Source organism: Flavobacterium sp. 22659, assembly GCF_052044235.1.
GTDB lineage: Bacteria > Bacteroidota > Bacteroidia > Flavobacteriales > Flavobacteriaceae > Flavobacterium > Flavobacterium johnsoniae.
In genome coordinates this window covers 115,344-199,778 of record NZ_JBQEMU010000007.1, presented here as the reverse complement: position 1 = coordinate 199,778, position 84,435 = coordinate 115,344, and the positions used below count along the sequence as shown (strand labels likewise).

The 84,435-nt window shown below is 33.6% G+C and carries 81 protein-coding genes, 2 tRNA genes and 1 riboswitch (1 of these 84 cut by a window edge); of the genes, 39 read left to right on the top strand and 44 right to left on the bottom strand.

Going from position 1 to position 84,435, the window contains the following annotated elements:
• The 12 genes from ACTJIW_RS10015 to ACTJIW_RS09960 form a co-directional block, all read right to left on the bottom strand.
• Positions 1-2,833: HYR domain-containing protein (locus ACTJIW_RS10015; RefSeq protein WP_440718451.1), on the bottom strand; the 2,833-nt coding region annotated here is incomplete at its 3' end.
• Positions 2,834-3,363: 530 nt separating this feature from the next.
• The gene (gene queG, locus ACTJIW_RS10010; RefSeq protein WP_012023720.1) at positions 3,364-4,290 is read right to left on the bottom strand and encodes a tRNA epoxyqueuosine(34) reductase QueG; all 927 of its coding nucleotides are present in this window, start codon (positions 4,288-4,290) and stop codon (positions 3,364-3,366) included.
• A complete protein-coding gene (locus ACTJIW_RS10005; RefSeq protein WP_440714496.1) occupies positions 4,287-5,633 on the bottom strand; it encodes a cytochrome P450 in 1,347 nt (448 codons plus the stop codon). The genes queG and ACTJIW_RS10005 overlap by 4 nt, the downstream gene beginning before the upstream one ends.
• Before the next feature lie 6 nt (positions 5,634-5,639).
• Entirely contained in the window at positions 5,640-6,662 is a 1,023-nt protein-coding gene (gene ruvB / locus ACTJIW_RS10000) for a Holliday junction branch migration DNA helicase RuvB (RefSeq protein ID WP_012023718.1), read from the bottom strand.
• 105 nt (positions 6,663-6,767) lie between these two features.
• Positions 6,768-8,570: a cytochrome c oxidase subunit I gene (locus ACTJIW_RS09995; RefSeq protein WP_121362328.1), complete on the bottom strand. Its 1,803-nt coding sequence runs from the start codon at positions 8,568-8,570 to the stop codon at positions 6,768-6,770.
• 30 nt (positions 8,571-8,600) lie between these two features.
• Complete coding sequence (locus ACTJIW_RS09990; protein ID WP_012023716.1) at positions 8,601-9,791, bottom strand: cytochrome c oxidase subunit II; 1,191 nt, start codon at positions 9,789-9,791, stop codon at positions 8,601-8,603.
• Between the two features lie 19 nt (positions 9,792-9,810).
• On the bottom strand, positions 9,811-11,205 hold the full coding sequence (locus ACTJIW_RS09985) for a quinol:cytochrome C oxidoreductase (RefSeq protein WP_440714497.1): 1,395 nt from the start codon (positions 11,203-11,205) through the stop codon (positions 9,811-9,813).
• Positions 11,206-11,232: 27 nt separating this feature from the next.
• A complete protein-coding gene (locus ACTJIW_RS09980) occupies positions 11,233-11,778 on the bottom strand; it encodes a c-type cytochrome (protein WP_012023714.1) in 546 nt (181 codons plus the stop codon).
• A gap of 8 nt (positions 11,779-11,786) precedes the next feature.
• Positions 11,787-12,311 (bottom strand): DUF3341 domain-containing protein, encoded by a 525-nt coding sequence (locus ACTJIW_RS09975; protein ID WP_073407899.1) that lies wholly within the window; start codon positions 12,309-12,311, stop codon positions 11,787-11,789.
• The gene (gene nrfD, locus ACTJIW_RS09970) at positions 12,304-13,704 is read right to left on the bottom strand and encodes an NrfD/PsrC family molybdoenzyme membrane anchor subunit (protein WP_012023712.1); all 1,401 of its coding nucleotides are present in this window, start codon (positions 13,702-13,704) and stop codon (positions 12,304-12,306) included. The genes ACTJIW_RS09975 and nrfD overlap by 8 nt, the downstream gene beginning before the upstream one ends.
• A gap of 34 nt (positions 13,705-13,738) precedes the next feature.
• A complete protein-coding gene (locus tag ACTJIW_RS09965) occupies positions 13,739-16,798 on the bottom strand; it encodes a TAT-variant-translocated molybdopterin oxidoreductase (RefSeq protein WP_440714498.1) in 3,060 nt (1,019 codons plus the stop codon).
• 32 nt (positions 16,799-16,830) lie between these two features.
• Positions 16,831-18,165 (bottom strand): cytochrome c3 family protein, encoded by a 1,335-nt coding sequence (locus ACTJIW_RS09960; RefSeq protein ID WP_440714499.1) that lies wholly within the window; start codon positions 18,163-18,165, stop codon positions 16,831-16,833.
• Between the two features lie 219 nt (positions 18,166-18,384).
• On the opposite strand from ACTJIW_RS09960, the gene ACTJIW_RS09955 reads away from it, so the two are divergent.
• Positions 18,385-18,774 carry an SPOR domain-containing protein gene (locus tag ACTJIW_RS09955; RefSeq protein ID WP_012023709.1) on the top strand — a complete coding sequence of 130 codons (390 nt, stop codon included), beginning with the start codon at positions 18,385-18,387 and terminating at the stop codon, positions 18,772-18,774.
• 85 nt (positions 18,775-18,859) lie between these two features.
• Here the strand turns inward: ACTJIW_RS09955 and ACTJIW_RS09950 are convergent, their stop codons facing one another.
• The 5 genes from ACTJIW_RS09950 to rimP all read right to left on the bottom strand — a co-directional run bounded on the left by ACTJIW_RS09950 (position 18,860) and on the right by rimP (position 25,078).
• Complete coding sequence (locus tag ACTJIW_RS09950; protein WP_440714500.1) at positions 18,860-19,372, bottom strand: DUF4920 domain-containing protein; 513 nt, start codon at positions 19,370-19,372, stop codon at positions 18,860-18,862.
• A 55-nt stretch (positions 19,373-19,427) separates the two neighbouring features.
• Positions 19,428-20,189: an acid phosphatase gene (locus tag ACTJIW_RS09945; RefSeq protein WP_440714501.1), complete on the bottom strand. Its 762-nt coding sequence runs from the start codon at positions 20,187-20,189 to the stop codon at positions 19,428-19,430.
• 228 nt (positions 20,190-20,417) lie between these two features.
• Positions 20,418-23,288, bottom strand: a complete 2,871-nt coding sequence (gene infB, locus ACTJIW_RS09940) for a translation initiation factor IF-2 (RefSeq protein WP_012023706.1) — start codon at positions 23,286-23,288, stop codon at positions 20,418-20,420.
• 58 nt (positions 23,289-23,346) lie between these two features.
• Positions 23,347-24,600: a transcription termination factor NusA gene (gene nusA / locus ACTJIW_RS09935; RefSeq protein ID WP_012023705.1), complete on the bottom strand. Its 1,254-nt coding sequence runs from the start codon at positions 24,598-24,600 to the stop codon at positions 23,347-23,349.
• Positions 24,601-24,613: 13 nt separating this feature from the next.
• Positions 24,614-25,078 carry a ribosome assembly cofactor RimP gene (gene rimP / locus ACTJIW_RS09930; protein ID WP_044047587.1) on the bottom strand — a complete coding sequence of 155 codons (465 nt, stop codon included), beginning with the start codon at positions 25,076-25,078 and terminating at the stop codon, positions 24,614-24,616.
• Positions 25,079-25,251: 173 nt separating this feature from the next.
• Here rimP and ACTJIW_RS09925 point away from each other — a divergent pair, with 173 nt between their 5' ends.
• On the top strand, positions 25,252-26,076 hold the full coding sequence (locus ACTJIW_RS09925) for a universal stress protein (RefSeq protein ID WP_440714502.1): 825 nt from the start codon (positions 25,252-25,254) through the stop codon (positions 26,074-26,076).
• Positions 26,077-26,172: 96 nt separating this feature from the next.
• Here the strand turns inward: ACTJIW_RS09925 and ACTJIW_RS09920 are convergent, their stop codons facing one another.
• The 3 genes from ACTJIW_RS09920 to ACTJIW_RS09910 form a co-directional block, all read right to left on the bottom strand.
• Positions 26,173-26,355 carry a hypothetical protein gene (locus tag ACTJIW_RS09920; RefSeq protein WP_044047585.1) on the bottom strand — a complete coding sequence of 61 codons (183 nt, stop codon included), beginning with the start codon at positions 26,353-26,355 and terminating at the stop codon, positions 26,173-26,175.
• 375 nt (positions 26,356-26,730) lie between these two features.
• A tRNA-Gln gene (locus tag ACTJIW_RS09915) sits at positions 26,731-26,801 on the bottom strand.
• A gap of 109 nt (positions 26,802-26,910) precedes the next feature.
• Positions 26,911-26,981 (bottom strand) — tRNA-Gln (locus ACTJIW_RS09910).
• A 245-nt stretch (positions 26,982-27,226) separates the two neighbouring features.
• Here ACTJIW_RS09910 and ACTJIW_RS09905 point away from each other — a divergent pair.
• Positions 27,227-30,508 carry a glycosyltransferase family 117 protein gene (locus ACTJIW_RS09905; protein ID WP_440714503.1) on the top strand — a complete coding sequence of 1,094 codons (3,282 nt, stop codon included), beginning with the start codon at positions 27,227-27,229 and terminating at the stop codon, positions 30,506-30,508.
• 91 nt (positions 30,509-30,599) lie between these two features.
• A complete protein-coding gene (locus ACTJIW_RS09900; RefSeq protein WP_012023701.1) occupies positions 30,600-31,238 on the top strand; it encodes a polysaccharide deacetylase family protein in 639 nt (212 codons plus the stop codon).
• A gap of 21 nt (positions 31,239-31,259) precedes the next feature.
• Here ACTJIW_RS09900 and ACTJIW_RS09895 read toward each other — a convergent pair whose 3' ends face one another.
• From ACTJIW_RS09895 to ACTJIW_RS09865, 7 genes are all read right to left on the bottom strand, one after another.
• Positions 31,260-31,562, bottom strand: a complete 303-nt coding sequence (locus tag ACTJIW_RS09895; RefSeq protein WP_012023700.1) for a thioredoxin family protein — start codon at positions 31,560-31,562, stop codon at positions 31,260-31,262.
• Between the two features lie 71 nt (positions 31,563-31,633).
• On the bottom strand, positions 31,634-32,869 hold the full coding sequence (locus tag ACTJIW_RS09890) for a metallophosphoesterase (RefSeq protein ID WP_012023699.1): 1,236 nt from the start codon (positions 32,867-32,869) through the stop codon (positions 31,634-31,636).
• Positions 32,870-33,026: 157 nt separating this feature from the next.
• A complete protein-coding gene (locus ACTJIW_RS09885) occupies positions 33,027-33,209 on the bottom strand; it encodes a hypothetical protein (RefSeq protein WP_012023698.1) in 183 nt (60 codons plus the stop codon).
• 103 nt (positions 33,210-33,312) lie between these two features.
• Positions 33,313-34,650 (bottom strand): sensor histidine kinase, encoded by a 1,338-nt coding sequence (locus ACTJIW_RS09880; protein ID WP_440714504.1) that lies wholly within the window; start codon positions 34,648-34,650, stop codon positions 33,313-33,315.
• 10 nt (positions 34,651-34,660) lie between these two features.
• The gene (locus tag ACTJIW_RS09875; protein WP_121362340.1) at positions 34,661-35,335 is read right to left on the bottom strand and encodes a response regulator transcription factor; all 675 of its coding nucleotides are present in this window, start codon (positions 35,333-35,335) and stop codon (positions 34,661-34,663) included.
• A gap of 187 nt (positions 35,336-35,522) precedes the next feature.
• Entirely contained in the window at positions 35,523-35,705 is a 183-nt protein-coding gene (locus ACTJIW_RS09870) for a hypothetical protein (protein WP_149205537.1), read from the bottom strand.
• A gap of 52 nt (positions 35,706-35,757) precedes the next feature.
• Complete coding sequence (locus ACTJIW_RS09865) at positions 35,758-35,955, bottom strand: hypothetical protein (protein WP_440714505.1); 198 nt, start codon at positions 35,953-35,955, stop codon at positions 35,758-35,760.
• Positions 35,956-36,210: 255 nt separating this feature from the next.
• Here ACTJIW_RS09865 and polA point away from each other — a divergent pair, with 255 nt between their 5' ends.
• Both polA and ACTJIW_RS09855 read left to right on the top strand, forming a co-directional pair.
• A complete protein-coding gene (polA, locus tag ACTJIW_RS09860; protein WP_440714506.1) occupies positions 36,211-39,060 on the top strand; it encodes a DNA polymerase I in 2,850 nt (949 codons plus the stop codon).
• A 154-nt stretch (positions 39,061-39,214) separates the two neighbouring features.
• Positions 39,215-40,330 (top strand): hypothetical protein, encoded by a 1,116-nt coding sequence (locus ACTJIW_RS09855; RefSeq protein WP_440714507.1) that lies wholly within the window; start codon positions 39,215-39,217, stop codon positions 40,328-40,330.
• A gap of 42 nt (positions 40,331-40,372) precedes the next feature.
• On the opposite strand, the gene ACTJIW_RS09850 is transcribed toward ACTJIW_RS09855, so the two are convergent.
• Positions 40,373-41,398 carry a LacI family DNA-binding transcriptional regulator gene (locus ACTJIW_RS09850; protein WP_073407919.1) on the bottom strand — a complete coding sequence of 342 codons (1,026 nt, stop codon included), beginning with the start codon at positions 41,396-41,398 and terminating at the stop codon, positions 40,373-40,375.
• A gap of 197 nt (positions 41,399-41,595) precedes the next feature.
• On the opposite strand from ACTJIW_RS09850, the gene ACTJIW_RS09845 reads away from it, so the two are divergent.
• From ACTJIW_RS09845 to tsf, 6 genes are all read left to right on the top strand, one after another.
• Complete coding sequence (locus ACTJIW_RS09845; protein ID WP_012023690.1) at positions 41,596-42,342, top strand: ferritin-like domain-containing protein; 747 nt, start codon at positions 41,596-41,598, stop codon at positions 42,340-42,342.
• A gap of 24 nt (positions 42,343-42,366) precedes the next feature.
• A complete protein-coding gene (locus tag ACTJIW_RS09840; protein WP_012023689.1) occupies positions 42,367-43,179 on the top strand; it encodes a ferritin-like domain-containing protein in 813 nt (270 codons plus the stop codon).
• A gap of 195 nt (positions 43,180-43,374) precedes the next feature.
• The gene (rplM, locus tag ACTJIW_RS09835) at positions 43,375-43,830 is read left to right on the top strand and encodes a 50S ribosomal protein L13 (RefSeq protein WP_012023688.1); all 456 of its coding nucleotides are present in this window, start codon (positions 43,375-43,377) and stop codon (positions 43,828-43,830) included.
• Positions 43,830-44,216, top strand: coding sequence for a 30S ribosomal protein S9 (gene rpsI, locus ACTJIW_RS09830; RefSeq protein WP_012023687.1), 387 nt, complete (start codon positions 43,830-43,832; stop codon positions 44,214-44,216). Before rplM ends, rpsI begins: the two co-directional genes overlap by 1 nt.
• Positions 44,217-44,444: 228 nt before the next feature.
• A complete protein-coding gene (rpsB, locus tag ACTJIW_RS09825) occupies positions 44,445-45,209 on the top strand; it encodes a 30S ribosomal protein S2 (RefSeq protein ID WP_012023686.1) in 765 nt (254 codons plus the stop codon).
• Positions 45,210-45,349: 140 nt separating this feature from the next.
• Positions 45,350-46,312 carry a translation elongation factor Ts gene (gene tsf, locus ACTJIW_RS09820; RefSeq protein WP_012023685.1) on the top strand — a complete coding sequence of 321 codons (963 nt, stop codon included), beginning with the start codon at positions 45,350-45,352 and terminating at the stop codon, positions 46,310-46,312.
• 60 nt (positions 46,313-46,372) lie between these two features.
• On the opposite strand, the gene ACTJIW_RS09815 is transcribed toward tsf, so the two are convergent.
• Positions 46,373-48,436, bottom strand: a complete 2,064-nt coding sequence (locus ACTJIW_RS09815) for a M3 family metallopeptidase (protein WP_440714508.1) — start codon at positions 48,434-48,436, stop codon at positions 46,373-46,375.
• Positions 48,437-48,593: 157 nt separating this feature from the next.
• On the opposite strand from ACTJIW_RS09815, the gene ACTJIW_RS09810 reads away from it, so the two are divergent.
• The 11 genes from ACTJIW_RS09810 to ACTJIW_RS09760 all read left to right on the top strand — a co-directional run bounded on the left by ACTJIW_RS09810 (position 48,594) and on the right by ACTJIW_RS09760 (position 57,757).
• Positions 48,594-49,253: a queuosine precursor transporter gene (locus ACTJIW_RS09810; protein ID WP_012023683.1), complete on the top strand. Its 660-nt coding sequence runs from the start codon at positions 48,594-48,596 to the stop codon at positions 49,251-49,253.
• Positions 49,254-49,440: 187 nt separating this feature from the next.
• Positions 49,441-49,881 (top strand): lipocalin family protein, encoded by a 441-nt coding sequence (locus ACTJIW_RS09805; protein ID WP_073407923.1) that lies wholly within the window; start codon positions 49,441-49,443, stop codon positions 49,879-49,881.
• A gap of 72 nt (positions 49,882-49,953) precedes the next feature.
• Entirely contained in the window at positions 49,954-50,514 is a 561-nt protein-coding gene (locus ACTJIW_RS09800) for a DNA-3-methyladenine glycosylase I (RefSeq protein ID WP_073407924.1), read from the top strand.
• Positions 50,515-50,634: 120 nt separating this feature from the next.
• A riboswitch (TPP riboswitch) is annotated at positions 50,635-50,731 on the top strand.
• Between the two features lie 67 nt (positions 50,732-50,798).
• A complete protein-coding gene (gene thiS / locus ACTJIW_RS09795; RefSeq protein WP_012023680.1) occupies positions 50,799-51,005 on the top strand; it encodes a sulfur carrier protein ThiS in 207 nt (68 codons plus the stop codon).
• 105 nt (positions 51,006-51,110) lie between these two features.
• On the top strand, positions 51,111-52,934 hold the full coding sequence (thiC, locus tag ACTJIW_RS09790; RefSeq protein WP_440714509.1) for a phosphomethylpyrimidine synthase ThiC: 1,824 nt from the start codon (positions 51,111-51,113) through the stop codon (positions 52,932-52,934).
• A gap of 86 nt (positions 52,935-53,020) precedes the next feature.
• Positions 53,021-53,632: a thiamine phosphate synthase gene (locus ACTJIW_RS09785; protein WP_440714510.1), complete on the top strand. Its 612-nt coding sequence runs from the start codon at positions 53,021-53,023 to the stop codon at positions 53,630-53,632.
• Positions 53,590-54,345 (top strand): hydroxymethylpyrimidine/phosphomethylpyrimidine kinase, encoded by a 756-nt coding sequence (locus ACTJIW_RS09780; RefSeq protein WP_440714511.1) that lies wholly within the window; start codon positions 53,590-53,592, stop codon positions 54,343-54,345. The genes ACTJIW_RS09785 and ACTJIW_RS09780 overlap by 43 nt, the downstream gene beginning before the upstream one ends.
• Positions 54,335-54,973 (top strand): thiamine phosphate synthase, encoded by a 639-nt coding sequence (locus ACTJIW_RS09775; RefSeq protein WP_012023676.1) that lies wholly within the window; start codon positions 54,335-54,337, stop codon positions 54,971-54,973. Before ACTJIW_RS09780 ends, ACTJIW_RS09775 begins: the two co-directional genes overlap by 11 nt.
• Positions 54,954-55,730 (top strand): thiazole synthase, encoded by a 777-nt coding sequence (locus ACTJIW_RS09770; protein WP_012023675.1) that lies wholly within the window; start codon positions 54,954-54,956, stop codon positions 55,728-55,730. Before ACTJIW_RS09775 ends, ACTJIW_RS09770 begins: the two co-directional genes overlap by 20 nt.
• 98 nt (positions 55,731-55,828) lie before the next feature.
• A complete protein-coding gene (thiH, locus tag ACTJIW_RS09765; RefSeq protein ID WP_440714512.1) occupies positions 55,829-56,965 on the top strand; it encodes a 2-iminoacetate synthase ThiH in 1,137 nt (378 codons plus the stop codon).
• 81 nt (positions 56,966-57,046) lie between these two features.
• On the top strand, positions 57,047-57,757 hold the full coding sequence (locus ACTJIW_RS09760; protein ID WP_440714513.1) for a HesA/MoeB/ThiF family protein: 711 nt from the start codon (positions 57,047-57,049) through the stop codon (positions 57,755-57,757).
• Here ACTJIW_RS09760 and ACTJIW_RS09755 read toward each other — a convergent pair.
• The 4 genes from ACTJIW_RS09755 to ACTJIW_RS09740 form a co-directional block, all read right to left on the bottom strand.
• The gene (locus ACTJIW_RS09755) at positions 57,754-58,548 is read right to left on the bottom strand and encodes an MOSC domain-containing protein (protein WP_440714514.1); all 795 of its coding nucleotides are present in this window, start codon (positions 58,546-58,548) and stop codon (positions 57,754-57,756) included. The two genes, ACTJIW_RS09760 and ACTJIW_RS09755, sit on opposite strands and share 4 nt — an antisense overlap.
• 2 nt (positions 58,549-58,550) lie before the next feature.
• Complete coding sequence (gene aat, locus ACTJIW_RS09750; protein ID WP_012023671.1) at positions 58,551-59,189, bottom strand: leucyl/phenylalanyl-tRNA--protein transferase; 639 nt, start codon at positions 59,187-59,189, stop codon at positions 58,551-58,553.
• A 136-nt stretch (positions 59,190-59,325) separates the two neighbouring features.
• Positions 59,326-59,697, bottom strand: a complete 372-nt coding sequence (locus ACTJIW_RS09745) for a DUF3127 domain-containing protein (protein WP_012023670.1) — start codon at positions 59,695-59,697, stop codon at positions 59,326-59,328.
• Positions 59,698-59,728: 31 nt separating this feature from the next.
• Entirely contained in the window at positions 59,729-60,604 is an 876-nt protein-coding gene (locus tag ACTJIW_RS09740; protein ID WP_073407936.1) for a flavin reductase family protein, read from the bottom strand.
• A gap of 159 nt (positions 60,605-60,763) precedes the next feature.
• Between ACTJIW_RS09740 and ACTJIW_RS09735 the strand changes: the two genes are divergently transcribed.
• The gene (locus ACTJIW_RS09735; RefSeq protein WP_440714515.1) at positions 60,764-61,918 is read left to right on the top strand and encodes a sensor histidine kinase; all 1,155 of its coding nucleotides are present in this window, start codon (positions 60,764-60,766) and stop codon (positions 61,916-61,918) included.
• A gap of 64 nt (positions 61,919-61,982) precedes the next feature.
• Here ACTJIW_RS09735 and ACTJIW_RS09730 read toward each other — a convergent pair whose 3' ends face one another.
• Both ACTJIW_RS09730 and greA read right to left on the bottom strand, forming a co-directional pair.
• Positions 61,983-62,372, bottom strand: a complete 390-nt coding sequence (locus ACTJIW_RS09730) for an HIT family protein (protein WP_433815155.1) — start codon at positions 62,370-62,372, stop codon at positions 61,983-61,985.
• 67 nt (positions 62,373-62,439) lie between these two features.
• Entirely contained in the window at positions 62,440-62,916 is a 477-nt protein-coding gene (greA, locus tag ACTJIW_RS09725) for a transcription elongation factor GreA (RefSeq protein ID WP_012023666.1), read from the bottom strand.
• 155 nt (positions 62,917-63,071) lie between these two features.
• On the opposite strand from greA, the gene ACTJIW_RS09720 reads away from it, so the two are divergent.
• Positions 63,072-63,485 (top strand): Rieske (2Fe-2S) protein, encoded by a 414-nt coding sequence (locus ACTJIW_RS09720; protein ID WP_012023665.1) that lies wholly within the window; start codon positions 63,072-63,074, stop codon positions 63,483-63,485.
• Positions 63,486-63,530: 45 nt separating this feature from the next.
• Here the strand turns inward: ACTJIW_RS09720 and ACTJIW_RS09715 are convergent, their stop codons facing one another.
• From ACTJIW_RS09715 to ACTJIW_RS09695, 5 genes are all read right to left on the bottom strand, one after another.
• Positions 63,531-65,681 (bottom strand): TonB-dependent receptor, encoded by a 2,151-nt coding sequence (locus ACTJIW_RS09715; RefSeq protein ID WP_440714516.1) that lies wholly within the window; start codon positions 65,679-65,681, stop codon positions 63,531-63,533.
• A 267-nt stretch (positions 65,682-65,948) separates the two neighbouring features.
• Positions 65,949-66,350, bottom strand: a complete 402-nt coding sequence (arfB, locus tag ACTJIW_RS09710; protein WP_440714517.1) for an alternative ribosome rescue aminoacyl-tRNA hydrolase ArfB — start codon at positions 66,348-66,350, stop codon at positions 65,949-65,951.
• Positions 66,350-68,464, bottom strand: a complete 2,115-nt coding sequence (locus tag ACTJIW_RS09705; RefSeq protein ID WP_440714518.1) for a DUF4301 family protein — start codon at positions 68,462-68,464, stop codon at positions 66,350-66,352. Before ACTJIW_RS09705 ends, arfB begins: the two co-directional genes overlap by 1 nt.
• Complete coding sequence (pnuC, locus tag ACTJIW_RS09700; RefSeq protein ID WP_121362374.1) at positions 68,425-69,048, bottom strand: nicotinamide riboside transporter PnuC; 624 nt, start codon at positions 69,046-69,048, stop codon at positions 68,425-68,427. Before pnuC ends, ACTJIW_RS09705 begins: the two co-directional genes overlap by 40 nt.
• Before the next feature lie 24 nt (positions 69,049-69,072).
• Positions 69,073-69,804, bottom strand: a complete 732-nt coding sequence (locus ACTJIW_RS09695; protein ID WP_440714519.1) for a geranylgeranylglyceryl/heptaprenylglyceryl phosphate synthase — start codon at positions 69,802-69,804, stop codon at positions 69,073-69,075.
• 94 nt (positions 69,805-69,898) lie between these two features.
• Here ACTJIW_RS09695 and ACTJIW_RS09690 point away from each other — a divergent pair, with 94 nt between their 5' ends.
• The 3 genes from ACTJIW_RS09690 to ACTJIW_RS09680 all read left to right on the top strand — a co-directional run bounded on the left by ACTJIW_RS09690 (position 69,899) and on the right by ACTJIW_RS09680 (position 71,259).
• On the top strand, positions 69,899-70,495 hold the full coding sequence (locus tag ACTJIW_RS09690; protein ID WP_440714520.1) for a Crp/Fnr family transcriptional regulator: 597 nt from the start codon (positions 69,899-69,901) through the stop codon (positions 70,493-70,495).
• Between the two features lie 81 nt (positions 70,496-70,576).
• Positions 70,577-70,864, top strand: a complete 288-nt coding sequence (locus tag ACTJIW_RS09685) for a hypothetical protein (RefSeq protein WP_044047580.1) — start codon at positions 70,577-70,579, stop codon at positions 70,862-70,864.
• Entirely contained in the window at positions 70,861-71,259 is a 399-nt protein-coding gene (locus tag ACTJIW_RS09680) for a group III truncated hemoglobin (RefSeq protein ID WP_012023657.1), read from the top strand. The genes ACTJIW_RS09685 and ACTJIW_RS09680 overlap by 4 nt, the downstream gene beginning before the upstream one ends.
• Positions 71,260-71,281: 22 nt before the next feature.
• Here the strand turns inward: ACTJIW_RS09680 and ACTJIW_RS09675 are convergent, their stop codons facing one another.
• Positions 71,282-71,932, bottom strand: coding sequence for a 4'-phosphopantetheinyl transferase family protein (locus ACTJIW_RS09675; protein ID WP_440714521.1), 651 nt, complete (start codon positions 71,930-71,932; stop codon positions 71,282-71,284).
• Positions 71,933-72,236: 304 nt separating this feature from the next.
• Here ACTJIW_RS09675 and ahcY point away from each other — a divergent pair, with 304 nt between their 5' ends.
• From ahcY to ACTJIW_RS09630, 9 genes are all read left to right on the top strand, one after another.
• Positions 72,237-73,553, top strand: a complete 1,317-nt coding sequence (gene ahcY / locus ACTJIW_RS09670) for an adenosylhomocysteinase (protein ID WP_012023655.1) — start codon at positions 72,237-72,239, stop codon at positions 73,551-73,553.
• A 190-nt stretch (positions 73,554-73,743) separates the two neighbouring features.
• Positions 73,744-74,028 (top strand): hypothetical protein, encoded by a 285-nt coding sequence (locus ACTJIW_RS09665; RefSeq protein ID WP_012023654.1) that lies wholly within the window; start codon positions 73,744-73,746, stop codon positions 74,026-74,028.
• An 8-nt stretch (positions 74,029-74,036) separates the two neighbouring features.
• Positions 74,037-75,116, top strand: a complete 1,080-nt coding sequence (locus tag ACTJIW_RS09660) for a WG repeat-containing protein (RefSeq protein ID WP_440714522.1) — start codon at positions 74,037-74,039, stop codon at positions 75,114-75,116.
• A 7-nt stretch (positions 75,117-75,123) separates the two neighbouring features.
• Entirely contained in the window at positions 75,124-75,849 is a 726-nt protein-coding gene (locus ACTJIW_RS09655) for a hypothetical protein (protein WP_121362384.1), read from the top strand.
• Positions 75,850-75,875: 26 nt separating this feature from the next.
• Entirely contained in the window at positions 75,876-76,208 is a 333-nt protein-coding gene (locus tag ACTJIW_RS09650) for a DMT family transporter (RefSeq protein ID WP_012023652.1), read from the top strand.
• Positions 76,209-76,329: 121 nt separating this feature from the next.
• A complete protein-coding gene (locus ACTJIW_RS09645; protein ID WP_121362386.1) occupies positions 76,330-77,178 on the top strand; it encodes a methylated-DNA--[protein]-cysteine S-methyltransferase in 849 nt (282 codons plus the stop codon).
• Between the two features lie 155 nt (positions 77,179-77,333).
• Positions 77,334-78,047 carry a 2OG-Fe(II) oxygenase gene (locus ACTJIW_RS09640; protein ID WP_440714523.1) on the top strand — a complete coding sequence of 238 codons (714 nt, stop codon included), beginning with the start codon at positions 77,334-77,336 and terminating at the stop codon, positions 78,045-78,047.
• Between the two features lie 85 nt (positions 78,048-78,132).
• Positions 78,133-78,378, top strand: coding sequence for an Ada metal-binding domain-containing protein (locus tag ACTJIW_RS09635; protein ID WP_440714524.1), 246 nt, complete (start codon positions 78,133-78,135; stop codon positions 78,376-78,378).
• Complete coding sequence (locus ACTJIW_RS09630) at positions 78,365-78,973, top strand: alpha-ketoglutarate-dependent dioxygenase AlkB family protein (RefSeq protein ID WP_440714525.1); 609 nt, start codon at positions 78,365-78,367, stop codon at positions 78,971-78,973. Before ACTJIW_RS09635 ends, ACTJIW_RS09630 begins: the two co-directional genes overlap by 14 nt.
• A 5-nt stretch (positions 78,974-78,978) precedes the next feature.
• On the opposite strand, the gene ACTJIW_RS09625 is transcribed toward ACTJIW_RS09630, so the two are convergent.
• Together ACTJIW_RS09625 and ACTJIW_RS09620 are read right to left on the bottom strand one after the other, a co-directional pair.
• Positions 78,979-79,299 carry an MmcQ/YjbR family DNA-binding protein gene (locus ACTJIW_RS09625; protein ID WP_440714526.1) on the bottom strand — a complete coding sequence of 107 codons (321 nt, stop codon included), beginning with the start codon at positions 79,297-79,299 and terminating at the stop codon, positions 78,979-78,981.
• A 31-nt stretch (positions 79,300-79,330) separates the two neighbouring features.
• Positions 79,331-80,086, bottom strand: a complete 756-nt coding sequence (locus ACTJIW_RS09620) for an NUDIX hydrolase (protein ID WP_012023646.1) — start codon at positions 80,084-80,086, stop codon at positions 79,331-79,333.
• Positions 80,087-80,388: 302 nt separating this feature from the next.
• On the opposite strand from ACTJIW_RS09620, the gene ACTJIW_RS09615 reads away from it, so the two are divergent.
• A complete protein-coding gene (locus ACTJIW_RS09615) occupies positions 80,389-80,643 on the top strand; it encodes a hypothetical protein (protein ID WP_073407951.1) in 255 nt (84 codons plus the stop codon).
• 164 nt (positions 80,644-80,807) lie between these two features.
• Positions 80,808-82,829 carry a hypothetical protein gene (locus ACTJIW_RS09610; RefSeq protein ID WP_433815121.1) on the top strand — a complete coding sequence of 674 codons (2,022 nt, stop codon included), beginning with the start codon at positions 80,808-80,810 and terminating at the stop codon, positions 82,827-82,829.
• A 46-nt stretch (positions 82,830-82,875) separates the two neighbouring features.
• Here ACTJIW_RS09610 and ACTJIW_RS09605 read toward each other — a convergent pair whose 3' ends face one another.
• Positions 82,876-84,435: the 3' portion of a glycoside hydrolase family 3 N-terminal domain-containing protein gene (locus ACTJIW_RS09605; protein WP_440714527.1), read on the bottom strand. 672 nt of this gene lie beyond the right edge of the window; the window shows 1,560 of its 2,232 coding nt (coding positions 673-2,232); the start codon falls outside the window, past its right edge; it ends in the stop codon at positions 82,876-82,878.

The following is an 84,435-nucleotide window of genomic DNA, read 5'->3' as shown; positions in this document are numbered from 1 at the left end:
TCCAAGTCACAGTAGTATTTCCTAATGGGAAACTTGACGGTGCATTATTTGTTACTGTTACTGCTCCGCTGCAATTATCTGATGTTGTAGGTGTGCCTAAATTAACGCCAGTTGCTACACATGAATTGGCATTAGCAGAAACTACCACATTTGATGGGCAGGTAATTGTTGGCTTTTGAGTATCATTTACTGTTACAGTCTGTGTGCAGGTTTGTGTATTTCCTGCTGCATCCGTTGCTGTCCAGGTTACTGTTGTATTTCCTAATGGGAAACTTGACGGCGCGTTATTCGTTACGGTTACTGTGCCGCTGCAATTATCTGATGTTGTTGGCGTGCCTAAAGAAACTCCTGTTGCTACGCAAGAGTTTGCATTAGCAGAAACCACAACTGCTGATGGGCAGGTAATTGTTGGTTTTTGAGTGTCTTTAATAATTACTTTTTGAGTCGCAGTTTCTACGTTTCCGTTACCATCATTAAAACTCCAATTAATTGTATAAGTACCTTGAACTGAATAAGTCAAAGGATCGGTCGTTGTTCCGGTTACTGTTCCTTTACAATTATCTGTTGTTATAGGTGCGGTTGCAGTTGCTGAACATTGCCCTGTAATGTCTGCCAAAACAGGTTTTGCTGGTTTCTCTGTATCACTAACTTTTACTGTAGAAGCAGCAGAAGTTGCTTCACATCCAGTTGAAGAATTTGTAACTTTAACTTTATAATCTCCATCAGAATTTACAACTAACGAAGATGATGTTTGACCAGAAATTACAACATTGTTTTTATACCAAACATACGTTGGCGATGCTGCATTAGTTACTGCATTTAAAGTAGTCGTTAAACATGCCGTTAGTGCTCCTGTTATCGAAGCTGTTGGTAACGCATTTGGTGTAGTTGAAACACTGGCGCTGTTATTAGCCGTATTACTATCTACTGTTGATGCCGGCAATGCTGCTGTGTTATTGTAAACACCAGAAGCATTAACTTTTGCCGTAATTTTTAATGTTTCAGTTACTCCACCATTTACATCTCCTATACTCCAAACACCAGTTGAGGCATTATAATTTCCTATTGTTTGTGTAGAGCTGACAAATGTATAACCTGTAGGAAGTAAATCGTTTATCGAAACTCCTGTTGCGTTGTTAACGCCTAAATTGCTCAATTTTACTGTAAATTCAACATTTGAACCTACGCATGGAGTTGCGTTGTCTACAGTTTTTGTAACGCCTAAATCAGTACATAAAGTAACTGAAACAGGTTTTGATTGTGTCTGAGCTCCACAAGTTAAAGTTGAAGCAACTGAATAGGCTCCCGTTTTTGTAGCTGTATAAGTCTCTGAGTTTGCCCCTGATATAGCAACACCGTTTAAATACCATTGATAAGGAGCAAATCCTGTTGGTGTTTTTAATGTAGCTGTATTATTAGTACATCCTCCGCCTGATATATAAGTAAAGGTTGGATCTTCTGGCTGGACAGCAAAATTTGAGAAAAATCCCGCCATAGAGAAACCTCCATCCTGCTGTACAATTGAAACCGTTAATTTAGCATTACTTTCAATAGAAAGAAAATCTGGACTCCCAATTTGTTGACTATTGAAGTTTATTAAATACCAGCCTGTATTCCCTATCTGATAACGAGCTCCAACACCAGATATATTGGCAATATTATTCCCATTCACAGTTACAACTTCTGTCCCGCTTCTTAAAAGAATATATCCAAAATAATCTAATGTTCCCGTACCATAATTTCTAAATTTTGCGGTCTCTATGAAATTAGATCCACCGCATTCTGATACCGGCGCAATTGTGGAAATATCAACCTCGCATTTTTGTGCTGTTCCAGAATATACGGCAACTCTTTTATCTGCTTTAATATGAGAAGCTGTAAAACTAACATCTTTAACACCATTTATAAAAGTATAAAAATTTCCAGCTTGTGCTAAAGTTACAGTAACCGGTGATCCTACTAATGCTCCTGTAGTCGAATAGCTTTCTATGGTTACTTTTGTGTCGTCTTTTGTAGCCACAACAGTAGTCTGCTCTGCTGTATTATTTCCTGTTCCTCTTTCAAGAAAATATTCTGTCCCTAAAACTGCTTCAGGGGGAATTTGATTGTACGCCCCGTCTCCACATCCGCCTGGAGTATCAATTGCTGCCGAGGTATTCATAACTACAGGGTTTGAAGATTCTACGAGTGTTCCAATAGGTGCTGTAAACAAATAGCTTTGTCCTGCATTTAGAGTTGTTGTAACGACACTATTTATTTTTATTGAAGTCCCGTTATTAATAGCCATAACGCTGTATATTGGGCGTTGATCACCATAATTATTAAAATTACCAAGTGATCCATCTCTATAATATCCAACTCTAAATCTAATCCCTATTCCAGCATCTCCAAAACTTGTTAATGCAGCATTTCCTTTAATATCTTTATCACTGCCATCTGCTCCTAACGCATCAGAAGCAATATTTCTTAAATTTATTGATATAGGTTTATCTCCTTTAACAATTAAACCAGCAGCATTTAAAACGGTATTCAGTGTAAATGCAGGTGCGTCTTTTGGGAGACCTGCAAATCTATAAACAGCAGGAGTACCTTTTACCGCTGTAAGATTAGTGACTAAAGTCCCATCACTTTTTGATACAGTAATTTTTACAGTAGTTGTAGAGTTAGTTGCAATAACAATTTCATTCGCTTTACTAAAATACTGCCAAGGAGCAGGTGCAATATAGTGCGTAGTATAAAACTGCGCAGAAGCACTGGTGCTGATTAAAAGAAAGAATAAAATAGTACAATTTGATTTAAAAAACTTAAACCAATTAAAAGTAGAGTTACGCATAGACAGACTCGGTATTAATTTGAGTAATAGAAATTATTGTTGAAATCCCAGAATGGGCTTTCAAGTTATAAACGAGATACGAAAAAAATAAAGGGATAGATTTTAGATTATTGAAAATAAGCTTTTCAAAATCAAAAAAATAGTTATGCAGCGTTTTGACCATAATGTTCTCGGTTCAAGACACAAATGTCTCTCGGTTAAATTAGTAGTTTTGGAGCGGCGAAAATATATAAACACCTCAATACTAGCTACATTAGTCGACAAACTACTCGGAAAAACGTTGAAATACACTTTTAGTAAACTTAAATTAACTTTAACAAGTCAATAAACATGATAATTTAACAATGAAACAACAGAAATTTCTTAATTTTTTAAAGAAAAGTCAATTTATTAAGATTTAGAGGGAGAAAAAACTAAATTATCTTACATTTTATACTCATCAAAAAAAGAGATAAAAACAAATCAAACAACTGAAAATCAATAATATAAAAACACAAAATTGTAAGAAACAAATTTGATTTTAATTTAGATTATTCTAAAAATTTAATGTTTCTTTTGAGCCCGTCAAATTTGGTTCTTTTGATAGGAGAATTTTTAAAAACTACCCGAAAAGTTTCCTCGGTAATTTCTGTCCAGTCTTTTTTTGAGAAAGACAGCAGATCCGGATTTGGGTTAAAAAGTGGTTCTGAATGAGGTTTAGAAAATCGATTCCAAGGGCAGACATCCTGACAAGTATCACAACCAAACATCCACTCATCAAATTTTCCTTTCATATCATTCGGAAGATTTTCCTTAAGTTCTATTGTATAATAAGAAATACATTTACTGCCGTCTACAATATACGGAGCAAGGATTGCTTGTGTAGGACAAGCGTCTATACATGCAGTGCAGGAACCGCAATGATCTGTTACAGCATGATCATATTCTAAATCTAAATCCAGGATAAGTTCTGCTATAAAGTAAAAAGAACCTACCCTTTGGGTTATTAGGTTACTGTTTTTTCCAATCCAGCCTAAACCGCTTTTGGCAGCCCATGCTTTATCTAAAACTGGTGCAGAGTCGACAAAGGCACGACCGGATACATCACCAATATTTTCTTGTATCGAATGCAAAAATTCTTTTAATTTTTCTTTGATAACAAAATGATAATCCTGACCATAGGCATATTTCGATATTTTGAAACTTTCTTCATTTTGAGATTCAGATGGAAAATAATTCAGCAAAAGTGAAACTACACTTTTAGCATCATCTACTAATAAAGTCGGGTCTAAACGTTTATCAAAATGATTTTCCATATAAGCCATTTGACCATTATGGTTATTGTTTAACCATTTTTCAAGCCGTGGTGCTTCTTGTTCCAGAAAACCTGCTTTAGAAATTCCGCAAGAAATAAAACCCAATCTTTTGGCTTCTTCTTTTATAAATTTTGAATATGTCTCTTTTGAATTAATACTCATCTTTTAAAAAATGAAACTTCTACATTAACAGGTTTTAGAGTAATCAGCGGATTAAATTGAATTACATCATTATTAGATTTAATGATATATTTTTTTACAACTTGTGCTATAGTCAAGCACATTTCATAAATGGCAAATCCAGTGCCAATACACATTCTTGGACCAGCACCAAATGGATAAAAATATTGCATCGACTCCTTTTTTCGATCTCCAAGAAATCGTTCCGGAATAAATTCATCCGGATTCTTCCAATACTTAGGATTTCGATGCAGTTCGTAAAAAGAAACTCCTATTAGGGTATTCTTCTTTATATTAAAATGAGCAAGAGAATCATCTTCAAGATTTTGTCTGTCAGTAATCCATGCTGGCGGATACAAACGCATAGATTCGTTCAAAACAGCATTTGTATAGGTCATTTTTTGAAGCTGCTCGATAACATTATCCGTTTGAGATTCAATTTCGATTATTTCTTCAAAAATCTTTTGCTGAACTTCAGGATTTCTACCCAAAAGATGAAGTGTAAAAGTCAAAGCATTAGCAGTTGTTTCATGCCCTGCAATAAACAAAACTTTAATTTCGTCAATCAATTGTTCAACTGACATGCTTTCTCCAGTATCTTCATATCGGGTCTCCAAAAGCATGTTCAATAAATCATTTATTTCTTCTCCCGATGCTTTTCTTTCTTCTATGATTTCCTGAATAATATGATTGTTTTCTTCGGCTAACTTGAGATGTTTCTTAACCTGACCACTCAATGAAAACCACCATGCTTTATGTGGAAGTCTAATTTCTTTAATTAAGAAATTTTGAACTTCTTCTATAATAAACTTAATACGTTGAAATTTATTCTCAGCAGTCGAAAGCTGAAATAAAGATTTTGCTACGACATTAAATGCCAGGTTACTCATTACGGGAAAGAGGTCTATTGGCTTTTCTTCAATTAAATTCTCTAATTCTAAAACAATAACGGCATTCATATTATCAACCAGCTGATTCATTTTTTGTTTATGAAATGCCGGCTGAATCAAACGTCTTTGTTTTAGCCAAAAATCACCATCGCTCGTTAAAAGCCCTTTACCTAAATACTTGGAAAGATATACGGATTGAAATTTAGATTTATGGTAATTTTTTTGATTCTTAACTAAGATATACTGTGCAATTTCATTATCTCTCGACAAGATTATATATTTTGAAAGACCAATTCTAATAGAAAAAGAATCTCCCAATTTATCAAAATATTTTTTATGAAAAGGAATCGGATTTCTGCGAACACCTTCAGCATCTCTGAAAAATCTTAGTATAGATAATTTTTCAGGATAAGTATATTTTTGTTTTTCAGACATAAAAATTTAAAATAAACCTCCTTGTATATTTGTGTTTATCTTTCCTAAATGTTTATATGCTTTCTCGGTAACTTCACGCCCGCGGGGTGTACGCATAATAAATCCTTCCTGAATCAAGAAAGGTTCATAAACTTCTTCAATAGTTTCACTGCTTTCAGAAACTGCTGTCGCCAAGGTAGAAAGACCAACTGGCCCGCCTTTAAACTTATTAATAATGGTCAATAATATCTTATTATCCATTTCATCAAGTCCATGAGCATCAACATTCAATGCCTTCAATGCATATTTAGAAATCTCTAGATCAATCGTACCGTTGCCTTTTATTTGAGCAAAATCTCTAACTCTTCGCAACAATGCATTTGCGATACGAGGAGTTCCTCTGCTTCGGCCAGCAATTTCAATTGCAGCTTCAAGATCAATTGGCATTTTTAATATTCCAGCACTTCTTTCTACAATTGTGGTTAAAAGTTCGGTAGAATAATATTGTAAACGTGATGAAATTCCAAAACGAGCCCGCATTGGAGCTGTTAATAATCCGGAACGAGTTGTCGCTCCTATTAATGTAAATGGATTTAAATTGATTTGAACGGTTCTGGCATTTGGACCAGATTCAATCATAATATCAATTTTAAAATCTTCCATTGCTGAGTATAAGTATTCTTCAACAATTGGACTCAAACGATGAATTTCATCTATAAATAAAACATCTCTTTCATCTAGATTGGTTAACAATCCGGCTAAATCTCCAGGTTTATCTAAAACAGGTCCAGAAGTAATTTTGATTCCAACCTCCAGCTCATTTGCCAAAATATTTGCCAAAGTCGTTTTCCCAAGTCCGGGAGGTCCATGAAACAAAGCATGATCAAGTGCCTCTCCACGTTGGTTAGCAGCGGCAACAAAGACTTTTAAATTTTCCAAAACCTGATCTTGTCCGGCAAAATCGTCAAATGACAGCGGACGTAATCTTTTTTCAAGATCTAATTCTTCTGAGTTATATCCTTTAGTTGTAGGATCTAGATTTTCATTCATCCTGCAAAGATATAGAAACTAATTAGTTTGTAAAACAGTAAGCTTAAGGTTTAAACCTTAACCAAACAAAAAAAGGCTGTCATTTCTGACAGCCTTTGATATATTTTAGTGGTGTAAAACTTCTTCACCTTCTTTCATTGGTACATTTTGAGGAACAAAATCTACATCATGATTTGGGTTACTGTAGTCATACGGCCAACGGTATACGTGAGGAATTTCTCCCGGCCAGTTTCCGTGGATATGTTCAACTGGAGTAGTCCACTCTAAAGTTGTAGATTTCCATGGGTTTTGAACAGCTTTTTTACCGTAGAAAATACTGCTAAAGAAGTTGTATAAGAATACTAACTGGAATGCACCTCCTACAAGAGCAAATGTTGTAATTAAAACATTCACATTTTGTAAATCATCAAATAATGGGAAGTTAGTATTTGTATAGTAACGTCTTGGTAAACCAGCTAATCCGATAAAGTGCATTGGGAAGAAAACTCCATAAGCACAAACTGCTGTAATCCAGAAGTGAATATAACCTAAATTTTTGTTTAACATTCTTCCGTACATTTTAGGGAACCAGTGGTAAATACCAGCAAACATTCCGTAAAGTGCAGAGATACCCATTACTAAGTGAAAGTGAGCAATTACAAAGTAAGTATCGTGAACGTTAATATCTAAAGTACTATCTCCTAAAATGATTCCTGTTAAACCTCCAGTGATGAAAGTAGAAACCATTCCAATAGAGAATAACATTGCAGGATTGAATTGTAAGTTACCTTTCCATAAAGTTGTAATCCAGTTGAACGCTTTTACAGCAGATGGAATTGCAATCAATAAAGTTGTGAAAGTAAATACAGATCCTAAGAAAGGATTCATACCAGAAATAAACATGTGGTGACCCCATACAATAGTTGATAAGAATGCAATTGCAAGAACTGACATAATCATCGCTCTATATCCGAAGATTGGTTTACGAGAGTTCGTAGCCATAATTTCAGAAACAAGTCCCATTGCTGGTAAGATTACGATGTAAACCTCAGGGTGACCTAAGAACCAGAATAAGTGTTCGAACAATACTGGAGAACCTCCTTGGTAGTGTAAAACCTCTCCAGCAATATAGATATCTGATAAGAAGAATGAAGTACCAAAACTTCTGTCAAAAATCAATAATAAAGCTGCAGATAATAATACTGGGAATGAAATAACACCAATAATAGCTGTTACAAAAAATGTCCAGATTGTAAGAGGAAGTCTAGTCATAGACATTCCTTTTGTTCTTAAGTTAATAACAGTTACAATGTAGTTTAATGATCCCATTAAAGAAGATGCAATAAATATAGCCATTGAAACTAACCATAAAGTCATACCTGTTCCAGAACCTGGAATTGCTTGCGGTAATGCACTCAATGGAGGATAAATTGTCCAACCTGCAGAAGCTGGTCCAGCTTCAACAAATAAAGAACTTAACATTACTACAGCAGATAAGAAAAACAACCAGTATGAAATCATGTTCATAAATCCAGAAGCCATATCTCGCGCTCCAATTTGAAGTGGAATAAGTAAGTTACTAAAAGTTCCACTTAAACCTGCCGTCAGTACAAAGAATACCATGATGGTACCATGAATTGTAACTAAAGCAAGATAAATATCATTAGCCATTACACCATCAGGTGCAAATTTATCTCCTAATAAAACATTGAATATTTTAAAAGACTCTTCTGGCCACGCTAATTGCATTCTGAAAAGCAAGGACATTGCAATCCCAATTACTCCCATAACAATACCCGTAATTAAGTATTGTTTAGCAATCATTTTGTGATCAATACTAAAAATATATTTAGTAATGAACGTGTCTTTATGATGATGTTCGTGCTCGTGATCGTGTCCGTGATCGTGACCGTGCGCTTCTGCTGACATATATGTGTACTTTAAATTTTCTTAATAATATTATTTCATCGCAACTTTAGCTACAGCTGCTTTAACAGTATCAACTACCGCTTTTACGGTATCTTTTACTTTTGCAGTAGTATCTGTAGTTGGAGCAGCTCCTTCAGCTGGTTTTTCAGCAGCTTTTGCTGCTTTAATATCTTGAGCTAAAGTAGTTTTTTCACTTAACCATTTTTTATAATCTTCAGGAGTATCAACCACAACTTTCATTTGCATGTTATAGTGTGAAGCTCCACAGATTTTATTACATAATAATAAATAGTCAAATGTATAAGGATCTAAAGCTGTACCGCCTTTTGCAACTAACTCAGCACTTTTTTCAGCTCTAAGTTTATTAATATTCGCAACTTTCTCAACCATAAATGGAAGCTCTCTGTATTCAGCAGTAGTATAAGTTGGAACGAAAGCAAATTCTGTAACCATTCCAGGAACACAGTTCATCTGCGCTCTAAAGTGAGGCATATAAGCTGAGTGTAAAACGTCTTGAGAACGCATTTTGAAGTGTACTTTTTTACCTTTAGGGATATGCAGCTCAGAAACTACAATATCATCCTGAGAGTTAGGATCTGACATATCAACTCCTAATGTATTGATTCCTTCAATTAAACGTACGTTAGCTTTTCCTAAAACATTATCTTGTCCAGCATATCTAGCTGTCCATTTAAATTGCTGAGCGTATAATTCAATTTCAATTACATCTTCGTCTTTATCAACAAACATAATGTTATTCCAAGCATATAATCCGTAAAGAATTAAACAAGCTAAAACAACAGATGGAATGATACTCCAGATTGCTTCTAATTTGTTACTATCAGCAAAGAATAATGCTTTTTTATCTTTATTTCCTTTGTATTTAAAAGAAAACCAGTATAATAAACCTTGAGTAATAACTTGAACTGTAAAGATCAAAACCCAAGTAATATTCATTAAACTATCTACTAAACCACCATGCTCTGAAGCAGGAGTATGAAGCGCCAAATTACCCCATTTTAGTAAACCATAAATAGTAAATATATAAATGAATGCTAAAAAGCCAAACAAAATATATCCCTGAATGTTATTGTCATTATCTGATGCAACTTGAGAATCGTCCGAAGAAGATCCTACTTGAGTAAGATCAAATATCTTGGTCAATTGCCATAGTGCAACTGCTAATAAAACTAAAACTATAATTACCAACAAACTTGTCATCTGTTTACTTCTTTAAATATTAATAATGAAAATGTTTACTTTCTTCGATGAAAGGATTTCTTTTTGCAAGCAAAGGAGATTTAGTTAATGCAGTAAATACAACAAATATAAATAAACCTAAGAAGAAAAGAATAGATGCAATTTCAGGAACTCCAATAAACCATTTGTCTCCAACTGTACCAGGCATAATCATATTAAAGAAATCAACATAGTGACCTAATAAGATTACAATACCTGCCATAACTACAACCCAGTTAAGACGTTTGAAGTCTGTATTAATTAATATCAATAATGGGAAAACAAAGTTCATAACAACCGCACCAAAGAAAGGAAGGTTATATAATTGAATTCTTGTTACGAAATAAGTTACCTCTTCTGGAATATTAGCATACCAGATCAACATGAACTGAGAGAACCATAAATAAGTCCAGAAAACACTAATACCAAACATGAATTTAGCCAAATCGTGAATATGACTAGTATTTACATATTCTAAATATCCTTTAGATTTTAAGTAAATTGTAATTAAAGCAATAGAAGTAATACCACTTACAAAGAAAGAAGCAAATACATACCATGCAAACAAAGTACTGAACCAGTGTGGATCAAATGACATAATCCAATCCCAAGCCATAATAGACTCAGATACGATAAAGAAAACTAAGAATCCCGCAGAAATTTTGAAATTCTTTTTGTAGTAAAGATCATCATTTGCCTCATCTTGAGCTAAACAGTTTTTTCTAGAAAAATGACGGTAGATATTCCATCCTAACAAAAAGATAAAAGCTCTTACAATCCAGAAAGGGAAATTTAAATATCCTGATTTACCAGCAATGATAGCATCATAATTTGGAGTTTTAGGATCAGTTACTCCTTCACCTAACCAAACAAATATATGATTAAAATGTAATCCGCATAAAACTAAAATTATGAAGAAAATGATAGAACCAGCTGGTAAGTAAGCTGTTATACCCTGCATAACTCTAAATAAAACTGGAGACCAACCTGCCTGAGCAACTTGTTGAATAGCATAAAATGCTAAAACCCCCATAGAAAGCAGTAAAAAGAAAATACAAGCTACATATAATGCAGACCAAGGTTTGTTTTGCAATTGGTGCAATACATGGTTTAAGTGTTCAGTGTGCTCATCAGCTGCACCAACTTTTGCATGTTCTCCTCCTTTGTGTTCTTCGTGTGAAGCTTCAGCAGCCTCATGATGTCCTGCCTCTTTATGTGAAGCCTCTGCAGACTCCCCATGTGCAGTACCGTGAGCTCCGTGAGCATCTGCTGCTAGTATTTTTTCAACTTCTTGAATATCTTTAGGTGCACTTAAAAAACCATACCCAATTCCTAATAGTCCTAGAACCATTAAGATGATAGAAAAAGTTTTTAATTTACTTGAAAATGTATACATATCTATTACGATCAGTTTGTTCAACAATTATAATTGGCTTTTTAGTTTCAGAACATAGTCAGCAACTAACCAACGTTCGTGAGCACTTAATTGATTTGCATGTGAACCCATTGCATTTAAACCATAAGTCTCAACATGAAAGATACTACCTTCAGTGATTTCTCTGTCTTTATAGCTAGGTACTCCAAGAAATTTTTCTCTTTCAACCAATTTACCTTTACCGTTACCAGCAGCTCCATGGCAGCTAATACAGTAAATTTCGAAAAGTTCTTTCCCTTTTCCAGAATTTTTCTCTTCTTCTGTCAAAGGTGATTTTAAATTAGCTTTTGCTAATTCATAACCAGCTGTAGAATTTTCATATTCATAAGGTTCAAAACCTCTATTGATAGTTCCTTCAACAGGAAGCTGTCCTTCTTTTCCTCCTTTAAATATTTTTGCTTCTGTATATGGCTCGTAAGCAACAGACTCATACATATTTGGGAAATACTGATAGTTTGGCGCCGAATTATTGTGGCAAGATGAAACTAAAATAGTTATACCAACTAAAAGTGTTATTTTATATATCCTTTTCATAGCTACAATTAATTCTTTTCAATTACTTTAACTTCAACAGCTCCAGTGCCTTCGAAAAAAGAAACAAGTTCTGCTTCGTTATCGTTTACAGCAACTTCCATTAAGAAGTGGTCATCTGTTGTTCTTACATCAGGATTCTCAGCTTGTTTAAATGGCCATAATCTACTTCTCATGTAAAAAGTGATTACCATTAAGTGGGCTGCAAAGAACACCGTCATCTCAAACATAATTGGCACAAAAGAAGGCATATTCTGGATGAAACTAAAACTTGGTTTACCTCCAATATCCTGCGGCCAATCGTGAATCATGATATAACTCATCATTGTTGTTGCAACAGAAATACCAACACATCCGTATAAAAAAGCACATATTGCTAATCTTGTTGGTGCTAGTCCCATAGCTTTATCCAATCCGTGAACTGGGAATGGAGTAAAAACCTCTTCAATATGATGATGAGCAGCTCTAGTTTTCTTTACTGCATTCATCAAAACGTCATCGTCATTATAAATGGCGTATATAACTTTATTACTCATGATGTGAATCTTTATTTGCTCTTTCTCTAATGTAATTATCTCCTGTTCCTTTCAAAATTGTTTTTACCTCTGCCTGAGCGATTACAGGGAATGTTCTAGAGTATAATAAAAACAATACAAAGAAGAAACCAATTGTTCCAATGAAAATTCCAATATCAACAAATGTTGGTGAGAACATTGTCCAAGAAGATGGAAGGTAATCTCTATGTAAAGAAGTAACAATAATTACGAATCTTTCAAACCACATACCGATGTTTACTACAATCGAAATGATGAATGAGAACATGATACTTGTTCTTAATTTTTTGAACCACATGAACTGAGGAGAGAACACGTTACATGTCATCATTGACCAATATGCCCACCAGTAAGGTCCAGTAGCTCTGTTTAAGAATGCATATTGTTCATATTCTACCCCTGAATACCAAGCTACGAATAACTCTGTAATATAAGCAACACCTACGATAGAACCAGTAATCATGATAATGATGTTCATTAACTCGATATGCTGTAATGTGATGTATGCTTCAAGGTTAGAAACTTTTCTCATAACGATCAACAATGTATTTACCATCGCAAATCCTGAGAAAACCGCTCCAGCAACGAAGTATGGAGGGAAAATTGTTGTATGCCATCCAGGAATTACAGAAGTAGCAAAGTCCATAGATACAATTGTGTGTACAGAAAGTACAAGAGGTGTGGCTAAACCAGCTAATACCAAAGATACTTCTTCGAAACGCTGCCAATCTTTAGCTCTACCGCTCCATCCAAAACTTAGGATAGAATAAACTCTTTTGTTAAATGGAGTAATAGCTCTATCACGAAGCATAGCGAAATCAGGCAATAAACCAGTCCACCAGAATACTAATGATACTGAAAGATAAGTTGAAATCGCGAATACGTCCCAAAGCAATGGTGAGTTAAAGTTTACCCATAAAGATCCAAATTGATTTGGAATAGGTAAAACCCAGTATGCTAACCATGGACGCCCCATGTGAATGATTGGAAATAAACCTGCCTGAACTACCGAGAAAATGGTCATAGCTTCCGCAGAACGGTTAATAGCCATTCTCCAACGCTGACGGAAAAGTAAAAGTACTGCAGAAATCAAAGTTCCAGCGTGACCAATACCAACCCACCAAACGAAGTTAGTAATATCCCAAGCCCAACCAACTGTTTTGTTTAATCCCCATGTTCCGATACCGGTAGATACGGTGTAAATTATACAACCTAACCCCCAAAGGAAGGCTACTAATGCGATTGTAAATACAATCCACCATTGTTTATTTGCAGGTCCTTCAACAGGCGCTGCCACATCTACAGTTACATCGTGATATGATTTATCACCTATAACTAAAGGTTTTCTAATGGGTGCTTCGTAATGAGACGACATAATCCTTTATATTGTTTCTTAATTAATAATTTTACTAAGTGTTTCTAACTTTTACATGATAGAAAACATTTGGTTTTGTACCAACATGCTCTAATAAATGATACATTCTTTCGCTTTCTGCTAATTTTGCAACTTCGCTTTCTTTATCATTTACATCTCCGAATACCATAGCACCAGAAGAACAAGCTGCAGAACAAGCACAAGCATTGTTGAACTCATCTTTACCTACAACTCTTCCTTGACGTTTAGCTTCAAGGATAACTGCTTGAGTACTTTGGATACAGAAAGAACATTTTTCCATAACTCCACGAGAACGAACGTTTACGTCTGGGTTTAACACCATACGACCTAAATCGTCATTCATATGATAATCGAATTCACTGTTTTTGTTGTACAAGAACCAGTTGAAACGACGAACTTTATAAGGACAGTTGTTCGCACAGTAACGAGTACCAACACATCTGTTATATGCCATGTGATTCTGACCTTGACGACCGTGAGAAGTTGCCGCAACTGGACAAACAGTTTCACATGGTGCGTGGTTACAGTGTTGACACATTACCGGCTGGAATGCTACTTGTGGATTATCTCCAGGTTTTTCCATTTCATTAAATGTAGATAATGAACTAGATAAACCAGCAATTCCTTCTTTTCTTTCGTTATCACCTTCAAAAGTGCTTTCAGAAGAATAGTATCTGTCGATACGTAACCAGTGCATATCACGGCTTCTTCTAACTTCTGCTTTACCTACAACTGGAACGTTGTTTTCAGCGTGACAAGCGATAACGCAGGCTCCACATCCAGTACAAGCATTTAAGTCGATTGATAAGTTAAAGTGATGTCCAGTAGTACGATCAAATGATTCCCATAAATCTACAGTAGTAGCTTCTACTTCCTGATGATCTAAAGATACCATTGGCTGTTCGTTCCAATGTTTTGCATCTTGAGTATTGAAGATTTCTAAAGTAGTTTCTTTAATAATATCTCCTCTACCCATTAAAGTTTTCTGTCCTTGAACACAAGCAAACTCATGTTCTCCATTTGCCTTAGCAAGTGTAATAGACTGAACACTATTGAAATTTTTATATAAAGCGTAAGCATTAATACCTACTTGCATTTCTTCTTTTAAAGCCGCTTTACGACCGTATCCAACAGCTAAACCAACTGTACCAACAGCTTGCCCCGGCTGAACAATAACTGGCACATTTTCTAGTTTGTTTCCATCAGCAGTTGTAATAGTAGCATAACTACCATTTAAACCTCCGTTAGCAACGATTTCATTTGATAAATTGAATTTATTCGCATCAGCATTTGAAACTGTAACATAGTTATCCCAAGAAACTCTTGTAATTGGATCTGGGAACTCTTGCAACCAAGGATTGTTTGCATGCTGACCATCTCCCATACCAGTTTTAGTATATAATACTAATTCAAGTTCTCCAGAAGATTTTGCTTTAGAAAGTAAACTTGCAGCTCCGGCGAAATCATAAGAACCACCAGCTAAAGCAGCAGAACCAACTACAAAAACTCCATCATGTAAAACTTTATTCCAAGAAGAACCAGCAATGATTGCTCCAGAATTAGCTTTTAAATAATCATAGAAGTTTCCTGGTGTACCGTTTAATGATAATAAAACATCTTGAAATTGTTTTGTATCAAAGATCGGACGAATCGTAGGCTGAGTTAAGCTATAAGTACCTTTTGTAATCTCTACATCTCCCCAAGACTCTAAATAATGAGGCGCTGCAGCAGCGATTGTAGATATAGCAGCTGTTTCATCTTCTTTTAAAGAGAATGCAACAGATGTTTTAACTTTTTTCAATCCAGATACAAATGAAGCAGAATCTGCTAAAGTGTAAACAGGATTAACTCCGCTCATAATTAAAGTGTGAACACTTCCAGCATTCATATCTTTTATTAATTGAGCTACAACAGCATTAGAACCTTTTCTAATTTGTCTTGTTCCAGCAGTACTAAAAGCCTCACTAGCTAATGCCTGATTAATAGCTAAAACTAATAACTGAGCATTTTTGTCTTCGATTCCAGATACTAAAATTCCTTTTGTACCTGCTGCTTTTAATTGTTGAGCCGCTTTTACAACTTCTGCTTTAAATTTCGCATCTAAAGAAACAGGAACTGAAGCACCAACAACAATATTATATATTTGAACTAAAGCTTGTTTTTGATCAGCTGTAGTCATTGGAACACGCTTATCAGCCGCCGCTCCAGATAATGTCATATTTGATTCAAACTGAAAATGACGAGACATTTTTCCATTTTGAGGAATACGTCCTTTTGCATATCCAGCATCGTATCCACCACCTTGCCAGTCTCCTAAGAAATCAGCCCCAACAGATACAATTAATGAAGCTTTTGAAAAATCGTAATCAACTAAAGCTCTTTCTCCGTATACAGTTTCAAATGCATCTAAAGCATCAGAAGATGAAACCGCATCATAAACTACATGCTTAGCGTTTGGATTTTTAGCAATAAATTCACCAATTAATTTTTCAGTAGTCGGGCTCGCTAATGTGTTAGTCAATAATACTACTTGACCTCCTTTAGCTTTTGCATCAGCCAAACTTGATTTAATTTTTAAATCAACTGCTGACCAACTGCTGTTTTTTCCATCCAATTTAGGTTCTTTCAAACGCATACTATCATATAAACCTAAGATAGAAGCATGAATTCTTGCATTGGCAGAAAACTTAGCACCAGCAATGGTGTTGTTTTCAATTTTAATTGGACGACCCTCACGAGTTTTTACCAAAAGATTTGCAAAATCAAAACCGTCAAAAACAGTAGTTGCATAATAATCTGCAACACCAGGAATGATTTGCTCTGGTTGTAATACATAAGGGATAGACTTGTGCACAGGACCTTCACAAGCAGCAAGTGTAACTGCCGCAGTACTAAATCCTACGTACTTTAAAAAGTCACGACGTGAAGTTCCAGATGAAGCTAAAGCATCTGCATTCCCTAGAAATTCTTCTGTAGGAATCTCTTCAACAAATTCGTTATTTCTAAGCGCCTCAACAATAGAGCTATTTTCTAGCTCTTCAACACTTTTCCAGTATTTTTTGTTTGATGACATTGTATATATATATTAAAATCTTAATAATTCGATTAATAGTGGCATTTACCGCATTCTAAACCTCCCATTTGCGCTGCAGTTAATTTCTCTACACCGTATTTTTTAGAAAGTTCAGCATGAATTTTTTCATAGTATGCGTTTCCTTCCATCTTAACATCAGTTTTTCTATGGCAATCAACACACCATCCCATTGTTAATTTAGAATATTGCTTCATGATTTCAAATTCTTGTACTGGACCGTGACAAGTTTGACATTCAACTCCTGCAACAGAAACGTGTTGTGAGTGGTTGAAATAAACAAAATCAGGAAGATTATGAATACGAACCCATTTAACTGGCTGTGTTTTTCCAGTATAAGCTTGTTTAGTCTTATCCCATCCAACAGCATCGTATAATTTTTGAATTTGAGCATCGTAAAACGCTTTGCTGTATTCAGCAGTAGCAGTAGTTTCAGCAACCTCAGAAATATTTTTATGACAGTTCATACAAACATTTAAAGAAGGAATACCAGCAGTTTTACTTACACGTGCAGCAGAGTGGCAATATTTACAATTGATCTCATTATCTCCAGCGTGAATTTTGTGAGAATAGTGAATTGGCTGAATTGGCTCATAATTTTGATCAACACCAACCTGCATCAAATATCCATACACAAAGTAACCACTAGCTAAAAGCAGAAATATAGAAGTAACTAATACCAAAAATTGATTTTTAGCAAAAGCTTTCCAAATTGGAGTTCTGCCCTCTTTTGGAGCAACTTCAATTCCGTTATTGCTGGCAACTTTAGTCAATACTTTATTCACCATGAACAACATAACAACTAAAATAGCCATTACAAGAGCAAGAGCTCCTAAAATAATGTTGTTAGAAATTCCTCCGCCTTCTACGTTAGTTCCAGGAGGAGTAGCAGCTCCGCCTGTAGCTACAGCCGGCTCAGCTTTTACTTCAGAAGTATAAGCGATAATATTATCAATATCACCTGTAGATAATTGAGGAAAAGAAGTCATTACTGCCTTGTTATTTTCCTCGAAAAGTTTAACAGCAACAGGATCTCCTGATTTAATCATATCAGAACTGTTGTGTACCCATTTGTAAATCCAAGCCATATCGTGCTTAGAAGCAACGCCTCTTAAAGCCGGACCTGTTGATTTAGCATCTAATTTGTGACATGCAGCACAATTTGCATTAAAAAGTTCTTTCCCTTTTACCGGATCACCACCAGATGCAGCAGCCGGAGCAGCAGCTTCAGTCGCCGCAGGAGCAGCAGCAGGATCTTGAGCAAATGAAGTTAGGGAGAAAATCAACGTTAGCGATAAACTAAGTAATAATTTTCTTGAGATCGAATTATGGTTACCCACCTTTTTCATATAGTATAATAATTATCTACTAATTTTTGGTATGATTTTTTCTGTAATAAATCAGACTAAAATTAATACCTTCTTTTAAAACTTGCACAAAAATACGACTTATGAACTATTCTCAAAACCTTAAAATAGTCTTAAATATCAATTTATATCAATTCTAAATAATATTAAAATTTTACATACAAACTTTAAATAGTATTTTTGCATAAAAACCATCACATTATGAGAATTTTAAGCTCTTCAAAAAACGTTTTCTTAACATTAACAATGTTGACATTAGGATACAATATTCATGCTCAAAGCCAAAATTTAACACTGAATCAAGACCCTAAATTTGAACAGTTAATGAACGACAAACGTAAATTTAACACATCAATAAGTACAAACGATTCTTATAGAATTCAAATTTTCAGCGGTAAAAGCGAAGACGCTAAAAAGACATTATCTGACTTTAAAAGAGAATATTCGAACATAGACGGAACTATAATTTTTAACACTCCTAACTACAAGGTTATTGTTGGAAATTTCAAATCCAGAATAGAAGCCGAAAGAAATTTGGTTGACATTCGAAAAAAATACAAAAGTGTCTTTTTATTAAAGCCTGGCAAATAATTAAAGGACATATAGAGTAATAAAAAAAGCGAGATAATTATCTCGCTTTTTTTTATGTATACATTTCAAAGTAAAAACTTTCAAATCAATTCACCACTTTAATTCCATTTGCTAAAAATCGAATCTCTTCTTTTGGTGAATTAATAGCATCTATTTCTGCTTTTGATTTTTTAGCATCTTTAGCATAATGTTTTAACTCATCAACTGAAGTTACTTTTTTCTCAGCACTACCTTCCAAAACCACATTTTTACCTTTTAAGGCGGTTGGAACAAAAAACGCATAATCCTTCATCTTTACAAAGAAAGACGAGCCATCTTCTGTTTTAAGAGTTATCCAGCATCCTCTTTTCTCACAAACATTTGTTACCTCTCCTTTTACGGCAACTCCTTCTGCCCTTTTTGTGTTTTTTAACTCACTTTCTAATTTCTTAACAGAAATTGCCTTGTTTACAACATCACCCGAAACATCTGTTCCATAATAATCCCCAATTAAAGCATTTCCTGCAGGCGGTGCAGGCTTCTCAACACTTTCCTGCGAAAATGACAATGTAGAAAAACTTATAAAAAGCGTAAAAGCATATATTGACAATCGTTTCATATTTATATAATTTTATCAAAAATAATATTAAAATCTGAAATAAGAATACCCTTTTCTAAGCTCCTGCCATTTCTTTTTTAACCTCCTCCAAATCGGATAGAAAAGCCGAATTAACACAAAGACACTCAACAGCAGCCCGCCCCATAACTCTTCCCATTTCAACATCACTATACCAATGTGCATTACAAATAACACGGCTTTCACCAAAGTCATGTCCACGTTTTAAAATCTCTTCCTGTTTATCCGGAAAAAGCTTAATCAAAACCAAAGACCATGCCCAGCCTACAGCCGCATGACCTGAAGGAAAAGACCCAACTTTATATAATATATTTTCCTGATCCGGAGTGCAGGTTTTTTGATTATTAACCATAAACGGCCGTTCTCGCTTATAATGATTTTTAGCCGCATAAGTAGATAATCCCGCATCGGTCATTACTCTTCGCATAAGAACATAAAGCTTAGGTGTTTTTGTTTCACTAATTTCTATACCTAAAATTGGTTCAAATGATTTAACAGCAAAAGGAAAGGACAGATCTGCATCTCTTGCAGCCTGCAAAAAACGCTCCTTATCCTTAGACTCAACAGCCTTTTTTGCATGCTCTAAATCAAGATCAAAAAGGCTGGAGTTATGTTCCGGAGGCGGCGACAATAAAAGAAGACTATTAGGCATTTCTGTTTCAGACAAATACCCATCCAGCAATGCAGGCATTATCTGCCTTAACTGCTGAACGTTTGTAAAATTACTAACAGCATTATTATCTGACTTAAAACGTTTCCTAAAAATTGCATTAATAATACGAATTACCGTTATCTTCATATCCAGCACAAATAATTTTCACTCAAACTATCTATTCTATTTTTAAAGACAAAGAAACAAACAATCCTAAAATCACGCCTAGTTTAAATTATTCATTTATGTTTCATATTATAAAATGAAACACATTTTTATAAAAAAGATCCGCCAGAATTACACTTACACACAAAACCTTTTTAAACAAAAAAAGTCCCAATTTTCATTGGGACTTTTTAATATTAATATTGAATATTATTTCAATTTCTTCTTGATAGCTACTTCATGGTAAGCTTCAATCACATCGCTAATTTCAATGTCATTAAATCCTTTAATTTGAATACCACAATCATAACCTTTTGTTACTTCTTTAACATCATCTTTGAATCGTTTTAAAGCAACTAACTCACCTGTATGAACTACAACTCCATCTCTAATAACTCTAATTTTAGAAGTTCTTAAGATTTTACCATCAGTTACCATACAACCTGCGATTGAACCTACTTTAGAGATTTTGAAAATCTCACGAATTTCAGCAGTTCCTAAAACTTCTTCTTTCATTTCAGGAGCTAACATTCCTTCCATTGCATCTTTCAAGTCGTCAATAGCTGCATAGATAATAGAGTAGTAACGGATATCGATTTCTTCCTTATCAGCAAGCTGTCTTGCATTTCCAGCTGGACGAACGTTAAATCCAATAATAATCGCATCAGATGCAGAAGCCAGGTTAACGTCGGTTTCTGTAATCGCACCGACTCCTTTGTGGATAATATTAATTTGAACTTCTTCTGTAGAAAGTTTAGAGAACGAATCTGATAACGCTTCAACAGATCCATCCACGTCTCCTTTAAGGATTACGTTTAATTCTTTAAACTGACCAAGTGCAATACGACGTCCAATTTCATCAAGCGTAATATGTCTTTGTGTACGTACAGACTGTTCACGCATTAATTGAGAACGTTTAGATGCAATTTGTTTTGCTTCTTTTTCATCTTCAAATACGTTGAATTTATCACCTGCAGTTGCAGCACCGTCAAGACCTAAAACAGATACCGGAGTTGAAGGACCAGCTGTTAAAACTGTATGCCCTCTTTCATCATGCATAGCTTTCACTTTTCCATGATGTTTACCTGCCAGCATATAATCTCCAATTTTTAGAGTTCCATGCTGAACTAAAATCGTAGATACATATCCTTTACCTTTATCTAAGTAAGCCTCAACAACAGTTCCCTGAGCTGCCTTATTTGGATTAGATTTTAAATCTAAAATCTCTGCTTCTAATAACACTTTTTCAAGTAATTCTTTCACACCCAATCCTGTTTTTGCAGAAATATCATGTGATTGAATTTTACCACCCCAATCTTCAACAAGTAAATTCATACCTGCTAATCTTTCTTTAATTTTATCAGGGTTAGCATTTGGCTTATCAACTTTGTTGATAGCAAATATAATTGGAACTCCAGCTGCCTGAGCATGACTGATTGCCTCTTTTGTTTGCGGCATGATATCATCATCCGCAGCGATTACGATAATAGCTATATCTGTAACCTGAGCTCCACGTGCACGCATCGCAGTAAACGCCTCGTGACCCGGAGTATCTAAAAATGCAATTTTTTGTCCATTATCAAGAGTAACTCCATATGCTCCAATGTGCTGTGTAATACCTCCAGACTCACCAGCGATAACATTTTCTTTACGAATATAATCCAGTAAAGATGTTTTACCGTGGTCAACGTGACCCATTACTGTAACAATTGGTGCTCTTGTTACTAAATCTTCTTCTCTATCTTCAACAACTTCAATTGCTTCTTCGATATCAACAGTTATAAATTCAACATCATAACCAAATTCATCAGCAACAATTGTTAATGTTTCAGCATCCAGACGCTGGTTCATGGTTACCATGATACCAAGAGACATACAAGTTCCAATTACTTTAGTAATAGGCACATCCATCATGATTGCAATCTCACCAACTGTAACGAATTCTGTAACCTTAATTGTTTTACTTCCTTCGTCAAGAGCTCTTTGTTCATCATCAGATTTCTGACGGTGTGTTTCTCTTTTATCTCTTCTATATTTAGCCGCTTTAGACTTACCTCCCTTACCTTGAAGTTTTTCAAGAGTTTCTCTAATTTGGTTTTTTACTTCTTCTTCTGTAGGCTCTACTTTTGCAACAATTGCAGGACGGTTTCCTTTTACAAAACCAGGTCTTGCATTTCTGTTAGCATTAAAACCTCCACCAGAATTTGGTGTAATTTTATTAGGATTTGGTGTTCCCGGCGCATTACCGGTTGCAGGTTTTGGCGCACCCGGCGTACCAGGTTTAGGAGCAATCCTTTTACGCTTATTTTTATTAGCGTTATTATTATTCCCAACTCCAGGAGTTCCTGGTTTATTTGGAGTAATTTTTGGATCTTCTTTCTTTTTCTTAGGCTTATTAAATTGAGATAAATCAATAGTCTGCCCAGTAAGAGTCGTTCCGGATAATTTTTGATATTGAGTAGTGATTGTTTCCTCTGCAGTTGTTGGATCCGTTGAAATAATTGGCTCCTGAGCTGTTTTAGAACTTTCAGCTTTTACTTCTTTTTTCTCAGTAATAATAGGCTTTTCTACCTTTTTCTCTTCAGAAACAACAGGAGCTACAGGCTCAGACTGTACAGTTTCTTTTTGAACAGGTTTTTCTGTTTGAGTTGGAGTAACAGTTTTAGGTTCTTCAGCTTTTACTGGCTCTTCTGGAGAAACAGCCGCAGGTTTCTTTGGATTTAAATCAATTTTACCTACCTGTACAGGTCCTGAAACAACAGCTCTGGCTTTGATTATTTCCTGCTGTTTTTGACGCTCCTCTTCTTGTCTGCGTTTGTCTTCAATTTCTTTCTCACGCTCTACACGTAATGCTTCTTTTTCTTTTCTTTTTTCTTCTCCAACCTCTTTAGAAGCTTCCTTATTCCCCTTATCGCCCGCAAATTGACTTTGAAGGATATTAAATTCACTGTCAGAAATTTTTGCATTTGGATTTGCATCAATAGCAATTCCTTTATCTTTTAGATAATCTACAGCTCTTTCTAACGAGATATTTAATTCCCTTAAAACCTTATTTATTCTTATTACTCTCTCTTCAGACATATAACCTTTTTATTATTACCTTTTTTAGTTGTGTTGTTAGAGCAGATAAAGCTATTGCTTAACTATCAAACTCTTCTTTTAGTATTTTCATAACATCCAGAATTGTTTCCTCTTCTAAGTCTGTTCTTCTTACTAAATCTTCTACGTCGTGTTTCAAGATACTTTTTGCAGTATCTAAACCTATTTTAGCAAACTCTTCAATTACCCATTCTTCGATTTCATCTGAAAACTCTGTTAATTCAACATCGTCTTCATCTGCAACTGTACCAGCAACATCTCCTTCACGAATAACATCCAGCTCATACCCTGTTAATTGACCCGCTAATTTAATATTATGTCCGCCTCTACCAATTGCTTTAGAAACCTCTTCTAATTTCAAGAAAACTTCAGCTCTTTTACTTTCTTCATCTATTTTGATTGAAGAAACTTTTGCAGGGCTTAATGCTCTTGTAATGAACAATTGAATATTGTTTGTATAATTGATTACATCAATATTTTCATTTCCTAACTCACGTACAATTCCATGAATACGAGATCCCTTCATACCTACGCAGGCTCCAACAGGATCAATTCTGTCATCATACGAATCTACAGCAACTTTTGCTTTTTCTCCCGGAATACGAACTACATTTTTAACTGTAATTAAGCCGTCGAATACTTCTGGAATTTCCTGCTCGAATAATTTTTCTAAAAACTTCTCAGAAGTTCTAGACATAATAATTTGAGGTTTGTTCCCTTTTAATTCAACGCTTTCAATAATTCCGCGTACATTATCTCCTTTACGGAAAAAGTCAGAAGGAATTTGTTTTTCTTTTGGAAGCACAATCTCATTCCCTTCATCGTCTACTAAGATAACAACTCTTGGGCGAACGTGGTGCACTTCGGCAGTATAAATATCACCAATAATATCTTTAAATTGTTTATAAAGATTTGTATTATCGTGTTCGTGAATTTTAGATATTAAGTTTTGACGCAAAGCCAAAATAGCTCTTCTTCCTAAGTCAATTAATTTAACCTCTTCAGAAACTTCCTCACCAATTTCAAAATCCGCCTCGATCATTCTTGCTTCAGTCAAAGTAATTTCTTCGTTCTCAAAGTCCAGATCTTCATCAGCAACGATAACTCTTCTTCTCCAAATCTCCATATCTCCTTTATCAGGATTTATAATGATATCGAAATTATCATCAGAACCGTATTTTTTCTTTAGTGCATTTCTAAACACGTCCTCCAAAATTGCCATAAGCGTTACACGATCAATAAGTTTATTATCTTTAAACTCTGAGAATGAATCGATTAATGCTAAATTTTCCATGCGAATTCTTTAATTAAAATGTTACTGTAACAACTGCCTCTTTTATCTCTGTATAAGGTATCTGTTGTTCTTTTTGAACTGTTTCTTTTCCTTTTCCTACTTTTTTTGGTTCTCTTGCCTTCCAAGACAAAATTATAAAAACATCGTTAGCTTCTATCAATTCTGCCTCGATTTTTTCATTATTTGTAGTAACAATCAACGTTCTACCAATATTTTTCTTGTATTGTCTTATCAATTTCAAAGGAGATCCTACCCCAACTGATGCTACTTCAAGCGAAAAATCCTGCTCTTCACGATCCAGATTATTCTCAATTGCACGACTAATATCGATACAATCCTGAAGCGCGACTCCATTATCTCCGTCTAAACCAACACTAATTTTAAAAGAATCCGAAACAGCAAGATCAATCAAAAAGATCGATGGCTTTTCCAGAAGTGCTTCTGTAATTAATTCGTTTACCTTTTCCTTAAATGTCATAATTTTATAAAAAGAGGGGACACTTAGTCCCCTCATTATTTAGATTTTAATAAATAACGGTGCAAATATAGTGATTTTTTTATAAATCAAATAAATAGATTGCTGCAAAAATAATCGTTACCTTTATAATACCAAATATTAACAAGTTTTTTAAACCCCTTAATCCTAAAATCATGAAACGAATTTTAGTACCTACTGATTTTTCAGAACACGCAGAACACGCCTTAAAAGTCGCGGCTCAAATCGCCAAAAAAAACAATTCTGAAATTACAATTTTACACATGCTGGAATTACCACATCAAACTAACGATGCAATATTTGGAGGCGTCAGCATTCCCGAAACCATGCTTTTCATGCAAAAAGCAAACGAAACTTTAGATAAAATTTCTAACAGCCCATTTCTTGAAGGAATTTCTATAACCGAAATGGTAAAAATGGACAAACCAATTAATGGAATAACACAAATAAGCAAAGAACAAGATATTGACCTTATTATCATGGGATCACACGGATCATCTGGAATGGAAGAACTTTTAATTGGATCAAACACTGAAAAAGTTGTTAGAAATTCTGAAGTCCCTGTTCTTGTAATCAAAAAAGACACTACAGATTTTAATGTATCGAATATTGTTTTTGCTTCTGACTTTACAGACGAAACCAAAAAACCTTTTCAAAAACTATTAGACTTCGCTAATTTTTTTGATGCAAAAATACACTTAGTTTCTATTTGCACCCCTAACAGCTTTAAACCAACTCATGTAACTGAAAAAGCTCTTCAAAGTTTTGTAAGCGAGTTTAACCTTATTAATTACTCAACTCACATCTACAATGACACAAATATCGAGAAAGGAATTATCAACTTCTCAAACAGCATAAATGCAGATATTATTGGAATGTGCACTCACGGAAGAACTGGTTTTTCTCACTTTTTTAATGGAAGTATCAGCGAAGGACTAGTAAATCATGCCGTAAGACCCGTTATTACTTTTAAAATTTAAAAACAAAAAAAACTTCTTAAACATAAAAGCTTCCCAGATGAGAAGCTTTTATTTTATAAATTAGACAAAAAAAGTCATAACACACTTTAATTCTTATTACAACCCCAACAAGCTACGCAACTCTTCCACACTCATACCCACATACGCCGCCAAAGCCTCAACATTACCGTCTAAAGCATCCAAAAGTTGTCGTAGAGTATCAAGCCAGTTACCACCATTCACTAACTTCATTTCTGAAGGATTTAACTCTGTAAAATTCAAATTCTTTAAATTATCCATAATTGTAATTTATTAAATTATTATTCAGTTAAAAACAAAAATGTCCTGCAGTATTTTTTGTTACATCAAATATATGCAAAATACTGATAAACAGACACTAACAAATAAAATAATTCTTACTTTATAAGCAAACCTAACATTTTATAAAGTTAAATTTAGAGATTACAAGCTTTTTTAAACCAAATCTAAGCATTAAGAAAAGATCTTAATTTAAACACATTACTCAATTCTGTTTATCACAAACACGAATCTAAAAACACAAATGCTCTTGCTTCGTTTTTAATCTCACAGATTTTAAATCTGCTTGCATTTTAGAAATTCAAAATTTGATTTTATTGCATAAAAAAAGCCTCTCATTCATGAGAGGCTTTTCTGTTGGTCTACTAGGACTCGAACCTAGAAAGACGGCACCAAAAACCGTAGTGTTACCATTACACCATAGACCAGCAGTGCGGTTAAGCGGGTGCAAAATTAAAACTTTATTTAATTTATGCAAATTTTTAAAGCAACTTTTTTTAAATAAAAAAAGCCTCTCATTTCTGAGAGGCTTTTCTGTTGGTCTACTAGGACTCGAACCTAGAAAGACGGCACCAAAAACCGTAGTGTTACCATTACACCATAGACCAGCAGTGCGGTTAAGCGAGTGCAAATTTAAAGTTTTATTTAGTTTGCACAAACTTTTTAACCAAAAAAAATCATTTTTTTAGTTTTTTTTCACTTTAAAACCACAAGTATTTTTAAAAACATCTCATATACAACACATTACTCTTTACAGATACTTTTATAGAATTTTTTGTTAATGCTCGTTTCTTTACATAAAAAAACATTTTCTTTGTAGGATTGAAAACATACAAAATTTTAATACCTAAATATGGCACAATTCAATTTCAATAAATGGAATACAATTATTGGTTGGTTTGCATTTGCAATCGCTTTAATTACTTACACACTAACTGTTGAACCTACGATGAGCTTTTGGGATTGTGGCGAATATATTGCTACAGCGGCTAAACTTGAAGTCGGCCACCCGCCTGGAGCGCCTCTATTTCAAATGATGGGAGCTTTCTTTGCAATGTTTGCTATAGATGCGCAGCATGTAGCGGTAATGGTAAATATGATGTCTGTTTTTTCAAGTGCATTTACAATTTTATTTATGTTTTGGTCTTCGTCTATGATTTTAAAGAAAATTGTAGCGCGTTTTGCCGAAATTGATCAAAACAATTCTATTGTTATTTTAGGAAGTTCTTTTGTTGGAGCTTTAGCCTATACTTTCTCTGACAGTTTTTGGTTCAATGCTGTCGAAGCCGAAGTGTATGCAATGGCATCACTATTAATCGCTTTGCTTTTTTGGCTTGGACTACGCTGGGAACAAGACATGGACCAGCCAAAAGGAAACAAATGGCTATTAATTATTTCTTTAGTTGTAGGTCTTTCATTTGGGGTCCACTTTATGGCTTTATTGACAATTCCGTCAATTGGATTCTTATATTATTTTAAACACTACGAAAAAGTAACCATAAAAAACTTTCTTATCGCCAATGTTGTTGTAATTGGAATTTTATTATTCATTTTTAAATTACTTCTTCCTTTAACTATGGCTTCTTTTGGTAAAACCGAAGTTTTCATGGTAAACAATTTTGGTCTTCCTTTTAACTCAGGAACTATTTTTGTGGTTTTAGTTTTAATTGCTTTCTTCTATTTTGGATTAAAATTCACAAAACAAAAAGGACTGATTTTTTATAACACAATCATTCTTTGCATCTTATTTATTTTAATTGGTTTTTCTACCTGGATGATGCTTCCGGTACGTGCTAATGCCAACCCGGTAATTAACGAAAATAAACCATCAGATGCTGCAGAGGTTCTAGCTTATTACAATCGTGAACAATATGGTGTAAATCCATTATTTTACGGTCCTCAATACACAGAAGTTTTTGCCGGCCTTGATGCTAAAACTCCATATTTAGACAAAAAACCAAACTACGAAAGAGATTACAAAACAGGTAAATATATCATTACCAACAATTATAAAAATGCAGAACAAAATTCTGATGACAATCAAAAAACTATTCTGCCAAGAATGTGGAGTACAGAAACAGGTCACATTCAAAATTACATCAGTTTTACAAATCCTCCTAAATTCAGAATCAACCCAAATTATGATTATGAAGAGGATTTAGCAAAATACGGTATTGACGCAAGCCAATTAACTGAAGAAGAATACAATAAAGCTACAGCACAGCTTCGCAATGAAGTTGAAAAAACAATTTCTGAATTCAGACATGCTTATGCTCAAAAACAAATTGACAACGAAGGATATGTAAAATTCCTAAAGAGTTATGGAGATTATTTAATAATCGAAAAACCAACTGCTGTTGACAATTTCAGTTTTATGTTCGAATACCAATTTGGATACATGTACTGGAGATATCTAATGTGGAACTTTGTTGGACGTCAAAGCGATGTTCAGGGAAAATATGACAACTTAGATGGAAACTGGATCAGCGGTATCAAAGCTCTTGACTCTCTTCATTTAGGTTCTCAGGACAATTTACCATCTGATGTTTTAAACAATAAAGGTAGAAACGTTTACTATTTCCTTCCTTTTATTTTAGGTTTAATTGGATTAATGTACCATGCTAATAAAGACCTTAAAAGTTTTTATGTTCTTTTAGCATTATTTTTATTTACCGGAATTGCTTTAAAAATATATTTAAATGAAAGACCTTTTGAGCCTCGTGAAAGAGATTATGCTCTTGTTGGATCTTTCTATGTATTTGCAATCTGGATTGGTTTTGGAGTTTATTCTTTATATGAAAGCTTCAAGAAATATGTCGCTCCAAAAATTGCCGGACCAGTAATTATTGCCGGAAGTTTATTAGCAGCGCCTGTTTTAATGGCTTCTCAAAACTGGGACGATCATGACAGATCAAACAGATACACGGCTGTTGCAATGGCAAAAGCATATTTGAGTTCTTGCGATAAAGACGCTATTCTTTATACTATTGGAGACAATGACACCTTCCCGCTCTGGTATGCTCAGGAAATCGAACATTTTAGAACTGACGTAAAAATTGTTAACACAAGTCTTTTCATGACAGACTGGTATATCGATCAAATGAAAGCGAAATCATACGAATCAGACCCTCTGCCAATATCATTTACACATAGTCAATATGTGGGTGATAACCTGGATTATGTAGCTTATATTCAAAAAATTGATACACGCTGGAACATCAAAGACTTTATTGATTTTATTAAAAATCCAAAATCGACTGTAGGTTTACAAAACGGACAGACTATTCATTTTTATCCAACAAATAAAATCAGAATTAACGTTGATAAAAACACTATCATCAAAAACAAAGTTGTAAATCCTAAATACAATGATTCAATTGTTCCTTATATGGATATTGATATCAAAGGAAGAGCTTTATACAAAAATCGTTTAATGATGCTGGATATCCTGGCTAACAACGATTGGAAACGCCCTATTTATTTTAGCGGTGGTGCTTTTGATGACGAAGATTACTTATGGCTTAAAGATTACCTGCAATTAGACGGAATGGTTTACAAATTGGTTCCAATTAAAAACACACCTTCTAAAGACGGCGGTCCTATGGATATGGGACAAATCGACGCTGATAAAATGTACGATATTGTAATGAAATGGGATTGGGGCAACAGCGAAAGCAACAAAATCTATCACGATCCAGAAACAAGAAGAAACAGCATTACCTACCGTACAAACTTGTCTCGTTTGATGAACGAACTTATTGCTGAAGGCAAAAACGATAAGGCCAAAAACATTATCAATTTAGCCATGACAAAGATGCCTTTGGATAAATTTGGCTACTACTCATTAGTTGAACCTTTTGCGGGCGGTTATTATAAAGTTGGTGAAACGGCTAAAGCTCATGATTTATTAGACAAATTGGTTAATAAATACAGAGAAAATCTGGATTACTACAAAACTTTAAGCGGTTCAGATCAGACAGATTTAGCAATTGATATTATTACAGATATTGAGCGTTACAGAAGCTTATTGCAAGTTATGAAAGATAACAACGACAACGCTTTCTACGAAAAACACAAAACAACTTTTAATACGTATGTAAATATTTTTGAGCGTTTTGGACGCGAAAAAGAATAATATACGAAAATTATATTGATTAAAAAAATGCGGCGCTTCTTGATAAAAAGCGCCGCATTTTTTATTTTTACATGTATCTAAATCAATCCAAATGAGCTTTTATTGGGTAAAAACTAATTCATTTATAAAAAAGATATTTTCTAAATATTGCTGGGATATCCCAAACAATGAAAAGAAAATATACTTAACATTTGATGACGGCCCTACACCTGAAATTACTGACTGGGTTTTATCTGAATTAAAAAAATTCGATGCTAAAGCTACTTTCTTCTGTATTGGAAAAAATATCAAAGCCAATTTATCTTTATTCGAAAAACTAATTAGAGACGGACATTCTATTGGGAATCACACCATGAACCATGTAAATGGATGGAAAATACACACGAATGATTATATCGAAAATGTAAAAAATTGCGCCCAGATTTTAGAAGAAGAAATAAAACCAAACAATTTGATATTTCGCCCGCCTTACGGGAAAATCAAAAAAGCACAGTCTAAAATTTTAAGAAAACTAGGTTACAAGATCATAATGTGGGACGTTTTGAGCGCTGATTTCGATCAGTCTATTACTCCTGAAAAGTGTCTTGAAAATGTAACTAAAAATGTAAAATCCGGAAGTGTAATTGTATTTCATGACAGCATAAAAGCTTCGCCAAATTTAAAATTTGCTCTGCCAAAAACGCTTCATTTTTTAAAAGAAAATGGATATAAATTTGATATTATACACTGATAATATCTTTTAGAAAGAATATTATACATTGAATTGCTCCTGAACAATTCCGATAAGTGTATTTGCATCAAGTTCTCCAGATTGTCTCCAGATCATTTGTCCTTCCTTGTATATCATTAAAGTCGGAAGTCCTTTAATTCTTAATGCTTCGGCTAGTTCCTGATTTTTATCAACATCAATCTTAATTACTTTTGCTTTGTCGCCTAGTGCCGCCGCAACATCCTTTATTACCGGATGCATCAATACTGATGATTCGTTCCAATCTGTGTAGAAGTCAATTAACACTGGAACCTGAGCATTTATAAGTTCTCCAAATTTTGACATAAAACCAAAAATTTAATTCTTTTAATCTATTAAAAAGAGATAATTAATACAAATGTAGCATTTTTAACGAATTAAGCCACATTCTCGCCTTTTTTTAGTTCAATCACTGTGATTTCAGGCATAATTCCAACTCGTCCTGGATAGGCATGAAAACCAAATCCCCGGTTTACATAAACGTATCTTCCGGCTTCTTCGTATAATCCAGCCCATTGTTTATAAATATACTGCGCAAGGCTCCATTTAAAATATCCCGGAATTTCAATTCCAAACTGCATTCCGTGTGTATGCCCTGCCAGAGTTAGGTGAAAGTTTTTAGGATGCTTTTTAATTTCATATTCCCAATGACTTGGATCATGGCTCATTAAAACCTTAAAATCATCTTTATGCAGATTCTCTGATGCCTTATTTAAATCACCAGCTTTTTTAAAATTAGCGCCCCAGTTTTCAACTCCAACCAAAGCTATTTTGTCTGCTCCTTTTTGAATATATTTATTTTCATTCAGCATTAAATCGAAACCAATTTTACCATAAAGGCTTTTAATTTCGGCAAAATTTTCATCCTTTTCTTTTTCAGAAGGCCAGGTTACATATTCACCATAATCGTGATTTCCTAAAACAGCAAATTTTCCGTATTTATAATCTTTGATCCTGTTAAAAGTTTCCAGCCACGGATGCATTTCTTTTGCATGTGTATTTACAATATCTCCGGTAAACAGGATCATATCTGCTTCCTGCTCATTAATCAAATCAATTGCATAATTTATTTTTTCAGGATTATCAAAACTGCCGCTGTGAACATCTGAAATCTGTGTTATTTTAAAACCGTCAAATTCGTCTGGAAGATCTGGAAAATAGATAGTCTGTTTAAACACTTTAAAATTATATTTTCCTTCAAAGATTCCGTAAATTAAAGACAAGAAAGGAACCGCTGCCAAGCCTAAAGCTATTTGGCTCACAAATTTTCTTCTTTCCGGCATCATTTCTTTTCTAGGCGTATTGTAAACAAAATAATTTAGAATACTAGCTCCTACTCTAATAATATCTTCTCCAAACATTATTAATGTAAGAACAATTTTTGGCACATAAACCAACAGCATTAATCCTGTAGTAAACATAAATTGTTTGGTCTGTCCTACAGAACGATCAACCTGAGAAAATGAATAAATAATAAACAGCAGAATAAGCAGGCTTATAACCTGATAACTAACTAAAACCCATCTAAGTTTTATTAAGGTGCGAAAGGCTTGATAGGAATAGAACTCAATAAATATAAAAAGAGCACATAGAATTACAAAACGAAGGATCATTATTTACAGTTTTAAGCAAAGTAACAAAGAATGAAAATTTTATTGCTTTTTATTATCAAAAATTTAACTCAAATAATAGCAAAAGCCGATAGATCTCTCTATCAGCTTTTGCGACCAAATTATTCAAAACCTTTATTCTACAACAAGCCTTGTTGTATTATTTTTGAGCTTTTGCCGCTTCTGGCTTAGCTTCTGCTTTTTTAGCTTTTTTATCTGCTTTTTTCTCTTTCTTAGCAGCTTTTGCTTCTTTTGCCGGAGTTTCTTTTACTGGAGCTGTTTGAGCGTTTACCATTGCTGTTGTTCCTAAAACTGCTACTGCTAATAAAATTAATTTTTTCATGATTGTAGATTTATTTGATTATTATTTCATTATTTATACCTCAAAGATATAACCAGTAAATGAAGACAAAATGAAGATTGAACCAATCTGAAAAAATTAACTTTTAATTGTGTTTTGGTTCTTCCGGGAACAATAGAGTAAAAGTTGTTCCTTCGCCTAAAACAGACGTAACTTTTATTTCAATATGATGAAAAACGGCAATACTTTTAGCAATAGCAAGTCCTAAGCCCTGTCCTTCCTGATCAGAACTGACTCTTGCAAATCGGTTAAAAATATTTTCAATTTGAGATTCATTTAAACCAATCCCAGAATCTGTTATTGAAATAAAATAGTGATGGTTCAAAAATCCGTCAGTTACAATAATGCTTCCCTTAGGTTTATTATACTTAATGGCATTTGTAACCAAATTATAAATTAGAATATGAATTAAAGTTTTATTTCCCGTAAAGACAAAATTATGTTCTGCTTTATTAATAAACTGAATTTCTTTATCATCAATACGATCCTGAAGATCTTCCTGCAGATCTTTTATTATTTCCTGAAAACTGATATGTTCGTTAGCTGCATATTGATTGTTTTCGATTCTGGAAATCAGCAATAAATTATTGATGATTTTTTTCAGCATATCTAACGTCTTCAACGAACCCGCAATTTTATCAACTGCATTGTCATCTAAAGAGTCATTTTGCAATAAATTTTCCAGCTTGTTTTTCAATAAAGCAATTGGCGTTAAAAGTTCATGAGAAACATTCGAAATAAATTGTTTTTCTTTTTTGAAAAGCTCTGCAATACGATCCATCATTTGATTTAAAACCAAATCTAATTCTCTAAAATCCCTCGATTTTGCATTTATGGGCGTATGGTCAAAAACTTCAGGTTCATTGACTCGCCTTATTTTGGTGTCAATGATTTTGTAGAACGGTTTCAGCAAATATTCGATATAAAAAGTATCTGCCAGAAATGTCACAAAAAGAATAACAACCAAAACAACAATTATAAACAGCTTAATAATAAAAGTTAAGTCTTTTACTTCACTTAAACTGCTTCCAATTTCCAGCTGATAATCTTGATTTTCGTAACTAAAATGATGTTGCAGAATTCGGTATTCATTTTCTTCGCCTTCAATAATACGGTATTCGTTGCTAAAACTTGTTCTTTTTTGATGTGGCTTAAACGGCGCTCTCGAAAGAACCAAAAACTCGTTATGAAGTGTAGAAAACTGGGAATAGGTTTCAGTTGAATCATCTTCATTTTCAATAAAATCATTAATCTCCTGCTGATTTAAATGGTCGATGAATTTCTTCTTTTTTTCAATTAACCCATTATTGATATGTCTGTAAACCACATTTTCGACCAAAATAGGAAGCATGAGCCACAAAATCAAAATCACCAGCAATCTTGTTAGTGCATTAAAAATGGCTAATTGATGTTTTATCTTCACAAAAATCTATTTATTCATTAATACGATAACCCACATTTCGAACCGTTTCAAACCAATCTATTGAAGTGTGTTTGTCTAATTTTTTTCGAAGATTTCGAACATGAACATCTATAAAATTAGAATCTGAATTTATTTCCAGAATGTCTCCCCAAATATGTTCTGTTAATTGCAGTCTTGTAATTACTCTGTTTTTATTCAAAACCAAATATTGAAAAATATCAAATTCCTTTTTTGTTAAACTCAAAGGCACTTCATTAAAACTCACTTTATAATCCTGAAGCTGCAGCAAAAAACCGTGAATACTTAAGTTATTTAAAGTAAAACCATGAATTCGTCGGATTACGGCAAACAATCTGGCTGCCAATTCTGTCAAAGCAAAAGGTTTCGTTAAATAATCATCAGCTCCCAGATGAAGCCCATTAATTCTATCATCTAGTTCACCGCGGGCAGTAAGTACAATTACTGCAATTTTTGATTTTGTTTTTCGAATGGTCTGTAAAACCTCAAAACCATCTCCGTCCGGCAAACCAAGATCAAGCAGCATAGCATCATAATCATTACTTCCAAATTCTTCGAGAGCATCGGCACAATTATTCGCAATTTTACAGATATAACCTGCTTTGCACAGAAAGTCGTAAACTTCAACAGCAAGTTCTTTATTATCTTCTACAATTAAAACATTCATAAAACAAGACATTTATGCGCAACTAAAATTAATCAATTATCAAAAGTCCGGCTGCACATTATTAAAAAATTAACGAATAAAAAAAGCTGACAAATTTCTTTATCAGCTTCTTCAATCGCATTCATCATAATCATTATTCCTGTTTTGCCCTCGTTACAATGTTTCGAAAACAAAACGAGAATAATTCTTACTTTTTCACAGCTGCTGTTTCTTCTTTTGGAGTTTCAGCTTTTGTTTTTTTATTTCCTTTGTGATGGTGTTTTGTAGCTTTTACTTCTTTTGCCGGCGCTGTCTGAGCTGGAGTTGTTTGAGCACTAACCATTACACTTGTTCCTAGAACTGCTGCTAATACAATAAATAAATTTTTCATGACTTTTTAATTTTTAAATTAATTACTTTTTTATTCTAATTTTTTTGTTTGTTTATTTTTTTACTTTTGTCGTTTCAGCTTTTGGAGCTTCACTTTTTTCTGATTTTGCTTTTTTATCAGATTTATTTTTTGGGTGTTTTGTTGCTTTTACTTCTTTTGCAGGAACTGTTTTACCATCTTTTGCTGGAAACGCATGAACCATTGCACTTGTTCCTAAAACTGCCACTAATACCATCAATAAATTTCTCATGATTTCTAAGATTTAAATTAAATACCTTTTATTTTACAGTTCAAAATTACCTTCGCAACATGAAGAAAAAATGAAGAAATCCCTGAATAAAAAATTTTAACTTGATATTAACGCTTTGCTTACTGTTCATCACTACAAGACGCACTTTTACTAAAATGAGCCTGTATAGGTTATACCGCTCAAAAAATATATTTTCAGAAACCGAATCGTTTTTTAAAACCCAATTGTTTATTTTTACAGACTAATATTTTTAATATGTCAACTCAAAAACGCCTTTTTCTTCTAGATGCTTATGCATTAATTTTTCGCGGTTATTATGCCTTTATAAAAAACCCGAGAATCAACTCAAAAGGAATGGATACATCTGCAATTATGGGTTTTATGAACTCACTTTTAGATGTTATTAAAAGAGAAAAACCAGATCATTTAGCCGTTGCTTTTGATAAAGAAGGAAGCCACGCAAGAACAGAAATGTTTGCCGAATATAAAGCTAACCGCGACGAAACTCCCGAAGCTATTAAAATTGCTGTTCCTTATATTCAGGAATTATTAAAAGCCATGCATATTCCAATTATTGAACTTGCAGGCTGTGAAGCTGATGATTTAATTGGTACAATTGCCAAACAAGCCGAAAAACAAAACTATAAGGTGTACATGGTAACACCTGATAAGGATTTTGCACAATTGGTTTCTGAAAATATATTTATGTACAAACCTGCCCGAATGGGTAATGGAATCGAAATTTGGGGAGTTCCAGAGGTTTTAGCAAAGTTTGAAGTCGAAAGACCAGAGCAGGTTATCGATTTTCTTGGAATGATGGGTGACGCCGTAGATAATATTCCGGGATTACCTGGAGTTGGTGAAGTAACGGCTAAAAAATTCCTGAAAGAATTTGGTTCAATGGAAAATCTTTTGGCTAACACTGATAAGCTGAAAGGTAAAATGAAAGAAAACATCGAAGCCAATAAAGACAAAGGTATTTTATCTAAAAAACTAGCGGCTATTATGTGTGACTGCGATGTCGTTTTTAATGAAGATGATTACGAACTTTCTCGTCCGGATATCGAAAAAACCGATGCTATTTTTCAGGAATTGGAATTCAGAAGAATGGCAGAACAATTTGATAATTTGTTTAAAGTTGGCGCAGGAAATGAAGCAGGCTCAACTCCGGCTCAGGATGCTAAATTATACAAAAAACCACAGCCAAAGAATGAAGACCAATTTGATCTTTTTGGCGGAGGCGGCACCACTCTTGATGAAAGTGCCGAAGCTGCAAGAAATTCATTTTACAATACTTTAGAAAATACTGAACATTCTTATCAGACCGTTCAGGGCGATTTAGGAATTAAATTGCTTTTACAAAATTTACAAAAACAAACTTCAGTTTGTTTTGATACCGAAACTACAGGAATCGATGCTTTGCATGCAGAACTTGTGGGAATGTCTTTCTCTTACGAAAAAGGAAAAGCATTTTATGTTCCGTTTCCGGAAAGCCAGGAAGAAGCAAAGGCTTTGATTGACAAGTTTGTTCCATTTTTTGAAAATGAAAACATTGAGAAAATTGGTCAAAATTTAAAATACGATTTAAAAATCCTTTCTAATTACGGTGTTACTGTAAAAGGAAAACTTTTTGACACGATGATCGCACATTATCTGATTAATCCGGATATGCGTCATAATATGGATATTTTAGCCGAAACGTATTTGAAATATTCTCCAAAATCTATTGAAACTTTAATTGGTAAAAAAGGAAAAAATCAGCTTTCTATGCGCGATGTTCCTTTAGAAGATATTAAAGAATACGCCGCAGAAGATGCCGATGTAACTTTACAATTAAAAGAAATCTTTACAGCCGAATTAGACAAAACCGAAACCAAAAAGCTGTTTGACGAAATTGAAATTCCGTTAGTAAGCGTTTTAGCCGACATGGAAACAGAAGGAATTCGTCTGGATGTTGAGTTCTTAAAACAAATGTCTAAAGAGATGGATGTTGAGATCAAATCTTTAGAAGAACAGATATATGAAACTGCCGGCGAGAAATTCAATCTGGCTTCTCCAAAACAATTAGGAGACATTTTATTTGATAAACTTAAAATTGGCGGCGCAAAACAAAAGAAAACCAAAACCGGTCAATATGCAACCGGAGAAGAAGTTTTGACTTATTTAGCCAACGATAATCCAATCGTAAAACAAATTCTGGATTGGCGTCAAATGGTAAAACTGCAAAGCACTTATATTTTAGCTCTACCAGAACAGGTTGACAAAAAGACTTTACGTGTTCATACTGATTATATGCAGACGGTTGCCGCAACAGGACGTTTGAGTTCTAATAATCCAAACCTGCAAAACATTCCAATTCGTACCGAAAGAGGACGTCAGATTCGTAAAGCTTTTGTAGCCCGCGATGAAAATCATACTTTAATTTCTGCCGATTACTCTCAAATCGAATTGCGAATTATTGCTGCTTTAAGCGGTGAAGAAAATATGATCGCAGCTTTCCAAAACGGAGAAGATATTCACCGAGCTACTGCTGCAAAAGTTTTTGATGTGGCTTTAGAAGAAGTTTCACGCGAGCAAAGAAGTAATGCTAAAACCGTAAACTTTGGAATTATCTACGGTGTTTCTGCTTTCGGATTAAGTAATCAGACTTCACTTTCAAGAAGCGAAAGTGCAGCTTTGATCGATGCTTATTACAAAACATATCCGCGTCTTAAATCTTATATCTCAGAACAAGTTGATTTTGCTCGTGAAAAAGGTTACGTACAAACCATTTTAGGACGTCGTCGTTATTTAAAAGATATTAATTCTGCGAATGCTGTCGTAAGAAGCGCTGCCGAAAGAAATGCTGTAAATGCTCCAATTCAGGGAAGTGCTGCTGATGTAATTAAAATTGCGATGATCAATATTCATAAAAAACTTCGCGACGAAAATTGGAAATCGAAGATGCTGCTTCAGGTGCATGATGAGCTTGTGTTCGATGTTCACAATGATGAACTCGAAAAAATCCAGCCAATGATTAAACACGAAATGGAAAATGCATTTAAAATGTCTGTTCCTTTAGAAGTTGAACTTGGATTAGGTAAAGACTGGTTAGAAGCCCACTAAAAAAATCACTCTTCATATTCTAAAAGCCATTCCTATCGAATGGCTTTTTTTAATAATAAAAAAGTCAAAACATTTTAAAGTGTAAGAATTTTTACTTTTCTTGCATCTGTTGCTTCAACTAAAAGCTCTAAAAAAAATTAAATATTATAGTAAAATGAAAAAATGTTTTTTCTACCTATTTATACTCTATTCAACAATTGCATTTTGTCAGGACAAAATTTATTATCTGGAAGGAACTTTAGGAAAAAGCACCATCTTTATGACTATTCAGGTTTATAAATCAGATAAAGAAACGAATCTAACCGCAGTTTATTTCTACAAGAATTCATTAAAAGACATTAAACTGGAAGCAAAACTAAAAGACAATAATTACACTTTTTATTTTAAGCCCGGAGATGTTGTAACTGAAAAATTTTATCTGAAAAAATCAGGTAATAATTTCGAGGGTTTTTGGTACGATGCCAAAGAAAAACAATTAGCCGTTCACCTTGAACCTGTAAATTTTGAGAATTACAAATCGAATATCAAAATTAGATTTGATGATGAACGTTTAAATCTGGTGAAATATAAATTCCTTGAATTTAAAAAGCAGAAAACCACACTTTACAACAACAAAGAAATTGTATGGTATTCTGAAAAACACTGCGATTCTGATTTCTTTAGATTAGGAGCTGATTTTTCGGAGAAAAACAAAACTGTAATTAATCCTATTTTAGAGCAGATACATATTCAAAATACATTAAATCAGCTTAACTGCTCTTCGAGCTTTGAATACAGCAATGGTCAGGGAATTGAAAGCACTGCAACTATAAACTTTTTAAACACAAATTTATTAGGTTTCGAAATATTCGCATCTTATTACTGCGGAGGCGCTCATCCAGATTTTGGCGGAAGCGGTTATCTGATTGATTTAAATAATGGAAAACAATATGAAATTGATGATATTCTTGCTTTTGATAAAAGTGTAACTGGTGATAAAGAGAATAATTTTGACGCTTTTTCTAAATATAGAACTGATTATTTTGCCCCTAAGTTACTTGCTGTAATTAACTCTCAAGAGCATTTTGAAAAACCAAAAAATGTTGATGACGAACCATGTGATTATACTAATGAAGAATATTGGAATTTTCCTTCCTGGAGTTATACCGAAAAAGGAATTGAATTCACTCCTACTTTTTACAGAGCAGCGAGAGCCTGTGAAGAATCTTTCTTAGTTCCTTTCGAGAAATTAAAAAAGTATAAAAATCCTAAATTCCCTTATTCATTATAAAATAAAAAACCCACCAGTTTCTGCTGATGGGTTTTTCTTTATTTATACTTTTCTTGTAGATTCTCTTTCTTTCAATTTCGTTTTGATAACGATCGTTTCGTAATCAGAAGTTTCGCCTTCCGGTTCTTCAAGTCTTTGGATTAATCTTTTTGCTGCAACTTCTCCAATTTCAATTCCGTGCTGGCTTACAGTTGTTAAACTTGGCGATAAACGTCTTGAAGCCAAAATTCCGTCTGCAAAACCAATTATAGAAATATCTTCCGGCACTCTATATCCTTTTTTCAAACTTACTCTTAAAGCCGCAACTGAATCATTTTCGTCTAAAGCAAAAATTCCGTCGATTTTATGATCAAAAATAGAATCAATTTTAGCTTTCATATCATCTTCAGAATCAGTACGAAGAATAATTTTTTCGTTAACCGGAATATTATTGTCTTTTAAAGCTTTTAAATACCCATCGGCTCTAAGTTTTCCAACACTTAAATTATCTACAGAAGAAATTAAAGCAATATTTTTACATCCTAAATTAATTAAATGCTGTGTTGAATTTAAAGCTGAATCAAAATCATCTACTACAACTTTATCGCAGTCTACTTCATCTGCAATACGATCAAACATTACAATTGGTGTTCCATCGTTAATTATTTCAGAGAAATGATTATAATCTTGCAGTTTTTGAGCTTCTTCAGAAACCGAAAGAATAAATCCGTCGATAGTTCCGTTGCTCAGCATTTCAAGCGTATGAATTTCTTTTTCCAAAGATTCATTAGAAATACATGTAATTACATTATATCCTTTTTTATCGGCTACTTTTTCGATTCCGCTAAAAACTTTTGCGAAAAAAGAGTTCAATATATTAGGTATAATTACACCAATGGTTTTTGTTTTACGATTCTTTAAATTCAGACCAATAACATTCGGCTTATAATTTTTGAGTTTGGCATACTCCTTAATCTTCACCTTCGTCTGCTCACTAATTTCCGGACTGTCGTTTAGTGCTTTAGACACCGTTGACACAGAAACACCTAGTTCCTTCGCAATTTGTTTTAGAGTTGCTTTAGCTTTCATCTAATAAAAGTTTATGTAATTAATACAAATATAGTAGAATTACCGAAAATAAAACAAAAAACAACCACCAGTATTTGAAATCATGCCACCTATTCGAAATAATTCTAAAAAAGAATGATTTTTCTGAAACCGCATCTCCTAAAATTTCGTTAATAACCTTAATACAATGTTATTAACCTTAATAAAAAACCTAGATTATGAAAAACGAAGTTAAAATTCAGGAGGTCAACCCTTCCCTGGATAGCAGAAGGAGCTTTCTTAAGCTCAGTGGACTAACATTAGTTACCGCAGGTTTGGTTTTAGCTGGTTGCAGCGACAATGATAATGAAGACAATATGGAGGATACTTCCTTGCCGGGAGTCAGAAATGGTGTTTTTGACTTGGGCTCAGGAGACTTTGGTGTTCTTACTTATGCTTACGCCTTAGAGCAGTTAGAAGCAGATTTTTACACTAAAGTTGTAAACGCCTCAAACTTCAATACTGTATTTAATGATACTGAACGCCAAGTTCTAACTGATTTATATCACCATGAAGTAATTCACAGAGATTTTTTTAAAGCGGCTTTAACCGGAGCACTTCCAGATCCAAGTTCTCAATTACTTCCTTCTTTAGCCTTTAGTTATGGTTCTTTAAATTTTAACAGCCGTACCGAAGTTTTAGCTACTGCAAAAGCATTAGAAGATACTGGTGTAGCCGCTTATAATGGTGCCGGCCGACTTATTAAAACCGCTGATTATTTATTATTAGCAGGAAAAATTGTTTCTGTTGAAGCCAGACATGCTGCTGCAATTCGAAGCTTAATCAATCCAAATTCAAAAGATTTTGCAGGCGATGATATTGTAAGCGCCTCTACCGGATTAGATGCTGCGAAGGATCCTTCAAAAATCCTCCCAGTTGCAGCAGGATTTATTACAACAAAATTCACGGCCAAATATTTACCTTAATTAACCAGCTAAAAATTAGAAATTATGAATATTTTAAAATTTATAGAAACCTTTACTGATGACAACTTAATGAAAAGTACTGGTTCAAGAAGAGACAGTTTCACTCAGTTTGGAAATATTGGAAAAAACCTGGCCTTGGCATCCATACCTTTTGGTTTATCAGCCTTAACCGGCAAAGCATTTGCAAAAGATATCACAGCAACACCTGCAACACCTATTGGCGCTTTGCAGTTTGCGCTGACCTTAGAATACCTTGAAAATGAATTTTATGCAATGGCATTAGACTCTGGAGTAATTCCTGCTTCTGAAAATGGCGGACGCGATTTAAAAGTTTTTCAGCAGATAGCAGCTCACGAATCAGACCACGTATCTTTTTTAATCGCAGGATTAGGCGGCTCTATGAGCGCTAACTTTGTTCCAAAACCCACTTTTGACTTTACTGTTGGCGGCGCATTTGACCCTTTTGGAGACTATCCAACCTTTTTGGCATTAGCACAAGCTTTTGAAGATACAGGTGTTAGAGCGTATAAAGGTCAGGCAGCAAATTTAATGTCTACTCCAGATTTACTGACAGCGGCATTACAAATTCATTCTGTAGAAGCACGTCACGCTTCAGAAGTGAGACGTCTGCGCGGACTGAAAGGCTGGATTTCTAATGCTGAAAGAGGTGCAGGGATGCCGGCTGCTACACAAGCAGTATACGACGGCGAAGGCGTTACGATACAGGCAGGGTTCAATACTTCGACAGCATTTGGTGCTGCCGCAGGATCAGAAGCTTATGATGAGCCGCTTACAACACAACAAGTAGTCGATATTGCTAATATATTTATAGTGTAACTAAAAAATAATTCAAAATAATAGAGCACCTTTGCAGCAAAATGCAGAGGTGCTTTTTTTATAGTTTTAAATAAAAAACTGAACCCCTGATTTTCAGGATATAAAATATTCTTTTCAGGTATTTGGTTTTAAAATAATTAATTGTACTTTTGCATCCCCTTTATTGGGGATGGAATGTTTAATTAAAATAATATTATGGACGCATTAAGCTACAAGACAATTTCAGCAAGCAAAGCCACTGTAACTAAAGAGTGGATCGTTGTTGATGCTGAAGGTCATAACTTAGGACGTCTTGCTTCAAAGGTTGCAATGATCTTAAGAGGTAAGTACAAACCAAGTTACACACCGCACGTTGACTGTGGAGATAACGTAATTGTTATCAACTCAGAAAAAATTAACCTTACAGGTACAAAATTGAATGACAAAATTTACATGCGTCATACAGGTTACCCAGGAGGACAAAGAACTTTAACTGCTAAAGTATTGCAATCTAAAAACCCTGCATTATTAGTAGAAAAAGCTGTAAAAGGTATGTTACCTAAAAACAAATTAGGAGCTGAACTTTTTAGAAATCTAAATGTTGTTGTAGGATCTGAGCACACTCACGGAGCTCAAAAACCTAGAACTGTTAACCTAAATGATCTTAAGTAATGGGAGTTATTCACAAAATCGGTAGAAGAAAAACCGCTGTTGCACGTGTATACGTTTCTGAAGGAACTGGAAACATCACTGTAAACAAAAAAGAATTCGCAACTTACTTTCCAACTGCAACTTTACAGTACAAAGTTTTACAACCATTGTCTATGACAGAAAATGTAAACAACTTTGACGTAAAAGTAAACGTTTACGGAGGTGGTACAACTGGTCAGGCAGAAGCTGTAAGAATGGCATTAGCACGCGTAATGTGTGAAGTTAACGCTGAAAACAGAGGAATCCTTAAACCAGAAGGTTTATTAACAAGAGACCCTAGAATGGTTGAACGTAAGAAATTCGGTCAGAAGAAAGCTCGTAAGAGATTCCAGTTCTCTAAACGTTAATATTACCTGTCTTGTTCAAATGGGACAAGACATTATCAATTATTTATTGAAATTAAAAAACACAGTTATTGTTGCTCTCCTATCGAGGTAGGATATAGTTTAGCATCTAAATGGGTTGAGTCTTAAAGTCGAAAGTCTTAAAGTCAAATGTTTGAAGCCTAAAGCTTAAAGCTTAGTGCCTAAAGCCAAAACACATTGCTAATCAACAGAACGTAAACTAGTACAAAAATGGCAAACAAAATAGAAGTAAAAGAATTACTAGAAGCAGGTGTTCACTTTGGACACATGACTAGAAAATGGGATCCAAATATGGCTCCTTACATTTATATGGAGCGTAATGGTATTCACATTATCAATCTATATAAAACTGCAGCTAAAATTGAAGAAGCTAACGAAGCTTTGAAAAAAATCGCTGCATCAGGTAGAAAAATCTTATTCGTAGCTACCAAAAAACAAGCAAAAGACATCGTTGCTGATAAAGCAAAAGCTGCAAACATGCCTTACATCACTGAAAGATGGCCAGGTGGTATGTTGACTAACTTCGTAACTATCAGAAAGGCAGTTAAAAAAATGTCTTCTATCGATAAAATGAAGAAAGATGGTACTTTCAACACTTTATCTAAAAAAGAGCGTTTACAAGTTGATCGTCTACGTGCTAAATTAGAGAAAAACTTAGGTTCAATTGCTGATATGTCTAGACTACCTGCAGCATTGTTCGTAGTAGATATCAAAGCTGAACACATCGCAATAAAAGAAGCTCAAAAATTAAACATTCCAGTTTTCGCAATGGTTGATACGAATTCTGACCCAAGAGAGGTTGATTACGTGATTCCTGCAAATGATGACGCTTCTAAATCAATTGACAAAATTTTATCTTTAGTAACTACTGCTGTAATCGAAGGTCTTTCAGACAGAGGTGCAGAAAAAGAAGTTGAAGCTGCTGAAGAAGCTCCTGCTGCTGAAGCTGAAGCTGCTCCTGCAACTGAAGAATAAATCAAATTTTAAATTCCAAATTTTAAATTCCAAAATCCAAATACAAAATTAAAAACGTTATGTTGATAATTTATTAAAATTGGAGTTTGGGATTTAAAAGCTGGAATTTTTTACTTTTAACATTAAAAATTCAAAATATCATGTCAACAATTACTGCTGCAGACGTAAATAAATTAAGACAATCTACAGGTGCCGGAATGATGGACTGTAAAAAAGCTTTAGTTGAAGCTGAAGGAGATTTCGATAAAGCTATCCAAATCCTTAGAGAAAAAGGACAGAAAGTTGCTGCTAACCGTTCTGACCGTGAGTCTTCTGAAGGAGCTGCTGTTTCTTTTATCAATGCAGACAACACTAAAGGAGCTATCATCACTTTAAACTGTGAAACTGACTTCGTAGGTAAAAACGAAGCTTTCGTAACTTTAGCTAAAGATTTAGTTGAAAGAGCTATCAACTTCTCTAATAAAGAAGAATTCTTAGCTTCTGACTTCAACGGAATTACTGTTGCTGAAAAATTAATCGAGCAAACTGGAGTTATCGGTGAGAAAATCGAAATCGGTGGTTTCGAAATTTTAGAAGGCGCTTTCGTTGGATCTTACGTTCACGTGAACAAAATTGCTGCTTTAACAGCTATTTCTGCTCCAATTGCTAATGCTGAGACTTTAACAAAAGACGTATCTATGCAAGTTGCTTCTATGGGAGCTGACACATTATCTTACAAAGATTTTGATCCAGCTTTCGTTGAATCTGAACTTGCTGCTCGTATTGCTGTAATCGAAAAAGACAATGAAGAAGCAAAACGTTTAGGAAAAACTTTAAAAAATGTTCCTAAATACATCTCTTTCTCTCAATTAACTCCTGAAGTTATCAAACAAGCTGAAGAAGATGCTAAAGCTGAATTAAAAGCTGAAGGTAAACCAGAGCAAATCTGGGATAAAATTCTTCCAGGAAAAGTACAACGTTTCATTTCTGACAACACTACTTTAGATCAAGAAAAAGCTTTATTAGATCAAAACTTCATCAAAGATGACAGTAAAAAAGTTGGTGATTACGTTAAAGGATTCAACGTTGAAATCACAGGTTTCAAAAGAGTTACTTTAGGTTAATATATTATTTCAATATTTAAAAAGCCCGAATATTTACTTATTCGGGCTTTTTTATATCAATTAACTTTCGACTGGAAAATTTCTTGCACGCATTAAAGCATCCGATTTTGGAGCGTGTCCCCTAAAGTTTTCATACATCGTCTCGTTATCAATTGTGTTTCCTGCCGTTAAAACAATATCATAAAGACGTTTTGCAACTTGTTTATCAAAAGGTCCTTTTCCTTCTAAAAAGGCTTCATAAGCATCTGCATTTATAACATCAGCCCATAAATAACTGTAATAACCTGCCGCATATCCATCACTCGAAAAAATATGCGCAAACTGCGGAATTCTGTGTCTCATTACAATTTCTGAAGGCATATTAATTTCTGACAAAATATCTTTTTCAAATTGATGAGGATCGACTTTTTCTGTAGTTAAATGCAGTTTCATATCCACAAAAGAACTTGAAATTGTTTCTACAGTGGCAAAACCTTCATTAAAATTAGCCGCTTTTGCAATTCTTTCTACTAAAGACTGCGACAATGGTTCATTCGTTTTATAATGAAGTGCGAACTTATTAAGGACTTCCGGAGTTGCCAGCCAATGTTCTAATAATTGAGAAGGAAATTCTACATAATCTCTTGCAACCGAAGTTCCCGAAAGACTTGGATAGGTAACATTCGAGCATAATCCGTGTAAAGCATGCCCAAATTCATGAAATAAAGTCGTCGCATCATCCCACGAAATCAAAACAGGTTCATCTGCATTTCCTTTTATAAAATTGCAATTATTAGATACTATTGGAAGTACGTTTTCTTTTATTTTCTGCTGGTCTCTATGCGAGTTCATCCAAGCTCCTGAACGTTTTCCTGTACGGGCGTAAGGATCAAAATACCATAGGCCAATTACTTTTCCTGTATTCTTATTATTTACTTCCCAAACACGAACATCTGGATGATAAACAGGAACATCGAATAATTGTTTAAAACCTAAATCAAACAACTCTCCCGCTGTCCAAAACATACCCTCTCTTAAATTTTCTAATTGCAGGTACTGTTTAATTTCATTCTGATCTAAATCGTATTTTGCTTTACGAACTTTTTCTGCATAAAAACGATAATCCCAAGGTTGGATTTTAAAATCTCCTCCTTCTTCATCAACCATTTTCTGCATAGCCAAAACATCATTTTTTACTTTCTCGACAGCTGGTTTCCAGACAGAATTCATTAAATCTAAAGTTTTCTGCGGGTCTTTTGCCATTTTATTAGACAAACTCCATTCTGCAAAATTCTTAAACCCTAATATTTTAGCCTTTTCAGCTCGTAATCTTAAAATAGACACCAGCGTTTCGTTTGTATTATTTTCGTTCAGATTATCGCCTCTTTTTACAAAAATATCAAAAGCTTTTTCTCTTAAACTTCTTCGATTTGAAAAAGTCAAAAATGGCTCAATTGAAGATCTTGTGTTTCCTATACAAGCCAAAACATTCAGATTTCTTTCTTTTGCCTCTGCAATTGCGGCATTTTTAAATTCTTCTGGAAGACCTTCTAAATCACTTTCTGAATTTAATTCTAAATACTGATCGTTTTCTTCTGCCAGCAATTTTTGGCTGAAAAGCGTAAAAAGTCCTGCTAATTCTTGGTTAATTTTCGCAACCTTCTCTTTGTCTTCCTTATTCAGCTCTGCTCCTTCACGAACAAAATCGGTATAATAAAGCCAAAGAAGGCGCTGCTGTTCAGAAGTTAATTTTTTACTTTCTTCAGATTTGTATAACTCTTCTATTCTTAAAAATAATTTTTCATTTTGATAGAGTTTATCGCTGATTTCTGCCAGTTTTGGCGACATTTCTGTATCTACCGCATTAAATTCCGGAGTACTCAAATTTGATCTGTAAATTCCGTAAACTGCATGAATACGATCTAGTTTTTCGCCCGAAAGTTCTAAAGCTTGAACAGTATTTTCAAAAGTTGGTTTTTCCGAACTATTTGCAATTGCATCAATTTCCTCCAGCTTTTCCTGAATAGCAAATTCAATTGTCGGTTTAAAATCTGAAATTTTATATTTTGTGAAATCCGGCACTCCTCCATACGGACCTGACCATTCCTGAAGCAGCGGATTATTTAAATTGGGTTGTTTTTCCATAATTTAAGTACATAGATTAATTCCTTTATTCCTTTTCAGGAATTAAAGATAGAGTCTCAAAATTAACCAATCGAAAGCAAACTTCAAACGAACTGCCTAATCCGTTTCAATGATTTAAAGAAATAGCTTAAATTTGAAACATCATAACCAAAATAACATGTTTAAAACCCGAAAAGAAATTGTCTTTGTAATTCTGGCAGGAATATTTATAACAAATGCTGTTGTAGCAGAACTTATAGGAGGAAAATTAATCCAGATTGGCCCTTTTGTAATGAGTATTGGAATTCTGCCCTGGCCAATTGTATTTTTAACAACTGATTTAATTAATGAGTATTTTGGCGAAAAGGGCGTAAAAAAACTTTCTTTTATAACCGCCTGTCTTATTGCATATGCATTTCTAATTTTATTTATGGCAATTGTAATTCCGGCTGCAAAAGGAATAAGCCCAGTTAATGATCAGCAGTTTGAAGCCGTTTTTGGTCAAAGTATGTGGATTATTTTTGGAAGTATAATCGCTTTTATGGTTTCTCAGTTAATCGATGTAAGTGTTTTTTGGTTCTTTAGAAAACGAACAGGACATAAAAAAATATGGTTAAGAACTACAGGATCAACTGTAATTTCTCAATTATTTGACTCTTTTATTGTTCTTGGAATTGCATTTTGGCTTCCGGGAAAAATAGATTTTGACACTTTTATTTCCTCAGGATTAATTGGTTACACTTTTAAGTTAGCAATCGCCATTTTACTTACACCAGCAATCTATTTAGGCCATCATTTAATTAAAAGATATTTGGACGAAGAAAAAGAAGAAAAATAATATAAATAACAGAAATTATTTAAGAAGAAGATTATCATTTGAAAAACAGGTATAAATACCTGGTATTGAAAATCAACAACTTATAATAAAATGTTAAAAACACACGAAAAAACTTATGGAACAAAAGTTTATTTGTTAAAAAAGATTCTATTTTTGCCAAAAAATTTAACAAATAAAATCAACCAAAATGAAAAAATTAAGCATTCTTTTCGTATCAGTTTTAACTTTAGGATTAGCAGTAACATCTTGCAGCAGCGATGATGATAACAACGGTTCAATAGAAGGAAAATGGGCTCCTGTAAAAATGGGAAGCGTAGTAAATGGACAAGAAATCTTGGTTAATATTCCAAATGAAGGTAAATGTGATAGTGATATTATAGAATTTACTTCTGATGCTAAATTTACAGATATCACTTATGAATTTAACAATAACAAGTGTGAATCTTCAACTGATAAAGGAACTTGGTCATTAAAAGACAAAACTTTAACTACTATTTATGATGGAGATACTGAGTCAAATGCTTTTGAAGTTTTAGAATTAACGAAATCAACATTAAAACTAAAATATGTTGAAAAAATCGATGACACAAACAGCATGATTACTATAACACTTTTTGAAAGAAAATAATAACTCACAAAGTTTCATAAAACCTCAAATCTTAATTGATTTGAGGTTTTTTAATACATTTGAAATAAAAAAATGGAACCAATAAGATGCGGCTGGTGTTCAGCAAGTGATTTATATAAAAAATACCATGACGAAGAATGGGGAACTCCTGTTTATGACGATCCGACTCTCTTTGAGTTTTTAATTCTGGAAACCTTTCAGGCAGGTTTAAGCTGGATAACCATTTTGAATAAAAGAGAAAACTTTAAAACTGCTTTTGACAACTTCGATTATAAAAAAATTGCCAATTATTCTGATGATAAAATCGAAGAATTGATGCAGAATACTGGAATCATCCGCAACAAACTTAAAATTAAATCTGCCGTTACAAACGCACAGGCATTTATGAAAATCCAGGAAGAATTTGGAAGTTTCTCAAGTTACATTTGGAAATTTACTGATGGAAAACCTATCGACAACAAACCCAAAACTTTAAAAGATGTTCCGGCAACCACACCAATTTCGGATGCAATTAGTAAAGACCTAAAAAAACGCGGTTTTAAATTCGTAGGATCAACCGTTATTTACGCTCATATGCAGGCGACTGGAATGGTAAATGATCATATCGAGGACTGCTTTACCAGAGTTAAATAGTTTTCAGTCACAGTCTCAGTTTTTAGTCGTTTTTTAAGTTTAAAAAAAAATCAAAACAAAAATTAAAAGGCTCAAAACTGAGACCGCGAGTGAAAACTTAAAAAAAATCATTACATTTGCTTCACACTTTAGGGGTGTCTGCATCACGCAGGCTGAGATTTTACCCTCTGAACCTGATCTAGTTCATACTAGCGTAGGGAAAAGTAAGATGACTTCTTAAACGCATTTCTGTGCGTTATTGCAGCCATTCCTATTGTGTATCTATACACTAAACTCAAAAAGGAATGGAACTAAAAATCAATCAACAAACCAAAAAATTCAATGCTGAATCGCTAAGCGTTCAATCATTGCTCGATCTCGAAATTCCGCACAAGCAAAACGGAATCGCCGTTGCTGTAAACAATACCGTTGTTCCAAAAATCAAATGGAACGAATTCCTTGTACAAGAAACCGACGAAATTTTAATTATTTCTGCTACGCAAGGAGGATAAAGACTAAAATTTCAATTTAAAAATTCTAATTACAAACTTGACGTAGACGCACTCTGGTGTGTCGCTGCAACAACTCATAATTCATAACTCATAACTTCTTTTCCTATGACTACAGAAGAACAAATATCCAGAACCCCATTTCCAAACTCTAAAAAAGTCTATATCGACGGAGAAATTCACCCAATAAAAGTAGCCATGCGCGAAATTACTTTAAATGATACCAAACTTTCAAACGGAGGAATTGAAAAAAATCCACCTGTAACCGTTTACGATACTTCCGGACCATATACTGATCCAAATGTAGAAATTGATATTAGAAAAGGATTACCACGCTTACGCGAAAAATGGATTCTTGACAGAAATGATGTTGAAATTTTAAGTGAAATCACATCAGATTACGGACAAAGCCGATTGAAAGATGAAAGTCTGAATCATCTTCGATTTGAATATTTACATCAGCCAAAACGTGCTAAAAAAGGTGCAAACGTAACACAATTGTATTACGCTAAGCAAGGTATTATTACGCCGGAAATGGAATATATCGCGATTCGTGAAAACCAGCGTATCGAACTTTTAAACGAGCAGACTAAAGCAATGCAATGCCAGCACAGCGGAGAGAGTTTTGGAGCTAATACACCAAAAAGCAAAATTACCCCAGAATTTGTCCGTTCAGAAGTTGCCTGCGGGAGAGCAATTATTCCAAATAACATCAATCATCCAGAAAGCGAACCTATGATTGTGGGACGCAATTTCCTGGTAAAAATTAATGCTAATATTGGAAACAGCGCTGTGACTTCGAGTATTGAAGAAGAAGTTGAAAAAGCTGTTTGGGCTTGCCGCTGGGGAGCTGATACGATTATGGATTTATCTACGGGAAAAAACATTCATGAAACCAGAGAATGGATTATTAGAAATTCACCTGTTCCAATTGGCACCGTTCCAATTTATCAGGCATTAGAAAAAGTAAAAGGAATTGCTGAAGATTTAACTTGGGAGATTTTCCGTGACACCTTGATTGAACAAGCAGAACAAGGCGTTTCATACTTTACAATTCACGCCGGAGTTTTGCTTCGATACATTCATCTAACCGCAAATCGTGTTACTGGAATTGTTTCTCGCGGCGGTTCAATTATGGCGAAATGGTGTTTGTTTCATCATAAAGAAAATTTCCTTTATACACATTTTGAAGAAATCTGTGAAATCATGAAACAATACGATGTCGCTTTTTCTTTGGGAGACGGTTTACGTCCGGGTTCGATTGCAGATGCAAATGATGCTGCTCAATTTGCAGAATTAGAAACTTTAGGAGAATTGACAAAAATTGCCTGGAAACATGATGTACAGGTTTTCATTGAAGGTCCGGGACACGTTCCGATGCACATGATCAAAGAAAATATGGAGAAACAATTAGAACATTGTCATGAAGCACCATTTTATACTTTAGGCCCATTAACTACAGATATTGCACCGGGTTATGATCATATTACATCTGCAATTGGCGCTGCAATGATTGGCTGGTATGGCTGTGCAATGCTGTGTTATGTAACACCAAAAGAACATCTGGGTTTACCCAACAAAAAAGATGTAAAAGACGGCGTGATTACCTATAAAATTTCGGCACATGCCGCCGACTTGGCAAAAGGTCATCCAGGAGCACAATATCGCGATAATGCTTTGAGTAAAGCTCGTTTTGAATTCCGCTGGGAAGACCAGTTTAATTTAGCATTAGATCCTGACACTGCAAGAGAATTTCATGATGAAACACTTCCGGCAGATGGTGCAAAAGTGGCGCATTTCTGTTCGATGTGCGGACCAAAATTCTGCTCTATGAAAATATCTCAGGAAATTAGAGATGTCGCTGCTGCAGAAAAAGGAATGCAGGAGAAATCAGAGGAATTTATTGAACAGGGAAAAGAGATTTATATTTAGTAATGTATTAAGATGACAGTATTAAGTATTAAGATTCAACATCTTCAAAGTCTTAATACTTCCATCTTACTTAATACTTTTTTGAAATGATTGTAATTACAACCCCTTTTTCCATTAAAAATGAAATTGAAATTCTTCATTTTTTATTAGAAGAAGGATTGTCTTTGCTTCACATTCGGAAACCTGATTTTTCAAGAATAGAAATGGCACATTTTATTCTTCAAATCAAATTGGAATTTCACGCTAATTTGGTTTTGCATAGTCATCACGATTTAGCAGAAGATTTTGGAATTACCAGAATTCATTTTCCTGAAAAAGAAAGAAAAGATCTAAATGATTTTCCTGCAAGGTTTTTAAAACCCTGCAGGTCTAAATCAACATCAACACATTCAATTGAAGATTTTAATTCTTTAGAAAGTGATTTTGATTATGCATTTCTAAGCCCCGTTTTTAAAAGTATTTCAAAAGAGAATTATCAGCCGGAAACAGATCTTTTTGAAGCATTAAAATTGAGAAAAAACTATAGGACAAAAGCTATTGCATTAGGAGGAATATGCTCTGATAACATTTCAAAAACGCTTAAAAATGGTTTTGATGATGTGGCACTTTTAGGAACTATTTGGAACAATGAAAACCCTGTAAAACAATTTAAAATATGTCAGCAAACCGTCCTTTCGTACTTACAATCGCAGGCTTAGATCCGTCTGGAGGTGCTGGTATTTTGGCTGATATCAAAACATTTGAACAGCACAAAGTAACAGGTTTTGGTATTTCAACAGCCAATACAATTCAGACAGAAAATGTATTTCATGAAATTCAATGGACTAATTCAGATTTTATTATTCGTTCGATAGAAACGCTGTTTAACAGTTATAAAATCAGCACTGTTAAAATCGGTATTGTTTCTTCTTTAAATGACTTGAATCAAATTATTTCGACGATAAAAAATTTGTCTCCCACAACTAAAATTGTCTGGGATCCGGTTTTAAAATCAACAACAAAATTTGAGTTTATGACAATTGAAGATTATTCTCATTTATATAAAATATTGTCAAAAATTGATTTGATTACCCCTAATTATCATGAAATCGAAATTTTATTTCCAGGGTTTATTTCAAAAATGCTTTGTAAAGAAATTAAGATCCCTGTCAATATTTTATTGAAAGGCGGACACAATGAAACTGAAATTGGAACTGATCGTTTGTTTCTTAAAAATGAGATTTATGATTTGTTTCCAACAGAAAAAGAATGTTCTGAAAAACATGGTTCAGGGTGTGTTCTTTCATCAGCTATTGCTTCTAATCTGGCTTGCAATCAAACTATAAAAGAAGCCTGCAAAAATGCTAAAAAATATATCGAAAAATACCTGAGTTCAACATCAACATTAATTGGATATCATTATGTACAATAAACTGCAATACATTTCACAGGGAAACACAATCGAAGACCAAGTCCGCAATATTCATCAGGCTTTAGACTCAGGATGCGATTGGATACAAATGCGATTTAAAAACCAAACCGAAAAAGACTCTTTCATCTTAGCTGAAGAAATAAAGCTTTTGTGCGAAAAATATCTGGCCAGCTTTATTATAAACGATAATCTTTATCTCGCACAGCAGATTAATGCAGATGGTGTGCATCTTGGTTTATCAGACATGAAAATCGACGAAGCCCGAACCATTTTAGGAGCTGAAAAAATTATTGGAGGAACAGCAAACACTTTTGAAGATATTCAGAATCACGTAAAAAATGGATGCAATTATATCGGATTGGGTCCTTTTAGATTTACAAACACAAAAGAAAAACTAAGTCCAATTTTAGGTCTATCCGGTTATTTTGAGATTCTTCAAAAAATGAAGAAAAATAAAATTGAAGTTCCGGTTTATGCTATTGGCGGAATTACTTTAAAAGATATAAATCCTTTAATGGAAACAGGAATTCACGGAATTGCAGTTTCCGGAATCATAACAGAAAGCGACGAAAAGAAAATACTAATTCAACAATTAAACGAAAAATTATATGCAAACGTCATTGTTTAATATTGGAGACAAAAGCTTCAAGTCTCGTTTGTTTTTAGGAACAGGAAAATTTGGATCAAATCAGGAAATGGAAGAGGCTGTTTTAGCTTCAGAAAGCGAATTAGTTACGGTTGCATTAAAACGCATTGATCTGGAAACAGATACTGATGCTATTTTATCTCATTTAAAACATCCTAATATTAATTTGCTTCCTAATACATCTGGTGCAAGAAATGCAAAAGAAGCTGTTTTTGCAGCTCAATTGGCTCGTGAGGCTTTAGAAACCAATTGGGTTAAGCTGGAAATTCATCCTGATCCAAAATATTTAATGCCGGATCCAATTGAAACTTTAAAAGCCACAGAAGAACTTGCAAAACTTGGTTTTTTTGTTCTCCCTTACATTCATGCAGATCCTGTTTTATGCAAACATTTAGAAAGCGCCGGAACAACTGCTGTAATGCCTTTGGGTTCACCAATTGGAAGCAACAAGGGTTTAAAAACTATTGATTTTTTAGAAATTATAATCGAGCAGAGTAATGTCCCTGTAATAGTTGATGCTGGAATTGGCGTACCTTCTGATGCTGCGAAAGCAATGGAAATTGGTGCTGACGCCGTTTTGGTAAACACTGCAATTGCCGTTGCCGGGAATCCCAAATTAATGGCTGAAGCTTTTAAAGAGGCTGTTATTGCAGGGAGAAAGGCTTTTGAAGCCAGAGCTGCCAATCAGCAGAACTATGCTTCTGCTTCCAGCCCTTTGACTTCTTTTCTTTATGAATAAATTTAACCGCAAAGTTCGCAAAGAAAAGCGCTAAGAACGCAAAGCTTTGCGAACCTTGCGTAATTCTTAGCGTGCCTTGCGGTTAAAAAACAAAAACTATGAACACATTCAAATCTATTTTTGAGCAATACAATTGGGATGAAATCCAATCCAGAATATACCAAACCACATCTAAAGATGTCGAACGAACTTTGGCTAAAACCAAATACAATCTCGATGATTTTTTGATTTTGATTTCACCTATTGCCCAAAATTATCTGGAAGAGATGGCTCAGAAATGCCATGAAATTACCAAGAAACGTTTTGGCAAAACGATTCAAATGTATGCGCCATTATATTTAAGTAACGAATGCCAAAATATTTGTACCTATTGTGGATTTAGTTTAGACAATAAAATCAAAAGAAAAACATTGACGGATACAGAAATAAAACTAGAAGTTGAAGCCTTAAAAAAGACTGGTTTTGATCATGTTTTATTAGTTACAGGCGAAGCAAATTATACTGTAAACATCAATTATTTTCTAAATGCAATTAATTTAATTAAAAACGATTTTTCGATTATTTCTGTTGAAGTACAACCGCTTTCTCAAGAAGATTATGAGCGTTTGCATGCTGCAGGAGTATATTCGGTTTTGGTCTATCAGGAAACCTATCATCAGGAGGTTTATAAAAAGTATCATACTAAAGGCAAAAAATCAAATTTTGATTATCGACTTGAAACTCCTGATAGAATTGGAACTGCAGGAATTCATAAAATAGGTTTAGGCGTTTTATTAGGTTTAGAAGACTGGCGAACGGACAGCTTTTTTAATGCTTTGCATTTAGATTATCTTCAAAAGAAATACTGGCAGACCAAATATTCTGTTTCTTTTCCCCGCCTCCGCCCTGCCGAAGGAATTATCGAACCTAATTTTATTATGGATGATAAAGATTTGACGCAATTGATCTGTGCTTATCGTTTATGGAATGAAGATTTAGAAATTTCGATTTCAACCCGCGAAAACGAAAAATTCAGAAATAATATAATTCCAATTGGTGTTACAAGTATGAGTGCCGGCTCTAAAACAAATCCGGGTGGTTATGTTGTTGATCCGCAGTCTTTAGAACAATTCGAAATCAGCGATGAACGTTCTGCAGAAGAAATCTCAAAAATTATAAAAAATGCGGGTTACGAACCTGTCTGGAAAGACTGGGATAAAGCCTATAGTCGAAAGTTGGAAAGCCTAAAGTCATAAAGTCCCAAACTTCACTTAAACCTTTCATTTACAACTTTTGGCTTTCGACTTTTGACTTTCAAACTTTAAGACTAGATTAAAATGAGCATTATTCAAGAATTCCTTCGTTACAACAGACAAACTATTCTTCCTGAAATTGGCGACGAAGGTCAGGAAAAACTAAAAAAAGCACGGGTTTTGGTAATTGGTGCCGGCGGTTTAGGCTGCCCAATTTTACAATACATTGCCACTGCAGGAGTAGGTTTTATTGGAATTATGGATTTTGATACGATTGAAATTCACAATCTTCATCGACAAATTTTATACACCGAAAATGAAATTGGAAAGCACAAATCAATAATTGCAAAAGATGTGGTTTCAAAACTCAATCCGTTGATTGAAGCTATTGCAATTAATGAAAAATTAACTGTTGAAAATGCTGCAAAAATCATTCAGCAATATGATATTGTTGTGGACGGTTCTGATAATTTTTCTACTCGTTATTTAGTCAATGACACTTGTGTTGAATTAAATAAACCCTTAGTTTATGGAAGTATTTTAAAGTTTGAAGGGCAAATTGCAGTTTTTAATCATAACGGAAGTAAAAACCTAAGAGATTTATTTCCTGAAATGCCAGATCCTAAAGATGTACCAAACTGCAATTTAAATGGCGTTTTAGGAACTTTACCTGGAATTATTGGAAATATGATGGCACACGAAACACTTAAATTAATTCTGGAATTACCAGCTTTAAAGAACGAATTAATAATTTTTAATACATTAAACTGGAATTTTACTAAACTGAATTTTTAGAAAACAAGCGCATCGCCAACTGTAATATTACCAGAGTTTAAGCTTACAATATTAGTCCCAAATAAAACAGAATTATCAAAATTTCTATATGTGCTTAATGTTTTAAGAGGTTCTTTTTTTAAACGTCCGTTTTCAGGATCGTTATTAACCATAATGCATCTTCCGCACGGTTTTATGTTTTTAAACTGGACTTCTCCAATAGTAAAAGTCTTAAAATCGTCTTCTTCGTGAGCATTTTCGGTGCTTACTACAATGTTTGGGCGAAATCTTTTTATTGTAATTTTCTCATCAAGCTTATCATTCAAAAAATCCAGACTTTTTGATCCTATTAGTAAATACGGATAACCATCAGCCAGACTCACATTGAAAGTTTCTTTTAATCTGGAGCTTTCGTGTTTACGAGCTCCGTTTTTTAATATTTTGACTAATTTACAATCAAAACCTAAGTGCTGGCTAAACCATTTTGATGTTTTATGATTTACCTCAACAACTTCGCTTTTATCATCCCAGACATTTACTTTTATTGTGCTCTCTAAATGTTCATCAATAAAAAATTCATGTTCCTGATCCTGAAAAGTTATACTGACTTTTCCATCTGAAATATTTGGATAAAACTGACTCATAATACGATGTTCTCTCTGCGTCAACATTTGATTTTCAGCATCAATTAACATCCATCTGCGATCGTTTTCGAATCCCATTTCTTCAGCTAAAGCAGATTTACAGCTTATTCCTGCCAAGCTTTTTATTGGATAAATGTAAATTTCCTTTACAATATAAATTGCACTCATTTCTATTTGCTTTTTAAAATAGACATAAACTCTTCGCGATCTATTTCTCGGCAGCCTAAACTCTCTAAGTGCGAGTTATAAACCTGGCAATCCAGCAGTTTATAATTTTCTTTCTTCAAATATAACGCTAAAGCGATAAAAGCTGTTTTTGAAGCATTTGAAACTTTAGAAAACATACTTTCTCCGCAAAAAACATGACCTAAATCTATTCCGTATAAACCGCCAACCAAAACTTCATCCTGCCAAACCTCAACAGATTTTGCAATTCCTTGTTTATGAAGTTCGCAATAGGCTTCGATCATTTCGTTAGAAATCCATGTTCCGTTCTGTCCTTCACGTTTTATCTGCTGGCAATTAGAAATTACTTCTTTGAAGTTTTTATTATAAGTAACCTTAAATATTTTTTTATTGAGGATTTTCCGCATGCTTTTGGATATTACCAATTCATCGAAAAACAGTACCATTCTTGGATCCGGCGCCCACCAAAGAATAGGTTCACCTTCATTAAACCAAGGAAAAATACCGCTTTTATAGGCCAGTTTTAACCGCTCTGGATCTAAATCGCCTCCAATAGCCAAAACACCTTCTTCATCAGCTTCTGAAACCGGCGGAAAAAACAAATCTTTAAATAAATAATACATTTTAAATCGTCAACTTTTAAATTCCAAATCCTAAAAAATTGTCATTTGATGAAATGAACTCAAAAATAAAATTCCAAATCCCAAATTCACGGAAATGAATTGGAATTTGGAATTTAATAAATTGAATTTTAAACTCTTAGAACGGTAAATCGTCTGGTTCGTCTTCGTTTAAATTTGTCGCTGGAGCGAAAGCTTCTGCTGCAGGAACTGAAGGTGTTTGTGCAGGTCCTTCTGGTGCCATTCTTTCGATTCTCCAACCTTGAATACTATTGAAATATCTAGTTTCTCCTTGTGGATTAACCCATTCTCTTCCTCTTAAATTGATAGAAACTTTTACTGCCTCTCCTTGTTTATAGCTGCTTAATAAATCGCATTTATCTTGTGTAAATTCGATTAAAATGTGCTGTGGATACTGCTCATCTGTAGTAACTACTAGTTCTCTTTTTTTGAATGAAGCACTAACTTGCTGCTCAGGATTAACCACTTTTACTTTTCCTATAACTTCCATCTTCGTCTATAATTAATTATTATTTCTTTTCTTATTTTTTAGCTAAAAGCACTTTCCAGGCTGACTCAACGTCATCATTATTGAGATATTTTTTGGCTTCTAAATGAACTTTTTCCTGATCATCTGAGCTTAAAACCCCTTTTACAGAAAAATTTTCTTTCACAAATATACTAACTTCTTCTTTTGTAGGCAAGGTTTCTACGTTGCCTAATTTTCCGAGGTCATTGCCATCAAACACAGGACTTTCTCTAATAAAATTAGGAATTGCATCTACTCCTACGCCCAAAGTTGTTAGTGGTTTTGCGACTTCAAAAAGCCCCTGATTGGATCTTGAATACCAATTTCCGCCAAGTCTTGAAACTAAATCTATTTTATGCTGGTCTATTGCTCCGTTTTTATCCAAAATTGATTCGTGAATGTGAATTTTTACTACTTCACACAAAATCAGGTTTCCAGCTCCTCCTTCTGTTCCTAACGGAATAATCTGTGTAATCTTGCATTCAAACTGAACTGGAGATTCTTTTACACGATAAGGTTTTACAAAATCTGAAGGAATCTGCGTTAAACCGGCTTTTATAAATTCGTTTACGTCGTCTCCATATTCTGTACTTGCCAGCGAAGTCTGTTGTACAATATCATAATTGACAACATTTATTACGACTTCTTTCGTGGCTTCGGCATTAATCAAAGTATGCTTTACGGTATTGTCCCGAACACGTCTTGAAGGCGAAAAAACCAAAATGGGTGGATTAGCACTAAATACATTAAAGAAACTAAAGGGAGACAAATTAGGAATTCCTTTTTCGCTTATTGTACTTGCAAAAGCAATTGGCCTTGGCCCTACTGCACTTTGTAAATATCCCTGCAGCTGTGCCGTAGGTATCTCTTTTGGATTGATGCTAATCATAATTTTTCTGTTTAACCGAACCTCATTTCGGTCATACAAAAGTATTGAAATCGTTCAATTCAAAGAAATAGTTTTGAAGATTAAAACAAAAATCTTTTAAGCCCCTGCAAAATATAAAATGTGTTTATTTCGTTATATTTATACCTCAAAATTTAGTTTATGCGCTTTTCTGAAAGTAGAAATACAACTCGTTGGGTTATAATTTTCATATCCTTTTTAATCATTTCGCTGATTCTCTGGAATACTTATACATTTTTCCAAATTTTTAAGAATGAAGAACGTTTAAAAATGAAGCTTTTTGTAAATGCCCAAATTACAATTGTAAATGCTGACGAAAATACAGACATTGAACTTCCTCTTCAAATTATTAACAATAATACCTCTATTCCTGGTATAGTAATATTGTATGATAAAGTGGTAAGTGCCACAAATGTCCCAGAAGAGATCTTGACGAACAAGAAAAAAAGAGCCAATTATTTGAGAAAATTAGGTAATGAAAATGAACCTATTACTTTTGAATATGCTCCGGGAAAATATCAAACGCTTTATTATGGAAATTCAGCTTTACTTAATAAACTCAAATATTATCCTGTAGCTTTATTACTGATTATCTTTTTGTGTGCCGCTTTGATTTACAATTTTTACAAAAGCACAAAAATGGCAACGCAAAATAAACTGCTGGCGGGAATGGCAAAAGAAACAGCTCATCAAATTGGAACACCTTTATCATCTTTAATCGGCTGGGTTGAGATTTTAAAAACCGAAGCGATTGATCAATCCATAACTATTGAAATTGAAAAAGATGTGGAACGCCTGCAGACGATAACGGATCGTTTTTCTAAAATTGGTTCTGTTCCTGTTTTAGAACCGCACGATATTGTTGCCGAAACTTTAAATACGTACGAATATTTACAATCACGTTTTTCTAAACAGGTTACTTTTTCTTATCAGGTTCCCGAAAAACCAATTTTTGCTTTAATCAATCCAACACTTCACAGCTGGACGATCGAAAACCTTGTTAAAAATGCTATTGATGCCATGAAAGGAAAAGGAACTTTAGATCTTTATATTGAAAAAGATGCTCATCATATAAAAATTAACGTGAAAGATTCTGGAAGCGGTATTGCAAAAAACCAATTCAAAACTATTTTTGAACCCGGTTTTACAACAAAAAAACGCGGCTGGGGATTAGGTCTTTCTTTAACCAAAAGAATTGTTGAGGAATATCACAACGGAAAGATTAAAGTTCTTAATTCTGAAATTGGTAAAGGAACTACGTTTCAGATTACTTATGAAACTACCAATCCGGCTTAAAAATTAGACATAAAAAAAACACCAACTCAAAACTGAATTGGTGTTTTTTATTTTGGGTTTAATCTTAAAGATTAGACTGAATATCTTTTGCTAAAGTTTCAAATTCTTCTTTTGAAAGCGAAACTTTGTCCTGAAAACGCATTTCATCCATATGATTTAATGGAATTAAATGTACGTGTGCGTGAGGAACTTCTAAACCTACAACCGCAATTCCGATTCTTTTACAAGGAACTGTTTTTTCTAATGCTGCTGCAATTTTTTTAGAGAATTTCATTAATCCTAAATACAATTCTTCATCCATATCGAAAATCTTATCGATTTCTTGTTTCGGAATACAAAGTGTATGGCCTTTTGCGTTTGGATTTACATCTAAAAAAGCCAGATAGTTATCATCTTCGGCAATTTTATAGGCAGGAATTTCTCCGTTTACTATTTTAGTGAATATTGAACTCATAGTTTATTCGTTTAACTGGTTAACCGCTTAACCGATTTAACGATTTAACGGTTAAACTATAAAAAATTTATTCTCTTGTAATTTCAAGAATTTCGAATTTCAAAGTTCCGTTTGGTACTGTAATTTCGGCAATTTCACCAACAGATTTTCCCAGCAGTCCTTTTCCAATAGGAGAAGTTACAGATATTTTTCCTGTTTTTAAATCAGCTTCACTTTCTGCAACAAGCGTATATTTCATTTCCATTCCGTTGCTTTGGTTTTTAATTTTCACATTAGAAAGAACCAAAACTTTAGAAACATCTAATTGAGATTCATCAATTAATCTTGCATTTGCATATACTTCTTCAAGTTTAGCAATTCTCATTTCTAATAAACCCTGCGCTTCTTTTGCAGCATCGTACTCGGCATTTTCAGATAAATCGCCTTTGTCTCTTGCGTCTGCTATATCTTGAGATGCTTTAGGACGCATTACACTCTTTAAATGCTCCAATTCATCTTTTAACTTTTTTAACCCATCAGCGGTATAATAAGATACTTTACTCATAACTTCATCGTTTATATAAATAGAAAAAATCCCATCGGGACGGGATTTTGTATTACAAATATACTATTATTTTTAATAGTACATAATTATATGTTAATCATATAAAATTCAAATCTAAATAAATTATTTTTGTTTCACTAATTCTTATTAAAATAATGAAAAAAATCTGGCTCTTAATTCTTTTCGTTTCTGTGCTTTTTTCGTGCAGTGACAGCGATCGCAGTAACAAAAACCCATATATACCGAGTTATTCTGTTAATTTATCCGTAGATATGAATCTGCCTTCTTATTCAAATCTCAAATATGTCAGCAATGCTGTTATAGTTCCCAATTACGGTGCAAAAGGAATTATTATTTTTAATGCCGGAAGCGGTTATAATGCTTTTGATGCTGCATGTCCTAATCAGGAGATAAATTCATGCGCTGCCATGACAATTGACGGTATTAATGCTGTTTGTTCCTGCGATAAAACTTCTTACAGTTTGTTTACAGGACTTGGAGGAAAAGAATATCCTCTAAAACAATATAAAGTTCAGGTAACGGGAACTGTAATTCACGTTTACAATTAAAAATAAAAAAAAGCCTGAAATTTACTTTCAGGCTTTTTTATTTTTTTAGAATTTCAAAGTTAATCCGGCTAAGAAATTAATTCCTGCCTGCGGATAATAGTATGGATAAATATCCCACATTGCTCCGTTTGAAACATATTTTTTATCCAGAATATTGTTTACCAACCCTGTTATTGTAATTGATTTGAAAATTGATTTTGGTTTTATTTCATAAGAAATATTCAAATCGTTCACAAAATAGTCTGCCAGTTTGGCTTCTGGAAGCTCAATATTATTCATATACTGTTCTCCAACGTATTTTTGCAATAACGAAACATATAAGTTTTCAATTGGTTTGTATACAATAATATTTCCGGCTATAACTTCTGGAGAGTAAGCAATTTTAGTTGTTCCGTAGTATTGTCCTTCAACAGCTAAGTCTAGATTTTTATTACTGCTTAAAGTAAAGTTAGGTCTGATAATAAATTTTTCTGAAAGTGAAATTGTCGCATCAAACTCAAATCCTAAGCGATAGCTTTTTTCAGTATTAGCACGAATTGGCGCACCAACATCGTCTAATCTTCCAGTTAAAATCAATTGATCTTTATATCCCATATAATAGAAGTTCGAATTTAATTGGATTTTCTCTGAATTAAATCTCCATCCTAATTCAAAATCATTCAATTTCTCAGGTTTTACATTTCCACCTTCGTAATCTGTTCTGTTTGGCTCACGATTAGCACGTGCATAAGAGAAATAAAGTGTGTTTTTTTGATTGATTTCGTAGTTTAAACCTGCTTTTGGATTAAAGAAATTGAATGTATCATTTACTAAACCAGTTTCGGCACTATTCGCTTTATAATGTACTCTACGGTATTGTAAATCTCCATATAAGCTTAATTTTTCAGTCAGCTGATAATTTGCTTTTGCAAAAACATTCCCATCTGTTTTTACAGAATAGTCGTCATAGTAATGATCTCCCAATTCTGAAGTTGAAGCATATCTTGCCCAGATTACTTTTCCAAAATGATCTCCTTCGTATTTATTCCAGCCTCCCCCAAGAATAACATCTAATTTTTCTTCTTTATATTTTACAGAAAAAGTAGTTCCGTAAAAATCATTGTCTAACCATTTCTGACGCACTAAATCGGTTGTTGTTACGGTTCCAACTGGCTGTAAACCATAGTCGGCCATATCAGCATCTTCTTTATAATTATCATAATACCCCTGCCCTTTTGTATAATGCAAAGCGAAGTTAGTACTCCATTTATCAGAGAAAGATTCACTCCAATGCAATTGATAATGATTCTGTTTGTAATTATCGGTTTCGTTATCGTAAAAACGAGTATTTCCAGATTCATCCGTATACATTCCGGCAGAATTGAAAGTTCGGTTTGAATTTAATGTTTCGGCATCAATTCCGTTCCATGATTGGTATGTTTTTTCTGTTCCGCCAAAAACCAAAGCTTTAATTAATGTAGTTTTGCCAACGTAGGTTCCTTGTAAAAAATAAGATTTCAAATCAGAACTTGCACGATCTACATAACCATCAGATTTAACTGTAGACAAACGTCCGGCAAGTTCAAAATGGTCATTCAACAAACCTGTACTGAATTTTACTGTGTTTTTATTTGAATTGAAACTTCCGTAAGAGCTTGAAATTTCTCCTGTTGGTTTAGATGCATAACTGTCTGTAAGCATATTTAAACTCGCTCCAAAAGCAGATGAACCATTGGTAGAAGTTCCAACTCCTCGCTGTAATTGCAGACTTTCTACAGATGAAGCAAAATCGGGCATATTAACCCAAAAAGTCCCCTGACTTTCGGCATCGTTGTATGGAATTCCGTTTATGGTTACGTTTACTCTTGTTGCATCGCTTCCGCGGACTCTGATTCCGGTATAACCTATTCCTCCTCCGGCATCTGATGTTGTTACTACCGATGGCAGATAATTCATTAAAACAGGTATATCCTGACCAAGATTTCGGTATTTGATTTCTTTTTTATCCATATTACTAAACGTAACCGGTGTTTTGGCCGTAACACGAACTGCAGAAACCAAAACATTATCAAGCTGATTTACTTTGGTTGAGTCTTGTTCTTGTCCAAAAGAGAATAGAGTAAAGAAAATAGAGAATATAATAAAGAAAATAAACTTTTGGCTCAACTTAGAACCTTTGTACCTCTGTGCCTTAGCACTTAAAAAAAAAGTTTTCATTCGTAAAGAATTACGAATAAAAGGGGGAATTATTCTTTTGTTAAATTAATAAATGTGTTTCACGACAAAACATAGTGTGCACGCTGTGATTTGTCGTTTTTCCCTTAGCAACATTACTCGCTCAGGTTCTTTGGGTATGATCTCAGCTCGTTATTTAGAGCACCCCTTTGAGACAATGCAAATATAGAAAAGTATTAAGATAAATGTATTAGGTATTACGATTTTTCACTTTTGGATTTCTTAATACTTAATTCTGTAGTCTTAATACTAAAAATCAGGTTTTCTTCGGGACTGTTTTAAATCAGAAATGTTCTTTTTGTCTTTAATTCTTTTTTTGATTACTGCTTTGGGAACTTTTGTTGCTTTTCGAACTTTTGGAACATATAATCCTTTTTTAACTAATTCCAGAAATCGCTTTACAACAATTTCTTTATTCTTAAGCTGGCTTCTATCTTCGTCGCAATTTAATATTAAGATATTTTCAGAAGTCAAACGAGTTGATAAATTCTCTTTTAGAAGTGTTTTTTCATCATCAGACAAGGCTTGAGAAGCTTCTAAATCAAAAGACAAAACAACTTTTGAAGAAACTTTGTTTACGTTCTGCCCGCCCGCACCACTGCTTCGAACGGCTTTAAAGTTTAATTCTGATATGATTTTCTCGTTATCCATTATTGTGGCTGATGTGCCGGTTTTAATAAATCGTTTACCGTTTTTACCGGATTAAAAGTAATTAAAGGCACAGCAACAAAAACTGTCAGCCAATTTGCCATCGAACCATTCCATAATCCCGGAAGTTCATAACTTTTTACGGCTTTCCCTTCAACACTTTTTTCAACTATAAATCCCGATTTTTCGTCAACAAATTTTTTCAGGTCAAATTTTTCTCCTTTATAATTTTTGATTCCGCAAACCAAATCTACCGGGTTAAAATGCGTAGCTTCTTCTAGAACTTCAAGCTGTTTTTTATTTGCTAAATCTACCTGTGATGTTTCTACGATCTGCAAAGAAACCTCGCCTTTATCGTTCATTACCCAAAACGGTCCTCCGCCAGGTTCTCCCTCATTTCGAACCATTCCGCAAACTCGTATTGGACGATCTAACAGTTCTTTTATTTTAGTAATTTTATTCTCAAAAGTAAATTTATTGAAATCTTCAGTCATCTGAATGTTTAGTTTTTGCATTAAAACATCCACAATTTCTTTAAGATCCTCTTCTTTCACTTCATTTTTTTCAATTGCTTTTAAATATCCAAATACTTTTTGCTGTACTTCAATCAAAATTCCTCCTAAAGCCTTTTTATATAAAGCAATTTTATCAATATGATTTTGAATTACATTATCAATATTTTTAATAAAAATAATGTCTGAATCCAGATTATTCAGGTTTTCAATTAAAGCACCATGTCCGCCAGGTCTAAAAACCAGACTTCCATTTGAACTTCTTACCAGTTTATTATTCCCATCTACATTAATTGAATCTGTACCTTTATTTTGATAAGAATATCTAATATTGATTTTAACATTAGAATGTTCCTCTACTTTGTTTTTAACCGCATCAACTGTTTTTTCAAACAAATCCTGATGTATTTCTGAAACTGTAAAATGTAAATTCGAAATACGCTTTGCTGTTGCATAATGCACACATTCATTTAAATGTTCTTCTATAGGTGTTGCTATATGAGTTTTATATAAATGAAATGGTAAAACTGCTTTTGGCTTGTTTGCCGAGTTAAAATGTTCAGGAGATAATAACAGTTTTATAAAATAATAGTTTTTATAATCTCTTTCCAGGTTTTCAAAATCAGGATAAAGTTCTCTCAGTTTTTTGTCAACATCTTCAAAAAAAGGAAACTTATCCATCCCAATAATAAAAATGGCTAGTTCTTTATCTTTTTTCCTATTGATATAAGCATTTATGGTTTCTTTTTCAATATTAAAATCATTTAAAAAGGCCGTTAAAAACTTATACATTCTGGTAGCGGCACCAGAAGCCGGAACAAATTTTTTAATTTTAAATTCTTCCTTATGTTTATCAAAAAAAGAAGCTTTTTCTTTAAAATCAACTTCTGATAAACTAAGAATGCCATTATTGATTGTCGCTGGACGAATCAAGCTGCTCTTTGCTATTCCGTTTTTGAATATATCCAGCTGCTTTAAAATATTTTCGAAAGGAATTCCATGATTATAAATTTCAACAAAATCCTGAGAAGAAAATCCTTTTTCTTTTAAAGCACCTAAAGCATCTATAATCATTATGGCTTTTGCCAAACGACTTTCTTTATTACCTGATAAGGTTATAAAAGGCTTTTTATTATCAATTAAAGTTTGTTTGAATACAGAAAAAACGGTTTCTCTTCCTTCCGGAGTATCTCTAATATCATCTTTTTCCCATGGAACATCAATATCCGTGAGGAAAAACAAATCGTAATCATGTTCTAAAGCAGCTTCATTTAAAAGTGGATCACAAAAACCGTAATACACTTCAGAGAAGACTTTAGTTACCATTAAATTAGTATCGCAAAACAAATATTTATTCGCCTCAGTAAGCTTTTCATTCTCTAACAGAACTTGTCCGTAAGCAATAGGCATCATATCATCAACCGTACATATATGCTGATTTTCTTCCCATCTTTCCTGCAGATAATCGCGTGCAAACTCTGGAACCCATTCTGTTTTGTAGTGGTCTGCGAGTTGTTTTGCTAATGTAGTTTTACCTGTACTTTCAGGGCCAAACAAAGCAATTTTTATGATATTTGTTTTTTGCTGTCTAAGATTTTTCTCCATTCTAAATAAGCTGAAATAGCTAAAATTGTAAAAATTAAATATTGAAGCGACAACATCCCCAAGCCGCGATAGGCATAAAGAGGCACTACAATAATATCGCCGATAATCCAGAGTGTCCAGTTTTCAATTTTCTTCCTTGCCATATACCACATTCCTGCGAAAAATATACCTGACGATATCATATCGACATAATTATCTTTATGTATTTCGTAATCGAAATATTTATAAATGCCGAAAACTACAAAAACCGTTACAATAAACAGTAAGATTCCGATTATTTTTTCATTAAAAGTTGTACGAGTAATTGGCAGATTATCTTCAACTGCTGTTCCTTTGGCCCACATATACCAGCCATAAATACTCATAATTGAAAAATAAGCATTAATAATCATGTCTCCAATATAACCGGCAACATATAAAAGGTAAACCGAAATTACAGTGGCAATTAATCCTGTTGGATAAACCCAAATATTTTCTTTCTTAGCAAACCATACGCTTAAGATCCCGCAAACGAATACCAAAAATTCCAGAATGATATGCCATAATGGTGCATTTTTATAACTTTCAAGAAAAAAATCAATCATTTTGTGGTTTTTAAAAGCTGTTATTTATGAATCGAAAAAATGGTTGTCATTTTCAAAAGCTGTTCCTATAACTACTAAATCCGCACCGGCATTGTATGCTTTTTTAATTCCGTGCAAATCTACAATTCCTCCGCCAACAATTATAGGAATTTCTACGTTTTGAGAAATTACTGAAATCATCTCTAATGGCACTGGCTTCTTTGCTCCGCTTCCGGCTTCTAAATAAATTAATTTACTTCCCAGCATTTCGCCAGCCTGAGCTGTTGCTAAAGCTAAATCAAAATTTTCGCGATTAAGCGGTTCTGTTTTACTAACGCGGGCAACAGCAGTTTCATTGCCGCTTTCAATTAAAATATATCCTGTTGAAATTACTTCAAGATTTGTTTTTTTCAATATTGGTGCTGCCTGAACCTGATATTCGATTAAATAATCCGGATTTCGGCCAGACAATAATGATAAAAACAAAATCGCATCGGCCTTTGGTGAAATCTGAGACGGATCTCCCGGAAATATTACAACCGGCAGCTTTGTTTTTTGTTTTAACTGTGCGATAAGATCTTCGATAATTGTACTTTCGACAATACTGCCTCCAACAAAAATATGAGTCGCCGGAGATTGATTTATTTTAAGTAATAAATGATCTAAATTTTCCCAGACAATTTTATCAGGATCCAAAAGTATGGCTAATAATTTTTGACCATTTTTCTTGGCTTCTAAAATTTGTTGATGGATTGTGGTAAGTATTTTTTGCTCCATAATGGCCGTAAAAGTAAAAAGTTTTTAACGTAGAAGAACTATTATGAATCAATTATATTTGTAAAGTCTCTGTTAACTATCAAAGAAAACAATTATGATCACGGCTGAATTGTTAGAGAAATATGGTGCAATAAAAAAGTCTTTTGGCAAAAATGAAATTATTTTTGAAGAAGGAAATCTGCCTGCTCATTATTATCAGATTATTTCGGGAGAAATTAAAATGTGCAATTATAATGATGACGGCCGCGAATTTATTCAGGGAATATTCTATAAAAATCAATCTTTTGGCGAACCTCCATTATTTTTAAATCAAAAATATCCCGCCAATTCAATTGCTGTTGAGGATAGTGAAATTCTGCTTCTTCCAAAATCTAATTTTATGAAACTGCTGGAAGAAAACCCGGTAATCAGCATTAAAATAATAGAAAACCTCGCACAACGATTATATTATAAATCAGTTATGGCGGCCGAAATTTCGACACATGAACCGGAACATCGTGTTTTAAAATTAATCGATCATGGAATCGCTTATTTTAATTTCCAAAAAGACAAAAACGGTTATCTTATTAATTTCACCAGACAGCAGATTGGAGATTTAACCGGTTTGCGGGTAGAAACTGTTATTAGAGCCATAAAAGCATTGGAAAAGAAAGGTGAATTGAGGATTATTAATCGAAAAGTATACAGATAAAAAAGTTCTTGTTTTATGATTTTAATCATAAAATGCAGTTGTATTGCGGACGTATCTTTGTCATATAAAAATCTGAATATCATGACACTATATCAAACCACATTCGACATTTTCAATAAAAATTATATGGGTTCTGCTGCAATGGCAGTAATTGGACAAAGCTGTTTAGGAGGCGCTGCTGCAATGTATGTTTTATCTAACGGAACTTCAATTCTTCAAATGGTTCAGCTGGCAGTTATCGTTTTAGCTTGTATCTTTGTAAACACTTCAATTTTGGCTCAAATGAAACATAAAGTGGTTTTTAACCTTTTAATTCTGAGTTCAATTTTAAGCGTATTATTTATTCTGCTAAATACTCTTGTTCTGTGAAAAAACAAATAGAAAATAGAGCTGACGTTTCTTTTCTGGTACATCAATTCTATGATAAAATAAGAGCCGATGAAGAAATCGGCTTTTATTTTAATGAAGTGATTTCTGACTGGGATGCACATCTCGAAAAGCTGACTGATTTTTGGGAAACCAATTTATTTGGTGTCCGCAAATACAAAGGAAATCCTCATACTGTTCATAACGAGGTAGATGCTCATTTTGACGAAAAAATTACTCCAAACGAATTTGGTATCTGGCTTAATCACTGGGCTCAAACATTAGACGAGCATTTTGAAGGCGAAAATGTAGAAACTTTAAAAAGACGTGCCCGAAAAATGAGCACCTTTTTGTACATGAGTATGTTTCAGCACAGACAAAAAGAAAGTGAAGTTTAATCGCCCTGTAAAGTCATTGCGATTATTTCTCAAAAGCATAAACCAAAGTAAAAGTCCCTTCAAAGTTATTAGATTTGATTTCTTTATAATGCACATCAAAATCCTTAACCAAATTATCAAAATGAAGACTTGCCTGTGTTTGGGTTTCATCTAAAGAAAAGTTGCTCACATTTATATGATCTTTAAAACTGATTCCTTTTTCATTTCTGATTTTAAAGATTGCTTCTTTGGCTCCCCAGATAACGGTAAGTTTTTTTATATAATCTTCTGTAAAAGATGAATCTAAATAACCGCATTCATAATCTGTAAATTTATCTGCGATTCTTTGGATTTTTTCTCGTTGCAATTCCATATCAATTCCAACTGTTTCGTGGCTTATAATTATCGCTGCAAAATGATAGGAATGCGTTATTGAAATGTAGTTATGACAATCAAAATACGGTTTTCCGAATTCGTCATAATGCAAATCTTTATCAGTAAAACCCATTTCCTGAATCAGCATTCGAACACTTAAAAAAGCACGCTGATGCATTTGCGATTTCATCCCGTCGAGTCTTTTTTGTGTTTTTTCCTTCAACACAACTTTACTTAATAATTCTTCAAGAGATTCTGTTATTTCCCAAATTAAGATTTTAGTTGTTTCGTTAAACTGTATGGTTTGAAATAGAGGCATTTTTTAAATTATGAATTATGAGTTGTGAATTATGAGTTTTTAAACCATATAAGTCATTTGAGAAAATATAACTGTTGGTTCAAAAAATGCAATAAGTAAATTTAAGCAATTCAAAACAAAGCGCATTACGAAAGAATCCTTTTTTAAATGAACTTATATCACTTATATGGTTTAAATCGTTTTATAAACTAATGTTCTAAAGATTAAGAAATTAAAGATTTCACAAATCTGAGAGAAATTAGTAAAATTCAAAAGCTATTCCTTAAATTTGCAAAAAAATTACAATTCTACAAATATAACATAAATGAGTACAACGACTACGCCATATGTGGCTTTCAAAGTAAAAGACATTTCTCTAGCGGCTTGGGGAAGAAAAGAAATTGAACTAGCTGAAGCTGAAATGCCAGGTTTAATGGCACTTCGCGCTGAATACAAAGATGAGCAGCCATTAAAAGGAGCTCGTATTGCTGGATGTTTACACATGACGATTCAAACTGCTGTTTTAATCGAAACTTTAATCGCTCTTGGCGCAGAGGTTACTTGGTCTTCTTGTAACATTTTCTCTACTCAGGATCAGGCTGCTGCTGCTATTGCTGCTGCTGGAATTTCAGTTTATGCTTGGAAAGGTCTTGACGAAGAATCATTTGACTGGTGTATTGAGCAGACTTTATTCTTTGGTGAAGAAAGAAAACCATTGAACATGATTCTTGATGACGGTGGAGATTTAACTAACATGGTTATTGATCGTTACCCAGAATTAGTTGCTGGAATTAAAGGTCTTTCTGAAGAAACTACAACAGGTGTTCACAGACTTTACGAAAGAGTAAAAGCTGGAACTCTTCCAATGCCTGCAATCAACATTAACGACTCAGTTACTAAATCTAAATTTGATAACAAATACGGATGTAAAGAATCTGCTGTAGATGCTGTACGTCGTGCAACTGACTTAATGTTAGCAGGAAAAAGAGTAGTAGTTTGCGGATACGGTGATGTTGGAAAAGGAACTGCTGCTTCTTTCAGAGGTGCTGGTTCTATTGTAACTGTTACTGAAATCGATCCAATTTGTGCTTTACAAGCTGCAATGGACGGTTATGAAGTTAAAAAATTAAACACTGTAATTGCTAATGCTGATATTATCATTACAACTACAGGAAACAAAGATATCGTTCTTGGAGAGCACTTCGAGCAAATGAAAGACAAAACTGTTGTTTGTAACATTGGTCACTTCGATAACGAAATTGATATGGCTTGGTTAAACAAAAACCACGGTGCATCTAAAATCGAAATCAAACCTCAGGTTGACAAATACAACATCAACGGAAAAGATATCATTATCTTGGCTGAAGGTCGTTTAGTAAACCTTGGTTGTGCTACAGGTCACCCAAGTTTTGTAATGAGTAACTCATTTACAAACCAGACTTTAGCTCAAATCGAATTATGGAACAACAGTGCAGCTTACAAAAATGAAGTTTACATGTTACCAAAACATTTAGATGAGAAAGTTGCTGCTTTACACTTAGCTAAATTAGGTGTTGAACTTGAAGTTCTAAGAGAAGATCAAGCTGCTTATATTGGTGTTGAAGTTCAAGGTCCATTCAAACCAGAATACTACAGATACTAATTAATTTTAGATTGAAGATTTCTGATTTTAGATTTTCTTAAAATCATATATCAAACCCGACAGGTTTTTAAAACCTGTCGGGTTTCTTTTTTTATTTGAGTTTCTAGTTATCAAAAAGCGAATTAATTTAACAAGACATTTACAACGTTTTTACCAGATAACTTTAAATTTGGTTTTTAAAATATAAAAAATGATTGAAAATGTTTTATGTGAAGTACACGGTTCAAAAGAAATGTCTTTTACCTGCATTCACATTGCAATGGCAATAGACTCAAAAGAAAAATCAGGTTTTTTCTATTCCGAAGCCGAAGAAGATCTTCCGCAGATTGCATGGTGCAATGCATGCGAACAATGGCTTTTGGATAATGGTGAAGAATGGAATGACGCTTTTGAAACTCAGGCCGATTTTAAAATGTTATGCGCCGACTGCTTTGATGAAGCTAAAAAAATGCAATTAGAAACTGTTACAACTTAATATTCGCCATGAAAAAGATTTTTCTTCTCTATACTTTTCTATTTCTAAATTTATCTGTCTTTGCACAAAATAATGATGCTTGGAATTCATTTCCAAACAAAGACACCACCTTAATTGGATTTAAAGACAAAAACGGAGTAATTAAAATAGAACCCAAATTTTCAGGTTTTACAATCGCACGTAAATTCGAAAACATTATAGCCGTAACTGAAGAAAAAGATCAAAAATGGAAAAGCTATTATTTAACCAAAACAGGAAAAACAGTTGGTCTAGATAGTTTATATGTTTTTGATAACGGTCCCGACTGTGAAAATGAAGGCTTCATAAGATTTACAGATCACAAAACCGATAAAATGGGAATGTTTAACAGTGAAGGAAAAATCGTTATTCCTGCTGTTTACAGCAATTTAACCAAAGCCAGAAACGGAATGATCATCGTTTTAAAAGATGCCGAAAAAAAACAAGATGGTGAGCACTTTTACTGGACGGGAGGAAAAGAGTACTTAATTGACATCAATAACAAAGTCCTGATTGAAAATTTTGCTTACAACGACGATCTTGATTTTTATTCATTAGAAAAATCCAAAGAGCCTAGCAAAGATCCTATTAGAGAAAATTTTCTTGGAATCGACGGTCAATATTATTCTTTTATAAATTTCGACAAAGAATTTAAATATTGGCTGCAAAACACAATCCTTTCCGATTTATCTAAAGCTAATCTGGAAAAACATTCTTTTGACAAAATTGTATATTGGAAAGAACCAGACGGCTGGATAAACTCCCCTAAAGCCAAATTTATCTATCAAAATTATACTTTTTTAAAATTAAAACTTCAGGAATTAAAAAATCCAAAAACGGATTATTTTGTTACTACAGACGGACTAAATCAGTTTATTTTTGAATCCAGCGAATACGAAGTGTATTTCAATAATTGCAATGAATCTAAAGAATGGATTTATCCCGTAAAAAGTATCATTATCAACCCAAAAAACAAGAATGATCTTGAACAGGATCACATTCAGTTTCTACGAACAGAAAATGGATATAAATTAATAAGCGTTTCTTCTAAAAAAGATAACCTTAAATAAAATAAAAATGCCTGAAAGAATTATAAAAGATATTCGTTATTACGAAAGTAATGAAGAAAATATTGTTGGCAAAAAACTGCCTGGAAATTTAGGGACACTTTTTAATACAAAAAAAGAACCAACCTATATTGGGCAGCGAATTGCTCGAAAATTAAATGAGCTAAAGTTGGTTTATGGTGAAGTTGATCACATTTATATAAATTTAACTACGGTTTTAAACGAAAATCAAATTGTTATTTCTGAAAGAAAAATTGATGAAAGGATTAGATATTTTGATTATGGTGTAAATGCCGTAAAATTTAATTCGTTATCAGACCATGCTAAAAATAGTTTCATTCAACAGTTAACTTTCAAAATTCTTAAACATATAAGTGGAGATGAGAATTTAAAAAAAGTAAATGAAACAGAAGAATTAATTTCAAAATTTGGCACAGAAATCACAATATTTTATAAAACAAAAGAAACAACTGCTTATAAAATTAATCTCTTTTATCAAATTAAACCAAATAATAATCCATCAAGAATAGTAGTCGAATACATAAATAAAAAAGACAGCAGCACTAAACAAGGCTATTTTGACATTAATTTTTATGAAGATATATATTCTTTAGTGGATACAATATCAGTCGTTGGTAAAGAAATTATTTTAAAACCAAAAAAATCTTTTCGTGCAAATTTATATAGTCAGAGATACAATACGCCTATAAAATTTGAAATAGAAAATCTATTATAAAAGTTAACTTTGTAAAAAAGTAAACCATGAAGAATTTTTTGTTTTTATTCATCGCTATAATCTTCGAAATCATTGCAACTTCGGCATTAAAAAAGTCCGAAGAATTTACCAAATTAATTCCAAGTATCATTACCGTAATTGGATATTGCGGTGCATTTTATTTTCTAAGTTTTGCCATTAGAACCATTCCTGTTGGTTTTGCTTACGCAATCTGGTCCGGAGTTGGAATTGTTTTAATTACAGCAATTGGTGCTATTTTTTTCAAAGAAATACCAGATTTACCTGCTATAATCGGATTGAGTTTAATTATCCTTGGCGTAGTTGTAATTAATGTTTTTTCTAAAACCACAGCGCATTAGTTTTTTGTTTCAAGTTTATGTATCACGTTCGAACACAACTTAAAACATAAAAAACTCCGCAAGTTTCAGATTTTATTCCAGCAAAAACCAATCGATCTTTGTCTTATAAAATTGAATAAAGATGAACACACAGGAAACCATAAATTATAATCGCATTGCAGAAGCAATCGATTATATCAAAGCCAATTTTAAAGAGCAGCCAAATCTTGATGAAGTGGCTGAGAAAGTGCATTTGAGTCCGTTTCATTTTCAAAGACTTTTCAGCGATTGGGCAGGAACAAGTCCGAAGAAGTTTTTACAATATACAAGTCTGGAACACGCAAAGAAATTATTAAAAGAACATCAGGCAACCATTTCTGAAACCGCTTTCGAGACTGGACTTTCAGGAACAAGCCGACTTCACGATTTATTTGTAAATATCGAAGGAATGACTCCGGCCGAATATAAAAACGGCGGAAAAAATCTTGAAATAAATTACAGTTTTGCAGAAAGTCCGTTTGGAAATATTATTGTTGCTTCTACACAAAAGGGCGTTTGTTTTATGGCTTTCGCCGAAGATGAAATAACCGGATTTATTGCTTTGAAAGATAAATTTCCAAATGCTCAATTTTCAAAAAAACTAGATCTATCACAGCAAAATGCTTTATTTATTTTCCAAAATGACTGGAGCAGATTATCTGAAATAAAACTACATTTAAAAGGAACCGATTTTCAATTGAAAGTTTGGGAAACTTTATTAAAAATCCCAATGGGACAACTTTCTACTTACGGTTCTATTGCACATCAAATTCAAAAACCAAATGCATCACGCGCCGTTGGAACTGCAATTGGCAGTAATCCTGTTGCGTTCCTAATTCCGTGTCATCGTGTAATTCAGTCTTCAGGAACATTTGGCGGTTATATGTGGGGAAATACCCGAAAAACAGCAATTATTGGCTGGGAAGGTGCGCAGGTAAATTCTCAATTATAATTTACGCCCAGTATTTGCAAAAACTACTTTATCTAACGTATTATTTTTGCCACTAATTACACGAATGTGCACGAATTATTTTTTATCAAAAAACAGAAAAATTTGTGTAATTCGAGTAATTCGTGGCGGAAAAAAAATCTCAAACTAAAACTCTTATGCAAAATATACAATCTAAAATCGCTTCTCAAAATTGGGAAAACATAACAGAAACAATGCATGAAAATGGTTTTGCAGTTCTTTCCAACATTCTTAATAATGAAGAATGTGAAGCTTTAAAAGGTGAGTATGGGAATCATGGTTTATATCGAAAAACTGTTGTTATGGAACGCTATAGATTTGGTTTGGGCGAATACAAATATTTTAATTATCCGCTGCCGGATTTAATCCAGAATCTTCGTTCTTCAATTTATCCTAAACTAGCCCCAATTGCCAATGCGTGGATGAAAGCTTTAAATATTAATACTGTTTTTCCTCAAACTCATTCAGAATTGTTGCAGCAATGTCATGATAATAATCAGCTGAAAGCGACAGTTTTAATTTTAAAATATGGCAAAGGCGGATTCAACACACTGCATCAGGATTTATATGGAGATGTTTATTTCCCCATTCAAATTGTGCTTTTCTTAAATGAACCTGATGAAGATTTTACCGGAGGCGAATTTGTATTGACACAGCAAACTCCAAGAGCACAGTCCAAAGCTATTGTTTTGAAACCAAAAAAAGGTGATATTCTGGTTTTCACGACAAATTTTAGACCTGTAAAAGGTACAAAAGGATATTATCGTGTTAATATGAAACATGGAGTAAGTGAAATTCATTCTGGTGAACGTTTTACATTGGGAATTATTTTTCATGATGCGTTAAATTAAGTGACAAAGAGACAAAGGTTCAAAGGTACAAAGATTCAGAACCTTTGTCTCTTTGTTACTTTGAACCTCTGCAACTAAAAAATAAATGGTAAAACATATTGAAATTTCAGATTCAGAACTTCGAAGTAAAATTAAAAAAGGCGAAATTTGCTTTGGCGGTAACCAAAAGCTAAAAATCTACGGAACTTTAAAATGTGCTTCCGGAAAGAGAATGAAACGAGAGAACCGGGTTTTCTTTTCTTCTGAAGAAAATGCAAAACAAAATGGTTTCAGACCTTGCGGGCATTGTATGAAAATTGATTATCTAAAATGGAAAAATGGACTTATTTAATCCTCAAATAGACGAAACCACTAATCTGCTTCCAAAAGACGGAACTGTGAATTATTACGGTAAATTGTTTTCGAGAACAGAAGCAGATTTTTATCGCGATACTCTTTTAAACACAATCGAATGGAAAAATGATGAAGCCATTATTTTTGGAAAATTAATTTTGACTAAAAGAAAAGTGGCTTGGTATGGCGATAAGGAATTTGAATACACGTATTCGAATACTACTAAAAAAGCGCTTCCGTGGACTCCTGAATTACTAAAATTGAAAACTTTTATTGAAGAAAAAACAGGAGAAACTTTTAATTCTTGTCTGCTTAATTTATATCATTCCGGCGAAGAAGGAATGGCATGGCACAGCGATGCTGAAAAAGATTTAAAGAAAAACGGCGCAATTGGATCAATAAGTTTTGGCGCCGAACGTAAATTTGCTTTTAAACATAAGGAGTCTAAAGAAACTGTTTCTATGATTCTGGAACACGGAAGTTTATTGGTTATGAAAGATGAAACGCAGACACATTGGCTGCATCGGCTTCCTCCAACAAAAAGCACTCAAAAACCCAGAGTTAATTTAACTTTTAGAACTATTGTAAGATAGAAATGCTACTTCTTTTTTGCAGCAACGTTTTCATACGAACGAATTAAAGCATCTTCAAACATTTCGGGTCTTACTCTCGAAAGTTCTACAATCGTCCAGCCTTGTTTTCCCCATTTATTTGGAATTTCATAGAAAATCTTTTCGCTTGACGCACAAAAAACGGACTGGTCTATTTCGTTTAATTTTAAAACAGCCTGATTATTTTTTTCATCAAAAGTAGCAAAAATCTTCTTTTTAATTCGAAAAGAGATTTTCTCAAAATGAGGTTCTTCAGTCGCATCTGGAAATGACATTGCTAATTTTCGAAATTCGTCAATTGAAACCATACTATCATTTTTAAAGATTAAAGCTTACTTTTTACCAGCCTTGATATAATCCATCTTTTAAAACCTCATCGTATTTTTCTTTATCAAAAGAATATAAGTTTGGGGCTTTGTGCGCAACGTTGCTTTTCTTTTCGTCTAATTTGGTAAGAATTCCAATATTGGTGATTTTGCGTAAAAAATTTCGGCGGTCTAATTTTTTGTCTAAAATTGTTTCGTATAATTTCTGCAATTCCGGAATTGTAAATTTTTCAGGTAACAAGTTATAACCTATTGGCATTAAATTCAATTCGACTCTTAAAGTATCGAGAGCTTTATCCAAAATTTCACGATGATCTAAAATAAGTTCCGGAACTTCTTTGTGGTCAATCCATTCTACAATTTCATTTCTGTTTATTGGATTAGGAAGAATCTTTGAAAAATCTACTAATGCATAATATCCAATTGTAACAAAACGTCTGGTCAGCCATTTTCCTAATTCAGGACTGATATCTAAATGTTTTAAAGCCTCATTATCAAAATGATTTTCATTTCGTTTAATTTTTCCAAATGTCGAAAATTGCCTCAAAAATACACCTTCTACACCGGTTCGTTCGTTTAAAACTGTTACTGCAGCAGTATCAATATCCTGATCAATTGGAATAAATCCGCCCGGAAGGGACCATCGTTCACTGTGAGGCGTATTAATAAGCAATACTTTTAACTGATTATCATGAAACCCAAAAATGACACAATCTATAGAAAGTCCCGGCTGGTAATTTTCATTATTTTCTAGTATAGATTTCAACATTTTTATTTTTTAATTAACTCGCTTTAGATTTAATTAAGCATGCAATTTACTTTATTTTAAAAAGTGTAACGTTTTTTTAGAGAATAAGTCTTATAAAAATAAACTAAGTTAACATAAATTTAAAAGTGTGCGAATCACAATTTTAGTTAAAATTACAAAACTAATCGAAAAAAGAAGTACATTGCGTCATAATAACACATTACGTGTGCAAATTGTTAAAATTCTGTTTTAAAACAAGAAAAAACTTATGAAATAGGATTTTCGTTATAAAAAGAATTTATATAGAAGTTAATTACAGAATTATGAATATTAATCCGTTAAAAAATATCAGTGAGAAAATTAGAACCAAAATCTGGTCTTCTTTTGGATTTGTTTCTAAGACTTATCTTCTTGAAGCTTCATTAAAATACAGTGAAGAACAAGAAAGAATTTTTAATCAGGTTATTGAACGAGAAGTTAAAAATAAAAAAACAAAGCGCGAAGCTCTTGATAAAGCTTTACTCGAATCTTATAAAGGAATTGGCGCTATGGATTTCATTAACACTGTCCTGAAATAATTGTATTAATTATTTTAGTTTTTATACGCTGCCTCACTTTTTAGTGGGGCTTTTTTTATCTCTTTTAAGTTTTCTAAAATAACTCAACAAAATGTACTATTATTATATACTTTTGCTTTTCGCAGTAAGAATATACACCGATAAAAATTGTAAAATTTATAAGCATGGAAAACACAGTAGAACAAGAAAATTATAAAATTCAAAAACCTGAAAACTGGGCTCCAAAAATTGATGACAATCAGCTGATTGAATCTATAAAAGAATCTGATTTCTCAAACAAACAAGTTGAAGAAGGAAGAGATTTCTGCTACCTTTTAGATAAAGTTTATTATACAAGTGATAACGAAAACAGTGAGTATGCCTGTGTTGCTTATACTCTTAATGAACCTTCAAATCTTGAAAGTGCTTCGGTAAAAGATGTTGTAGTAGAAGAAAACGAAACGTATATTATTCATAGAATAAGCGTTTTAAGAGAAGGTGTCCTGATTGATAAAATTGCAGATACTAAAATAAAAGTTCTTGACAGCGAAAATCAAAGTGAAGGCGGTATTTTAAGCAGTAATAAAAAAGTAAATATTACGATTAAAGATTTACGTCTTTATGATGTTTTAATTACAGAAGATTCACGCGTAAAAGTTTTTACAGATCGTGATTTTATGCGAAAAGAATTTCTAAAATATGTTTACGTTACCCCAAGTACTTACTGGGCATACGGAAATTATAAATTTACTTTTATTAACGATCGTAAAGATCCTATTGCTTACAAAAAAGCATTTTTTAGAGACGATGAAGGAAATGTTTTAGAACCTGAAATTAAACATCTCAAAAAAGGTGAAAGATTTGTAATTGAAAAACAGGACTACATCAACTTTTTTGATACCAACAGAGAAATTGCGCCTTTTATCGATTTTGCAACAGACAGCAGTTGGGTTGATCTTGCTAATTATATTGCACCTCTTTACGAAGAAATCTACAGTAAAGCTTCTTTAAAAGAATTTGCTCCAAAACTTGTCGAGAAATTAGATGCTATTGCTGATAAAGATGAACAATTACAGTTTGCAATAGATTATGTGCAGAATCACGTTTATTATATTTTTAATGCCGATGAAATGAACGGCCACAAACCGCAGGAACCATCTGTAACTTATGAAAATAAACAAGGTGACTGCAAAGCAAAGTCGGTTTTATTAAAGGTGGTTTTAGATTATATTAATGTTGATTCTTCTGTAGTATTGGTTAACTTTAATACTGATCATTACATTACACATTACCTGCCGTCGTTATTGACTTTTAATCATGTAATCTTAAAAATCAATTACAAAGGCGAAACGTATTTTATTGATGCAACATCAAGAGACGAATTTGGGTTAATTGAAAATCGCGGTTTTATTTATTTCCTGCATTATCTGGAAGTAAAACAAAATCAGGGATTACAAATTAGAGAACCTCACAAATTTTCTTATTATGGCATTAATGAAAAAGTTGATTTCAGCGCTCAAAATAGTATAGGAAAATTAAAACTGGTTACGACTTATAAAGGAAATCGTGCCAATTACATGCGTAAATATTTTAAGAATACCAATAAAAGAGAGATCGTAGACAGCTGGAATAATTTCTTGTTTTATACTTTGAATTATTCAAATGACAGAAACGGAACTGATATTAGAACTATTTTTAAAGATGCTGTTATTGAAATTGTAAGCGATGATAAAAAGCTGAACGAGTTTACTATTCAATATAATGCCGAGATCGAAAATCCATATTTTACAGATCAGCAGCAAAATCGTTTTTTAATGTATTTTGACCGAAATATGGTTAAAAACGGCGCCCGCGATTTTATGCATACCGATATTCCTTTCTGGCATAATTTTGATAACGAAAAATATGAAGTTAATTTATTGACTGATCAAAAAATAGATACTCAGGAAAAGTATACTATTCAGGAAAGTACTATCAACAATCCTTATTTTGATTATACCAGCCGTAAAAAAGTAACCAAAAACGGTGCATCGATTTATATTGATTACAAACCATTGGTAAATCTTGAAATTCCGCAGAAAGATTTTGAAGAATTTAGAAATGCACACCATACAGTTGCCGACAGTAATTTTGGAATTGGAATTGATATTATTGAGCAAGGATTATTGAATATGCTGAAATACAGCTTCAAGAAACGTTTAAAATAATAACATATAAAAAAACGGGGCTTTCAAAGGCCCCGTTTTCATTTCATTACTTTGCAAGTAATTCAAAATCTGATCTTAATTTAATATCTGCAGATGAAGAACCAATCATAAGTTCAAAATCTCCAGGTTCTGTTGTCCATTCTAGTTTATCGTTATAGAATGAAAGTTTTTCTTTGTCGATTGTAAATTCAATAGTTTTAGATTCACCCGCATTTAATTTCACTTTTTCGAAATCTCTTAATTCTAAAACCGGACGCACTACTGATCCAAATTTGTCTTTTAAATACAATTGTGCTACTTCTTCTCCTGCCACTTTTCCAACATTTGAAAGTTTAAATGAAACTTTAATATTTTCATTGTTTTTTATTTTTGTTGAAGAAAGTTTTAAATCAGAATAACTAAATTGTGTATAACTCAAACCGTATCCAAAAGGAAATTTAGGTGAGTTTTTTAAATCGATATACGCTGAAACATAATTGGTTTCGTTTTCTGTTTTAGCTGGTCTTCCAGTACTAAAATGATTGTAGTAAATAGGAATTTGTCCTACTTCTCTAGGAAAAGTCATTGGTAATTTTCCTGACGGATTATAATCTCCAAACAAAACATTAGCAATTGCATTCCCTGCTTCGGTTCCTAACCACCAAGTGTATACCACTGCCGGAACATTATCTGCAGTCCAGTTAAAAACAAGTGGTCTTCCAGCATTAATTAAAACTACAACCGGTTTTCCTGTTGCCTGAATTGCTTTTACTAAATCTTCCTGAACGCCTGGTAAATGAATATCGCTTCGGCTTTTTGCCTCACCGCTCATGTCGCGTCTTTCTCCAATACTTAAAATTACAACATCGGCTTGTTTTGCAGTTTCAACAGCTTCAGCAAAACCATCTTTATTTGTCCCTTCTATTTCACATCCTTTTGCATACAATAACTTCGTGTTTTTGCCTACTTTATTTTGTAAACCATCCCATTGAGAAACAATCCACTTATTGTAGTCAACTTCTGGAAGTTCTACAGACCAGAATCCCATGTTTTCTTTGTATTCTTTTACCATAGGTCCAATGAAAGCAATCGTTTTTACACTTTTAGATATTGGTAAAGTCTGGTTTTCATTCTTTAATAATACAATACTTTTTTGAGCTACATCAAGAGCTGCCTTTCTGTGTTCCGGATTGTTTAAAGCTTTTTCTGCTCTCTTCTCATCAGAATATCTGTAAGGATCATCGAACAAGCCTAATTCAAATTTCTTGCGAAGAATACGTTTTACAGCATCATCAATTAAATCAACAGAAACTCTTCCTTCTTTAACTAATTGTGCCAGATTATAACGGTAAGCATTACTTTCCATATCCATATCGCTTCCGGCTGTAATAGCTGAGTATGCGGCTTCTTTTAGGTTTTTTGAATAACCGTGTGCTACCATTTCGCCAATAGAACCCCAGTCAGAAACTACGAATCCCTGAAAGTTCCATTTTCCTTTTAAAATATCACGTTGTAAATGTGCATTTCCAGTTGCAGGAATTCCGTTAATATCATTAAATGAATTCATGAATGTTGCTGCACCAGCGTCTAAAGCTGCTTTAAAAGGCGGTAAATAAGTTTCCCAAAG

What these genes read in the sequence shown, in the direction of transcription:
- ACTJIW_RS09715 (WP_440714516.1), bottom strand. Translation starts at nt 65,681, where the DNA reads ATGAAAACTTTTTTTTTAAGTGCTAAGGCACAGAGGTACAAAGGTTCT.
- ACTJIW_RS09685 (WP_044047580.1), top strand. Translation starts at nt 70,577, where the DNA reads ATGACACTATATCAAACCACATTCGACATTTTCAATAAAAATTATATG.
- ACTJIW_RS09695 (WP_440714519.1), bottom strand. Translation starts at nt 69,804, where the DNA reads ATGGAGCAAAAAATACTTACCACAATCCATCAACAAATTTTAGAAGCC.
- greA (WP_012023666.1), bottom strand. Translation starts at nt 62,916, where the DNA reads ATGAGTAAAGTATCTTATTATACCGCTGATGGGTTAAAAAAGTTAAAA.
- ACTJIW_RS09705 (WP_440714518.1), bottom strand. Translation starts at nt 68,464, where the DNA reads ATGGAGAAAAATCTTAGACAGCAAAAAACAAATATCATAAAAATTGCT.
- ACTJIW_RS09840 (WP_012023689.1), top strand. Translation starts at nt 42,367, where the DNA reads ATGAATATTTTAAAATTTATAGAAACCTTTACTGATGACAACTTAATG.
- ACTJIW_RS09770 (WP_012023675.1), top strand. Translation starts at nt 54,954, where the DNA reads ATGCAAACGTCATTGTTTAATATTGGAGACAAAAGCTTCAAGTCTCGT.
- ACTJIW_RS09890 (WP_012023699.1), bottom strand. Translation starts at nt 32,869, where the DNA reads ATGATCCTTCGTTTTGTAATTCTATGTGCTCTTTTTATATTTATTGAG.
- ACTJIW_RS09645 (WP_121362386.1), top strand. Translation starts at nt 76,330, where the DNA reads ATGAACACACAGGAAACCATAAATTATAATCGCATTGCAGAAGCAATC.
- ACTJIW_RS09900 (WP_012023701.1), top strand. Translation starts at nt 30,600, where the DNA reads ATGAGCTTTTATTGGGTAAAAACTAATTCATTTATAAAAAAGATATTT.
- ACTJIW_RS09925 (WP_440714502.1), top strand. Translation starts at nt 25,252, where the DNA reads ATGAAACGAATTTTAGTACCTACTGATTTTTCAGAACACGCAGAACAC.
- ACTJIW_RS09895 (WP_012023700.1), bottom strand. Translation starts at nt 31,562, where the DNA reads ATGTCAAAATTTGGAGAACTTATAAATGCTCAGGTTCCAGTGTTAATT.
- ACTJIW_RS09990 (WP_012023716.1), bottom strand. Translation starts at nt 9,791, where the DNA reads ATGACAAGTTTGTTGGTAATTATAGTTTTAGTTTTATTAGCAGTTGCA.
- rpsI (WP_012023687.1), top strand. Translation starts at nt 43,830, where the DNA reads ATGGGAGTTATTCACAAAATCGGTAGAAGAAAAACCGCTGTTGCACGT.
- aat (WP_012023671.1), bottom strand. Translation starts at nt 59,189, where the DNA reads ATGTATTATTTATTTAAAGATTTGTTTTTTCCGCCGGTTTCAGAAGCT.
- ACTJIW_RS09630 (WP_440714525.1), top strand. Translation starts at nt 78,365, where the DNA reads ATGGACTTATTTAATCCTCAAATAGACGAAACCACTAATCTGCTTCCA.
- ACTJIW_RS09865 (WP_440714505.1), bottom strand. Translation starts at nt 35,955, where the DNA reads ATGAGAAATTTATTGATGGTATTAGTGGCAGTTTTAGGAACAAGTGCA.
- ACTJIW_RS09855 (WP_440714507.1), top strand. Translation starts at nt 39,215, where the DNA reads ATGAAAAAATGTTTTTTCTACCTATTTATACTCTATTCAACAATTGCA.
- ACTJIW_RS09850 (WP_073407919.1), bottom strand. Translation starts at nt 41,398, where the DNA reads ATGAAAGCTAAAGCAACTCTAAAACAAATTGCGAAGGAACTAGGTGTT.
- ACTJIW_RS10005 (WP_440714496.1), bottom strand. Translation starts at nt 5,633, where the DNA reads ATGTCTGAAAAACAAAAATATACTTATCCTGAAAAATTATCTATACTA.
- ACTJIW_RS09805 (WP_073407923.1), top strand. Translation starts at nt 49,441, where the DNA reads ATGAAAAAATTAAGCATTCTTTTCGTATCAGTTTTAACTTTAGGATTA.
- ACTJIW_RS09980 (WP_012023714.1), bottom strand. Translation starts at nt 11,778, where the DNA reads ATGAAAAGGATATATAAAATAACACTTTTAGTTGGTATAACTATTTTA.
- ACTJIW_RS09625 (WP_440714526.1), bottom strand. Translation starts at nt 79,299, where the DNA reads ATGGTTTCAATTGACGAATTTCGAAAATTAGCAATGTCATTTCCAGAT.
- ACTJIW_RS09740 (WP_073407936.1), bottom strand. Translation starts at nt 60,604, where the DNA reads ATGATTAGCATCAATCCAAAAGAGATACCTACGGCACAGCTGCAGGGA.
- ruvB (WP_012023718.1), bottom strand. Translation starts at nt 6,662, where the DNA reads ATGAATGAAAATCTAGATCCTACAACTAAAGGATATAACTCAGAAGAA.
- ACTJIW_RS09610 (WP_433815121.1), top strand. Translation starts at nt 80,808, where the DNA reads ATGGAAAACACAGTAGAACAAGAAAATTATAAAATTCAAAAACCTGAA.
- ACTJIW_RS09745 (WP_012023670.1), bottom strand. Translation starts at nt 59,697, where the DNA reads ATGGAAGTTATAGGAAAAGTAAAAGTGGTTAATCCTGAGCAGCAAGTT.
- ahcY (WP_012023655.1), top strand. Translation starts at nt 72,237, where the DNA reads ATGAGTACAACGACTACGCCATATGTGGCTTTCAAAGTAAAAGACATT.
- ACTJIW_RS09635 (WP_440714524.1), top strand. Translation starts at nt 78,133, where the DNA reads ATGGTAAAACATATTGAAATTTCAGATTCAGAACTTCGAAGTAAAATT.
- rimP (WP_044047587.1), bottom strand. Translation starts at nt 25,078, where the DNA reads ATGACATTTAAGGAAAAGGTAAACGAATTAATTACAGAAGCACTTCTG.
- ACTJIW_RS09985 (WP_440714497.1), bottom strand. Translation starts at nt 11,205, where the DNA reads ATGTATACATTTTCAAGTAAATTAAAAACTTTTTCTATCATCTTAATG.
- thiC (WP_440714509.1), top strand. Translation starts at nt 51,111, where the DNA reads ATGACTACAGAAGAACAAATATCCAGAACCCCATTTCCAAACTCTAAA.
- ACTJIW_RS09720 (WP_012023665.1), top strand. Translation starts at nt 63,072, where the DNA reads ATGAAAAAAATCTGGCTCTTAATTCTTTTCGTTTCTGTGCTTTTTTCG.
- infB (WP_012023706.1), bottom strand. Translation starts at nt 23,288, where the DNA reads ATGTCTGAAGAGAGAGTAATAAGAATAAATAAGGTTTTAAGGGAATTA.
- rplM (WP_012023688.1), top strand. Translation starts at nt 43,375, where the DNA reads ATGGACGCATTAAGCTACAAGACAATTTCAGCAAGCAAAGCCACTGTA.
- ACTJIW_RS09620 (WP_012023646.1), bottom strand. Translation starts at nt 80,086, where the DNA reads ATGTTGAAATCTATACTAGAAAATAATGAAAATTACCAGCCGGGACTT.
- ACTJIW_RS09615 (WP_073407951.1), top strand. Translation starts at nt 80,389, where the DNA reads ATGAATATTAATCCGTTAAAAAATATCAGTGAGAAAATTAGAACCAAA.
- ACTJIW_RS09665 (WP_012023654.1), top strand. Translation starts at nt 73,744, where the DNA reads ATGATTGAAAATGTTTTATGTGAAGTACACGGTTCAAAAGAAATGTCT.
- arfB (WP_440714517.1), bottom strand. Translation starts at nt 66,350, where the DNA reads ATGGATAACGAGAAAATCATATCAGAATTAAACTTTAAAGCCGTTCGA.
- ACTJIW_RS09885 (WP_012023698.1), bottom strand. Translation starts at nt 33,209, where the DNA reads ATGAAAAAATTAATTTTATTAGCAGTAGCAGTTTTAGGAACAACAGCA.
- ACTJIW_RS09870 (WP_149205537.1), bottom strand. Translation starts at nt 35,705, where the DNA reads ATGAAAAATTTATTTATTGTATTAGCAGCAGTTCTAGGAACAAGTGTA.
- pnuC (WP_121362374.1), bottom strand. Translation starts at nt 69,048, where the DNA reads ATGATTGATTTTTTTCTTGAAAGTTATAAAAATGCACCATTATGGCAT.
- ACTJIW_RS09965 (WP_440714498.1), bottom strand. Translation starts at nt 16,798, where the DNA reads ATGTCATCAAACAAAAAATACTGGAAAAGTGTTGAAGAGCTAGAAAAT.
- ACTJIW_RS09905 (WP_440714503.1), top strand. Translation starts at nt 27,227, where the DNA reads ATGGCACAATTCAATTTCAATAAATGGAATACAATTATTGGTTGGTTT.
- thiH (WP_440714512.1), top strand. Translation starts at nt 55,829, where the DNA reads ATGAACACATTCAAATCTATTTTTGAGCAATACAATTGGGATGAAATC.
- ACTJIW_RS09975 (WP_073407899.1), bottom strand. Translation starts at nt 12,311, where the DNA reads ATGAGTAATAAAGTTATATACGCCATTTATAATGACGATGACGTTTTG.
- polA (WP_440714506.1), top strand. Translation starts at nt 36,211, where the DNA reads ATGTCAACTCAAAAACGCCTTTTTCTTCTAGATGCTTATGCATTAATT.
- nusA (WP_012023705.1), bottom strand. Translation starts at nt 24,600, where the DNA reads ATGGAAAATTTAGCATTAATCGATTCATTCTCAGAGTTTAAAGATAAT.
- ACTJIW_RS09810 (WP_012023683.1), top strand. Translation starts at nt 48,594, where the DNA reads ATGTTTAAAACCCGAAAAGAAATTGTCTTTGTAATTCTGGCAGGAATA.
- ACTJIW_RS09995 (WP_121362328.1), bottom strand. Translation starts at nt 8,570, where the DNA reads ATGTCAGCAGAAGCGCACGGTCACGATCACGGACACGATCACGAGCAC.
- ACTJIW_RS09785 (WP_440714510.1), top strand. Translation starts at nt 53,021, where the DNA reads ATGATTGTAATTACAACCCCTTTTTCCATTAAAAATGAAATTGAAATT.
- ACTJIW_RS09655 (WP_121362384.1), top strand. Translation starts at nt 75,124, where the DNA reads ATGCCTGAAAGAATTATAAAAGATATTCGTTATTACGAAAGTAATGAA.
- ACTJIW_RS09640 (WP_440714523.1), top strand. Translation starts at nt 77,334, where the DNA reads ATGCAAAATATACAATCTAAAATCGCTTCTCAAAATTGGGAAAACATA.
- ACTJIW_RS09920 (WP_044047585.1), bottom strand. Translation starts at nt 26,355, where the DNA reads ATGGATAATTTAAAGAATTTGAATTTTACAGAGTTAAATCCTTCAGAA.
- ACTJIW_RS09735 (WP_440714515.1), top strand. Translation starts at nt 60,764, where the DNA reads ATGCGCTTTTCTGAAAGTAGAAATACAACTCGTTGGGTTATAATTTTC.
- ACTJIW_RS09755 (WP_440714514.1), bottom strand. Translation starts at nt 58,548, where the DNA reads ATGAGTGCAATTTATATTGTAAAGGAAATTTACATTTATCCAATAAAA.
- ACTJIW_RS09660 (WP_440714522.1), top strand. Translation starts at nt 74,037, where the DNA reads ATGAAAAAGATTTTTCTTCTCTATACTTTTCTATTTCTAAATTTATCT.
- thiS (WP_012023680.1), top strand. Translation starts at nt 50,799, where the DNA reads ATGGAACTAAAAATCAATCAACAAACCAAAAAATTCAATGCTGAATCG.
- ACTJIW_RS09875 (WP_121362340.1), bottom strand. Translation starts at nt 35,335, where the DNA reads ATGAATGTTTTAATTGTAGAAGATAATAAAGAACTTGCTGTTGAAGTT.
- nrfD (WP_012023712.1), bottom strand. Translation starts at nt 13,704, where the DNA reads ATGTCGTCTCATTACGAAGCACCCATTAGAAAACCTTTAGTTATAGGT.
- ACTJIW_RS09760 (WP_440714513.1), top strand. Translation starts at nt 57,047, where the DNA reads ATGAGCATTATTCAAGAATTCCTTCGTTACAACAGACAAACTATTCTT.
- ACTJIW_RS09960 (WP_440714499.1), bottom strand. Translation starts at nt 18,165, where the DNA reads ATGAAAAAGGTGGGTAACCATAATTCGATCTCAAGAAAATTATTACTT.
- ACTJIW_RS09955 (WP_012023709.1), top strand. Translation starts at nt 18,385, where the DNA reads ATGAGAATTTTAAGCTCTTCAAAAAACGTTTTCTTAACATTAACAATG.
- rpsB (WP_012023686.1), top strand. Translation starts at nt 44,445, where the DNA reads ATGGCAAACAAAATAGAAGTAAAAGAATTACTAGAAGCAGGTGTTCAC.
- tsf (WP_012023685.1), top strand. Translation starts at nt 45,350, where the DNA reads ATGTCAACAATTACTGCTGCAGACGTAAATAAATTAAGACAATCTACA.
- ACTJIW_RS09800 (WP_073407924.1), top strand. Translation starts at nt 49,954, where the DNA reads ATGGAACCAATAAGATGCGGCTGGTGTTCAGCAAGTGATTTATATAAA.
- queG (WP_012023720.1), bottom strand. Translation starts at nt 4,290, where the DNA reads ATGAGTATTAATTCAAAAGAGACATATTCAAAATTTATAAAAGAAGAA.
- ACTJIW_RS09780 (WP_440714511.1), top strand. Translation starts at nt 53,590, where the DNA reads ATGTCAGCAAACCGTCCTTTCGTACTTACAATCGCAGGCTTAGATCCG.
- ACTJIW_RS09775 (WP_012023676.1), top strand. Translation starts at nt 54,335, where the DNA reads ATGTACAATAAACTGCAATACATTTCACAGGGAAACACAATCGAAGAC.
- ACTJIW_RS09950 (WP_440714500.1), bottom strand. Translation starts at nt 19,372, where the DNA reads ATGAAACGATTGTCAATATATGCTTTTACGCTTTTTATAAGTTTTTCT.
- ACTJIW_RS09650 (WP_012023652.1), top strand. Translation starts at nt 75,876, where the DNA reads ATGAAGAATTTTTTGTTTTTATTCATCGCTATAATCTTCGAAATCATT.
- ACTJIW_RS09675 (WP_440714521.1), bottom strand. Translation starts at nt 71,932, where the DNA reads ATGCCTCTATTTCAAACCATACAGTTTAACGAAACAACTAAAATCTTA.
- ACTJIW_RS09690 (WP_440714520.1), top strand. Translation starts at nt 69,899, where the DNA reads ATGATCACGGCTGAATTGTTAGAGAAATATGGTGCAATAAAAAAGTCT.
- ACTJIW_RS09730 (WP_433815155.1), bottom strand. Translation starts at nt 62,372, where the DNA reads ATGAGTTCAATATTCACTAAAATAGTAAACGGAGAAATTCCTGCCTAT.
- ACTJIW_RS09815 (WP_440714508.1), bottom strand. Translation starts at nt 48,436, where the DNA reads ATGGAAAAACAACCCAATTTAAATAATCCGCTGCTTCAGGAATGGTCA.
- ACTJIW_RS09945 (WP_440714501.1), bottom strand. Translation starts at nt 20,189, where the DNA reads ATGAAGATAACGGTAATTCGTATTATTAATGCAATTTTTAGGAAACGT.
- ACTJIW_RS09845 (WP_012023690.1), top strand. Translation starts at nt 41,596, where the DNA reads ATGAAAAACGAAGTTAAAATTCAGGAGGTCAACCCTTCCCTGGATAGC.